Genomic DNA, 115,343 nt, shown 5'->3' with positions numbered 1-115,343 from the left:
TATTCCACGTCTATATCGCAGTTAGCATTAATGGTGGCGCTCGCCGCTATTCCTTGGTTGCTGTTATCGAATGTAATGAAGCAAACCCAAGTGAAAAAAGTTGAGGAGGGAGGAAAAGAGACGGATTTATCTGACTGTGTAAGTCAAATTAAACAAGTATTGGAAAAAGCGCATCAGCAGATATTGGATCCTTTGGATCGTCAGCACCACGTTGTTGATGAATCGGTCGAAACCCTTAATAACTCCTTTTTTACGTTGCAAAAAGTGGCTGAAGATCAAAATGAGATATCCAATATGCTTGTGGATAACTTGATGGGCAACAAAGATAGCGAATATGACTTAACTAAGGTGTTACCGCGAACAGAAGAGATTATTTCGGAGTATGTTCAAAGCCTAATTGATGTCTCGGAAAAAAGTATTTCAGCTGTGCATAGTATTCATGACATGTCTGATAAATTGGAAGTTATTTTCAAGTTGTTAAATCAGGTCAGAGGGCTGTCTGAGCAGACAAACTTGCTCGCGCTTAATGCAGCGATTGAAGCCGCAAGAGCAGGTGAAGCAGGCAGAGGGTTCGCAGTTGTCGCCCAAGAGGTGAGAAATCTTTCTATTCGCGCAGACGAATTGAACAACCAAATTCAACAAGAGATTAACGTCGCTCAAGAAACCGTGACTCAAGCAAACAAAACGGTTGGGATTATGGCGTCAATAGATATGACAGAAGCGATTGAGTCTAAAGAAAAAGTAGATGAAATGCTACGAGGCGTTCATCAGGTTAACGTAGAAATAGAAACAGAAATACAGAAAATCCATCAGCTGGGTTCGGAGTTACATACGCAGGTTGATAACGGTATTCGTGCGTTGCAATTTGCTGATATTGTGGTGCAGCAGGGAGATTATGCCAAGCTGTCACTTACCTTTATTGATGACGTTACGGGTGCACTGAAACGTTACGAGGCTGGTGAGTTGGATGGCAAAAGTTTGCATCAAGAATTGGGGACTATCATTGATAAAACAGATGCTCGCGGCGCCCCTGCGGCAAACCAAGTTAATATTGATGAAGGTGAAGTTGAACTGTTTTAAGGAGCATTCATGACAGTTGAAACAAATATTGATGAAAATTCAAAACGTGTCACTATCAGTATAGAGGGAGCGTTTGGATTTAGTTTAGTACAGGAATTTCGTAGTGCTTATATAGATAAAAAAGAATATGGGTTTGTTATCGATTTACGGAAAGTAGATTATATCGATAGTGCTGGGTTAGGTATGTTACTCAATATGCATAAATATATAGGCCAGGGGGATAAGTCGATTGCTATAACGAATACCCTGCCGCAAGTAAAAAAAATCTTACTTATTTCTAGATTCGACAAAAAGTTTAGTATCGATTAATTTGAGGGACGGCTTATGCGAGTCATGATCGTTGATGACCATGAAACAAATAGAGAGCTTTGTCGTTATATGCTGTCAAACATCGCAGAGACAATCGATACGTTTGATGACGGTGAAAATGTTGTAGAAGCCATGAAGGCAATGTCGAGCTTACCCGACGTTATATTGCTAGATGTGATGATGCCGATTAAAAACGGTTTTGATACGGCAGCAGAGATTAGAGAAGCATTTCCTGATCATCATACCCCGATAATATTTTTAACCGTTCTTGATGATCATGATTCATTTGAACGTAGTTTAGCGCTCGGTGATGACTTCATTCTCAAACCTGTGGAACGGAGTGTACTGGTCGCTAAAGTCCAGGCTCACCATCGTGTTGTGACTATGCACCGTGAGGTTCTTGAACAACGCGATGAGCTTCAGCATTTCCATGAGCATGTGAAATATGACTACGCGATAGCTGAGTCAATTTTCACAAATCTTATGGATGAAATGAGTTCTCAAGTCAGCCATATCTACGGCATCAATTATATATCCACGCCTTCGACGATTTTTAATGGTGATCTTATTGTTGTCGCAAACCGCCCTCACGGCGGAGTCTACGTGATGATTGCTGATGCTACTGGGCATGGGCTACCGGCAGCAATCTCTGCTATTCCTGCAACTAGAGCGTTTTTTACTATGGCATCGAAAGGGATGTCTTTAGGAGAAATCGTTACTGAAATAAACAATTCATTAGTTAAATTCTTACCTTTAGGGATGATGCTTGCCGCCAGTGTGTTTGAAATTAAAGCGAATGGTTTGGAGGTGTCATGGTGGGGGGGAGGACTACCCGATGGTTATGTTCTTGATGAAAATGGGAAAATAATCAAAAAGCTTGCCTCTAATCATATGCCCCTTGGGGTGCTAAATGAGAATGAGTTTGAAATCAATTTGACTCATGTAAAGCTTAAGCCTAACCAGAAAATAATTAGTTATACTGACGGCATCACTGAAGCTGAAAATCATTTCGGAGAACAATTTGGAACGGTAAGGCTAGAAAAAGTCCTTGAGGAAAGCGCAAATATTATTTCCAACCTGTATGAAAAAGTGCAACAGTTTACCGAAAAAGGTGCGGGAGACGATCTCTCCATATTAGCGATGGATTTTCCGATAACTAATGGTAGCTCACATAACGAGTTGGTAGAGGCGGTTGAAAGGCGAGCATTGCCCATTCAGTCCACGTTGTCCTTCTCAGCTGACGTGTTAAAAGATACGTCAGTTATGAATGAAGTGAGATCTTACCTGATGGGAATTATTCCAGGCGGAGCACATTTGGATCTGATTTGTTCAGTTCTATCTGAGCTGTTTGCAAATGCGATTGAACATGGATTGCTTAGACTTGAGTCAAAAATTAAAGACGACCCTGATGGTTTTTATAATTATTACCTCATTAGAGAGCAAAAACTGAGTGAATTGGACGCGACCGCTGAGCTTGAATTGAAGGTGAATTATTTGCCTAAAGATGGCTGTATTATTATGGAGCTTGAACATAATGGTGAAGGTTTTGATTATAAAAAGTATGAGGATATAGATAGTAATCTTACTTATGGACGAGGAATTATATTGGCTTTGGAGCTATGTGACTCGTTACGTTATTCAAAAAATGGTACTTGCGTGACCGCAGTGTATGATTTTAATGCGCGCCATCACTTTCCGGTAGACGATTAAATCTTTTTCTTTTCAGTTGTCTAGCAGTAGGTTATTTGCAATTTTCACGGTTCTACCTCTCATTAGTTGACTGGTTGAGTTAGACAGCCAGCTTCGCTTGATACCTATATTAAAAATAGGTAAATCCCCGTCACGAAAGATACGCTGTGGTTAGTGTATATCTATGAATTCTTGGTTATAATTTACACTGTAAAGGAAATGTTCAGGATACATTAGTAATGCTCTGTCGTGCTTTTTTGCTTGGTGTTATCTATGTAATTACTCTGTAGCGACCAGATTATGGAATAGGTATGTGGAATAAATTTGTTTCAATTTCTAACGATGGAACTTATGTGGTTGCTAAGTTGTCTCCGGATATCAACGTGAATACTAGCTTCGATACTCGGGGGTTGGATGAAGCTTTGGCTGAGATAGCGGCTAGCCAGTTTTATCTCATTGAAGAAGAAGTAAATCGATTCATCAACTGCGCTAAAGAATCAAAGGGCGAAGCCTATAAGGGTATTCGTATTGCTGAGGTAAGGAACGCAGAAGTTGAAGTCGTCCTCAGTGAGCAAGATATGTTGGCGAGCATGGTTGTGACAGGAGCATACTCAGGAAAACCGTTAAATGGCCCCGACATCATCCAGGCGCTAGCCAATGCGGAAGTAACGAAAGGAATCAATAAACTCGCCTTGAAAAAAGTGCTGCTTACTAGTGGGCATCTTAAGTCAGGGGAGACGTTTACTCAGCCCGTTGCACAGGGTAAAAATCCAATTCAAGGTAAAGACGCTAAATTTATTCCGTTAGTCGAGGATATATCTAAGCGCGTTCTTGCGCCGAAAAAGCAAGATGATAGCAATAAAGTCGATATGTTGAACCTTGGAGAAACCATCACGGTAGAGGTTGATGAACCATTAATGAAGCGTGAGCCTGCAACAAGAGGAACGGCAGGGATTACCGTTCAAGGCAAGGTGATTCCAGCAAAGCCAGGTAACGACCAAGCTTTGATGAGTGGGCGAGGCTCAAAAATAGCGCCCGACAACCCTAATCTCTTGGTTGCTGATGCGTCTGGGATGCCTATTATTCGTAGTAAAACGGTTGAAGTGGAAGATGCACTATGCCTTCCAGCTATTGGTGTGAGCACCGGTCATGTGAAGTTTAAAGGCAATGTCGTGGTGTCAGGCGATATAGAGTCAGATATGGTGGTACGGGCGACAGGTTCACTGACTGTGGGTGGATTTATCGAGTCAGCGGACGTGCAAGTGAAAGGCGACATCGTTGTGGCAAAAGGCATCATTGGCCACTCGGTTCCAGAGGGGCAAGAAAAAACTTGCGCTGTGAAATCTGGGGGAAATATCAAAGCAAATTATGCACAATATGCTCAATTGCAAGCGGCCGATAATATTGAACTTTCGGTTCACTGTATGGGAAATGATTTGCGTTGTGGTAAAGATTTAGCGGTATCCGATACGAGCGGTCGGCAAGGAACATTAAGTGGTGGTATCGCAAAAGTGGGTGGGAAAATCACGTGCGTCAATTTAGGTGTAGAGGGTGATACCCCCACCCATGTTGAGGCATTCGCATGCTATCCAAAGTTGAAAGAGCGCTTATCGGTTTTAAAAGATAAGTATAAACAAGCTCAAGAGAAAACGATGGATGTCGTCCATCGAGAGTTAGATCTGAAGAAACTTCCCCCAGACCAAAGGACGGAAGAGGCGGAAAAAGAGTTTGAAGAATTTAAGGCGAGTGCCAATGAAGGCCTAGCGCAAACGAAGTCTGATGTAGATGCACTTACTGAAGAAATAGACCAATTGCTGCTTGCCAATACGATTGAAGCAAAGAGCAAAGTCTTTACCCATGTAACCGTGCAATTTTCCGAAGAAAGAGTTACGACTAAGCGTTCTCATGGGCCGAGTATTTTTTCATTTAACCGCTATAAAATTGATTGCGAATCGAAGCTTGGAGATGAGTCATTTGAAAATGACAGTTGAATTGCTTTTGCAACTGAAACCAAAACTGGCTTCGAAGCCAGCTTTTTTGTTTCTAAGTACTTTTTAGATAATTGTTTTCAGGTAACTGTTTCTAGCAGTCTGATTCTAGATATGGGTCTCTGAGTCTTTTTTCTGGACAAAGAGTTACGATTTGGGATTTGGAGTTTTGACTGAATCTTTCCAGTATTGGATTCGAATGCGGTGTAATTGAGCTCGTCTCATTTTTTTCATAGTATTCCCTCTCGTATAATTATTTGCTTTCTATAGCAATCCTATTCAGTTTAATCTTTGAAATCACGTGATTTAATGTAACCTTGAACTCGTTCAAGCACTATGAAGTTCGTCACAGTTGTCTCAATAAATCTATACTAAGCAAATTTTGTTTAGTTAAGTAGTATCTTGTTGTTCTTTAGGATAAAAGTATGCGCTATCTTAGCTTTTTGATACTTTAAACTAATTTGAAATCTACCATTCATTAATTTGTAATACTCAACTTGGTGTGAACTTATGTGATCTCTCTTTGATGTTTAGGCTTCCAACCGGCCACCCAAGCGATAATCGACAGCAAAGCAATAGAAGTGGCCAGCACAGTTGTGCTCATGCCCCATACTTGGCTGATAAGGCCTGATATCAGCGCAGAACTGGCGATTTGGCAAAATCCGACAAGACCGGAGGCGATGGCTTGATATTGACGCTGTTCAGAAATAGCCGCTGATATGGCAAGAGGTAGGCTGGAACCGTTTGAGACTGCAACCAAACACATTGGTATCACAATGGTCCATACACTATGGACGCCAATCCAAGACGTAATGATGTAGCACATACCTCCGAGTAAGAAACTATATAATCCTCCACGCACAATCGATTGATATTGGCAGCGAGCTAGTAGCCATTTCGAGGTGAAGTTTGCGCTTATGATTGTCAATGTTAGTGGCAAGTAGAGCCAGCCAATTTGATGAGGACTCATATTTAGTTGAGTGAATAAAAATGGAGACTGTGTAAGGTAAACAAACCAAGCGCTATAAATTGCGCAAACTAAGCAGTTATAGCGAAGGAAAGCAGGATCACTGACAAGGTATAGAATAGCGCTTTTTTTCGAGGGTTTATCGGCTATCGATACGGCGCGGGTCTCCGGCAGGAATAGTGCTAGTAGTAAACTCGCCAGACCAAAAACCGCGACGAAAACAAAGTTCGATTGCCAACCGAATTGGGATGTTAACTGAGCTCCGATGGCAGGAGCCAGTGCGGGGGATAAGGAAACGAGAGGGTAAATGATCGAATAAACATTTGCTGAACTTTGTTTATTGCAGATGTCAGCGATGAGAGTGCGGCTAAGCACTAAACCTGACGCGGCCCCAGTAGCTTCCATGGCTCTCCAGATCAAAAAATGTGTAAAGTCAGTGGAGGCTGCACAACCCAATGAGCCTGCGATGTAAACGCTAATGCCAATGTACAGTATCGGCTTACGCCCGTTTCTATCTGCAAGCGGTCCATAGATAAGTTGAGCGCCGGCAAGTGCAATTAGGTACACGGAGATTGACTGTGTCATTTGCCAATCGGGTACCTGAAAGCTCATTTTCATTGAAGGCATACTGGGCAGGTAAATATCGGAGGCCAATAAACCAAAGGTACTTAGCATGGCGATGGTCGCGATAAATAAAGGTCGAGGCATAAATAGAATCCTATAACTGGTACGAGTAAATGTAATTTTGATGGCTTGGGTATTCGTGGGAATGTTAAAGTGATGCGTAGGAAGTGAAAATGCAGTTTTTTGCAGGTGATGAATGCAAAAGTGCAATCGCAGGAAAGAGTACGGGAAAGAGAAAGATGAACTGGGATGACGTCAGAGTTTTCTTGGCGGTAGCACGCGCTGGATCGTTAAAAGGCGCAGCGCAGAGCTTGATGATTGATCAAACAACGGCAGGTCGAAGGTTGAAGGCATTGGAAGAAAAGCTTAATTGCTCTTTATTTCTTCGCACTTCCAATCAATTGAAGTTAAGTAAAAAGGGTCAAGAAGTCGTCGCTCTGGCGCAAGCTATGGAAGAAAGAGCGGTGTCGTTTGAAAGACTGTGTGACGGAGAAAAAGATGTGGCCTCAGGAGAAGTGCGTGTAACCACCACCGATTCTTTAGCGCTTGATTTCATTGTTCCCGCGATCAGTCAAATTCAGAAAATCTATCCTCAATTAAGGATTGTCTTGAGTACCACGACCCAGATCATGAGCTTGGCCAATCGTGAAGCGGATATTGCAATACGCACAACGCGGCCCCATCAACTGGATTTGATCACTCGCCAACTTGCTTGTTGGGAAGTCGGCTTATATGCAAGCAAAAGCTATTTAGACCGAAAAGGTAGTCCGCATGTCGACGAGAAGTTTGCAGGTCATGAGATCGCGATTTATCAGGCTGGGGTGTCGCCGCAGCAGAGTGAAACGTTAGTGGAAGTGGATAGAAGCAAAGCGAATGTTGTCGCTGAGCTCAATTCGAGTTTGATGTTGTTCAATTTTGTCAAAGCAGGACTGGCGTTGGCAGAGCTGCCAAGTTATATGGCGGAGCGAGAACCAGAACTGGTGCGCGTGTGGCCGGAGAAGGCTCGTTCGCAACCTTATCAGGTGTGGTTGGCCCTACATGCAGATTCAGCTCATGCCGCTCGAACTCGAATCGTCGTTGATGCAATCGCTGCGCAGTTTCAATGTGGTTAGACGAGTTTCAATGCGGCTAGAGGAATAGCTTATGTAAACGGAAGTCGTGGCTGTGGGGGGATAACTCTTGATATCATAATCACAATGAACTAAATAATACCATATTCGCCTTTCATCTTTAGATCACAAAAATGACATAACTTACTGATATACATGACACCGTTAAATTGTTCACTATTAGCGGTGTATTAAAATGTCCTCTTTCCCAAATCTTAAGCAACTAAGAAATCAGCTGTCTCAAAAGCTTATTCAACTGATCCCCAACCAAACTATTGTCGACAAAGAGATGGGGCGGTTTGATGTTGTCGTCTCAAGGCGTGCTTTTTTGGGTAAGGCAGGCAAGTTAACCGCGTTAGCTGCGCTAGTCGGCAGTGGCCTACCGCCTTCAGTCTGGGCGAATACAAATTCAAGCTATCAGGTCAACGATCCCAACTTGCAACTCACCGACAGCGAAATGCAGCAAGTTAATATTGCTTGTTCAGTTTCACTGAGTGGGGAGTTGATGGATGAGCAGCTCACCGTACAATCCGCACAGATGTTTAAGCAATTCGATCGTCGTCACGTGATGTTCAATGGGATTGCGTCCACTCCTTATATTCAAACAATGCCAGGTGAATCGGCTGACCCAAGTCATTTGTTTGCCCGTGGCGAAAGCGAGCTACTGGGGCTTGATGAGCACAATAATCTTGTCCATATGTACCGTGATCACGAATCTGGTCATGGTTTTAAAATGGATGTAGATAAAGACGTGGCGCAAGAGCTCAGCGGTCAGACGGTGGATGAATTGTTTGTCCTTAGCCACCAAGACAACGGCACGGTTGTCGATGATTGGATCGTTGGTAGCTGGGGGATGTGGATCCAACTTAAAAGCAAGCGCTGGATCCAATGGTTTAGGACGTTAAAGATCAATGTAAACGACAGCAGCAAGCGACAAGATACGGGCTGGACGATCATGGGCGGCTGGCAATATGGAACTTTAGTCGACGTATTTTATGGCGATGGAAAAGATCAGGTGCCTTGCGTTCATTTTATGATGACTAGCGATACGCACATGAGTGAGTGGAAATATGGTCCTGAAGCTTCCCTTGTACGTAGATTCAAAGATATTGAAGATATTGCCGCCGCCCCGAATCAGCTGAATACGCAGGAAATGAGTTATGGCTGGCAAGGAGGGATGATCCCACACCTAGAAAACCTTACTCGTGTTCGGCTAATATCGGCTAATAGGTATACCCAACAATATACTTTTGTTAGCTATCATTTTGGCCCTACAACTGATCGCGAATTTGTTGAAGGCCTGGTTAGTTATTCAGTCGATTGGGACTCATTTGTGACACTTAAGGTATCTGGGCAATGGGATGTTAGTAAGAGTGAAGTAGATGGTGATGTCTTTGCGGAATATTTTATGTTGGGTGATTCATATTCATACAAGGTTTTTCCTGCACCTTGCTTTGACGGGCAGATTAGCGTGGTTTGTTCAGTTAAGCCTTCCCATCCCAACCCTTATTACTACCAGTTAGTTCTTCCTGAACCCAATGATACCCAGCATAATGTTGCTCTGCTTCGGGGAGTCACAATACCTAACCAATTTGTGCAAGATATGCATTTGCAAACGAATTCCGATGGTATTAAAAGCTTGATTGCCCAAGATGAAAAAGGGAACGTTTATCAGCGCCGCCAGAGTTGCCAGCGTCAAGATCCCAACAATATTTTAAGCCCATTTGTACCGATTACGCCGAAAGAACCACTTGATAGTTGGTTTGAGGCTGAATGGCAGCCGTTAGATGTAGGCTGTATCGGTTTAGTCGCGCCGCCATTGACTTCACAAGACAGTGAATATTTAGTCGCCAAGTTGTCACCAAATTCTCAAGCGGTGGAGTATCACTCAACGCAGGTAGTGAGATACAGCCTAACCGCACAAGATGAAACGATTATGGTGCCGATGTCGGAGGCGTCCATTCAAGCCAATGTAAATAAAGGTCAGCAGCAAGAAACCGATACTTACTATCACGCGGAACTGAACGTGCAGAATATCTATGGTTACTCGGTTGGGGCCAATCAGCCGATTGAGCTGCGCAGTTCTAAGCCGGTACGTTTGATTGATAACAATACGGGCCGGGGCCATTCAATTAGCCGAGAAACAAGTGCTATCCTTTACACCAATGCTGCTGGGAAGGTAGTCGCTTCCATGAAAGCGACCGATTTTAAATCGCCGACCTTATTTGCTCGTATTTACGACCAAAGCAATCAGCTGGACAATCAAACGGTGCTGCTGAGTTCGAATAGTTCGTCTCACGTTTGGCAGGAGCTGAGTCCGGATTTTTATGCGCATCAGCGCCTCGCCGATCCTAAACACACGGACGTACAAAGTCTTCAGAAAGCTGGGCTCCTATCTAGCAAAAACGCCACCGATGACAATGCCAATTTATTGCGTACGGCGGGCAGCCGACTCACTCAAGTGTCGCCTGCTCCCGCGCCCAGTTCCTCGCTTCTAGCTGCTGGTCAGCCGCAAGAGATTAACCCGTTACAACATATCAGCTATATGAACCCAAGCTTGTCAAACGCGGAAGTGAATTTGTTATCGGGCTCTTGGACTGTGGATTTGCAAGCCAAATCACTCAGCGAAGGAGCCAACGTAGAGCTTGGTAGCTTTTTTCACAGTATTGGCCACTTGTTCCACCATATTGTTCATTCGATTCAAAAGGGTGTGAAAGCGGTCATCAATGGGGTCGCGCGTGAAGTGACTAAAGTTGCCTTGTCCATTGAAGAAGGGGTGTGCATTACCTTTCAATATGTCGGCGGGGCGGTGAGCTTTGCGTTGGATACCATCGAGCATATCGCGAAGGCCATTGTGTCGGTGATCACGACGTTGGCAGACGCAGTAATTGATGCTGTGGAAACTTTGATCAAATATCTAAAGCTGTTGTTTGCGTTTAAAGATATTTTTGCTCTGACGCGCAGCTTGGAAAGGGGCGTAAAACATCAAATTTCTTACGTAGCCACCCAAAGTTCAGCTTGGGCGCAAGATCTTAAAACCAGCTTTGCAGGCTACGAAAAAAGCATTGATGCCAATATTGATAAACTGTGTGGTCAGTCTGAATCGATTTCTGGCGATTCTTATACCGAGAACTTCAACCTGTCGGCGTCTAACGGGCCAGCGGGTAATTCTTGTGTACAGAATTTCGTCCTCAATAAATTTGCCAACTCAATGCAGTCATCGGGCTCTCTGAGTGCCAGCAGTGTTGGGGCGGCGGAGAATTTTTCTGATAGCAGCATAGAGAGCTTGGTTGAGCAGCTGGTAAGCAAAGTCGTCGTCCAAGGCGGTTTGGCCATCCCTACCGATGTGGTGACTTCTTTGTTTGATGCCACCATCAAAGGGTTTAACCGCTCTGCGCTAAATGCTGTGTTGCAGGACCAAAAAGCGTTAGTTCACAGTGGATGTGGTGTCATTCAAGAGGTTATTGAAGGATTGTCTCAGATGACGCAGCTGGGCCAAGACGTTGCCCTGTCGGGGCTGAACGAAAAAGTCCCGTTTTTGAGCTGGCTACTGAAACTGTTTGGCTTAGATTTAACTTGGGGCAGTATGTATTCATTTATGGTGGCATTTCCGCTGCATACATTGTACGCGCTTGAAACTGGGCACTCTCTGAAATCAATAAACTTCAGCAACAATTTGTCAGAAAATGCTCTGTCAGCAAATGCATTGCCAGAGGCCCAAAGCCTGACGGACAGCCAAGGAGTCAAAACCTCTTTTACTATCGGTTATATTGTGACTACACAAATATCGATAGTACTCGGTTGTATGGACGGGGTGTCCAGTCTAAGCAAAGATCAATTCGGTATTGCGAAATCGGTGGTGAAAGTTTTTAAAGGGATGTTCGATTTTGGCAACGCATTAAATTCTTCGGATGAAACTCCCGTGGGGTATTTGTCCCCCGTTAGTTCGTTCATTGTGGCGTTGGTCGGGTTGGTTTTTTCGGTGAAAAAATTCGTGCTTCAACAGGGCGAGGCCCTAGCCACTATTTATGCATTGATGAAAGTGGCCATCGCCGTCGCAATCTGTGTTACCAACACCGAGAAGACGCCATCTGCTGGTTTTGAGCGCGCGAAAGCGTTTGTCGATGCCATTGGTTACACAGGAGATGCCGTGATGAAAGTGAGTAAAAATAAAGAAATGCTGGTGGGTGTTACCGCGATGAAGGAAGCCTCTCTTGTGTTCTATATCGGGCATGCATATTCGTAGTCTATGGGCCGTTAGCTGTTTCTCCCAATCGAGAAATCACGCAGCGTGTTGCGCTGCGTGATTTTATTTTAATCAGTTGCTACAAGCTTATACGTTAGGAAGGTTAATTTGTTGGATGGGTTCAGAGCGGACGTTCTCTTTCACCTCATTGTAGTGATCTCGGCCAGTTGCCATATAATAAAGGCTCCAACTGCTGACCATAGAGTCATCGCCAAACACACATACATCTGATTGTCCTGTATTGTCAGTGAACGCACCTTGCGCATGGTAACCCGCGATAGCACCGCCTAAGTTCTTACATAGGTTCCAAGAAGGGTTGCTATATTTTCCTGCCATCAGGTACGAGCCATCAGGAATATTACCCAGCTTTTCTATATATGTGGCGGCAATGTTCGGATGCTTTGAGGCATAGGCATCGAGCCCTACCACGATATAACCCCCATCTTTTTTAAAAGTACAAAATTGCTTACGTAACCCTTTCTGGGGGTGAGCAGGATCGGCTGTTTGAAACTCAGCTGTGATGGTTTTGACTTTGCCACCAGTGTGCGTGCAGTAATCAACTTCGTTGACTCCTGCGTGAGCCACTGTGGCAACCCCTAAAGAAAATACCCCAATCATACCACTGATATATAAACCTTTTTTCATTGCACTGCTTCCTTAATTATTATGTTTGTAACTCGTATTTGGCCTTTTAGTTAATAACAATATTATTCAATCAAGTGTGGAATTTGTGCATAATTATCGATCTTGATCGCTATAATTATTTAATTTAGAAGGTGAGGAGTGGAAAAAGTTACGTGTTTGTTCGCCACGTTTTGCCAAATAAATATTGGCCGAAGGTACCTCAATCGCTGACAAGTTTTGGAGGCTCAAATGCGAAGGAGAAAGCTCCATATTCTCCTCATTGGGTTGTCAAATGTTGCGATTCTCGCGAGATTCATAGGCTTAGATCTAACACTGAAGCCGTGAATATTAGAAGAATGGTAATACTCGCGACTAAGATGAGGTATACGCGCCAAAATAGAGTTTTACCCTGTTTATTTAGTGTCCATTATCAATGCACAGATAGCACTTTTCTTGTGATGTCTGAGGGAGCACAGGTTCTATATAATCGTTATAAATGGGTATTGTCAGCCTGATTCTTTCGGCTTTATTTAACAATAATGTGGGCTAAAGCATGCTTTCAAGGTTCAGAGGTCTTGTAATGCGCTTTTCACTTCTTTTTTCTATTGTGGCTGGCATCATGGGCAGCAATACAATGGAAAATATAGGTTAGAGCGAGTTGAAGGAATGAAAATCTTTATTATAGTGTTTGGGGTAATTGCCGTTGCGGTGTACTTGCTCAATATGTTTGTTGAACGTCAATTGGAAAAGCGGGCTCATGAAGGAGCCTACAATGATTGCAACAAAATTTGGTCGGCGCGAGGCCTGTACAATCATCGGACAGAAGAAAATACTCTCGAGAGCTTTCAACGTGCGTTCGATGCTGGCGCAGTCGGGGCTGAAGTGGACTTTTTCTACGATCCAGGCACAGATCAGTTTATCGTCAGCCATGATGCCATGCCACGTAACCCAGATGGGTCACTGCAAAACCCAGATGCACTGACTCTAGAGCAACTGTTTAATACGTTCGGTGAGAAGTATTACTGGTGGCTTGATTTCAAAAACCTAGATCGAATTACCAAACAGGAAACCCAAGCGGCTATCGAGCGCTTAAAAACGATCATGGCTCCTCATCAAGGTTTGATTGACAAAGCATACGTTGAAGGCTCTAACCCGTTGATGGTCAGCCGCTACACGCGCGCTGGTATTAAAACCATCATGGCGTGGGATTTATTGCCAGCAAAAAACCCATTATCTGAGTACTTAATTAATCTGTATAAGATAGCCTATTACTTTTGTGATATCACTGTGGTGGCGACGCGTGCCACGCATAGAGTCAATCCAGATAATCCAAAATATTCACCAAAGATCCAAAAGCAACTATCGAATATCCCGATCTTTTTGTTCCATACACCTGATGATCCTGAGTATTTACAGTCTTTACTTGACGATCCTTTGGTGCGAGTGATCTTAGTTGGGGCGGGAGAAAGTGTTGATCGCTTCGATAGAACGAGCTGCAAGGCTGAGTCTGAAACTCACTAGTTTTGATCTCAAATAACAAAAAAGTGACGAAGGGCCTAGATTAGGCCCTTTTTCGATCTTGGCTATGCCGCGAGCAATTGATGGGCAAGCTCTTGTCCTTGGCCCAAATGCTCATCTATGATGGCGGAAAATTCAGGGTCAATGCTAAGTAAGCGAGCGTCGGGATGTTGCGCGAGATATTCCATTTTATCTTGTTCGGAGCTAAGTTGTGGCCAACTCGTTTGGATGTCGTGAGCAAAATGTAGAATGACGGCTAACTTGGGAGAAATCTCCGCTTCCCTTGGCTGGTTGAAGTGGGCGATGGCGTCGGTCATATCTGATGGAAAATTCCAATTTTTCGCCAGCGAGGCACCGAGCGCGGGCGCTGAGATATCAATGACCGCTTCTTGCGCGGCAAACCTGTCTTCTCCGGATCGTACTTTCAAATTGATCTTTTCAGCTTCATTGGGAACTAGCGTGTGAATCATAAGTTCGCCAATATTGTGTAAGATGCCAATCGTGAACATGGCATTGCTATCAATTTGGGTCTTTTCCGCCAACTTGCTCGCGATCACCGACACTTCAAATGTATCTGACCAATACTCCTCTAAATTGAGAGTAGGTACATTTGTAAAGACGCCAGAAAGGACGGAAGCCACCACCAAGGTTCGAACTGGGCCAGCGCCCACTCGAATCACGGCCTCATTGACGGAAGCGATATTCTTTTGTCCGCCGAAATGCGCGGAATTAGCTAAACGCAGTAGGCGCGCGGCGAGGACTTGGTCCATCACTATCTTGTTAGACAAGTCGGTGAAATCTACATCGTCCTGGTTGACCATTTCTAGAAGTTCTTGCAAAATTCGCTGAATTCTAGGTAGCTCATTGATTCTACTAATTAAAGCCGTTTGAGGCATAATGTCTCTCCCTCAGGTACTTACTTAGTTAATATAGGCCATGATGCGATGTAGGCCAAAACCTCGTATTAGGGTCAATATTACCCATTGATTCATATGCGATTTTAAATTGTGCTAAGGAGAAATTATGAATGATTTTGGTGTATACCGTTCGCCGCCTGTTGTGCTGACGATTGCGGGCTCTGATAGTGGCGGTGGGGCGGGAATACAGGCCGATATCAAAACAATATCGGCGACGGGAAGCTACGCCTGCTCCGTGATAACAGCAATTACCGCGCAAAATACTCAAGGCGTTAGCAAGGTATTTCCTCTTCCAGCTGAGCAAGTTGAGGCGCAGTTAGCTACAGTATTGTCGGACTTAAATGTGGTAGCGATTAAAATAGGCATGTTGTCGGATGCCAATATCATCCAAGTCGTGGCTAAATATCTGCGTAAATATACTCCAGCCTTTTCTATTCTCGATCCTGTGCTCGTTTCAACCAGTGGAACTCCCCTCCTTGAGAGTAGTGCAGTAGAGGCGCTTAAAGCTGAGTTGATTCCCTATGTCGATATGATCACGCCTAATTTGCCGGAGAGTGCCTTTCTAGCAACAGGAAAGCAGGGTAGCCGCGACTTTGACGTAGTGATGCTGGGCACTCGGTTATTGCAGATAGGCGCGAAGAGTGTTCTTTTAAAAGGCGGGCATGCGGAAAACTCGAACACCAGTTGTGACTGGTTGTTCGATGGCGCTGAAGCGCTGCCATTCTCCACACAAAGAATAATAACGAATAATTCACATGGAACAGGTTGTACGTTGTCTTCGGCAATTGCCAGTTACAGAGCTCAAGGCAAATCGCCAGTTGAAGCCGTTGCAAAGGCGAAAGAGTATATTTTTCAAGCTCTGAGATATGCAGATAAGCTTTCAGTTGGGCAGGGACGAGGCCCTGTGAATCACTTCTATGCAGCAACACAGGCATATATTAATGAATGAGCTTGCTGAGTAAATATAAAGTATAAATTGACATCCAATTGAAACATTTCCGCTGTGTTCTGCTAGAATCCCTGTTCAATTTTTCAAGCTGGTATGGGAAAGCTGTGGACAGAATACTACATCAAAAAAGTAGCGGATTTATCATGTTGGTGGCCATGCTGGCCTCGGTACTGTTGGTTGGTTTGTTGGCATCAGGGGTGAATTTGACGTCTCACGTGAGCACAATCACGGGTGCATTTTTTACCTTACTGACGGATTCTGCGGGCAAAGGTTTTATTGTGTCTTTGGCTGTTTTCAGTTTGCTGGCACTACGGCTGGGCATTTCTCGTGAAAAACTATTTTCGCGGGCAATTCAATTAGCTGTCATCTTGGTGATCGGGTTTGCAGGCAAAACTGGCCTTAAGCATTTGACGGAAAGCCCTCGACCTTATACGGCGTTTTTAGCCAATGAATTGGTGATTCCTCAGCCAGCCCACTTTTATCAGCTTGCGAAAGCGCAAAAAAAGCAAGTCATCGAATCAGTGGAAGGTAAGGTGAGTTCGTGGCGTATCCATAGTTGGTTGAAGGGGATGAATTACTCTTTCCCATCAGGGCATACGATCTTTGCCGCGATTTGTATCGCTCTATTTGGTGGCTTGTTCCTCGAATATAAGCGCTACCTAATGGCGGGGGGAATCTTACTTTGGGCCACAGGTGTTGAATACAGCCGGATTTGGATGGGCATGCATCGAGTAGAAGACTTACTCGGTTCCGTGTTGTTTGTGGCTGCGGTGTACTTCCTGATGCCAAGTTTTAGTAAAATTGCACTGAAGTTGCTGGCTAAGCTGCCTGCGAAATGCCCAGTGGCTTGCCGAAAATAGTATTTTATTGCGCGCTCTTGTGATGACAAGAGCGCTCATTTTTACCCATTTCCCACGTTCTCCGACACCCTAGCGACTTTCCTCATTAAGAAAATCTCCCACCGACTGATACAATTGCATGCATTGCTCTGGCACTAGGCTGGCTAAATTCATAAACGCATGGATCATATCCGGAAAATGCTGGTGTTGAACTGCTACTCCTGCGCGCTGTAGTTTTTCGTAGTAAGCAATCCCTTCGTCTCTCAGAGGACAAAAACCTGCGGTAATGACATACGTGCTTGGCATATCGCCTTTGAGATCTGACAGCAGCGGAGAAGCTGCCACTCTGTCATCTTCAGGATGAAAGTAGTGTTCAAAATACCACTCTATGGTTGAAGACTCGAGCAAATAGCCATGGCCATTAGTTTGTATTGAAGCGCAGCTCATTGTGTAGTCTAGGCTTGGATAAATTAGGACTTGTTTACCAATTTGTACGGCTGGCTCTTTCGCAGATCTTTGCGCTATCGAAGCGGTTAAGGCACCGCCGCCCGAATCACCTGCGATTGCTAGTTTATCGCTATAAAGCACGCCGAGAGTGTCTAAGTAGGCGGTGATATTTTCCACGACCGTATAGCAATCTGATAATCCAGCGGGGTAGCGAAACTCCGGAGATAAGCGATATTCAACCGCGACAACAATGTGATTGCAGCTTTGTGCTAGTCGGCGGTAAATGGAATCATATACATCGATACTTCCTGACATATGTCCTCCGCCGTGATAATAAATCAGCACCGGCAAAGCGTTATCTGGAGCAGGGTGATAGAGCCTAACAGGAACGCCAGCGACCACTCCATCCAAGACTTTGTCTATCTCGGGTGACTGGTGAATATGGCTGAGAGTCAGTGCAGCTAAGCCTTGCCTAGCGACGTCGGGGGTGCGCTTAAAATTGCTGGCTGCCAATAGCTCCAGCTGGGTATTAAAGTCTTCAAGCCAAGGCTGGAGGTTCTTATGGACTTCGGTTGCTTTGGGCTGTGGGCTATGTTGTTCGGTATTTATAGGTAGCGCCATTTCTTAGCTTCCATATGATTGGTTTCCGTATGATTGGCGTCGGAGCATTGTTGCGACTTGGCAGGGGCTTGGTCTGATTTCAGTTTCAGCTGCATGAGTTCAGGGCTAAAAATACGTTTATCCATCTGAATGAGATTGGGTGATATTTGTGGCGTAAAATCCATTTTATCCAATATGTCTTTCTGTAAGTCCACCCCCGGGGCTATCTCTATTAGTTCGATTCCGCTTTGAGCGAGCTGAAATACTGCGCGCTCGGTAATGTATAACACCGGTTTATCTTGCTGGCGCGCGTAGTTGGCAGAAAAGGTAATTTGCTGTACTTGTTTGATAAATTTGCTAATAGCACCATCTTTCTTGATGTCTAGCCCTTGTTCTGTGATGGCAATTTGGGATGCGCCAGTGGTGAACGTGCCGCAGAAATACACGCTTTTGGCATTTTGGCTGATATCGATAAAGCCACCGCAACCAGCCAGCTTATTGCCAAACTTAGAGACATTTAAATCGCCATTGCTATCGACTTCCGCTAAGCCAAGAAAGGCTTGCTCTAACCCGCCGCCATCGTAGAAATCAAACATTTGGTCCTGTGTGATAATAGCGTCGGGAAACGAAGACGCACCGAATGACAAGCCTCCAGCAGGAGTACCGCCAATCGCACCGGGTTCAACGGTCGCCACCACTTGGTCACTGACGTTTTCTTCGTGAATAACTTGAGAAATACACTCAGGTACGCCGATGCCGTAATTTATGATCGCACCTTGTATAAGTTCCATTGAGGCTCGGCGTGCGATCACATGCTTCAACGTCAAAGGGGAGGTATCACACTGCGTAGGGTGTTGAGGTAAGCCTTGGCCTAAGTAGGAAGTGTTTACCTGTTCTGAAAAAGTAAGAGGGTGCTCGTTGTGTTGGGCAATGACGATGACATCGACGAAGATACCCGGGATCCGGATGGTATGCGGGTCAAGTTGACCTGCAGGGACAATGCGTTTTACTTGTACGAAAACTGTGCCTCCTTGATTGTGTACCAATTGAGCGATGGCGAGGTTTTCTAAAAACAGGCATTCCTCTTCCATACTGATATTGCCGTTCTCATCGGCTGTGGTACCACGTAAAAAGGCAACGTTGGCAGTAATTCTCGGATAAAATAGCATCTCTTGTCCGGAGATAGAGAGGAGTTCCACTCTTTCTTGTTCTGTCTGACAGTTTATCTTGCCGCCTTCGAGTCTTGGATCGACAAAGGTTTGTAACCCGACGTGACTCAGGGTGCCGGGTTTCCCCGCTGCAGAGTCTCGATAGAGTTGGCAAATAACCCCTTGAGGGAGATTATGACCAGTGATTTTTCCTTGAGTGGCTAAATCTTGTAGTTTAGGTACTAACCCCCAGTGACCGCCAATGACGTGATTGATCATGCCATCTTGCGCAAGGTGGTTGATTGCCCTTTCTTTGCCATCGCCTTGCCCAGCGGCAAAAATAAGGTTGAGGCTGTGGGGGGTTCTGGTATTGAGATATCGTTTACCGAGTGCTCGTTCTAAGGCTTCTGGTACGACGGCGCCGACGAAACCACCGAGTATGATGGTGTCATGGTCTTGGATAAGTTCAACGGCTTTTTCACAGGACAACTGTCGCTTTTTTTTCATAGCGGGTACCTCGCGCTAACGGTCAAAGGAATGGTATTTTTAGTATTGGTATGGCGGTGGTGCTATATGGCGACTACCGGGTGAACTCTTTTGGTTTTGTTGGCGCTGATTCTTTTGGCGCGATTACGTTGATGCGATTACAGCTATACGATATTGAAGGTGTTTCAAAGAGCCCAATACTCATGAATGCAAGGTGGTTTGGGCTCTGACATTTTAGGGTCGCGTTGGGCTGAGTTAGATAACTAAGCCCCCGTCAATTTTGAGCGTTTGACCAGTAATAAAGCTTGCTTGTTCGCTGGCTAAGAACGTCACACCATTGGCAATGTCCATGCTAGTTGCCATGCGATTAAGTGGCGTTTTGTCTACCATATAGGCAATTACTTTTTCTGGTAGATCTTTGGTCATTGGCGTTTCAACAAAACCCGGTGCCACGCAGTTAGCTCTTACTTGTGCCCCTTTACGAGCAAACTCTTTCGCCCAGCCTTTGGTCATCGCGATGACGCCACCCTTAGTGGCCGCGTAGTTACTTTGACCAATATTGCCATCAGTGCCCACCACTGAAGACATGGTGACGATTGAGCCGCCATTATTCTCGACCATAATAGGTGCAACGGCTTGCGTCATATTGAACACGCCTTTGAGATTGACATCTAATACCAAATCCCATTCTTGCTCAGTCATGCGCTCTAACAGGTTATCTTTAGTGATACCTGCGTTGTTGACCAGCACATCCACTCGACCATGTCGCTGCTTTACATCTTCAATAAATGTTTGAATGCTTTCTCGATCGCAGACATTGAGTGCGACAGGCGAAACGTTTTTGCTTCCCTCATAGGCTTTGTTGATGGCTTCAACATTCATGTCACATGCGTATACGTGCTCAGCTCCCTCTGATGCAAAACGTTCGACGATAGTGCGACCTATACCTTGGGCTCCCCCAGTAACAATGCAGATTTTGTTTTTTAACATGGTGTTTTCCTCCGTTTTAAGTTTCCCTATAAAATCCTTTTCATTAGGCTCCTTAGATATAGCAACTGGAATACAATGCCTCAACTTGGGAAAAAACAGTTGGTTAACAGAATAACGAATTATCTAGTCATCAATACTTGACGAATCATTGTTAATAATTTCAAATGGTTGCAGTATCATTATCGGATTTATTTAGAAAAAATAGCTTGACCAAGGTCATACTCCTTGTCGCCATTTCTGGGATATTTGACTGAAAATGGGATTCTTTTTTCTAAAATAGGGATAGATAGGGAGAAGGTAAGTGCTAGATAAAGCGGCTTTTTTTGTGGAAGTGATTCGTACTGGCTCTATTTCGGAAGGGGCGCGTATTTACGGTATTTCCAGCTCGGCAGGCAGTCGGTGGATCAAAGAATTGGAAGAGGCGCTTGGGGTGAGTTTGTTACTGCGCTCGACTCGGACGATCTCTCCCACCGAAGTTGGGCAGCAGCTGTATGATCAATATGAATCTATTTATCGCAGTGCTAAAGACGTGTTTACCGGGATCCAAAATCTTGATCATGACATGCGTGGTTTGATTAAAATTGCGGCCACGCCTTTGTTTGCGCAAAAATTTCTCAGCCAAATTGTGGGTGAGTATCTCGCAATCTACCCTAAAGTTAGCTTTAAGATCATTGAAACTGCCTTGCCTGTTGATCATCTTCATGAAGTCGATTTTTCTATTAAAGCGCACGCTACCTATAAAGGGCATTTAGACAAAGACAGTCTACTGGTTAAGCGGGTTTTACTGCGCTATCCACTTGTCGCGTGTTGCGCGCCTGAATATATCCAGCGGCATGACGAACCTATCACACCCGAAGAATTAAAATTTCATAACTGTCTATACACGTCGACACTGGTCGGTGGGAATCGTTGGCAGTTTGAAAAAGGTGGAGAGTTCACAACGGTGGAGATTGCTCAAACTATCGAGATTGAAAATAGTATGTTTGTAAAAAATGTCGCGCTGCAAGGTGGGGGAGTCGCGTATCTGCCGAAACAGCTGGTGAAGGAAGAACTTCGCGATGGCACCTTAGTGTCGATACTGAACGATTATGTGAAAAGTGAATTTGAATTAAGTTTGTACTATCAAAAGCGCAGCCAGATGCCTGCTAGATGCGCTGACTTTAAAGACTATTTGGTGCAGAGGACCAAGCAGTTAAAAGATGAAATGTAGTACGCTCTATTTAATTTTCATCTGAGGAGTCATCCGAATTGCTGCTGTTGTCTTTATTGATGCTAATGGTTTTTATCAAGGCCGATAGCGCATTTTGGTCGTAGGCTGTTTTGCACTGTTGGTAACTCAGCTTTCTACGATCGAATTCCGCACCAATCGCCACACGAGTTTGATTGGTTGGCCGAGAAAAATACAACGTTTGGCACAGCTGCATATCCGACATATTTTGCGGGTAAGAAGAAACACTGCCATTGCCCAATCCAAGTTCGTTCTCTTGATGCTCTGAGCAACCAAATAATGTGACGAGCGCAAGTGCCATCAAGCAAGGGCGTAGCATGTGAATTCTCCAAACGACATGGTGGGGTATAATCGGCTGCGCATTTTAGCTCTGTTTTGGATATTAACGAAACTCCTGCGGCTAACTATGACCAAAATTTAACTTTGGTGGGGTTAACCTTGAACACCACTTTCGTTTGGAACTACAACCTTCTGAAATATTGAGCCTTTTCGTAGATGAAATGTAATTCATCTATACAATCACTCTCTTATGCTTATAATTGCGCATTTATTATTGGTGGTTCCAGTAGTGAACTTCATCAGAACAAGAGTAGATTAGAAAATGAACTTAATTGGATTAGGCCACATCAACGTTGTGGTTGATAATATGGATAGCGCTATCTCTTACTACACAGAGCTATTCAATGCTGCGCCAGTGCAATCTTTCCCTCACTTTAAAAATAAAGGTTTCGCTCAGTCTGCTGGGTTTGTCGATAAGCCAGAGCAGGTCGATGTTTCGATCACGTTTTTAGAGCTCAAAGGCGCGAATATTTTTCTTGAGCTAATGGAGTATCATGCGCCTAAAGGAGATGTTGTTACTCGCCGTAATAAGAAGGCAAATGACATCGGTGGCATTGGTCATATTTGTATTAAAGTGAATGGAATCGACGAGCTTTTTGAACATGTGAAAAGGCATCATGATACGCAATTAATCACTGAGAACCCTAATTACAAACCGTTTCAGATCTCCCCGATAGAGTCGAAGGAGTTCTTTTTCTATGATGAAGCGGTAGAGCAAGATTCAAACGAAAAAAACAAAGTATGCGACATTATCGCAAGCATCCGTTACTTTTACTTCATTGATAAATACGGTATCCAGTGGGAATTTGAACAGGGACATACTGACATCGGGGAGTAAACTTATTGCTCTGAGATAAACATTTTGTCCGATAAAATCTGTCTAATATTGGCCAGCTGAATTGAAAGTTTGGCAAAAACCCAATGAAGCCTGCTCACACACATTACTGATTGCTCGTTTATGTGGTTGTCGCGAGTAGGTGGAAGTAGGTTTTCCCCCAGAACAACTTAGCTCAACAAAGCAATGTAAAGAAGTTGAGCTAAGTTTGCTTGTTTAGTTCTCGCAGCAGGCTATGGCGGCCATAGGGAGGTAGCAAGCTAAGGTTTCTTCCTATTATTTGTTTAAAATGCTTTCAAAGCCTTTAGTGGGTATATTGTAGCTATTCCAAGTGACCATTTGTTTCGATTTAAACTGATTCACGATGAAGTCTTCATCACTTTTACTTTGTGGTTTAAAAACACACAGTTTTCCTGCGATGAACCTGCTGAATGCGATAGAGCGGTCATCCACTTTTTTGATGACATTCGATTGGGTATGGCAGTGCGTAATATCACCAGTGGTGAAGCTAACATAATTCTCATCAGGCGCATACACTGCTGCCCCGCCTAAGTTGCTGATATCATAGGCGTATGATTTCCCATTAGAGCCCGTAAACCAATAGCCATGCCAACCAGCCATTGCAGGCGCTGACATGGCACTGAATAGGAAAGCGGCCATTAATAATTTTTTCATGATAATTTATTCTGCTCTTTTTACTTGGGTAACCTCTAGTATGTGCCATGAGATTACTCGGATATAATGGTTCTTAGATGAGGGCCTATATTAGCTTTGTTTTTTATCTTTTCAATGTAATCTAGAGTCCAAAGTCTAACTTGTTGATATGTCGTATTGAGTTCATTTAACTAATTGCGCATAATGCCAAGATGTTACAGTAACACTGAGGAACAGTGTTGAAAAACAAGCGTACATCTTTGCAGGATATTGCAGACATCGTCGGTGTTACCAAAATGACAGTGAGCCGCTGCTTACGACAGCCAGAGAAAGTCTCAAAAGCCACACGAGAGAAAGTGGAGCAGGCAATCGCTGAAACTGGCTACATTCCCAATAAAGTCCCGACTTTACTGTCCAATGCCAAAAGTCACGCGATTGGCGTTCTCGTGCCATCTTTAACTAACCAAGTCTTTGCTGATGTTATTCGTGGTATTGAATCGGTGACAGAGCCTGCGGGCTACCAAGTCATGTTGGCGCATTATGGTTATTCCCCACAAGTTGAGCAGAAACATATTACCTCGTTGCTGTCTTATCAAATCGATGGATTGATTCTATCGGATTTTGAGCACACCGAGCGTACACTCTCGATGTTAGAGATAGCAGGCATTCCAACTGCAGAGTTAATGGATACCACCAAAACGCCTATTCACCAAGCGGTCGGATTTGATAATGTCCATGCAGGTTACCTGATGACCAAGCGATTGATTGAAAAAGGCTATTCTCGCTGCGTGTATCTGGGAGCTCGCTTAGACACGCGAACTAAACTCAAGATGCAAGGCTATACACAAGCCATGGAAGAATCCGGCTTAACACCACGTTATGATCTTACAGATAAGTCATCGTCCTTTTCATTAGGAAGAAAACTCTTGAGCAGCTCACTGAAGAAATACCCAGATGTCGACAGTATTTTTTGTACCAACGATGACTTGGCTGCTGGCGTGGTATTTGAGTGTCATAATCAAGGCATTAAGATCCCAAGCCAACTAGCCGTGGCTGGTTTTCATGGTTTAGATGTTGGCCAATCAATGGTGCCAAAATTGGCCAGCGTGCTCACGCCAAGGCAGAAGATCGGCCAATTGGCGGCCGAGCAGTTACTTGCTCAAATAGAAGACAGTCAGATTGAACGTAGAAATATTGAGTTGGCGGTGACGGTCGATGATGGGGAGAGTATTTGAATTTCACAACATCTTGTTTTAATCACTTTTGATAGTAAGAAATAGCATGACAGAATTATTGGTTACCCTCTTGAAAAATTTAGAGCTGCCTAAAGCTCTGTTGTCTTTGTACCACTTCGATCTCGAGGTCGCAAAAACTCATTTTTACTCTGGTGGCTTTGAGCTTCTGTCTGATGGCGACCAGGGGTTAAAACTCGCTTATAGTGACAACGAGGAGTTTCTCTGTTCCATTATAGAATTCGCTCAAGCGGACTTTACAGGTTCATCCTATGCCTTTTGGCTTACAAAGGACGATAAGGATTTGAGCCTAGTTCCAATAGTGGTACTTGGTAGTGAAGGAGAGGCACATATCGTTGCCAAGAATCTGAATGAGTTATTGCAAATCTTAAGTCTCGACTGTGAGCCGCTATTGAGTTTTGACGAAGTGTGTTACTACATCGGCGAAGATGACGAACCAAGTCATAAGAGTTATGAATATAGGGAATGGTTGGAAAAAGAGCTCCACTTAAAATCTATTACCAGTGATGAGGGCGATTTAATTGTTGAACGAGCTCGGCAAGAATATCAAACAGAGTTTGAGGGCTGGATGAATAAGTTCATTGAATGAATTGGTTAGCAAAGTGAGCGAATAGAAGGGCTTTAGCAGTCCTTCTATTTTTGTGTTTACCTTACAACATCAAAGAAATACCCAGCGCCACAACGCCACCAGTAACCCCTATGATGGTCTCCATAATGGTCCATGTTTTCAGCGTTTCTATTTCCGATAAGCCTAAAAATTTGTTGGCTAACCAAAAGCCAGAGTCGTTGACATGCGAGAACACAATTGAGCCACCACCGATGGCGATGGTTACCGCCGCGAGTTGGGCGCCATCTAGACCTAAAGGTTGCAGCATAGGTGTGATTAAGCCACATGCAGTGAGCATGGCCACGGTTGCTGACCCTTGAATCACGCGCACCGCCGCCGCGAGCACAAATGCGAGAGCAACCACAGGCAACCCCGATCCCGCAAGCATATGGCCAAGCGCTGAACCTACGCCTGAATCGATTAAGACTTGTTTGAACACACCACCAGCGCCCGTCACTAAAATAATCACGCCCGCTGGCTGCAATGCGGCGCTGCAAATGTCCATGATTTTATCGTTGCTGACGCCTCGGCGATAGCCAAGCTGATAGAATGCCGCCAAGCAGGCCACTGTGATCGCGGTGAAAGGGTGGCCAATAAATTGTAACCAGTGCTGAGCATTAGAGTCTTTGGCGACGAAATGGCCACCAATGGTGTTGAGACCGATAAGCAGCAAAGGAAGTAAGATCAGGGAAATCGCCAACTTGAACGTAGGTATGCCTTCACCCAGTCTTTTGTTGTCATCAGTGTCGTGATCGCTTGGGAGCTCAACATGCACGTGTTTAGCGATAAAGGAGCCCCATAATGGTCCACCCAATATCATGGCAGGCACGGAAGCGATAAGGCCAAAGACAATCATATAGCCAAAATCGGCATGTAACTGAGAGGCGACAAGCACAGGGCCAGGCGCTGGGATAAGAAATGCTTGGCAGGTGGCAATCCCCGCTAATAAAGCGATTCCGATTTTGACAACACTGCCGCCTCCTCGGCGCACCACCGCAAATGCAATACCAATCAACAATACAACTGCGACGTCAAAAAACAGTGGCAAGGCACAAATGAATCCGGTGAAAGTTAGCGCCCAGCTTGCTCTATCTGTACCAAACTTGTTTAGCAAGGTATGGGCAATTTGATCGAGTGCGCCTGTTTCCTCCATGACTTTACCGAACATGGCACCAAGTGCGACCACAACAGCGACAAAGCCCAATGTATTGCCCATGCCTTTTTGGATAGTAGCGGCAATGGTTTCTGGGTTCATGCCGGAGAATAGACCCGCTCCCATAGAGACAACGATAAGGGCGACGACAGCGTGTAGCCTCACTTTCATCACGAGAAATAGCAGTAACACGATGGATCCTGCTGCGGTAAGGATTAGGGAGAGATCAGACATGGCTTGACCTTATGATTAATTTTGATTATTAGAATGAATAATAGGGACGTTACCGGCAACATGTTACCCGTAAAATTCAGTCTGTAAATTGCATTGCCGCTCTTATTTTCATCAAAATCTCAGCTCTTTGAACTGATTCACATCTGCAAGGTTACAGGTAACATGTTACTGGTAACTTTGTTATGATCGGCGGCAGATAAGAAATAAGAAGAACTGGGTAAAATGAATATGAGCGGAGCTGTTTTTATTATCATGGGCGTAGCAAGTACGGGAAAATCGACCGTTGGGTTGCAATTTTCACAGGCTATTGATGCAAAGTTTATTGATGGCGACGATCTACACCCTCGCAGTAATGTGTTGAAAATGGCAGATGGCCACGCTCTAAATGATGATGACCGAGCTCCATGGCTGGAAAGAATCAGCGATGCTGCGTTCAGCATTGAAAAGAAAAATGAAATAGGTGTGATTGTCTGTTCGGCGCTGAAAAAAAACTATCGCGATACCATTCGGAGCGGCAATGACAAAGTCGTTTTTCTTCATCTACACGCCGAAAAAGACCTCATAGTGAAGCGTATGAAAAACCGTGCGGGCCATTTTATGCCTGTATCGCTGCTTGATAGCCAATATGCGACCTTGGAAATGCCTACTAGCGACGAGCCCCTCACTCATATGGTCGATGTCTCGTGCGAACTGGAACAAGTGGTAAAAAGCTGTGTTGCTGTGAGTCAGCGATACTTGGGCTAATTTTTTCTAAATCAAGCTTAATCTGACGGTCGAGCCTTGGTGTTCGATCTCTTTATTGGTATTAGCTTTGGTATGTGAGTAGCGCTGTCTCAGTGCTTCTCGTTGTTGTTCATAGAATCTACCTCAATAGGTTGGGAGCTAAATTCTGTGCATATCAATATAACTTCAATGACTTTAGACATAGAAAACGAACAAATTAGCACTTAACTCAAAAATTTATTGGCCCCCCCTCGAAATTTACCTTATTGCCACGTAACCTCTAACCATCTGCTGAAGCCAGTACCTCTCGGCCTGATGCTATTTCCAGCAGCTTGCCAGCAATGATTGCAGTTAAATTGCTATCAATGAGGGTCGCGCGGCTTCTTTTTTCTGTCACAGGTATGAGCATGCTGATTTCGCTTGGAAGCGAGCCTTCCAACTGGATCGCATCTCAATAAGGTTAGTAGAGCATGTCCTATAGAAAAGTTTTCCTGTTTGTCTCCATCATTTTCAGCGTAATTGCTGTGGTCAATAACCTTTTTTTTCAGGGTGATACGTTAGTTATGATGCTGATACTCGGCTTTAGTGCCTTGGGGTGGTATGACTTAACACAAAAGAAAAATGCGGTGCTGCGTGAATTTCCCGTGGTTGGGCATATGCGCTATATATTGTTGGAAATCGCGCCTATGCTGCACGACTATTTTGTGCAAAGTAATACGGAAGGTCGGCCTTTTAGCAAAAACACCATTAAGCATGTGTATGCGCGTTCTGAGAATAAGCCGGGCTATCACCCCTTGGGTACAGAGCGCGACTTTTATAAAGAGGGTGTCGAATGGGTTGGTCACAGCATGTTCGGCAAAGGAAAATTTCAGGATGAGCCCCGCGTTACTGTTGGTGGTCCAGATTGTGCTCAGCCTTATTCAGCCTCCATCTTGAATATTTCTGCGATGAGTTTTGGTGCATTAAGTAAGACGGCGATTCAATCGTTGAATAAAGGTGCAGCGCTGGGCGGGTTTGCGCATAACACCGGAGAAGGCGGCTTAAGCCCTTATCATTTAGAAGGCGGCGACGTTATAATGCAAGTGGGTACCGCCAACTTTGGTTTTCGCACCGCGGAAGGAAAACTGGATGAAGACGAGTTCCGTAAAAAGAGCTGGTTAGATGCAGTCAAAATGATTGAAATTAAGCTCTCTCAGGGTGCTAAACCGGGCCACGGTGGGGTCTTGCCTGCCGCCAAAAATACCCCAGAGATCGCTAAAATTCGTATGGTTGAACCGCATACAGATGTATTGTCACCACCGTTCAATCCATCGTTTCCTAGTGAAGAAAAGTTAGTCGAATTTATCGGTAAACTGCGCCTACTCAGTGGTGGAAAACCAATCGGGATCAAACTTTGTATCGGTCAACCTAGAGAGTTCGAGTCGTTACTAGACCAATTTATTAAACAAGATATTTATCCCGACTTTATTACAGTGGATGCGGCTGAAGGTGGTACTGGCGCGGCACCGTTGGATTACTCAAACCATATTGGGATGCGAGGAGATGATGCGCTGAAGTTTGTGAATCAATCTCTAATCAAGAAGAACATACGTGAGCGCATCAAGGTAATTTATGCAGGTAAGGTGTTATCTGGCTTTGCGATGTTTAAAGCGTTCTGTTATGGCGCAGATCTTTGTAATGCGGCGCGCGGCTTTATGCTTTCACTTGGTTGTATTCAGTCGTTGAAGTGCCATACCGATCACTGTCCAACGGGTGTCGCCACGCAAAACCCAGAGTTAGCGAAAGGTATCGTACCGAGCTTTAAATCGCATCGAGTCAAAAACTTCCATGATAATACAGTGGAAGATTTCATCGATATTGCAGAGACCGCTGGGGTGACGAGCTTCGCTAAGTTTGACCAATGCTTGATCTCTGTTGCAGAGCCGACTTAATGTAACGCGTAGATAGTAGATAGTAGATAGTAGAAGGTTGGCGGCTGTGTTATTGCAGTCGCCTTTTTATTGTATGCGATAAAGTTAGGGATAATTATCACGGATAAGGAAGTAGGCTAGTCGTACTGTCTTAGCTCGGCGCGAGCCCATGATAGTGCCGTGTCAAAGCTAGAAAAGTATTGCGTTTCTAAGGTCGTTTCCTGTGCGACGTCGGCAATACGTTTGGTAATCATCTTTTGCATTTCGATGCTAGGTAGGACTGCGTTGAAAATGAACCCGATATCTACAAACTTTAATATGTTGTCGTTGAAAAATGTCGACACCTCTGGCGTACATAAGCCCCATTGTCGCATATCATTGATGCCTCCCCATTCTGATTGCATCAGGTTGAGTTCTGCGATTTCCAACCACGCATCAATATATTCTTCAGCCGTTTGGATATTCCACGCTCCAATTAACTTGCCAACAATAATGCCTTCATGCACGAAGGATGTGTCAATCTCAAAGGTGCCATGTGCATTCTTTTGATAACTCACATTACGTTCTCTTTAGCGATCCCTATAAGATTATAGCTGCCTTCTGCGAGGGGGAGGTGATACGAGCAAGCTAGGCAAGGTCGTTTGGCTGTGTATGTATTGTCCAAAAAATAAATAGGCCCTCAAATGGAGGGCCGTATAATTTATCAGTACTTTTCTCGTTCGTTTTTTGTTTGTTATGCTACGATAAATCACGCATTAATATTTCGTATTCTTCGTTTGCTTCCTCTATCAATAGATTGAGTTCTTCAGCATCTTTTTTAGCTAAAGTAAGCTGCCATTTACTTTTCTTGTTTCTTTCATCACAACCAGAAATAATGGTCTTAGATCCAACTTTTTTAAACGCGAGTGACTCAAAACTCGCGCTATGGTGTTCACGTTTTTCCACGATATCGACGTCAAGTTGTCCGATGGGGTTAACTTGTACGTGGGCATGGAAGTTTTGAGTACCGTGTAACAGGTAATCTCTGTGTTTAGCGAGCATAACACCTCCTCTATCGATAAAAATACCGCTTAATCAGTTTAGCCCATTGATTGTGTCAGATCAGCTAAAAAACGATGATGTTTGATCTTACGCAATTTGTGCAATATTGTTCGCATAAATTTGCATAACAGTGCAGTGTTTTATTCTGTCTTAGTCAAAGAAATGGTCGCTAAATTGGATGCCTAAAGAGGTTTTGTTTTAAACAAACATGAATCCAATTAAGTGCATGTAATTTAAGTGGTTATCCCTACCTAGCGTGTGGTAATGAAAGTCGCAAAACTACGCCTTAGACTAAAGTCTAATTCAATGATGGCGTAGTTGCGTTTTTAAGCACTATTGAAAGAGTGCCTTCGCTACAAATCGGAGAGCACTTGTCCATCTTTTATGGTGACAATTCGATCGGTGCGCTTGGCGAGTTCATTGTCGTGCGTGACAATGATTAGGGTTCTTCCTTGCTGGTGTAAGGTTTTAAATAAGGCTTCGATTTCAGCGCCTGATTTTGAGTCTAGCGCACCGGTTGGTTCATCGGCGAGAATGATTTGTGGGTCGTTGACCAGGGCCCTGGCAATAGCGACTCTTTGCTTCTGTCCCCCGGAAAGTTGATTAGGTTTGTGGTGCAATCGATCACCAAGCCCGACTTGTTCAAGCAGCTCAGCGGCGCGCTGACGACGTTTTTTTACGCTCACACCACTGTAAACGAGCGGCAGGGCGACGTTGTCGACTGCGCTCGCGTAATCGAGTAGGTTAAAGCTCTGGAAGACAAAACCGATTTTTTTGTTTCTAATGGCCGCCAATTGGTTACTCGATAGCAAAGAGACATCTTGTTGGTCGAGCAAATAACGGCCATTGGTTGGCTTATCCAGACAACCGAGCATATTCATCAAGGTTGATTTACCCGATCCAGACGGGCCTAGAATAGAGAGTAACTCTCCTTGCTGTATCTGTAAGTTGATGCAATCAAGGGCTTTCACTTGCAGTTCGCCATTGGAGTAATATTTACCCAGATCTTGAATGTCGACTAATGGGGATTGTGAGCTCATAACGGGTTAGTTTCTCTCTATTCGCTTTGCAGGGCTTGTAAGGGGGTGATACTGGCTGCTCGATTGGCGGGTAACCAAGCGGCGGCTACTCCAACCGCAAGGAGAGCCGAAATCACAATCAGCAAAACACTGATGGATAGCACTGGCACTGGCTGGCCCAGTGATTCATACATTTGATTGCCGCTTAGGTTTATCGAGCCAATTAGGCGTACTAGGGTGAATGTCACCATCAAGCCGACTGCGCCTCCGAGCGCCATTGTCAGTAGGGATTGGATAACGTAGTGCCAGCGTATCGCACTAGGTGTCGCACCCACCGCCATACGAACGCCAATGTCTCTCGTTGACCGCTTCACCATGGCATACATCACGTTGGCGATGCCCACACCAGCGACGGCTAAGGTAACGAAGCCAATAATGCCAAGAAAACCCTGCAGGCCAATGAGAAATTGGTTCATGCTTTTTTGCTTAAGTAACATGTCTTCGATTTGAACGGCTTGGTCATCGTGTACGTTCACGCCATGCTCGCGAGCGATGATTTGTCTCGCTGTTTTGGCTAAGCTCGCTCGGTTAGCATTCGATGTTGGCAGCAAGTTGATGGCGGTGATTGGGTCATTTTTATGATAGCTTTGCCATGTCGCAAGCGGGACAAAGCTGGCGTAGTTAATGTCGTCCCCTTTTTCGATGTGGCCGCTGTTTTTCTTTAGAACGCCAATAACAGTAAACTCATCTTGGTTGAGTTTGACGATTTTACCGACCGGATTGACGGTTAACGTTTTGGTGGCAAACCAGTCTACTTTTTTGGGTGGGCTAAAAAGCCCTGCGGCCGCGTTATAACCGAGCACGATAACTTTTCTCTGCTGACGCTCATCGAGCGGGTCGAACCAGCGTCCACCGGGCATAAGGGTAAGTCCCGTTGCTTTTTGATAGGCCGGCGTAACCGCTAGCGGCTGATGCCAAGTGGTTTGGCTATGATACTTAACTGGCGCTGCCCAGATGGCGGTAGGCAGAGCAAGTTTCACATTGGGGAGTACTTGCAGCATATTCGCATCTTTGGTCGACAGTTTAATCTGTTCTCCAAGGTGCACTGTACCTGTATCGATTTTAGCACGCCCCGCGTTTAGATATATAAGATTGCCGTTGCCGTTGTGGGCAATTCTCAACACACCTTGACGGATACCTTCTCCGACGGAGAGCATAGTGGCGATACACAAAGTCGCCCAAGCGACAGCGATAATGGTGAGCGCTAGACGGAGTTTTTCAGCGACCATTTCTTGGTAGATTTGACGTAAAGGAAGTTGCATCAAGTTATACCCTCGCGCCCAAAGCGATCACTGGTTGAAGCGCCGCCGCACGACGTGCGGGGAACCATGCAGAAAGAATGGCGAGAATAAAGGTTACCATTGAAGTTACCCATAGAGAATAAGACGTGATGGAAGGGGAACCTAGCCAGCTTGGCAAAGTGACGGCTTCTAACAAAAACACCAAGGCGTAAGCAAATCCAATCCCGATTAAAGCACCGAAGGTGACCAAGAGTATGCCTTCAGTGACAAACTGAGCCAAAATCGCTCGTCGCGTAGCGCCAATGGCTAAGCGAACTCCAATCTCGCGAGTGCGCTCTGTGACGGATAGAAACATAATATTGGCTACGCCTAACGCACCCACTGCAAGAGTCATGGTGCCGCTGGCACCGAGGAATATCTGTACGCCGCGCAATAGTGCCGTGATCATCTTTCCACCACTGCTCATGTCCGGAAGAAAAACTGCGTTTTGATCGCTTGGGTCAAAGTGCAGTGTTTTCGAGAAGAAGTTGGTGAGGTAGCGACGCAGGTTTACGCCCGATACCCCAGATTGCGGTTTCACGATCATATAGCCTGGGTTTACATCCCATATGTCTTTAAATGTGCTTGAAGGTATGTCGACTCGCGTGCCGTCACCGAAGGAGATGCTGACGTTATCGCCATCGATGATACCGACAATGGTAAAAGGAATATGATTCACTTTGATTTGGTCACCAACTTTGAGCTGGCTTGATTGAGCCAACTGCCAGCCAATCACGGCGACCCGTGCGTGATTGGCAATATCTTGTGGGGAGATGTTACGTGATCCGGGTTTAAGGTGCAGTGCTGAATAGGCGAAATAGTGAGGGTCAATACCTGCGGCCGTTGAGCCAATAAAGTGCCCTTTTGAATTGGTTACCGCCACACTGTTGTTAATATAAACCAAAGAGATAGCCTTAATTAACGGTGAGCGGCTAAGTGGTTTAAGGTTTTCATCGGTAAGGGTAACGGGCCGTCTTGCTGGTAAGCCTTGCCAAGTTTTGCTTGCTTGGCCAGAGTACGCGATTTGGCTGTTATTGAGCAAAAATGCCAATGAAGCGCTTTGGTGCTGATAGAAGCCTTGTCCCAACGCGAGCAAGACCACCACTGAGGTCACACCCCAAGCGATGGCAATCATTGCCAGCAAACTTTTCAACTTATGGGCGGTCAGAGTCTCTATCGTCTGCCTGATGAGATTAATCATGCTGCAGTGCCTGAGCCAGAACAGAAATGGTGGACTTATCAAGCATACCTGCGGCTTTCCATAAGTTAACTCGAGCGCGCCAGTAGCTGTAGAGATCGGCTTTAAGTTGGTTTCTGGCTGAGAACAGATCGTTGTGCGCGTTAATCAAATCCGACGCACTGGCCATCCCAGCGTTGTAGAGGGCTTCTTGGCTGATCGCGACTTTCTCTCGCTGCGTAACGAGCTGCTTGGCGGTTTCCACTTTCAGCCAATATAGGTGTTGCTGCTGAAATTGCTGTTGTACATCTTGTGCGATTTGCAATTCCACTTGGCGAACGTCTTGCTGAGCACTGAGCTTTTCCAATTCAGCTTGATCAACCTGAGCTCGAGTTGCACCATTGGTGTCTAGTGGCACTGAAAGGGTTAAGCCTGTCTGGAGTTCACCATCTGCTGAGTCGCTGTCTTGATAGGCTACGTTACCGCTGACACTAGGGTAGTATCCACCACGAGCTTTACGAATAGCATCATTCGCAACCTGCACCTTTTGCTGTGCAGCCAATAGTTCTGGGCTGTGGTTCTTGGCGCGTTTGAGCCATGCTTGCTCTGTGCTGAACATGATGTTTGGCTGTTGTAGGCCCCGGGTGCGAATTCGGTCTACTTCAGTGGCGGGCTGGTTGATGATAGCCGTTAGACTCGCCCGTTTTTCTGCCAAAGAGGCATTGTTGGTGTAGATGGAGGCTTGCTCGTCGAGGCTATTTGCCTGCATTTCTTCTAAGTCGATTGACTTGGCTTTGCCCGCTTTAAAACGTTTAAAAGTAATGGAGAGTAGTTGTTCACCATCATGGAATTTGTTTTTGGCCAATGCTAGGTCATCTTGGGCGTTGGCTTGGTCTAGGTAAGCGTTGAGTACATCCGCCGCCAATTCGTTACGCGCCTGCTGCTGCTCGAGCTTGGCCGCAACAATATTGGCTTGTGATTTATCTAAATCGGCCCAATTGGCGCTGTTCCATATAGTTTGCGATAACTGAACGTTGTAACTGTTGCTGTTGTTGGCGTCTTCATCCCAGTTGGTGGAAGCGCTTGCCGACAAACTTGGCAGCCAAGCGGCTTGGCTGGCGTCTTTCTCGGCTTGGCTTATTCTGACACCAATCTTGGCTTTTTCGTAGGCTGGTGCATTGATAACAGCGGCCTGCCAAGCTTGATCCAAACTGAGCGCGTAAGTTGGGAAAGCAGCAGTGCCAACAGATAGCATCAAGGCTGCAGCAAGGTATTTGTAGGTACGGTTATTATTCATGACCATCGTTCACCAAGCTATTATCGACTAATTTTTCACCTAACTTTGTTCCCGTTAGGATCTGGACATTAATACCATTGGATAGTCCTAGCGTGACTTTTTGCAAATGATAGCCGCGCTTAGAGTCATCGGGAATCAGGATCATCGGCGTATTGTGGTCAAATCTTAGCGCTCGCTCGGGGATAACGAGAACATCTTTGGCTTCTTGTAAGGTGACTTTGGCACTGGCCGAAAAGCCAGAACGAATATTGAGGGGAGTGGCCATTTTGAGATTATTGGCTTCCACTTCAAAACCATTGTCAAAGGCAGAAGTGAGCTCATCATCAGGTGAGTTCAATGTTTCTGATTGGATAGCGACCTTGCTCAATGTGGCTTTCACCACATCATCTGGATAAGGAGCAAGGGTCATGGTCACAGACATGCCTGGTTTTAGGCGCGCAGCATCATGTTCACTAACACTGCCTTTGAAAATGATGTGGGTCATATCGGCGAGCGACATCATTTCTGTGGCTGATTGGCTGGATTCCGTGGAGATAATAGGTTCACCGACTTCAACTTTGAGATCGAGGATGGTTCCAGAAATCGGTGCATAAATCGTTGAGGTGAGCTTCTCGTTACCGATGCGGGTTTCACCGCTTTGGATTAACGCTAAGTTCTGCGTTTTTTGACGAACATCGGCTTGTTTGGTTTTGACATCGGCGATAGCTTGCACATAGTCGTTGTAGTTGGCCGGAATAACCTTCTGTTTCACCAAGGACTTAAGGTTAGCCAGTGTTTGCTTGGCAGACTCGAACGTTGCTTGGCTTTGCATCAGTTGGGTGGTTGCCGAGGTGAGCGCTTGAGGGGTGGGGTTGGGCATGACTTTTATTAAAGGCTGCCCTTTGTCCACGTGTTCCCCTTCAATCACATAAATTTTACCGACGATACCATCGATTTGTGACTTAATAGAAACAGAATGCGCAGGGACAATTTTACCAACCGCCGTCGCTTGCTTTTTGATGTCACTTTTCTCAACCGTGACGGTTGTAAAGTGTTTGCCAGTATCTTTGCGTTGGTGAGAATACGCATATATTCCACCAGCGACCACTACCACTAAAATGGCAGCGAAGAGCTTGCGTTTGGTCATAACCTTTCCTGAATTAAATAGAAGCTAAACAGCGTGACGATTGATTTTACATTAATTGATTCACGGATACATATATCTGAGAAAGCGTTAACGGAGCCGATAGTACGAATGCCATAAAGCCAGAATGGTAGAGAGAAGCGCTCAAGGCCGCTTGATTGAAATTGCGAAAAGGTGAAATAGGTAGGATTAAAGTACACCTAGATATCGTCAAGTACTGCCACAACCGATTAGCATCAGCCCTTTATAAACCAGCCAGAGTGAGAGGCTCTAGGCAAACGTAGCCCTGTTACCAGCCTCAGTATCGCGCTCTAAAGTGTATCAAATTTATGAAAATGTCCGCTTCGTTGTGCTCAATGCTTAGTCAGCGAAAATCTAAATCTAGGTTCGATTTGACTATACTGTTGAATGAGGAAAGTGTTCAATCAAGCATAGGTAAACTATGGCGAGCCGAAATATTCATGGTGAGTGGGTGATGAGTTTCAACAATTGACTATTACATTCCGAGGTTTCTGGAGCCACTAATGTCGAAGCGAGCCTCGGCTGGTTTAAAGATCTCCAAGAGCACATACACTCTTCTTCAGAACAAGATAAAACCCCATGGGTCATATTCCACGATTGTCGCAATTGGATCGGCGCTTCCCCTGATGTCTGGGAAACCAACAATATGATAGTGGAGTGGTCAGCTGAACATAACTGCATTTTCGAAGCCGTGATACTGCCAGGAAAAATGCAGCTCTATGTTTCAGAAAAAGAATTGAGCAAACAAAGCATCCTGCACTATTTTCTCGATTATGATGAAGGCTACCAAGCTTGTTTAGATAGACTTGCTGACGTTAAGAATCAGTGAAGTTAGTCGGTGCTTATAACGTATTTAGTTTAACAATGTGATCGGAAAAGTGGTCTTCTAGTTTGACACACTTACCGCTCAAAGAGCGGTAAGTGTGTTTTTAAAAGATCAAGAGGAACTTAGGCTTGCTGAGTCATCAATTGTTGACGCTCTTTTTTTCTTAGCAGTAGTGTGGCGGTGCAGGCTAACCCGATCACGAGTGCAAAGATGAATATATAAATAAAGCCATTGAAGAACTGGTGATTGAGTTGGGTGGCGAGCATCGGTGAGAAACCACTAATTGCAGCGCCTATACCGTAGCTGGCACAGCAGCCACTGCTGCGTAATCTAGCTGGGTAAATTTCCGAGAAGATTGGCGTTATTGCACCTTGTACCCAGCAACCTAAAGTTGTCAGGATCAGCAGTCCTGCGATGATATTGGCTGTTTCATGGGAAAGGACCAAATGAAATGCTGGGTAGAGAAGGACCACGTGCATCAACAGACCATACAGTGTCATTTTTGCGCGGCCATATTTGTCTGACAATAGCCCGAATAGAGGGTACATCACACAAGCAAACAACAAAGAGATGGTGTTGAGAGACAAAGATTGGCTCAGCGTCATGTGATCGAACTGAGTGAAATAGGTAATGAAATACACGAAGTCGATATAAAACATCATCCCCAGCGCCGCACTAAACGAAATCACAATCAAAAAGCTGACTTTATGATTACGCCATAATTCTAAGTAGGTGTTGGTATTGGGTTTCGCTGTCGTTGAGACATCTACATTTTCATGGCTTTGTAACTCTGAGCGAATGACGAGCAAGTAAATGGCCAGTAGCGCACCGCCGATCAAAAAGGTGATTCGCCAAGCGTAGTGCACCAATTCCGGTGGGCAAAACTTCAATACCAAATAGCTGGTTCCTGATGCCAGTAAGAAGCCAATCAGGGAAACAGCGATGGCGATACCGGAATAGAATCCCTTGTTCTTGAGATCTTTATTTTCGACGGTGACCACCAATAAGTTGGCGTACTGGCCGCCTGCGGATAGTCCCTGAATAATGCGAATGACCACAAGTAAAATAGGCGCTAAGACGCCAATGGTTGAAAAACCGGGCAGGAGGGCAATGGCCACTGTCGATAAGCCCATTAAAATAATGGCGAGGTTCATGCTGTAATAGCGGCCAACTCGATCCCCAATCCAGCCGAAAGCGATCCCCCCAATTGGTCGAGCTAAAAAACCGACAGCAAAGGTTGCGAACGCTAATAATAGGCTGCTGAACGCGCTTTCAGTGGGAAAGAATACTTGGCCAATCGCGGCTGAGAAATAGCCAAATAGACAAAAGTCATACCATTCGATGGCGTTACCAAATGAGGTTTTTAGCGTGTGGGTGATGTTCTTACGTAGTTGCATGGTGGTTTATTACTTTCCTTAATAATTAATAACCGTAACTTTGGAAAATGAGCGGATATATCACTCATTTAGATGCACCAATCAATCGGCGCTGCCAATGGCGCCAATAATATCCGTTTTTATGAGCAAATGATTCTGAAATGTTGCTGTTTTTTTTACTATATTGGCGAAGTTCATCGCTATTACTTGGCAAACTGTGATGTTTTTATGAAGTGATGCAATTATTTCAATCTTAAATTGTTGTTTTTTAACATGATCAGTTATATTTGCCACGCTGGCAACACGACCGTTGTCAATACATTCTCAGGGCGGGGTGAAATTCCCCACCGGCGGTATGTTTTCAAAGCCTTAAAGCGAATGTTTTAACTGAAATGTTTTAACTGCAATGTTTTAACGTAACGGCCTTAACGGTAACGCTTTAAAGTCACATTATGAAAACCAGCCCGCGAGCGCTCAAGCTAGCTTGAGGTCAGCAGATTTGGTGAGAAGCCAAAGCCGACGGTGATAGTCCGGATGAGAGAGAATATTGTACGCTTTGCCTAATCTTTCTGATAAGGCGACTTGCGCTACCTGTCATTCCTCATAACGCCCTGATTCTGGTCATCACTAGGAGAACACCATGAATCAGTTATCTTTACTTGCCGAATTTGGCAATTCCATTACCCGAGTAGAAAATGCACTGAGTGCACTACGTAGCGGACACGGCGTCTTATTACTTGATGACGAAGATCGAGAAAATGAAGGTGATATCATCTATTCGGTCGATCATTTAACCTCAGAGCAGATGGCGTTAATGATTCGAGCTTGCAGTGGCATTGTTTGCCTTTGTCTAACGCATGAACGGGCCAATCATCTAGCTCTGCCAGCGATGAGCGAGAAAAACGATAGCGCCAATCAAACGGCTTTCACGGTATCCATTGAAGCAAAGCAAGGCGTTACGACTGGAGTCTCGGCGCACGATAGAGTGATGACGATTAAAGCGGCGACGGATCCTAACGCCGTAGCAAGTGACTTAGCTCGCCCCGGTCATGTGTTTCCACTAAGGGCGAAGGATGGAGGCGTATTAACTCGTCGAGGCCATACCGAAGGCACGATAGACTTAATGAAGTTAGCGGGGCTAACCCCTGCGGGCGTGTTGTGTGAAATTATGAACAAAGATGGCAGCATGGCCAAAACAGCTGAAATTGTTCGTTTCGGACATCAACACAAGATGCCAGTGCTGACCATCGAAGATATTGTGCGTTACCGTCTAGGCAGTGATAACTTAAAGCACGCCTGATGAATCTGTCGTAAATCTGATTGGGAGAGCTAAATGGCTCTCCCAATTAAGGTCAAAAAATCAGGTAGGCGATGGCGGTAATAATCGGCAGAGTGATAAGAGTACGCAGAATAAAAATTGTGAACAGCTCTAACAGGTTGACGGGTATTTTGCTGCCGAGCAGCAGCGCGCCAACTTCTGACATATAAATCAGCTGGGTTACCGATACAGCAGCGACGATAAAGCGCGTCATATCGGTAGTAATCGAGGTTGCCAATACAGATGGAATGAACATATCGGCGAACCCCACCACAATGGTTTTTGCTGCGGCTTCGGCTTCAGGTACTCCCAGTAATTGCAAAAGTGGGATAAATGGCTGGCCTAGCCAATTAAATAATGGGGTGTATTCCGCTAGCATTAACGCACCTGTGCCGAGCCCCATCACGATCGGAAGCACGCCAAAAATCATGTCAACGGCGTTGCCGAGCCCTTCCTTAAAGACAGGCTTGAACGAGCGGACGGTAGCGGATTTTTTGAGTGCTAATTGCATGCCCCATGAAAAACTGTTGTGTCCACTTGGCAGGGCATCACTATTTGGTTCGCGCTCGCTACCATCAATAAACGTGTCTTTTTTACGGCTAAGCGGCGGTAAACGAGGGATAATTATGGCTGCAGCAATACCGGCTAAGCAAATAGCACCGTAAAAGGGCAGGAATAAATGTTCTAACTTAACCTGCGCTAATACCACTAAACTAAAAGTGATCGAGACAGCCGAAAAAGTCGTTCCAACGACGGCGGCTTCCCGCTGTGTATAAAATTTGTCTTCATATTGTTTGCTGGTGAGCAAGATCCCCACGCTACCATCACCTAACCAAGAAGCAATACAATCGATAGCACTTCTACCGGGTAAGTTAAACACCGGGCGCATAATTTTGCTTAGCAAGGCACCAAAGAGTTCAAGCAAGCCAAAGTTCAGCAGCAGTGGCAACAAGAGGCCTGCAAAAATAAACACAGAGAATAAGGTCGGCAGCAAGTCCATCAGTACAAGACCGCCGGTATTTGAGCTCCACACGGCTTCTGGCCCGACTTTATAAAACGTCATAATCACAGCAATCCCACCGGCGACACGAATGCTAAGCCACAACCAAGATGGATTGAGTAAATTGTTTAAATAGTGGTTTTGGGTAACGAAGCGAGGTTTGAATACCTTCACGCCAAGAGAAACCGCCGCCATCACAGCAATAATCGTCGTGACGACATCAATTAAACTATCACCTAAACCCGCTTTGATCGATTTTGCTAACACGGCGACTGGAATGGTCAGCACGCCATCGTAGTGCACTGGTGCCATAAAAACGAACAAGCCAATCATCGACGGAATAAAAAATATCCAAAAATTTCTCGCGTTCTGGTGCTCTTCAATAGGGGGCTGGTTTGTCTGCATACAAAATTCCAATTATTACGTTAAGATCCAATCGATCTAGTAAAGATGTGGTGAAAACTAAAACTATAGATTGCGCAAATAGTAAATTAAGGGAGATCGTGTTGCAAGTTTATTCTGTTTAAGTGGTTTTTTATTCCATGTCAGGGCTGGGAAGAAATTGCAACGTTTTCGCGTGGGTTTTTAATTCGGTGCAGAATTGCTAAGCGGCTAACTCATTCCAAGCACCGTATGGACGGTGGGTCAGTATGTGAGATTGAACCTCAATGCAGTACACGCCATGAATATTTTTATTCAGCGGCATTTGAGTGTTTTCCTCGGCGGGTGAAGTTATAAGTATAGACGTTCGTATCAGTCGCCCAATTATTAAGGAACTCGTTAACTAATAAATGGAAATAGATCGGGGGATTTCTTGATATGCCCTCAATTTGGTATAAACCTATAGGTAAGGTTTATACATTCTTAATGTGAATGTTTTGTTCTTGTTCTATTAGTTAGGGGGCGGGGTGGAACGAAGTAATGTTTATTCTTCTCGCGGCGCCTTTGTTGGCATGATTCTACTTTCAATCACGGTGGCAATTGGATTGATTGTGCTACGAGGACATGATCACCAGACGCTGACGCTTGCGGCGCAGTATGACCAGCCTGCGAATGAAAGCTCGGTACTGCGTTATGCTTTTGGCGTCGATTCTGACGAGCCTTTCATTATTAAAGTTCCTGACTCCAGTTCTAGTGCTCACTTTGATGGTATTGATTCTGATTTACGCACAGTGACAGCTCAATACTATCAAGATGATATGCAAGGTTCGGTGGCCATTAATACAGATACTATTGTGGCGCTGAGTGCTTCAGATCAACACGTTTATGCCGTGATTTTAGTGCTGTCATATGGTCTAGAAGAAGATATCTCTTATCTATCTACTTTTCGCTATGATCCTGTTTTACAATCGATGCAGCTAGTGGACAGCGTACGTCTAGGACAAAGCGTCGTCGTGGAAAATCTGTTAGACAAAGGCGATTTGCTTCAGGCTAACGTGACCATATCCAAAGGAGACGCATCGGCCGCGAAACATTCTGTGATTGTCTCACTATCAGATCAATATCAACTAACTTTGTTGCAAAAGCGCGCACATTACTAAGGTTATTTTACGTTAGTTCAGCACCTCCTGCCTCTGAATCATTTGTTGCTTAGTAACCCCTTCCTTGCTGCTATTGAAGGGCTTACATGGTCCGATGTTCATCGTAGCCGAGATATGTGTATTGTGGAAATGTGCTAAATTGCCTATTATCTACCCTGATCGAATATTTGATTAAGTTCACAGATTGAGCGAAGGGAGTAAAAGGATGATCAGTAAACGTTTTTTTAAGACTAAGAATGAAGTCGAAGTGACGTTTGAAGTACCGATGAATGAGGTAAGTAACTCAGTATCCATAGTGGCGGACTTTTTGGATTGGCAGCCGATTGAAATGAAAAAGGTCGCGAAGTCAAAAACGTTTAAGTATAAAACGCGTTTGCCAAAAAATAGCCAGTTTGAGTTTCGCTATTTAGTCGATAATGAAATGTGGCGCAATGACCCACAAGCCGATCGTTACCAACCGAATGGTTTTGGCGAAGATAACGGTTTGCTTTCAACCCATTTATAATTCAACCCACTCATAATTCAATCGATATTAGGGTTAATCGACCCAAGTTGAATAGAATATATTAAAGGGCGCAATCGCGCCTTTTTTGTTGCTCCTTGTCTAACTCACCCTTGAATATTTAACCGAAAAAAAGCAATGAGCTGTGGTTGCGTTGGTTTAGGGGGGTGACTTTCGTCACTTAAAGCCTTAACCTCTTCGGTTCTATTTTTTTGACTAGTGAATATGATTGGGGAAGTTTGTGCCGATAAAATCGATTACTGAGCGTTTTTCTACGCTGACCAAGCAAAAAAAGTTGTTTATTGCTAGCGTGCCAGTGATGGCAGCGATCGCGCTGACTTCGTTAAATCACGACCTCCTTCAAGGCACGGTAGACCTGAGTTTGCCTGAGTTGAATGCCGTTGGCCAACCACCGAACAGTGGGGGCGTTTCACAGGACATTCCAGACTACGAATACGTGATTCAATCTGGTGATAGCCTTAGTGCCATTTTTGATAAATTGGGCTTTAGCTACCGGGATATGATGCACATCATGGAGACCGATGTGGACTATCTTAAACTCGATACGCTGATGCCAGGGGATACATTACGTTTTTGGCGATCAGAAAATCACAAATTGTTACAAAAGATGGAACTGCAATTTAGCTTGGCTGATCGAGCAACGTATACTCGTCTCAAGGACGGCAGTTACACCTTTAAAGATATTACTCTGCCCGGAAAGTGGAAGGAATACCCACTGGTTGGGCAAGTTCAAGGTAGCTTCTCTCAGTCACTTCAAGCCCTTGGGGTGAGCAGCCGCGAATCTGAGCAAGTGGTCGGGATTTTAAAAGATAAGCTAAACTTCGCACGAGATTTAAGAGCAGGAGATAAGTTTGAGTTAGTCGAGTCGCGTCAGTTTATTGATGGTAAGCCGACAGGCAACAAGGAAATTCAGGCGATCAAAATCTTTAATCAGGGCAATGTAGTGACGGCCTATCTGTATAAAGATGGTCAGTACTATGACAAGTTTGGCAATAGTTTACAGCGTGCGTTTCAGCGCCACCCGTTTAGTGGCCATTATCGCATTAGCTCGTCGTTCAACCCGTTCCGTCGTCACCCAGTGACGGGGCGCATTATGCCGCACAATGGTACGGATTGGGCGGTGCCAGTAGGGACTCCAATTGTTGCGACAGGCGATGGCGTCGTGATAATGACTCGCCATCACCCTTATGCGGGTAATTATGTGGTGATTAGGCATGGCAGCAATTACACAACGCGCTATTTACACCTAAGCAAGATACTGGTGAAGCGTGGGCAAAAAGTTACGCGCGGACAAGAAATCGCTTTGTCTGGTAAAACGGGCCGAGTGACTGGGCCGCACATTCACTATGAATTGATCGTGAAAGGTCACCCTGTGAACGCGGTGACGGCTAAAATCCCGATGGCGCATTCTGTTGCGCGTCAAGATATGCCGGATTTTATTGCACAGCGTGACCGTTTAGACGAGCTTTTGCACCAGCAAGAAGTACGTGTTGCGGGTCAAGCTCAGTCGCAGCCAACTAGCTAGCAGTTAATGACGTTACTTAGCTGTTTTAATGGCGCGAGTTTATCGACAATGGCTTGAGGCGTTTCGGGTCGTGAGAAGTAAAATCCTTGGATTTGCTCGCAACCCATTTCGTAAAGTTTATCTAGTGAACTCTGGCTTTCTACCCCTTCTGCGACCAGCATCAAATCCAGTTGCTGGGCAAGCTGCACAATCAACCATACGACCCGTTCAGAGGTCTTGTTTTGCAGCATATTCTGTATAAAAGTCGCATCGATTTTTATACAGTCTATTGGGTAGTTATGGATATAGTTCAGGCTGGAATAGCCGGTTCCAAAATCGTCGAGTGCGACACGAAAGCCGAGCGCACGCAACTTATCTAATGTCAGCTTCACGTGTTGGGTTTGAGTCAGTAAAATGGTCTCGGTTAACTCAATGGTAAATTCGCTTGGCTGAAATCCATACTTTTTGATTGTGCTGACTATATTGCCTAGGTAACGGGTTGGATCTGCTAATTGATTGGCTGAGCAGTTAAGAGCAAGTTTTACTTGGTAACCTAATCCTGCTTCCACGACTTGTTTTGCTTGGCATGCTAGCTCAGTAATACGCTCACCTAACTCAACAATTAGCCCTGATTGTTCTGCGGCAGAAATGAGTTCTAGGGGGGAAACTTTTCCTAACGCTTGGTTTTTCCAACGAACTAATACTTCAAAGTAGTTCCAAACTTGATCTCCTTTATTGACGATGGGCTGCAGCACTACATACACTTCGCTGTCAGGAGAAACGGGTGAATCCAACTCCGCTCTGAGGGAATCAATGATCATAGTTCGGCGGTAGTACTGCGCACTGAGCTCGGTATCGTAGCAATAAATGTGACTGGAATTCGACTGCTTGGCAGCTTTGAGTGCCAAACTGGCGTTTAAAATTAATTGGTCAGGATTTATGTATTGCTCGACTTTTCTCGCCAAGCCGAAACTTACAGAGAGTTTAATACTGCGTGACGCATCTAGATACCCTTGTTCAAGTTGTTCATTAATGAGTTTACAGATATCAAATGGCGTTTGAGAGAAGGTCAAAAATGCAAATTCGTCACCGGCAATTCGAAATGATAAGTGCTTGTCGTGTACCACGCTAGTCAACACTCCTGCTACGTATTTTATGACTTGGTCTCCAATGTAATTACCGTACATATCGTTGATAAGTTTGAAGTTATCGATGTCGATGTAGACCAGAGTAAAGGGTTCTCTCATTGAACTGGTTAATACTTCAAGCTTGTCGGCTAAGCAGCTGCGGTTCATTAAGCCTGTGAGGTTGTCATGAGAGACCTCATAGCTTAGCTGGTGGACCAAATATTCTGATCGCTCTGATAGCCATTTAACACGTAATCGATGGACAACCACATTCGCGAGGATTTTGTGAAATCTAATCACTTCTTCCGTATCGAGCAGTTGTTGCTGAAACTTTGATAGTAATAACCCTAAAACCTCGCCGGATTTGGCTCGCAAAGGGATGCCTAAATAGGCAACAATATTGTTCTGGCTAATGCTCTTATCACAAGGGAATTGACATTTTAGGTTGGCTGGATATAGGAAAAAAAGTTGCTCGGACTTAATGACTTGCTCACAAGGTGTGCCGCTAAGTGGATAGGTGTCGCAGCGCTGTGCGCTGTGCTCACAGCTATCGGCCAAAGTCCGAGCGCTATAGTGCAGCTTATCAATTTCAACGATACTGGTACTGTAAGTACCAAAGCTTTGATGTAGCACTTGCACTACTTGTTCAAGCAGTTCCGTTTCATCTAGAAGCAATAAGTTGTTGATCGTTCCAAAATCAATAGCCGCGTTGCTAACCTTATTATTACTAGCCATAGTTGGTTAACTCACGTTGTAGTGAACTGTGTTCACTTTATTATTTTATGATCACCTTCAATTAGCCCGGTCGGTTGGATGTTGCATTAGCAATCGTGGGCTAGAAGTGTTATGGGTGTATAAACACTATGGCCTATGTTTCATATAATTCCAGTCGGCATGTTAAAAGTGGTTGTTTTTTAGACCTATAGTCCATTAAATTCATAAGGTTATCAGATGGAGTTTTTATAGCACTTTTTTGCTAGCAGTTTTTTGTTATGGATAAGGGATGTGCTCGCCCAAGATAACGGATCTTCTAACAAGGATCGGCCTTTTTCGTCTGCTGTAGCTTAGATTTTAGATAGTCTAAGAAAAGATGGGTTCGCGTGTGTTTATAATCCAACTTCGGATAATAAGCATAAAACATCGATTCATCCGCTGTGATCTCCGGCAACACGCGTTGAAGAATACCCTGCTGCAATTCATCTTTGATGATGACGTCACTGGCCAATAATACGCCTAAGCCATGCTTTGCGGCGTAAAACAGCGCTTCTGGATTGGTGGTAAAGAAATTGCCCGATAGCATGATACGCTGACCTTGAGAAAGTTTTATCTCTCGTTGTGGCCGCTCTCCCCAAATTAAGACGTTGTGTTGTTGTAGCGCCTCAATAGAATTGGGTATCCCAAATCGTTCCGCATACGAGTTAGAGACATAGAACCCTGCTTTGTACTCGTATAGCGGTGTTGCGATAAAGCTGAGCGAGTTTATTTGTTCTAATTCCTTGCTGATGACGACATCTAAGCTGAGTTCGGGCAATTCTCCGGGAGATATCGTCGTTAGTTGTACACGTATATCCGGATATTCGAGGAGAAAGTCGTTGACATATTGCACCACAAACTTTGATCCCACCGCTAATGTCGCCCCGATTTTCAACAGGCCGACGGGCGTTTGATTGACCGAGCGCGTTTCATCGATAACTGATTGCCAGCCATCCAATTGGTCTTTTGCTCTTTGGTAAAATAGCGCCCCAGCTTCGGTTTGAGTGACCGAACGAGTGGTGCGTTTGAGTAGCTGAGTGCCTATTCGCTCTTCTAGCCAGTGAATACGTTTGCTGACGGCTGAGCTCGTGGTGTTGAGCTTGCGAGCAGCACCATTAAAACTGTGCTCTTCTACTACTTTTAAATAAGTTCGTACACTTTGAATCCAGTCCATAGCTTCCTACATTAGTTCTTAATTGGACACAATCCATTTCCATAACCATCCATTATCATTTTATGGCTAATAATATAGACTATTTCTGTCGTCAAATACAAAGCTTAAACATACAGTTCGAATGGTCTTTATCTATGGTGGTCTATGAATCAACAACGCAATTCTTTTAACAAAACGCCTTTACTATTGGCAATGATGATTATCGCTACTGGGCAGGTCGGCGTCAGTATTTATTTGCCTTCTTTGCCGATGATTAGTGATGCCTTGTCAATAAGTCGCCCTGATGTGCAGCTCATTATTACCTTATTTTTGCTCAGTTTTGGTTGCTCTCAGCTTTTTTATGGCCCACTTTCTGACGCTATTGGCCGCCGTCCAGTATTTTTGATGGGGCAAGGGGTATATTTGCTAGGCACTGGCTTGTGCTGGGCATTTTCAGACCGCTTTGAGATATTAGCGGCAGGCCGTTTGTTACAAGGGTTAGGTGCGGGTAGTGCATCTGTGTTGGGGAGGAGTGTGCTGCGTGACAGTTACGATGGACCCAATCTAACGCAAGCGATGTCTTACCTTGCGATGACGGCCTCTGTGATCCCCGTTATTTCTCCAGTATTGGGTGGTTGGATTGCTTTTCACCTTGGCTGGCAAGCGGTGTTTGGTTTTGTGCTCTTTTATTTAGTTGGGATGGTGACCCTAGGTTGGTTTCTATTGCCTGAAACGCTCCCTTATCCAAAAAAACGTTTTGCGGTGCAACCTGTTCTCGCTGACTATTGGCAGTTGATACGTAATCCTCAGGTGATCAGTAGTGCCAGTTTTAATTGGCTGTCGTATTTGGCCAGCGTGGTATCGCTGTCAGTGTTGCCGTTTATGATGCAAAACACCTTAGGACTATCGTCGGCTGATTATGGTATGACGATGATTATCCCATCAGCAGGCTTAATGCTCGGTAGTGTGAGTCTGAATATTTTGAATCGATATATTTCCACTACTCATCTGTTGCTACTCTCATCAGCTTTGATCGCCGTTGCCGGAGTGTGGATGATTTCAACGCCTATGACAGTCGTTCATTTGGTCAGTGCGTTTACCCTTATCACCGTGGCGCAAGGGCTGTCATTTCCCCTTTCTATTAGCATGCTGTTGGCTCCACATAAACAGCACGTAGGGGCAGTGTCGGCTTTGAGTGGCTCTATCCAAATGGGCTTGGCAGGCATTCTGGGTGGGGCGATCGTCAGATATTGGGTATCTGGTCAGGCGACACTCGGTTCCTTTTATTTATTTGTTAGCCTCGCGATGGCGCTAGTATTACTGTTTAGTCGTAGCGGCGTAAAGCAGTTTGAATCCGGTTACTCGGTTGCTACAATGCGCAGCAAATAACTTAGGGTAACACTAGATATGCAACAAAATGAATTTGTACTGCTGACCCAATTACTTTGTGGTAAACAAGATATCCCGCAGGTACTTGAGTATTTGAAATCGTACCAAGATGAAGAAGTGGCGCAAGCGGCTCAATCTCTGTCAGGCCAATTTGCTTTGGCGGAGGTTGACGGCGAACAACGTGTTTATCATGTTAGCACTCAGCTTGATGACGATGGCAATGAGCAAGAATATGTCGAGCACATCATGAATGAAGGCGACGATGTGATTCGTTTCGTGGCTTGGTTCTTCGATATTATGTTTGACGTGAAGGCCAAAGACACATATCAAGCTGCGGGTAAAACCTACCAGCAACCAAAGCGTAATAACGACTGATCGCGATCCATTCGTTTTGGTTAAAGTGAGTATTAGTAAGCGTTGAAGTTTGGCGCGGGTTCGGAGGGTTTATGGCTATCTGAATGTGCTGAAAGAATCTCCGTATTACTACGCTCTTAGCTTCTAGGAAATGAACTCAATGACTCAAGCACAACCTAAAAACCCGTTGCACGGGCTGACACTTGAAAAGATTCTAACACGTCTAGTAGAGCATTATGGCTGGGCGGGTTTGTACGCTGAAGTAAATGTTAATTGTTTCTCAAATGATCCTTCCATTAAGTCGTCATTAAAGTTCTTGCGTAAAACGCAGTGGGCGAGAACTAAAGTGGAATCTTTGTATACTCAGACGTTTACCTGATACCCGTAGTATATAAAAAGGTGCAATTTAACTGGCTGCACCTTTTTATATTGATTACTTAGAGACTCACAGACGTACCGCCCTCAGAACCACAGTTGTCAGAACCATAGCTGTTAGAACCATAGTTGTCAGGACCATATCGGTTAGATTGATAACACTTAAAGTTAAGTCATCACTGGCTGTTGTTAACCCATCGAGCTTTGATTCGCCTCTATATTGACGACGTTATCTGGCATTGAGTTTAGGCCCTTTTTTTCCAGCCACTCTTCCAGCGCATCCGAACCTCCAATATATTCATCGTCCATCCAAATCTGTGGCACCGTCACCGGCGTTTTGAAGCCAATGTGCGCTTTCACTTCAGGGATCATTCGATACAAAGCAGCGCTGTCTTTCACGACATCAAGATAAGAGTATTCGATGCCCGCATCCTCCAACTGCTGTTTAGCCTTCACGCAATAGGGGCAGGTTTCCTTACCATAAACAATGTTACCTTTGAGCTGATCGCGCTTGGTCCATTCTTGAATCACAGATTGCACTAATACTCCGCGATTAAGGGCTTCGCCTTGACTGACGACTTTCCCTTCGATCATCAGGATTGGAGCATGCCAAGCGCCCGCTTTGAGCGGTTCCCACCAATGAGAGAGCCAATCTTTCACTTCTAGCTCAATAGGCACATCGGCAAGCTCATTGGCAAAAGTGTCGCTCAGTATGTCTTTGGTAAGCGTACATTCACCACAAGGGATAGTTACCTTAAACGGTCCCCAGCTTCCTGCCCATCGATAGAGAGTAATTTTAATTGGGTTTGACATGCCTGTGTTCCTCAGTTGCTTGCTTACCTAATAAGAACGACTGGTTATGTTATTTCTTTCATTGGGATTGTTTTTTTGTTTCCCAATGTGTGATGAAGGCGACAGAAGCAATAATGATCGCGGCGCCCAACCAGAGACGGCCGGGTGGTACCCACTGGAAAACGAGCCAGCCCGCTAGCACATTAAACGGCAACTTGGCGTGGTCGAAAGGCTGAACAAAAGACGCGTCTGCCACAGAATACGCCTTAACAATCGCCCATTGTGCGAGAGCCGTAATGATGCCAGCAGCGATGAGAATGAGCCAAGCGGCACTGTCATGCGGGGTCTGCCAATCTGGTAGCGCTAGAAATAAGTTAAAGGGAGTGATGAGAATAAATAGGTACACCACTATCGTCGAGGGTGAGTCGTGTGACGAAAGCTTTTTTACCATCAGGGAGTAGCCGGCCCAAAATAAAGCGGCGCCAATCGGTAAAGTCGCGGCCCAGTTAAAGTCATGTGCCCAAGGTTTTAAAATGATCATCGCGCCAATAAACCCGGTCGCGGTAGCTCCCCAACGGGCAAGGCCTACTTTTTCTTTCAAAAATACCCCAGAGCCAATCGTTGCAAACAAAGGGGAAGTCATCAGCAGTGCAATACCTTGCCAAATCGGGATTGGATAGGCAAGTGCCCACATCCAGAGTTGGATACCCACAACCGCTAGCGAGACCCGCAGTACATGCTGCATAAAGTGGCCAGTTTTCAATGACTCTCGAATACCTAGGGTACGCAAATAGGGCAATATTGCGATTAAAGCAATGCCATATTGAATAAAGGCGACGGTGGTTGAAGGCAGCTTGTAGTGAATGCTGGCAAATTGGATAAGGCTGTTAACGATGGCAAACGAAATGCCAGCAGAAAGCATCCAAGTAGCTCCGCCAATCGGAGAATGGGTGGGACGATTCATAGGGTCAAAGTATCTAGCAGGTTACGAGTTAATAATAGAACGAAGCAGGTCTATTACTTCAATTAATAGCAAACCATGCTAACCCAGTCTTGCTGGTGATGAAATGAAAATCACGCCGATTCATCCATTCACGGCTTTAAAGGCAAACTAGTTCTGACTTTATATGAATTTATGATAGGGTAGGTGGCTGAATTTTAACCGTATAAGGTGATGTTATGCATTCTGTATTGGTTGAAGATAAAACCATCACACCGAGTAAAATCCTTTGTGTTGGACGCAATTATCTAGAACATATCCAAGAGTTGAACAATGCTGTCCCCGAAGAAATGGTCGTGTTCAATAAGCCCAATAGTGGTATCTCTGAGCGGCTGCTGAGCTACTCCGGGGAAAGGCTGCATTATGAAGCAGAGATCTGTTTTGTGGTGGAAGGCGGCACCTACAGTGCGGTGGGGGTGGGGCTCGATTTAACGAAGCGCCAGCTTCAATCCACGTTAAAATCGCAAGGTTTGCCATGGGAACGAGCCAAAGCCTTCGATGGTTCAGCCTTATTCAGTCGCTTTCTTCCTCTTCGCGATATCAATGTCGACACGCTACAAATCGAACTCCTGATTAACTGCGTGCGTGTACAGCGTGGCGACGTTGGGCAGATGATGTATTCACCGACAATGATCTTGCAAGAACTCCAGTCTTATACCAGTTTGCACGATGGCGATATCGTGATGACGGGAACGCCAAAGGGAGTGGGCGAAGTGCATCAGGGAGACATGTTTCTATGTCGGCTGATATCCGAAGGAGACATCTTGCTAGAAGTGGAATGGCAAGCTCAATAGTGTGTTAGTCACATAGTAAACACGCATAAGTACTACGTATAAATATTAATGGAGGAGGAAAGGAAACCATGATTACCGTAATGGTGGATCTGAAAGTAAAGGAATCACGCCTTACCGAGTTCAAACAGTTAGCCGCAGAGTTGACTGAAGAAACTCGAAACGTGCGTGATGGCTGTATCAGTTACTCGTTCGCACAAGATCCCAATAGCGAAACGGAATTCATATTATTTGAGCAATGGCGTGACCAAGCGTCTCTGGATACTCATATCCAGCATTTGTTTGCCAAGCTAGGTCCTGCGAGAGAAGGTAAACCACTCCCTAAAAAGCTGCTCGATTTCTATGAAAGTGCTGCGCCAAAACTTTATAACGCGATTGGGTGAGAACAAAAGCTCACCCAATCGCGCGTGTGACGAAAACTGCACGTGCGACGAAAAATGTAATAAAGGAATATTCTATGTTTAAACCATGGTTAAATTGTTTGGTTCTCGCTTCTTCATTGTTCGTACTTACTCCGGTTGTCTCTGCTCAGCCTCTGCCGCTTCCCGATAATTTGGTCGCAATCAATTCAAATCAAGGGGTTGAACTGTTTCAACAAAGCCAAGATAAGAGCGCTTTTTGGCAACTGATGCCCTATTTTGTCACCCAGAAAAACCTGACGTATTGCGCCGTCGCGAGCTCAGCTATGGTGCTCAATGCTCTGAAAGTGCCTGCGCCAATTTCACCGACGTATCAGCCTTACGATCTGGTGACGCAAAATAATTTCTTTACCCCTGCTGTCATGAAATATGTCACCCCTTCTCAAGTCAATATGCGAGGCGTCACGCTCGATGCTTTGGCCAAGGCGCTTTCAACGTTTGATGTTAAGGTCAGTAAAGAATACGGCAACCACATTAGCGAGGATAAGTTTCGCAATGTCGCCAAAGCCAATGTAAGCAGCAAGCACAGTTTTATGCTGGTTAACTTCTGCCGTAAATATTTAGGCGAGAAAGGCTGCGGGCACTTCTCACCTCTTGCCGCCTACAACAAGAGCAAAGACAGTTTTTTGATTATGGATGTGTCTCGCTATAAATACCCGCCAACTTGGGTGAAAACAGGCGACCTATACAAATCCATATCGACGGGATTGGACAGCGACAGCGGCAAGCACCGTGGCTTTCTGGTGATTTCCGCTAAATCGTAGCGATTAGACTTCGACACGATGCTAGCGTTGGCTGGCCTTGTCGAATCATCGGTTAGAGAAGAAACAAGCATAGGTTCTATGGGAAATTTAGCTCAAATGGGCGAAGCGAGCGTCTACCTAGGAAAGTATCGCGGAACGCCTTGTATTCACAAAACGAACGCGTCGGAATTGGAAGTGTATTTTTATCGCGTGGTTGCACCAGAGCTCCGCCAAGGCGGCGTTAACATTCCTATTTTATTTGAAAGCCAAAACCGTGCACTGTGTCTTGAGTATATTCCTCATAGCATCCCCTTATTTGAATTGAATCAATCTCAAGAGGCGTGCCGACAGCTAGCGGTTATTCACAATGCAGATCTCCCGCAAACGACCCTGACGAAAGCACATATTTGGACTGAGGCTCAAACTAGCCAAGCACTCTCCCGTCTGTCATTACCAAATGAATCGAATAAGATTGTGAAAACGATGTGCCGATTGGGGCAAATTTTATTTCGCTCATTGCCGAGATCTAGGCAGAACTTTATATCGGGTGATAGCAATTCAGGAAATTGGGGACGTCGGGACAATGGCGATCTCGTACTGTTTGATTGGGAACGTTTCGGGCAAGGCAGCCCAGCGATTGACCTTGCGCCTTTGGTCCAAGGGTTAGGGACCCACGCTACGTTTTCTGATATTGCGACGCGATATCTACGCAGCAATAGGTTTATTGATGACAATACCTTACTGCAACATCTTATTTTGGCCAAAGTATGGATAGCCATCGAAGTGGTGAACTTGTTAGTGGAAAGAGAGAATCCCAACACGGACAAATATATAGACTACTTTGATGAACACCTACCGAGATGGCTAGAGAAATATATTTATTATTTACAATAAGGAAAGCGAGGCGATGGAAGCATTAATGGCGCAATATGCAGGTGGTGATGAAGAAACACGCCTGACAAGGCAATACATAGCGAAAATGGAATTTGATACCACGATGCATGCGCTGAGCCCCTATTTGACGAAGGGGAGTAAGGTATGCGAATTGGGAGCGGCTACGGGGTGTTATTCGCTGACATTTGCCCAAATGGGCTGTGATGTAACGGCGGTGGAATTAGTTGCAGAGCAGGTGACGATGCTGAGAAACAAAGCTCGCGATTCAGGGCTGCAGGTCAATCTGTTCCACGGAAACGCTTGTGATATCCCTTTTGTTGAAGATGATAGCCAAGATTTATGCGTGATATTAGGGCCACTGTATCATTTGAAATCCATTGAACAGCGTGCGCAAGCGATAGCTGAAGCGAAACGAATACTCAAGCCTAATGGCACCTTGGCGGTTGCTTATATCTCAAGGTATTTTATCGCCGGAATGTTCGCCCAGCAGTTTCCTGAGTTGATCTCACCCAGCATGCTTTCTGAATTATTGGAGGTTGGCACGGTATCGGATGAGCTCGCCGAACAATTTTTTCAAGTGGGTTATTTTGCAACACCAACGGAAATGGAAGTGGAGCTGCTGAGTGCTGGCTTTGCCATTGAGCGCCATATGGCGACCGATGGTATTGGTCGCTATATCGCAGGGTCTGTTAATCGCTTTTCAACTGAGCAGTATCAAACGTGGCTCGACTATCACCTCAAAACGTGCGAAGAGCCTACTTTATTGGGCTCAAGCAATCATGGGCTGGTGATTGCTAAGCCACTGTAAACTTGTTCTTCTGCTCAGTTGATACTGGGCAGCGTGGCTACTTGCGAAGAATCAGATAGGAATAAGGTGCGACGGTATACTCATCGATATAGGTTTGCTTATCGTCTGTATGACCCAGTGGGGCGTGTCGTTCCATGGTGTGGAAGCCAATGTCTTCTGATTCTTTGATGAGGGTTTCAATTGACCAATATGAATCCTCGACCACTAAATCAATATTCTTAAGAAGAACTTTGAATCGCTCTCCTTCTTTTGTCGGAATATGGCCCATGCCTTTTACACTGGTGTAGCTGGCGGTGGCGATTGAGTGATTGCCATGAACGATGAACAGGAAGCCGTCTTTATCCAAAGAGTTGAAGCAGCGCGTTAGCTCTTTTCTCATGGCGTCGAGTGAATCAAAATGGAAAAACATCAAAAAAGAAAATATGGCATCGAAGTTTTCTTCTGGATATTGCTCGCTCGATAAATCATTGAGAAAGACAGGAACATCTGGAAACGCTTTTTGGGTGTTTTCTAAGGCCAGCTGATTGATATCGCAGCCCGTGATACTTTCACACATATCTTTGAGCACACCAATTGAACGACCACTTCCACAACCGAGATCGAGCGTGCGCTTCGGCTTCAATTTATGTTTGGTCAATAATAGCTCAACATCACGGTAGGCCAAGAAGCCTGTTCCAGAAACGGTACTTTTTGAATAGTCTTCAATTTCACTGTTAGTGAATTCAATCATAGCGGTTAGATATTTATAATACAGATTAGGCGCGTAAACCTATATTAGATCGTAAGGGCATGCAACCTGTGTGAAGTGTCGCATTAAGCCTATTTCATTGAACTGACGAAGTCGTTTCCACCTTTCATCAGACTACAAACGGAGAAGGATATGATTTCAACCGAGCGTTTGTTATTACGCCCATTTCGAACGCAAGATGAAGCAGAAATGATTGCGCTGCTGAATAATCCAGAGTTTATGGCGTATTCACCGAGTGGTGATATGGATAGGCATCAAGCTAAGCAAAGGTTTGATTCATTACTCACCGCCTTTGATGACTTTGGCATTGGTAAATTCGCCGTCGTAGAAGAGTCGTCAGGCGAGTTAATTGGCTATTGTGGCGTGGCGTATTTTGAATATGCTGGATGTAACAAGGTGGAGTTAGGTTATCGCCTCAAAACAACCGCTCGCGGAAAAGGTTATGCGCTAGAAGCCAGCCTCGCGACTTTAAGCGACGCAAAACAGCGTGGCTATGAACGAGTAATGGCGTTGTCTGAACCTAGCAATGTGGTCTCGCAGCATATTCTGAGAAAGCTGGGATTTACTCCCCTTGAGATAGGGAAATATCAAGGCATGGCGGTTCAATATTTTGAAAAAGTCATGTAACTCTGCTCGAAATGTATCCTTGTTCATAATGTAACACCGTTCACTATGTAATATTGTCCGAATAGGTGAATCAGAGAGCAGCGAACGCTGTGTTAATTATCCCCGATGAGCTCGGCTTTTCGCGGAGTATTACCCCCCTCTATTTTCCATTTTTATCCCGTCTAACTATTGCCCACTTTCCCCTGAAAATCGTTGTCACTTTCTTGCCATTTATTGATTTAACCATCAGAAATGAATATAAAAAAAAATTGTATTGGTACTTTCTTGAACAATCCAGATCCGTTAACTAACGTTGATTTACATGTTGTGAAGAATTTGCGCTAAGTGTTCGGTTTTCGAAGTAATTTTTGAGAAGTAACGCCGATTTCTCGTTTAGCGCGATAGATGACGATTGCCAGGCTGGCGAATTGAGAATCAGGGTAGAGGAGAACGTCTTTTGATTAGGGCAATGAGTAAGCGTGAGTTGCATGGCAGCTTAATGTTCTTGGCTATCGCGTCCCCTGCTGTCTCAGCAGAACAAACATTCAATATGACCAAGGGCGTCACCGGTATCAGCAGCGAAGTCTACGACTTGCATATGCTGATTTTTTGGATTTGTGTGGTGATTGCTGTGGTTGTATTCGGCGCGATGTTTTACTCCATCATCAACCACAGAAAGTCTAAAGGTGCCGTCGCCGCACACTTCCATGAAAGCACCAAAGTCGAAGTGATTTGGACCATTATTCCCATCATTATTTTGGTGGCGATGGCCATTCCAGCAACGAAAACGCTGGTGGCCATGGAAGATACATCCAAACCTGATCTCACGGTGGTTATTACTGGTTCTCAATGGAAATGGCATTACAGCTATTTTGGTGAGGATGTTGAATTCTTCAGCTTACTTTCCACAAGCGCCAAGCAAATCGAAGGCGATGAGCCCAAAGGAGAGCATTATCTTCTTGAAGTCGATAACCCGCTGGTGTTGCCAATTAACCGCAAAGTGCGCTTTTTAATGACTTCTGATGATGTGATTCACTCTTGGTGGGTGCCTGATTTTGCAGTCAAGAAAGACACCATTCCGGGTTTCATTAATGAAGCATGGACCAAGATAGATAAGCCGGGTATCTATCGCGGCCAATGTGCTGAATTGTGTGGTCGTGCTCATGGCTTTATGCCTGTCGTGGTGCATGCGATGGAAGAAACGGAATACGAACAATGGTTAGCGGATAAAAAAATAGAGATGGCTGAAGCGCGTAAAGCGGCCGATGCGGCGCTGGCAAATAACTTAAGCAAAGATGAGCTGATGGGAATTGGTGAACAGGTGTATATCGATCGCTGCGCAGTGTGTCACCAATTAAATGGTTTAGGGGTGCCCGGTGCATTCCCTGCGATAAAAGGCAGTGAGATTGCGACCGGAGATGCCACCCGTCATTTGAACATTATTTTAAACGGTAAGAACGGAACGGCTATGCAAGCGTTCGCCAATCAATTGAGTGAGCAAGAGATCGCGGCAGTAGCAACCTATCAGCGCAACGCATGGGGCAATGATGTGGGAGATATCATCCAAGCTGCAGAGGTGAATGCATTGAAATCGCAAGGAGCGGAGGAGCAATAATGAAGCTGTCTAATGAACAAAAAATCAAATCTGCTCCAGTAGAAGACATCGCATCAGGGGGAGCAAACTCGACGATCGCGATTGATGATGATCACGGACACGACGATCATCACGCGCCGTCTGGAATCGGGCGTTGGATCTATTCGACTAACCATAAAGATATCGGCACGCTTTACCTATGGTTCAGTTTTATTATGTTCCTCACCGGTGGTGCGATGGCGATGGTGATCCGCGCCGAGCTTTTCCAGCCAGGGTTACAGTTAGTTGATCCTGAGTTTTTCAATCAAATGACCACAGTGCATGGTTTGGTTATGGTATTTGGTGCGGTGATGCCCGCTTTTACTGGGCTAGCCAACTGGATGATCCCTATGATGATCGGCGCGCCAGATATGGCACTGCCTCGTTTGAATAACCTCAGTTTCTGGATTCTTCCATTTGCATTTTTGATTTTGCTTGCGTCTTTATTTACTGAAGGTGGTGGGCCTAACTTTGGTTGGACCTTCTATGCGCCGCTTTCGACTACTTATGGTCCAGACAGCACTGCACTGTTTGTCTTCTCTGTGCATATTATGGGGATCAGTTCGATCATGGGGGCCATCAATGTGATCGTGACGATCTTCAATATGCGCGCTCCGGGAATGACATGGTTTAAATTGCCGATGTTTGTTTGGACATGGCTTATAACAGCATTTCTTCTGATTGCTGTTATGCCAGTGTTGGCGGGGGCGGTCACCATGGTATTAACCGATAAATATTTTGGTACCAGCTTCTTTGATGCTGCGGGGGGCGGCGATCCTGTGATGTTCCAACATATCTTCTGGTTCTTTGGCCACCCAGAAGTGTACATCATGATTTTACCTTCATTCGGTATTGTTTCGGCGATAATTCCAACCTTTAGCGGCAAAAAGCTGTTTGGTTACCATTCCATGGTGTATGCGACGTGCAGTATCGCACTGTTGTCGTTTGTAGTTTGGGCGCACCATATGTTCACCACTGGGATGCCAGTGTTTGCCGAATTATTTTTCATGTACTGCACCATGCTGATAGCAGTTCCGACAGGGGTAAAAGTGTTTAACTGGGTCGCGACTATGTGGCGAGGCGCATTAACGTTTGAAACCCCTATGCTGTTTGCCATTGCCTTCATTATCTTGTTCACCATAGGCGGCCTTTCTGGTTTGATGCTGGCAATAGTGCCCGCTGATTTCCAATATCATGATACCTACTTTGTTGTGGCCCACTTCCACTATGTCTTAGTAACAGGGGCGGTATTCTCGATCATGGCCGCAGCGTATTATTGGCTACCTAAATGGACGGGTCATATGTATGACCAGAAGTTGAGCCTATGGCATTTTTGGACGTCAATTATCTCGGTGAATGTATTGTTCTTCCCAATGCACTTCTTGGGCCTTGCTGGGATGCCACGAAGAATTCCAGATTACGCTATCCAGTTCGCCGATGTGAACCAAATCGTTTCTATTGGTGGTTTTGCCTTTGGTTTGTCTCAGCTTATTTTCCTTTGGTTGGTGATCAAATGCATCAAGGGTGGGGAAAAAGCAGAAGCGAAATCTTGGGAGAGGGCGGAAGGACTGGAATGGACAGTGGCAAGTCCGGCTCCCCATCATACGTTCTCCACGCCACCAAAAATTGATTAGGGTGAGTTGAGATGGAAGAGGCCAGCCGCGATCACAGTGATAACCATAGTCGTAATCCAAGCAACCGCAGGTTAGTGGTTAAGCTACTTTGTGCTGTGGTCGCTATGTTTGGTTTCGGGTTTGCGCTGGTCCCCTTGTACGACGTTATGTGCGATGCGTTAGGTATTAATGGGAAAACCAGTTCAATATCGGCGATTCAGCCTCAGGGAATGGTGGCTGATACGTCAAGAGTCATTCGGATTGAATTGATGTCGCATATTAGCCCGGGAATGCCGTGGAATTTTAAACCACAAAAAACGGTGTTAGAAGTACACCCCGGGCAAGTGACGAGAACGGCCTATGTCGCTAAGAACCTCGCCAATTACGACCTCATTGGTCAAGCCGTGCCATCGGTATCACCAGGCTTAGGGGCGAGCTATTTTAACAAGATTGAATGCTTTTGTTTTAATCAGCAACCGCTGGCCGCGCAACAAACCGCAGAAATGCCTCTTATCTTTTATATAGAGCCAGATATTCCAGAATCTATCCATACTCTGACTCTTTCCTATACCTTGTTTAACATGACCAACAAAGTACAACGCAGTAACACGTTGGCTCAGGATCAAGCCTCCATAGATTTGGAGAAAAGCTCATTGCAAGGAGCGAAATTATGAGTGCAAAACATCAACGCTATTATGTTCCCGCGCAAAGTAGTTGGCCCATTGTTGGAGCCATTGCCTTGTTCATGGTAGCGGTAGGGGCGGGTTTAACCGTACAACATTTACATGAAGAAGGTGGGGGGGGCGGTACTGTTGGCAAGATAGTGCTATTTACCGGCTTTGCCGTGTTGCTCTATATGCTTGCTGGCTGGTTCCGTAATGTGATTACGGAGTCTATGTCGGGGTATTATTCTGAGCAGATTTCCCGTTCATTTCGCCAAGGAATGAGTTGGTTTATTTTTTCTGAAGTGATGTTTTTCGGCGCTTTTTTTGGGGCACTATTCTATGCGCGCTTGATAGCTGTGCCATGGCTCGGTGGAGATTCCAACAATGCGATGACCAACGAATTGTTGTGGCCCACGTTTGATGCGGTGTGGCCGTTATTGCAAACTCCGAATGGTGAACTGACCCAAGCCATGCCATGGCAAGGGATTCCGTTGCAAAACACCATTATTTTGGTGCTTTCGTCAATTACCCTGCACTTTGCTCACGTAAGCCTTGAAAAAAATCGCCGAATGGCACTGATCGTTTGGTTAGAGATTACCATTATTTTGGCTGGTTTCTTCCTTTACTATCAAGCATATGAGTATATGCATGCCTACCAGGAATTAGGGTTAACCCTGCAGTCTGGTGTTTATGGAAATACCTTCTTTTTATTGACTGGTTTTCATGGGTTGCACGTCTGTTTAGGTACGATTTTTTTGATTGTTTTACTCGCGAGGGTAGCGCATGACCATTTTACGGCGAAAGAGCATTTTGCCTTCCAAGCGGGAAGCTGGTATTGGCACTTTGTTGATGTGGTGTGGTTATGTTTGTTTGTGTTTGTGTACGTGTTGTAGCGATCGCAAACCTAGAGTCGCCTCCCACGGAATGAGGAGGCGAGATATAAAAGTAGTTGGCTAGTAGGGCCTAGTATTAGGCTCAAGCCAGCCGCCCATTAGGGCAATAATTAGCATTAATATCACCAACGCCGACAGCATCACTCGTCGGCCAAGGTAATGGCTCATTGATTTGTTTTGGTTTTGATCATCCGATGGCTCTTTCACCATTTGAACGAGTGCTCGGGCAAGGTTGAATATGATGAAAAGTAGCATTAATACTAGCGCAAACTTAAATAACATGACCATCTCGACACCTCTAATAATGTTATTGAAAATAAAGAGCTTTTGGTTGTGCTTCGTATTAACTGTGGCTGCATTTACCTTGCTGGTCAACTTAGGAGCGTGGCAGCTGTCGCGAGGTGAAGAAAAACGTCAATTGGAATTGCAACTGGAGACAAATAAAAGCAATGAGAGTGTGAGTTTCTCTCAATTTTTGCAATCTCACTCAGAGTCAAATCAACCTATTTATACCGGTATTAAGGCTTACGTCGAAGCGATTCCCGTACCTGGTATGCGTTTCTTACTTGATAACCAAACCTTTCGCGGCAAAGTTGGTTACTTAGCCTACCAACTATTTGTTGATAGCTTGGAACAACATTTTTTATTCGAGTTAGGGTTTGTGCCTGCAACGAATAGTCGTCAGACCTTGCCGAACGTAGATTGGTTAGAGAAGCCCGTCAGTGTTAACGGAAGAGTGTACCAACGATCCCTAAATCCATTGAGCTCTGACATTGGGATGGAAGAAGGGGCGGTGATACGACTGCAGAACCCTAATATTGCTCAGCTCTCAGAAAGGTTGGGCATCAATATTTCGCCATTCATGTTTCAGCCGCAGGTAGAGCCTTGGCCGTATCCTCAGCCTTGGAAACCTCTACCCATGAAATCCAGTAAACATTTTGGTTATGCTTTTCAGTGGTTTGCGATGTCATTCGCGTTGTTCATGTTGACTAGCGGGCTTATTTATCGATTTTGGAAAACACATTATTACCTCGGTAAACCCGACAAGGAGCTGTAATGAAACCGATTCTACGTGGGCGAATCATTTTAGTGAGTTTAATTTTGTTGTTTGCTTTGCCGGTGGTGATTGCGAAGGCCATTTTGAGTAACCAATGGTACCAGTCTGGTGTGACCAATAGCGGTACGTTGATTGAGCCGCTAGCAAGTTTTGAATCGATGGGGGTTGATAACCCACTGTATAAGCAATCTTGGCAACTGGGGTATTTGGTGCCGAAGTCTTGCGATCAATTTTGCGTTCAGCAGCTGCATTTACTTGGCCAAAGTCACCTAGCTTTGGGTAAATATCAAGCGCGAGTGGCGCCCGTATTGATGCTTGCACCAGATAGCGATCCAAACGTACAAGCACGCTACGATTTTCAATCGATTAAGGTCAATGAAGAGTTTGAGAAAAGGATTCATGGATTTGAGTTTGTGATCGTGGACCCTCTAGGCCAGCTGGTGATGCGCTATCCAAAGGTGTCGTCTGAAAAAGGATTGGTGGTGCAGTCGAAAGGTTTATTGGCCGATCTCAGAAAATTGCTGAAGTTATCACGAGTGGGCTAGGGGATGATCGTTAAATGAGCATAGTTTAAAGCTTGATGTTCCAAAACCATACATAGCTAAGGAGAGCGTATGAAGTTGCAGGTATTGGTAAAGCTGAGTTTAGTGTTCACGCTGGTAGTGATTATGCTAGGTGCATATACACGGCTGGCTGATGCAGGATTAGGTTGCCCTGATTGGCCTGGATGCTATGGGCAGCTGACAGTGCCGACGGACAGTAAAGATGTGCTGCAAGCTCAGCTGCTTTACCCTGAGCTGACAGTAGAGGCGGACAAAGCTTGGCCGGAAATGGTGCATCGCTACTTTGCTGGAACGTTAGGTTTACTTGTTATGGGCATTGCGTTTATTTGTATTCGTGAACAAAAAGCGCCAACAGCGTTTGCTGTTGGGTTAGTGGTATTGATTGTCTTTCAGGCTTTGTTAGGGATGTGGACGGTGACACTGAAACTGATGCCCGTAGTGGTTATGGCCCATTTACTCGGTGGCTTTATGTTACTCTGCTGCCTGTTTATTCTTCAATGGCGTTTGTCAGAAAATCAGTCCTTATCCCCCCCTCTCGTTCGAGCCACTCGTCCTATGGCGTTGTTAGCAATGGCGACTTTGTTGGTCGTGCTCGGACAAATATTATTGGGTGGATGGACGTCATCCAATTATGCAGCGCTTATGTGCAGTAGCTTGCCAATTTGTGAAGGAGATTGGATTAACCAACTCGATGTCGCTAACGCATTTACTATGGTTCAGACAGGCCACGACAGCTATGAATTTGGCGTACTGGACTACCAAGCTCGAATGACGATTCATGTTGCTCATAGAATAGGGGCGATTGTCACCACCTTTATTGTGGGTCTACTTGCGTTAAGGTGCTGGTTGAGTGGGCAACCGAGATTGAGAATGGCTAGTCGAAACTGTCTGATAGTACTTTTGGTTCAGTTAGCGCTTGGAGTCAGTAATGTGCTGCTTTCATTACCCATTGCAGTTGCGGTGGCGCACAACTTGGGCGCGGCGATTTTGTTGGTGACTGTGCTACACGCCAATTATATATTGTGGCAGCCTTCACGTGTCATGGCTTTGAACAAGGAGAACGTATCATGAAGTCCTCTATGGCGATTGAACGAAGCGAAGCGCTAAGTCGTTCACCTTGGCAAGTTTACTACACATTAACCAAGCCTAAAGTGGTCGCACTAATGTTACTGACGGCTTTGGTTGGCATGTGCCTTGCGCTTCCCGGAGCCTTGCCTATTCAACAAACTTTGGTTGGTCTGGTCGGAATTGGTCTGATGGCTGGTGCAGCAGCAGCGTATAACCACCTGATTGACCAAAAAATTGACGCAGTAATGAGGCGCACGTTCAATCGACCGTTACCCTCTGGAGATATTCGGCCAGTAAACGTATTTCTGTTTGCTACTTTACTGGGGTCGGCAGGGTTTGCAGCACTCTATTTATGGGTTAATGCGTTAACTGCTTGGCTAACATTTGCCAGTTTGGTCGGCTATGCCGTGGTATATACCTTGTATCTAAAGCGCGCGACGCCACAAAACATTGTGATAGCGGGGCTCGCCGGCGCAATGCCACCTTTACTTGGGTGGTGCGCAGTGACGGGAGAGTTGCATGCTCACGCTTGGCTGCTGGTGATGATAATTTTTGTATGGACGCCTCCTCACTTCTGGGCTTTGGCTGTCCACCGCAAAAATGATTACGCCAAAGCTGATATTCCTATGCTGTCGGTTACGCATGGTATCGAATACACCAAAACCTCCATTTTGCTCTATACCTTATTATTGCTGGTAGTCTGCTTATTACCCGTGATAGTCGGGATGACAGGTGTGGTGTACGGGATAATGTCTGTTGCTTTGAATCTTGGGTTTATCTATTCGGCATGGCAATTGAAGTTCCACCAAACGGAACGCTCAGCTATGGAGACATTTAAATACTCCATCTACCACCTGATGCTGTTGTTTATATCTTTGCTAGTCGATCATTATCTGAGTATGTAACCGATAAATTTTTGGGAGCGGATGTGGTCATTAGAATCTTGGTTTTATTTCTCTTAACTTGTAGCTTGTTTGCATCCGCTACGGAGTTGGTTATTTATGGTAATCAAAATAAGCCGCCGAAAATCTATTTGGAAAATAGCGATGCAAAGGGAATATTGGTCGATATACTTGCGCAGGTTGAAGATGAAACAGGGGAGCGCTTTGATATCAAACTTTATCCGTGGGCTAGGGCGTATAACTACGCTAAACACGCGCAGGGCGGGATAGTTGGCTTGTCGAAAACAAAGGAGAGGTTGGATATTTTTGATTATTCGGATGCTGTTTATTACGACGAAATAATCTTGGTCGTTAGGGCTGGAGAAGAATTCAATTTCAACTCGATTAACGATCTCGGTGGAAAAACGATCGGTATTGGCCGAGCTGGTAGTTATGGCGACGAGTATGAAACAGCTAAAAATGACAAGTTGTTTCAAGTCGAGGAAGACTCCGACCCAGTATTTAGGCTCAAAAAGCTTCTACACTCTCGCATTGACGTAGCTTTGATAGGTCCCGGTCTAGTGGGCTTCAATTCAGTTGTGAATCAGGACCCTGAGTTGCAATCCAGAAAGCATGAATTTTATGTCATAGCGACTCCATTTAAGCGCGATGCGAACTTTTTAGGCTTTCATAAATCCCTTGTGAAAAAAGCCTTTCTACAAAAATTCAATCAGGCGCTAAAGAAAGCAGAGGATCATGGAGAGATCGATAAAATTATCGGTCGTTATGTAAAGCAGTAACACACTCATCATAGTTTGAAGTTGATGAGGTATGCTGTTGGTTTTCGGTAGCCGAACGACGGCTATTCTACCTGCTCCATCAACCACTGCACGACTGTCTGAACATTGTCATTAACCAATTTTTCTGGCTGATACACTAAATAGTAGTACGAGTCGATATCTACCGCTGGTGATGCAAGCTCAGCCAGTTGGCCAGAGGCGATTTCATCAAGTACGAATATGCGATGGGTGACAAATATGCCTACTCCTGCGATGGCCGCTTGGATTGCTTGGGTCGAGCTCTCAAAAAACTGTTTTTTCTGATCGTCTGGTAGCTGTAACTGCTTGGCCGTGGTCCATTGCTTCCAATCTGAAGCGCGATAGCGGTTACTGATCCAAATCTGGGTTTCATTCGCAAGAATTTCTTCAATGGAGCCATATTTCTCGAGTAAAGCCGGTTGTCCCACTAACAGCAGTTGATCTTGGCACCATTGTTTTGCCACACTGTCGGGCCACCAATCAGGGCTGGTGCCGTAACCGATGGCTATGTCTAAATTGTCCGATTCAATATCAAAATCGGCAATAGAAATCGCCGACAGTTTCAGTTCAATGTCGGGAAAAGCTTTAGTAAACGCTGGCAAGCGGGGAATAAGCCACTTAAGCGCCAGCGTTGGGATAGCATTGATACACACTTGGTTATCAGCTTGTAGTTCACGTTGAGTCGCAAGCGCAATGATGTTCATCCCTTCTTCGATACTGTGCCGATAACGCTCCCCTTCTGCCGTCAAACTCATACTACGAGTTGTACGCTTGATAAGCTTTTTACCGAGAAAAGATTCGAGGTTATGAATATTTTGGCTCACCGCTGAGTGAGTGATATACAGTTCCTCAGCCGCCTTGGTGAAATTCAAATGTCGGCAAACACTTAGAAACACAGGTAGGGTTCGAAGAGGGGGCAAGTCGCGCATAATAGATTTGTTAGTTTTACTTACATACCCGTAAATGTATCTTGATTTTTATCTGAAGGCTACTGGCTTATACTCGCGGCGTTAGATTGATGAGCCCTAAGAGGTTTAGCAATTTGATTTTACGTATCTTTATCTTACTCTCTCAATACCCGATTGATAGTGTATAGATTCAGCCCGCTGAGCAGGTTATCAAATACTGCCTTTCCCTACGATGAAGGTTATAACTATGAAAAACGCACTTCTTGTAATTGATTTTATTAATGATATTTGCCATCCGGATGGAAAAATCCCTTCAGCTGCCGAACATGTAAAAGAGCAAAATGCTTTGTCTAACGCGAATAAAGCACTTGCGCACGCACGCGAGCAGGGCTGGTTGACGATATTGGTTAAAGTTGGGTTTGAAGCTAATTATCATGCGTCGCCGAAAGCGTCGCCAATTTTCGGTAAAGCACATGAATTTAAGGCGTTAGAGCTAGGCAGTTTTGGTACGGAGTTTCACCCAGAACTTGATGTTCAATCGAGCGATTTCGTTCTGGTGAAACCACGAGTGAGCCCTTTTTATGCCACCTCGTTAGAAGCTGTGCTGAGAGCGAATAAAGTTGAACATGTCTATTTAAGTGGCGTGAGCACGACTTGGGCTATTCAAGCGACCACGCGAGATGCACATGACCGGGACTATGCTGTAACTATCATTGAAGATGCGTGTGCAGCAGGTGACCAAGAAGAGCATATGAACTCGATCAATATGTTGTCTCGTATCGCTACTGTGATCAAATCTGAAGAGCTAGCGAACTAGAAACGCTCATATTGTGAAAATTTTTATGTGAGGCGGCGCAACTGTGCCGCCTTTTTATATGTTGTGGTTTTGCGAAGTTTCACTTGTATCCATTTGCTTTTATTGGTCTTTTTGTTATCTTTCACGTTCATCCCTGTGTGTAAATTATAATTTACATCCTTGTCAATTTGTAATCCTATTGGAAATATTGCGTTTATTTGAAATTAATGATTGAACTTTTCTCGTTTAATCGATAAGTTACATCGAAGAACTGAGAACTAGCTACCACCTAGGCTGAACTTTTGGCATTAGGGTACGAAAGCAAAGAAATAGAGAAGAAGATAAGCCATGTTTCAAACAGATGACGTAAGAATTAATCGAGTAAAAGAGTTGCTTCCACCTGTTGCAGTGCTGGAAAAATACCCAGCGACAGAAACAGCTTCTTCCACCACATTTCAATCACGCCAAGCGATTCATAACATTCTTAACGATAAAGATGACCGTTTATTGGTCATTGTGGGTCCGTGTTCTATTCATGATCCGGTGGCAGCACTAGAATATGGCCGCCGTTTAAAAGTATTGCGTGATGAACTCGGTGATCGCTTGGAAATTGTGATGCGTGTGTATTTCGAAAAACCGCGTACCACAGTTGGCTGGAAAGGTTTGATTAACGACCCGTACCTGAACGATACGTTTAAGCTTAACGATGGTTTACGTATTGGCCGTAAATTATTGCTCGATCTAACTGATATGGGGCTACCAACGGCCAGTGAGTTTCTTGATATGATCACGCCTCAATATGTTGCGGATCTTATTAGCTGGGGCGCAATTGGTGCTCGTACCACTGAATCTCAAGTTCATCGTGAGTTAGCATCTGGTATGTCTTGCCCTGTCGGCTTCAAAAACGGTACCGATGGCAACATTAAGATTGCCTCGGATGCGATTCGCTCTGCAAGTGCGTCACATCACTTCTTATCTGTGACTAAATACGGTCACTCGGCGATTGTGGAAACTGCGGGCAATGGTGATTGCCATATTATTTTACGTGGTGGCAAAGAGCCAAACTACAGCGCTGAGCACGTAAGTGAAATTAAAGACCAGTTAGTCGCTTCCGGCTTACCTCAAAAAGTGATGATTGATTTTAGCCATGCCAATAGTTCGAAGCAATATCAACGTCAAAAGCTGGTATCGGAAGATGTCGGTGCTCAAGTCGCAAAGGGTGATAAGGCTATTTTCGGTGTGATGATTGAGTCCCATTTGGTTGAAGGACGCCAAGATCTTATTGATGGCTGCGCGGAAGTGTATGGCCAATCAATTACCGATGCTTGCCTAGGTTGGCAAGACACCGAACAAGTTCTGCGTCAATTAGCGGATTCAGTTGAGCAACGCAGAAAGGCTTAACTAAGTGTTATCTGATTGCTAAGACAACGGAATAAAACTGTATAAAATGAGAAGCCGCCTTGTGCGGTTTTTTTGCCTATTATCTCATGGGTAAAGGATAACCTAAGATTGCATTGTGATCTCCACTCAAGCAGCTTACTCTGTGGGCAGTCTAATAAAAGGAGAAGTCCATGGTTGCGAAAACATTTGTAGCGCCACAAGGTCCTGAAATGTCGGAACTCGTACAGGGGTATTGGCGGACAGCGGAATGGGGAATGACTGCGCAGCAACGTCTTTCTTTTTTAAAGCAGCATATCGAGTTAGGGATTACCACCGTCGATCATGCGGATATTTATGGTGATTACCAATGCGAGCGCCTATTTGGTGAAGCGCTGGCACTCGATCCTAGTGTCCGTGAGCAGATAGAGATCGTGACTAAATGCGATATCAACTTGTGCGGTGCCCATTCACCCGATCGCAAAATTAATCACTATGATACCAGTGCCAAACACATCTACCAGTCAGTGGACAATTCACTACAACGCCTTGGTGTGAGTGAAGTCGACGTGTTACTGATCCATCGTCCAGATGCGCTGATGGATGCTGACGAAGTGGCTGGAGCATTCGCTGAGCTGCATAAAGTAGGTAAGGTGAAGCACTTTGGCGTATCGAACTTTACGCCTCGCCAGTTTGAATTATTGCAGTCTCGACTGGGTAAACCGCTTGTGACCAATCAGGTCGAAATTAACCCGCTGAACTTTGATGTTGTCCACGACGGTACCCTTGATCTAATGCAACAGCACAGAATCCAGCCAATGGCATGGTCTTGCTTGGCTGGCGGAGAACTGTTTAACGGCACAACAGAGCAATCCGTACGTGTGCGCAACGAGCTTGAAGCGATTCGCGAGGAAGTAGGCGCGAAAAGCATCGACCAAGTAATTTATGCATGGGTTCGCAGGTTGCCAAGCAACCCGTTGCCAATTATAGGTTCAGGCAAGATTGAGCGCGTGCAATCAGCCGTCTCTGCGCTAGATATTGAGCTAACTCGTGAACAATGGTATCGAGTGTGGTGCGCTTCTAAAGGCCATGGAGTACCATAGACAAATCTAACGACCCGTTGTTACCCAGAGCCAGCATTATGAATCCGTCGTGCTGGCTTTTTTGCGTTTAAGCATGATTAAAAGTGAGAAAGATATGAGTCAACCAAATTATCGTGATCTGTTGATGGCACAAGGGCTCAGTATCTTCCAGGTTGACGACTTGTTAGCCCACTTTAGCTCAATCGAAGTAGCAAAAGGGCAACATCTTCTGAAAATAGGCGATGTGCTTGATGATATGTTTATTTTAACCAAGGGTGCATTGAGGTTTTATTATTTAACGCCTGACGGAGATGAATCTAATAAGCTGTTTTTATTCGAAAATGACCTTTCTTTCCCGATAGCGCCTATCGCTCGTGATAAACCAAGTTTGTTTGGTATTGTGGCTTGTGAAAATACGCGTCTATTCCATATTCCATTTCATCAGTTCAAACAGCGGCTACTCTCGTTGCAGGTATGGGACGTTTTTTACCTGACATATTTAGAGTGGCTGGCTGATGCTAAGATCGCACGAGAGCACCGCTTACTGACCTCGAACAAATCACAGTTAATCGAAGATCTTGAGGCTAAAGAGCCCCAGATATACTCACGTATAAGCGATTATCATATCGCGAGTTACCTCGGCATGAGCCCAGTAACTTTTTCTCGATTAAAGCATCGCGTCGCCGAACATCCAAGGTAGCGACTAGGCGGCATTCTTAGGTCCATTTTTTCAGTTGTTCATTGGCTATACTGAAGTGAGATGGTTTAATTGGGCAGCGCGAACATTATGACTAACAGAAACATCCACGGAAATTGGACGATGAGCTTTGAGAGTCGATTATTAAAAACCAAAGTTATTGGGGCAACCAACTCTGAAGCTGCGAAATCTTGGCTTGAAGAAGCGAAAAGGCTTGTTTTATCCTCATCAGAAAAAGATGAAACACCGTGGGTCGTTTGGAATGATTGCCGAGAGTGGGGGAGCACTGCATTAGATGCATCAGAAGAACACAACCATGTAATCGATTGGCTAAGCGAGCATAATTGTATACTGTATGCTGTTGTTTTTTCTAAGAAGTTCCAACAATTTTCGGCTAGCAGTGCATTTGAAAGCCAAACCATTACGCGGTATTTCTTCGATGGAGATGAAGCCTACCAAGCCTGTCTTGACAAGTTAGCTATAGTTCACGAGCAGAATAATAAATAACCTCCCGACCTAAGTGATACTTCAGACAGGAATCTCCACGTGGTTTTACCCGCCAGTCATCCAACTCAATCCTGTTAGAGAGCGCTCTTGAATCATACCGAAACATGACTCTCAGTGCATTTATAAGATACGATGCAGTTAGATCAATACACTCAGTAGCCCTTTTTATTCAAATGCCCTACACTTTGTGCAATTAACACAATGTGAGTGTGGTGGCACATGTGTCATGATTACAATAACATCAAGGAAAATCTAGAAGGTTTAATTATCAAACTTGATAAGGCAGCCAATGGGCAAGAAAAACATCTCGAAGAGGTCCTTGAAGATCTAATGAGAATCGATCGAGAAGTGCTTCAATACTATCTCGATGACTATTGCCTACATAGATTGAGGCTAGTTGGACGACCAATGTGAGAGCTGGGGAATTATGATGACACTCCAATCAGGGCGTTATAATGATGTTGCATACCAAATCTTCGTGATGCCCATTCGTAATTCGGAATTATTGCAATTCTATAAAGTACATTATTCTTTTCAGGGCCCAGATGGTTGGCGATTTGAATCGGCTGTAGAAGTCGATGGTGAAATAGTTATGTTTCAGCATGTTATAGAAGCTACACAGTTTGGACATTCTTCCGTAATATCTCACATTCGTGAGGTATATCAGCCCGCAGGCGGCGATTCACTCTCAGGCAAAGTGGTAAACATTCAAAGCCGACGCTAGCTCTAGCGTTACCTAGTCGTGTTAACGTGTATTGAAATGTCTACCTGTTCATTGTGGCACGATCTACGCCTTGCCAGCTGTCGCCAAAAGATAATTTCTTCTCTAGGATTTCGACGGCACGAAAAATCGCAGTTTTCATCACACGCCCTGCAGCTGTATTAAAACACCAAGCTTCACTTTTCGAAGACACACCGATCTTAACATTTGATAATGTCTTGTCGCCATCATCCCTGTAACTTTCAAAGTACTTGTTTTACAGAGGAAGTTTGATGGAAAATCAGTTTTTAATACCCAACCAAACAGCACTCATTTTGATTGAATATCAAAATGAGTGGGTCAGTGAACGGGGTAGTTTACGTAACAAGCTTGTGGTCGATGATGAGCAGTTTGAGTTGGCGATTGAACATTCAAAGCAGGTGCTTTCAGCAGCGCGAGAAAACGACTTGTCGGTTGTTCATGTTCTATTGAAACCTGACAAAGAATATCGAATGTTTGGCCAAGCAAAGCATGGTTTGAGAAGCGCAATTGCTCAAAATAAAACTTGGCAAGGTTATCAGGGAGAGATCCACCCAGATTTCATGCCCAAAGAGAACGAGCATGTTATTACCGAAAGGATTGGGGCAAGTGCGTTTTCGGGTAGCAACCTAGATTGCTTTTTGAGAAATAATGGTTTGAAAAATTTGATGTTAATTGGGTTCGCAACTCACGTGTGTGTCGAGTCCACTCTTAGGTCTTCTCACGACTTAGGGTATAACACCTTTGTTATCACTGAGGCGACGGGGGCGTTTACCAATGAGCAGAAAGCATATTTTAGTCAAGATGTTGTGAATCACTTTGGAATAGAAATCAGCGTGGCCGACTTATTACCATTAGTCTCAAAGCTTAGGAGGCAGAATGGTACAAAGAGTTAACTACAAGTATTTACCGGAAGCCATCGGTCCATATGCTCACGCAACGAAATACAATGGCACCTTGTTTATCTCTGGACTGACGGCCTATGGCACCGATGTGCAGGCAAAGACGCTCAAAGAGCAGAGTTCCGAAATATTGTCTCAAATTGGTCATATTTTGCAGCAAGAGCGGTGTTCAAAATATAGCCTAGTTAAGATGAGTATTTTTGTGAAGGATGTGGGTGAGATAGAGAACCTAAGAGGACAGCTTTTTGATTTTTATGAAGGGGCGCTACCCGCTAGTTCATTGGTGGAAGTCTCGAACTTGTTTCACCCAGATTTAAAGGTAGAAATCGAAGCGATCGTGGCATTAGAGTGAGCTCATAAACAGAGACTCCCTACTTTCGTGTGTATTGATTGATTGGGAGTTTCGTAGAGGTATTGTTGAACACGGGATTGCACATCAAGTGCTTACTTCCTCGTGAAACTGATAGGTTTCTCGACCTGTCCTATCAGTGTTCAGCAGTAAGGTTATTCAGCGCCGGCTGTTTCTCTTTCGCTGAATATACGAGAAGTGGGATGGTTGATACAATGGATAATAAAGAAGCATATAAAGCGGTTTGAAAGCTGAAATATTGTGCAATAAACCCAACCAATGATGTTCCCATCATCATTCCAACTCGCATCATATTCGAATAATAGGCTGCTGCAAATCCGCCTTTCTTTGGAAATGCTTCTTGGATAATAGTGACACCCAAGCCAACAAAAATGCCATAAAACAGACCGTTAAATACTTGAATGAACAGTAAGCCTGCCATCGAAGTCGTGACATGTAACAGGGCGTAGTAAGCGATAGCGCAAACATACCCAAACAACATAATTTTGATTTTACTGTATTTGTCGCACAGGGAGGCTGCTTTCAGCATAACCGGAACTTCAAAGGCGGCCGTTACACCTAGTAGTAATCCGGGGAAATACGTCGGGATATTTAAATCGTTAGTGAGATACAGAGGCATTGCAGTGATATAGATTGAATTGGCGAGATTTCCCAAAAGGATGATCGCGCCGAACTGCAATGCGATTCGGGGTATTTTATCTGAGGTTGTTCGATTGTTTGCTATCTCATCCCCAACAACATCCAAATTAAAGCGTGGGAGAAAACGTACTGAAAGTAAGACTACCAATGTCCCCAAAGTGGCAGCAATGGTGAAATTTGTTTGATAGCCCCAAAAATCCGCAACAGTGAAAGCTAGGGCTGGGCCAAATATCCAGACGATGGAAACGCCGGATCGCATTTGAGAATTTACTCTAGTGATGTCACTTCCCGACTGTTCAGAAAAACGCTTTATCATAGATAAAATCAAAGGTATACATGCGTTTCCCGGCCCCATGAATCCGATGCCTATGAGCAGCGTTTGCCATGGCTCAGTGACAAATAAAAAACCTAGCGAAGAGAGAATAATACAGGTGACGGACAGTATGAAAAGCAATCGGTCGCTAACGCCACTATCTGATAATCTCCCAAACCATTGACTAAAGCAGATTCCGGAGATCGCAAAGCTCACACTATAGTAGGCAATAAAATCAGGATTGGCTTGAATTCCATTGATTAAGTAAATGCTCATTATCGGCAATATAAAAGCGTATGCCGTTGCAGTGAGGCTATTGATGATAAACAGTATTTCTTTCGTTCCCACTTTTTGCATTGTCTTTCTCTGATAATAAAACCCGACGCTTGTTGAGATTCTATCTATTCGGCGTTGAAAATGAACCCTCAATAAAATCAAAACACTATTGCTGAACTGGCAAGAGTTTTGAGTCACTTCTCCCGGATGGTACTTTTGCCAAGAACCATTAGATTGTGGAGGGTTCCTGTCTATACTTGTACGAGGAAAAGTGCATGGTCTGAAGGCACGGTGGGAGAAATGAAAGTAAATAAAAATCGTCATGGATACTACACTATATCTTGCCAGCATAGATTAGTGCTGTTCGCAGGATTTGGGTCATGGAATGAAGAAACCTATCAGGATCTCTATGTCGATATTATGAAAATTGTCGACCAGTTTGGTGGCGAACCGTGGGGCTTTGTTGGTGATACGCGTGAGTGGGAAGTATCGACTTATCAGTCGATTGCACTCTGGGGTGAAATGCAAGCGCACTTAGTGGATCGTGGGTTGGTGTGTGGCGCCGTTGTGGTTGACGACAGCACATTTAAAACGAAGGTTGCCGAGAAAAACGTGGAAGGTGAGCTAGAGACTAAGAACTTTAGTGTCCATGAGGAGGCCATTTCTTGGTGTCAGCAAGTCGTGAAGCGATGTTCTACTAGCTCAACTTGAAGGGGTTTTGTTCCAACCGAATTTTATATTTTCAATGGACAAAATGAAAAAGCAAGTGAGTGGGCGCACGTGCGATAAACCTGTTCGTATGGAGCTATCACCCCGAACTCAGCTCTTACAATCATTCCTTCTAAAAGCCCCATTATAGTCTCAGACTTTTCTTCATCCGCCGCCGTAGGCTCATCAAAGATACTAAATATTAACGACTTAACCCAAACTTTGTGCTGTATAGCTTGCTTGGTTAATTCATCTTCATGATTTTTGAACTCGGATAGGGCGTGCATGAACATGCAGCCGTTGTAATTGTCACCACGAAACCAATCAAAGTGCCAATTTAAAATGGCATCTAACTTCGCTGCAGCATCACTGTGTTGGTCACTGGCTTTTTCTAACTCACTTTTGAAACGCTGGTGTCGCCTTGATAGGACGGATTCAATCAGTTTGGCTTTTGAGCCGAAATGCCGATACATCGATGTCTTAGAAACATTTGCTCTATCCCGAATTAAATCCACACCTGTTGCGGTATAGCCGAATTCATTGAATAAGGATTCAGCGACGTCCAAGATATGGTCTTTTTTGCTTATGGTCATTTATTACTCAGTCAAGTTCATGGTTATTGCGTCTAAGTGTACAGATCTGTATTATTACAATCTAGATGTACAGATCTGTACCAATTGTAGTGATGTTATCTTGGTTTTCAATGGAGAGAGAGAATGGAAATAATTGGATCTTGTAAGCGGGAGTCATCCCGAAGTGGGTATTGGGAGTTAATGAAAGGTTTTTTAGGAGGCGTTGTTGGTATATTGGCTCTAAGTGAATTGGCGAATGTCACGGGAGTGCCTTGGCTAATGGCACCATTTGGAGCCACCTGCGTGATCTTGTTTGCTGCGCCTCATTCACCGTTTGCTCGGCCACGAAACGTCGTCATTGGCCACTTGATTACGGCAGTAATTGGTTTAGTTGCTCTCTATTTATTTGGAAGATCGGTTTTGGTGATGTCGATTGCGGTAGGGGTTTCGATTGCCGCGATGCAGTACTTCCGTATAGTGCATCCTCCCGCGGGAGCAAATCCGCTAGTGATAATCCTTGCTGGACGAAGTGTAGTGGGATTCGAGTTTCTTGTTACACCCGTATTGGTTGGGAGCGTAATGTTGGTAGGCATTGCGTTTGTGCTAAACAACGGTGTGTGGGGGCAGCACTGGTGGCGGAGAGTGTGGCAACGTCGTTTCGTTCGGAATTGAGAATATCAACCCATTGAAAGTGATCAGAGCACTCAATGTCCTAACGTATTTCTTATGATATAGGCAGTTTATTTGGCACTCCCTTGTCTTGTAGGAAGTGCCAATGTTTAAAAATTCTTGGCAGCCAATGCTCACCCGAATTATTGCTGAATAGAACAAAACGCGCGTAACATAGTTAAAAGCTCTTGTGGCTGCTCTACAGTACTGGCGTGACCGCCTTGCAGTATTGCTAGTTTGGAATTGCGAATCCTTTGATGCAGCTGTTTTGATTCTTCTTCTGTAGCGGTGATATCATTTGTAGAGCCGATAACTAAGGTAGGCAAAGCAACATCGGATACCCACGTAGATGAATTAAAATCGCACAAGGCTTTCATTTGACGATGATAGCCCATGGCTGTCTGAGGATGCGTGTCTTGCATACTGGCATCTCGAATCAATGCCAAGATTTCACCGGTTATAAAGCTGTCACTAAATACCCAAGGAATAATATGGTCCATAATTTCTGCGGGCGATGAACCTTTTTCGTAATGGTCTTCTACTTTCACAAATGCGGCTTTTGCAGCGTTATTGAGCTTAATGAAGGTATTCATTAAGACGATCGATGTCGTATATCTTGGATATCGATGGGCAATCACTTGTGCGATCGCTCCTCCCATGGAGTGCCCGACAATAAAGGCACTTTCAAAACCTACTTGTTTCATCAGAGTAATGGTATCTTCTGCCATCGTATCGACCGAAAAGTATGTATCATCGCCTGTTGTTTGCCCAGTACCTCGATTATCAAAAACTAATACGTAATAATCTTTGGCCAATTCATCGGTTATCGTCGCCCAGCCAGTGTGGTCGGCTCGTAGACCACTAATTAATACCATAGGTGGAGATTTAGGGTCACCGTGTAGCTCATAGTATATATTAAGGTTTTTCTTCGAGGTCATCATATTGGTTCTTTGCTCTGTTGAATGAATAGAGTTTTTCATATTTAGGCTCTTTTTTTGAACTCATGTACTGTTGGAGATATGAATAAAAAAATCACAAACCCCGTTACGGTTATCGTTAGCATATATGTCGAAAATGACGTTATATTGTATTTGCTCAATATCCCAACAAAGTATACAGATAAGCTTGCACAAACGAGCTGAATAGCACCCATCATCCCTGATGCATATCCAGAGATATGTTCAAAACTACTGACAACTCCTGCGGTGCCTAAAGGAAGTAAAAATCCGTTACCAAATGTCAATATAGTTGCTGGAAAAATTAAGTTAAATGGTGTGAATTTTAACCCATAGTTAAGTAGAATAAACATCACCCCACCTAGGGAAAAGAAAAAGTACCCGACAAAAATAGAGCTATCGATACTCATTTTTGACAAGCAGTACTTAGCCGCTTGATTGCCTAGTAAGTAACTCAAGGAAAGTGTTATATAGAAAAAGCTAATGTCACTAGTGGTATAATTGAAATGGTGAAACAAAAATGGTGATTCAGATATATATCCAAAATAAGCAATGTAGGCGAAGCATACTATGGATGTGTAATACCAGAATTGTTTGTTGAAAAACAGTTCAGCATAATGTTTTAATACTGTCTTATGATGGATGGATACTCTATCTTTTTTAGGTTTCGTTTCGTTTAAATAAAGCGTTACCATAGATAATAAAATGATGGCGAGTAACGTGACGAGTGCAAAGACAGCTCTCCAATTCGTGAATTCTCCAATCAGTCCACCGATCATTGGAGAGATGGCAGGGGACATCCCAATTATAGGGAATATGATTGTAAAGACCTTTGCTGATTCTTGTTTGGTGTAAATGTCACTGACCATCACTCTGCCGATGACCATGCCTGAACATGCTCCTATTGCCTGTAATAACCTTGAGGCAATGAACATCTCAATTGAAGATGATAACATGCATGATAATGAAGCAACTAAAAATATGGACATGCCGAGTAATATAATAGGTTTTCGGCCATATCTATCACTTAGTGGCCCATATATTAATTGCGATAGTGATAACCCAAATAGGTACACACTTAAAGTTAACTGCAATGAATGCTGTGAAGAACTGAAATCAGTGCCAATCTGAGGCAAGAGTGGTATATATATATCAGTAGTGATCATTCCGATTGCACACATTAACACTATTATAAATAGGAATCTGGTGTTATCCCTCATAATAAACTTGCCTAATGTCTCTAATTGTAATGGGGTTGTATCCCTAAACAAATTAATGCTTAGGGATGGGTTTTTCATATATGTTGAAGTTTGGACAATGAATGAGCCGTCAACTTACAATCAAAATCTATTATTTGATATTCGGCAACATCTTCGATTAGATACGGATCACTCGCTAGTAATGTCTTTAGCTGACCTTTGTCCATAGATTTAGTTAGGGTCACACCGCCTAAACCACTTCTCTTAGGACCTGCTAAGAGGAAGATCCCCCTGTCAACTTGTTGCTTAACCCAAACTCCATGTTCTTTTGCGAGTTTATTAACTTCATCAACGGGTTTAATTAAGTCAACGATTAATGTATACATATCTTTTCCTTTTTGATTTTTTGTATTTCTAAGTCATTAAAATCCATGGCGAGAATATTAATCCGTGACTCGGCGATCTATTGTTGAATGCTATGTTATCAATGATCAATGTCTGATTAGATATATATTTAACTTATTCAATACGGTAAGTGAGATTAAGGCTCATATTTGTTGATTAAAAATGGTTTTGGCTGTTCGTAGAGCATTACTTGCAGAAGCCATTCCTGCGTAGATGCTCATTTGTAGGATCACTTCGACGATTTCTTGTTTGCTGCAACCAATTTTTAAAGCCGCTTCTATGTGGGCTTCTAACTGAGGGACGGCGTGGCCTAAAGTCACGCATGAAGCAATAATGACGAGTTCACGTGTTTTTAAATCAATCCCCTCTCTGCTGGCTATTGCACCAAATGACCATTCAATCGTCATGTCGACAAATTCAGGACAGATGTCGCCTAACTCCTGAACCATGGCTTCGCCTACATGGCCGCCGTGTAATTGAGAAAGCATTTTTTGTCCGGCTTGGTAACGTACTTTATCCATGGTGTTTTCCTCTCTGTTTGGATTGATTTTTATTCTACCCATTGACAGAGAAAGCGGAATAGCCTTTATAATCAAAGCACTATTGCTAAAATGACAATAATAGGACTTATGTTAGAAGATATTGAGACATTTTGCGCCATCGCAAAGGCAAGCAGCCTAAGTGGCGCTGCGAGCGAATTGAATTTATCGGCGTCTGTAGTGACACGGCGATTAGCTAGACTGGAAGAGCACCTTAAAGCGCGCCTTTTTGAGCGTACTACACGCAGTTTGATGATCACGGAAGCAGGCCAAAGGTACTATGATTCGGTCTACCCACTTTTGCAGTCGTTAAAGTTGGCGGAAAGCGATATCAGAAATGCGGGAGAGCAGGTTTGCGGTTTGTTTAAAGTGGGTTTACCAGTTTCGATCAGCAATCGTTACGTCAGTCCAAACCTAGACAGGCTGTTAGATAGATACCCTGAAATGAATATTCAAATAGTTAATGGCAATCATCTGCTTAATTTTCTAGATAATGGCTTTTGCTGCGTTATCCATTGCGGGTCGATACCGGATACTTCTTTTTATTCAAAGAAAATTACTACGTGGCGCAAAGTGCTGTGTGCATCTCCCGACTATTTAGATAAACACGGTAATCCCAAAACGCCTTCTGAACTAAAAGAGCACAATTGCTTAGATCATCTCGATAATCTTTCTTGCACATGGCATTTGAATGAAGGAGATAAAAAGCACTCGGTGTTAGTGAAGGGTAACTTGGCGGTCAACAGCAGCATTGACTTATGCCAGCTCGCCGTGAGCGGACTTGGGGTAGCGTATCTGCCGAGTTTTTCCGTCGAAGCGGAGTTGAAGCAAGGTAAGCTTGTGCCGATCTTAGAGGATTACTGCACTAAAGAGTTTGATATGCATGCTGTTTATCCTTCAAAGCAGTTTTTAAATAAGAGGACTAAAGTCTTTATCGATTTCATGTGCTCGGTGATGGCGCAATAGAACAAACGCCTTATCGTATTCACTTAACTAATTTAAATCGTTGTAAAAATGAATGTCATAGAGTGTATCGATAGCTGATAAAATGAGCTGTTAGTTTTTCCACGAGATAACCTTAAGATGAAATTGGACTCAGACGATTACAATATCCTTAGCTACTTTCTAAGAAAAAACATTGTTTCTTACGATCAAGTTATAAGCTGGGCTTTCGCTCAGCATGGCTGGGAAGCCAGCGAATGCTTTATTGAGAAGGTGTCTGTATCACTCGATGCCAATGAGGTAATTGATTTGATCGGAGATACTTATCAAGTTTATGGTAAACCAAGTAATGAGTTTTTGATTGGTGAAATCGCAAATAAGTACTCAGACGATAAATGTTCTTTATATGCGGCAATCTCTCATCTCCTTTTTGATCTGGATTTTGGATTGTCGGAGAGAGAACGGGAAGAACTTTATTTGGCTGATGACTATTTTTCATGGCATGACAGCGCAGAGCTTAAGGCGAAGGAGCATGCCCTGCCGATACTTCATAAGTATTTATCGATTTATACGTTGGCGGTTTCAAGGCTTGGTTTTTGATGTTTATCCATATGAAACCATGGTTCATACTAAACGAAGGAGCATAAGCTGGCTGTTTCGTTGCGACTAACTACTTCCTTAATGCAGTTTGGGCTATGGGTTATTGAGTGACACGAAATTCGACCGTACCTGATATTTTTGCCGATCCGCCGACTTTTACACGAGTAATGACTGAGCCTTCTGATTCAACTGAAGCCGTAATCAGAGATCCGCAGTTCATCGCTCTGCCTTGCTCAAAAATATAGCTACCGCCTAGAGAAAGGTGCTCGGTAAGGTAACATGCGAGCGCGCCACTGGAGCTTCCGGTTGCCGATTCTTCTGAAATACCAAATCTTGGTGCGAAATTACGACAACTAGCCGTGAACTGACTATCAGGTGCGTAGAGTTCGAAGACATGCAAGCCGACGACGTCATGCTGTTCACAGAAATCAGCGATTAATTGGTCACTCGGCTGTATTAAATCTAGCTGGCCACGAGGGACTGGAACCATGATATCAGCGAGCCCTGTTGAGATGGTTTCTATCGGCAGTTTGGTGCTACTTAAAATCTCGGCATCAATGCCAATAATGTTTGCGATTTCTTTGTATGTAAAATGAGCTGATTTTTTCGGTAGCGCTTGCTCCATTGTGACCATTCCGTCTGACTCGATAGTCACGGGCAGTAATCCGGCTTTAGTGCGCTGGGTATACGTACCTGCTGTTATTCTACCGAGTTTAAGCATGGTAGAAAAAGCCGCCACCGTGGCATGGCCACAAAAGTCCACTTCATTGGTCGTTGTGAAGAACGAGGTTGCAAAGTCCGCTTCATCATCACTCGAAATGAAAACGGTTTCTGAATAGCCAACGGATCTAGCAATGTCTAACTTTTGAGCATCTGGCAGATTATCGGCGTTAAACACAACGCCAGCTGGGTTCCCACCTTCACCATTTGCCGTAAAGGCGTCTACCAGTATCACATCTACAATCATTGATGTTCCTTTACTCCTAATCACAAGGGAAAGCATTCAGTTGAGGGCGGTCAATTATCATTCATACGATTCACGAACAACTCGTTCTATCAATTACTGAATGTTAGCAAAACGAGCTTACTTATTATGTGGAACAAGCCAGCCCACTGCTACTGAGTAGGCAGGGCCGAAAATCTATGTGATCACCTGCCGAACCTTATACGCTAATCCGCTGAGACCCAAGGGCTGGTTAATTGAATGGTATGATTGTCAAAATCTATTTCCACATTGACTCCGAGCGGCGTCACTAACATTGGGTGACTATGGCAGCTATCGAAGCCAGAGAGGATTGGAATACTTTGACCATTTAGGACCTCTTGCAATACGTCAAGAGGTGTTCTACCGCTGCCCTTATCGTCGAACAACTCGTGTTTACCCAGCACAATCGCCGAAATTTTATCAAACACGCCGCATGCCTTTAGGTGCGCGAATGAGCGTTCTATGGTCTCGATGCCGTGTAGAGAGTCTTCTAATAACAGAATATCGCCTTGGGCAATGTCCGGCATGTAGGGACTTCCCCAAATCCCGCTCATTGTATTTAGGTTACCGCCAATAATCCGGCCTGTTATTTGGCCAGATCCAATAAATTGCCATTCATTTTGGTATACAGTTTTGGGCTCACATTGAGTTTCCCAATCGATTCTAATATCGGTCCATGAATCCGGCATTGCGTAGGTATAGTTGGCTGCGGGATTCGATAACACCTCCATAAAAGATTGATACGTTTCATCGACGAGAGGCGGGTATTCTCCGAACGAAGCGACAAGTGCTGGCCCGTAAAAAGTGACGATGCCCGTTTGAGAAAAAATACCCAAAAGTAGGGCTGTGACATCAGAATAGCCGACGATTATTTTCGGATCTTTTCGCAGCGCTTCATAGTCGATGTAGGGCAGAAGGGCATTGCTGTTATTGCCGCCGATCGTAGAGATGATACAACGCACCTGAGGATTGCGGATGAGTTGATTGAGCTCTTCAGCTCGCTGTTGAATAGAGCCCGATCGATAGTGATCGGATTGTCCGGTTAAGCTGCCGGAGATAAGATTAAAGCCTTTTCCTTCGAGATACTGCTTCGCTCTTGCAAAGCGATTTGGTGCGAATACCGTCGCCGGTGCTGACGGCGAAAAGTAGCCGATGGCGTCCCCAGTTTTTAGCGCCTTTGGAAATATCATTGTACTCATCCTTAATCATGGTATGACTCATTGCTAGGTTTCACTGTAACCTGACGGTTGTGAAAGGTCATGTGATAAATTGCGAGTGATATCATTCTAATAATCAAGCGCTTTCAGATTACCCACCTTCTTGGACGACTTTTTTGTTAGTTTTCGGCTCTGCTCCCTCGCTATCTGTACTAACAAATAAGCCAATCTTCTCAACCAGATGAGCCAGGCGTACCGGTTTTGACAGGTAATCTGACATACCAGCAGCTAAAAACTGCTCTCTGTCACCAGTAAGAGCGTGAGCGGTTAGGGCAATGATTGGAACAGGCTCTCCAGAAATTTGCTCCATTTTACGTATTTGTCTGCACGCTTCCATCCCATCCATTTCAGGCATAGAGATATCCATGAAAACAATGTCGTACTGATAATCGTTAATGTGTTGTACCGCTTCTATACCATTGGCGGCAATATCAATTTCAATCCCTACATTTAACAACATATTTTTGATAACCAATTGATTGGCTTTGTTATCTTCGGCAACCAAAACACGTACACCAGAGAAAGATTGACGTGGCTCAACGTGAGCTTTTTCTATGTTCTCCGCCAAAGCGTCGGCCACTTCCAAATGAATGCTAAAGTGAAATGTACTCCCCACACCTCGTTGGCTTGTCACTCTTATGCTGCCGCCCATGAGTTCACATAAACGCTTACAGATAGCTAAACCTAAACCTGAGCCTTCTTGTGCGCGGGAGTAAGTCTGATCGACCATCGTGAATTCTTCGAATAAATAGTCAATGGCTGAATCCTGAATACCAATCCCAGTATCGATCACACTGCAGGTGAGTTTGGTCATATTATTTTGAGTGTTTTCAGACGCAACTTTTACGGTGATTCCGCCGCTATGGGTAAACTTAATTGCGTTACCAATAAGATTGTGCAGTATCTGGCGTACTCGATTGATATCCCCTTGAACGATAGCTGGAACGCTGTCTTCTATATGGTATTGCAGCGTTAGGTTTTTACTGTTGGAAGCAGGGACAAAACTATCGATGACAGTTTCAACACAATTGTTAACGCTGAACGGCTGGTTTTCAAGAGATAGAGTGTTGGACTCCATTCGAGTGAAATCAAGAATATCATTGATAACCGAGAGCAAGAAAGAACCTGATTCTGTCGCCGTATTCACTAAGTGTTTTTGTTGCTTCGATAGGCTGGTTTCTTCCAGTAGTGACAGTATTCCCAAGACCCCATTCATGGGAGTTCGAATTTCATGAGACATCGACGCGAGAAACCTTCCTTTTGATTCACAAGCATCTTCAGCCTCTTGCCGAGCTTTTTTAAGATCGGAATAGCTGGTGGCAAGGTTGGAAGACATTTTGTTGAATTCACGCGACAGTTCACCCAACTCATCATTCGACGCATCGTTAAGTTGAAATCCGGGGCCATGCTCGCTTAAGGTTTTGGCGGCTTTGGTTAAACGAATGAGGTTGCGGCTAAGGTAGGTACCCAATATAAATGAAAAGAATGCAACAAGAACCACTTCGATTGAAGCGATACTAATGATTGATTTTTGGGCATTTTTTAGCATGACGCTAATGGCTGAAGTGCCAAAGCCCATATCTATGTGACCATAAATATTGCCGTCGTTAATGATGTTAACGCGCGTATCAAAAATACCATCATCAATGGCGTTTAAATTTTGATCGATATTCATTTCGCGGTTTAACAGTGTCATTTCACCCGCGCAAGCAAGCACTTTTCCGTGACGCACAATTTTCACATAGTGCACATCCTCTAATGTCATAAAGTCTTTCACCAAGTCATCAAGCGTGGCGATGTCGGTGGACAAAACCGCGTCTTTAGTGGCGCTAACAAACATCGCTGCAGTAGATTTGGCTCTTTGGATCAATTGTTTTTCATTGGATTCAGACAAAAAGGACATAGAGCTCAATACCAGCAACCCAAGGAGAAAGATCTCTATGCTCGCGATGCCTAGAATAGTTTTTGCCCTAAAAGTCATGATGAATATCCCTATTTCACTGGCGCATTACTGCTTAATCAGATTTATATTGAGGGCTCGAATATCATCCCATTCGCGGTCGTAGGCACTAATAAAGCCTTTGATATTAAGAGAGTTAAGCTGTTTTTTTCCGATCGGATGGGAATCTAGGCGTTCTAATAGTTCAGTTATTTGTTGCACCAGTTTGGGGTCAACTCTGGGGTGAGCGGCGATGGCGTGAGGAGTAAAACCATTGGTTATCCAGAGTGGGGTAAGTTCATCGCGCACGGATGGGTCGATTGAGTTAAAAGTGCGCATTATCCCTCCTCCCGCCGGATAGAGTCCCTTCGCTACCGCAAGGTAGACGGAATCGTGAGAAGACACATACTGAGGTGTGAATTTTACATTTCGCTGGGTCAAATAGTCTCTGGTTAAGATTGAAGCCGCGAAAGCCGCTGGCGAGGGGAAGGCTAAATTTTTTCCCACTAATTGCTCGACATCAGTTATGCCGCTGCCTTTTTTTACGACAATTAGTCCTTTAATTTTTTTGTCTTTTGCTTTGGCTAGTGCTCGATAGCCGGGAGAGGTACTGAAAGTGGTGTAGTGATAAGGGTTCATATAAGCAAAATCATATTCGCCATTTTTCAGTCTTTTCTCGAAAGTAGGTATATCAGCCGCGGTTTCAAAGATGAATTGCTGCCCCGACTTTTCGGATAAATACTGCATTATTGGCGTCCATTGGCTTGCTAGCCGGCTGGCCGACTGCTGAGGCACTATGCCAAATGTGATGCTTTGTGCCCAACCAAATGGAGTGAAAAGTAGGCAGATTATAAGGACTATTCTTGTCATGCTGTATTCTCAATAAGAGTGTAGACATTAACAGGAGCAGGATGTGTGCCAGTAACTTATCCTTTACTAATCATAAGGTTAAAATTATTTATTCTTTGATTGTCAAATTGAGAAACCATTTTCCCAAATTGAGAAATTTGTTCGTCATATTGAGAAGGTTCTCTGAGGCGTTGAGTAGCACAACTGAAACAACGGGAACCAGTGTGGCAGTTACTTATCTTTTGGGCTTTGAGCTTCAGCAAGCTTGAGTGCCCTTATCGTCTCTCGCGTTCGTTGTGAGACAAACTATATCTTAGTGCTGATCTTCGCGTCATATCCTTGGCCTCTCACTTTGGTTAACTTTTTGATGCCGTAGAGAGTGTAAAACGAACAAATTAGGTGGCTACAACGCTATTTGTTAGTATTACTTACAGAAGTGTAACTATATATCGATTATCAATTTTTTCGTGCTGGTAGATACTCGTACTCTTCTTATGTAAATAATCTTTTTGCCAATAACGGATTTATTGGTTCACCCTTTTGACTTGTAAGTGAGAGTGTTATGCAATCAAAAACACTTGGCGCCGTACTTATTATTACAGGCACCTGTGTCGGAGCTGGGATCTTAGCTCTACCTTTATCGACCGCGGGGTTGGGCTTTGTGCCGACCGCATTCGCCTTGGGCATAAACTGGCTGATATCTCTGGTCACCGCTCTTCTGCTGGTTGAAGTACTAGCAGCGCTCAAAACTAAGAATATCAACTTTGATAGTATGTGTGAGAAAACCCTCGGACGTCCGGGACAGGTGATCTGCATGATCGCTTACTTAGTGCTGCTGTACTCAGTATCGTCGGCGTATCTCAGTGGTGGTACTTCCATGCTGAGCGCTCTGCTTCAGCAAAATCATATTGAGTTGCCATATTGGGTTTCAAGTATTGTGTTTACGACCGTATTGGGCGCTGTCGTTTACACTGGCCACCGCGCCGTAGATGTGGCGAACCGTAGCTTGTTGTCGGTGAAAGGCGTGAGCTTCATTGTCTTGGCCGCTTTGATAATGCCAGATGTGACGAAAGCGAATCTATTTCAATTCCACCAAACTGTTCCGTATTTGTGGTTTGCGATTCCAGTGTTGTTTTTTGCTTTCGGTTTCCAGATCGTCGTCCCGAGTATGTACACGTATCTTGAGCAAGATATTAAACAATTGCGCCTTGCGATTGTGTTCGGCAGCCTAATTCCATTGTTCTTATATACATTATGGATCAGCGTAACATTGGGGATTTTACCTCGCTTTGGCCCAGTAAGTTACTCAAGCTTTTTGCATGACCATACCAGTGGTGACGTTGGTGCGTTATTCACGATGTTGGGTTCTCAGGGCTCGCAGCATTGGAGCCACTTGGTAATGAACGTATTTACCAATGTTGCAGTCACCACCTCTTTCCTTGCGGTGACGATGGCGCTGAAAGATTACGTGAGCGATGTGTTCCGTCTTGATGCTGAAACGCGTAAAGGCAAGAATCTTGCTGCTGCGGCAACTTACCTACCACCATTGGCGTTAGTTTTGTTTGCACCGACCTTGTTCCAAAAGGCGTTAGATTATGCCTCAGCGAGCTTGGCAGTGGTCTTGATTTTCTTGCCAGTGGCGATGGCTGTAGCGGTTCGTCGCCAACAACGTGCGGCGAAAATTACGAGCTCATTTAAAGTCGCAGGTGGGACTATGCTGTTATCAGTTTTGTGTCTATTCGGAGTCGCGCTTCTGGTCTTAAGCTTTATGGCTAGCTTGAATATGTTGCCAGTGTTGCACTAATTATCCCGAGTTTCGGTTAATTATTCGCAGTAACTAACGGTGCCAACTTTTGGTACATCTAGGCCAGATGTTCTGACCTTCTCATTCAGGCTGCCAATTGCTCTATGCAATGGCAGCCTGAAGTTTATCTCTCGTTTAATCTTGGACTGGTCTCATATTAAAAGACTGGTCTCGTATAAACTGGTCTCGTTTACAATGTAAATCCTGCCGAATTACTTCGCGTGAGCGGTTTGCTCGCTGGGTGTCAGCTCAGGTACCGGAAATAATGCATCATAGGCGACGTTGTAGATATACGCATACACCAGATAAAACACCACCACTCCCATATCCATACCTATTGCATCGAGCATACTGACACTCAAAAACCACGCCATTAAGGGCACTGTGATAAAGAGTAAGCCACCCTCAAACATGAGGCTGTGTACAATGCGAATTAGGACAGTTTTCTTTACCGTGCCGTAACGCTTCAATAGATATTTATCGAAGCCAATGTTGTAGACATAGTTCCAACCAGTGGCGATGACAGAAAAAGCTAACCCCATCGCGCCCACATGGCCGAGTTGAAAGCCAAGCTGATTGAAGATGGTCATAATGATGAGGAGGCCAATCACTTCAAACATCACGGCATGACGGATACGATCTAAACGAGTTCTCACTGGGGTTCCTTATTATTTTACGACTCAGTAGTGTACGTCAAAATAAGTTCAACCCATAGATGCTTTTTACCAGTGTTAGGGTTTGTTCGGTGCGTTTTTTTGCTTTTTCGCTGCCATTTTTTAGTATGTTTATAAGTTCGGCTTTATCATTTAGGAAAAAGTTACGTCGCTCGCGAATGGGCGCTAGACGTTCTTGTAGGCATTCTTCGAGAATTTGTTTTGTTGTGCTATCGCCCAAACCACCTCGTTGATAATGTTGTTTTAATTGTGCGATATGAGCTTTATCTTCACAGAACGCATCTAAGTAGGTAAAGACGACATTCCCTTCAACTTTACCGGGATCTTGTAGCCTAAGGTGGCTAGGGTCGGTATACATAGATTGCACAGATTTTCGAATCTCGTGACTGCTTGCGCCTAAATAAATGGCGTTACCCATCGATTTAGACATTTTGCTTTTGCCATCGGTGCTGGGCAGCCTTGGAGTATCGCTTAGTAACGCGGAACATTCTTGTAAGATCGGTTTATTAGCTAGCCGGTTCACCTTCCGCACAATTTCATTGGTTTGCTCTAGCATCGGCAATTGATCGTCGCCGACGGGCACGGTGTCGGCTTGAAAAGCCGTTATGTCTGCCGCTTGAGAAATAGGGTAGCTGAAAAAGCCAGCAGGAATCGACTGGCCAAACTGCTTGGACTGGATTTCATTTTTCACTGTTGGGTTACGCTCCAAACGGGCGACGGACACTAAGTTGGAATAATACATAGTGAGCTCCGCTAACGCGGGCAGCTGAGATTGCAGACAAATGGTGGTCATGGATGGGTCTATGCCGACTGCCAAATAGTCAGCGACGACGTTCAAGATATTGCTGGCCACTTTATCTGGGGAAAAGCCATTATCGGTTAAGCCCTGCATATCAGCGACTAAGATAGTTTGATCGTGCAGGTATTGCAGCTCAACTCTGTGTTGCAGCGAGCCGACAAAATGCCCGAGGTGCAATGGGCCAGTGGCGCGATCGCCAGTTAAGATGGTTCTGTGGGTATTGTGCATGTTTATCTCCGTAAAGGTTTGGGCCACCGGAGATAATCAAAGTCATATGAACACAGCTCAGCTACCTCTCGGCGGCTGGTGAACATAATGATTCAGCGCCGCTCTATTGAGAGCGCCACCAAAGGGTAATATAGGTTGAAGTTTGAATTAATACTTTCATGTTCAGTGCCTTAGCAAAGGGAAGTGCAGGGTGCAACATCGTTTAGATTTGCAACCTTTGGCATTCTTGTACTGCACTGATGCCTTCCTTGTTCGCACGAGCAAGCTTTTTGATATTACGCGGTAGGCAAGGTTGCTTGGATATATGCTGATCTATGAAAGCGAAAACCGTTATAATGAGTGGGTTCTAAATAAAAAGGCAATAAAATGAAAATTTGTGGTGTTGAGATCAAAGGCAATGATGCGGTTATTTGTATGCTTTCATTGTCAGATGGTGTGTTTAATATTCCTGACTGTCGGGTGTCTAAAGTGTCTATTGGCAACGCTAACGATACTCAACAAATGAGAGATTTTCAGTTTTCTTTCGCAAAACTGATGGAAGATTACCAGGTGGAGAGCGTAGTGATCCGTCAACGCCAAACCAAAGGTAAGTTCGCAGGCGGCGGTCATGGTTTTAAACTAGAAGCGGCTATTCAGCTGATTGAAAACTTGAATGTTGCTGTGGTTGCACCGAACGAAGTAAAAGAAAAGCTTTCACGTAACCCACTGCCTGTTAAATTTTCTGAAACTGGCCTGAGACAATACCAAGAAGTCGCGTTCGTAACTGCTTATGCGTGTGCTATGAGCCGCAAATAGTCGATGTATTAGTTCGACATATGAAAAATAAAAAAGCCATATTGCTCTTTGCGATATGGCTTTTTTGTTTGATGGGATATTTTAAGTTGCTGTAATAGAGATCGCTGCAATAGAAATAGCGTTAGTGAGACGCCTAGATCACTTAAGCGGATCGTTTTCTGGCAGCGCAGCGTGAATCCACAGCGCTAAACGCTTTTTAATACTTTTACCGTCGGCTTTGTCGACCGGAAGAGGGGTAATTTGGCGTGCTTCCACTAAAAATAAATACAGCGCTTTGGCTTTGGTAGGTAGAGTTGTACCTTGATCAGCGAGTTGGTATCCCTGCATTTCAGCCATTTTACAGCCAACTTCTAATGCTTTTTTGAGCAATTTGTCTTCATTTTTTAACTTCGTTGCCTTCGACATACATCCACCATTATCACTAATAAATCATACTGTTAGTATATCGAAAGTGATACGTTGCAGTGTTTATGATCAATAAACTGCAGACTTTATCAGGTGTTAGTCTGCGGAGTGTGGACTATCTCACGTTCTTCGGGCGATCGTTGTGGGCCTATTTGATATAGGAATTGAGAACATTTAACACCACTTCAAAATCTTGTTCTCTTTTTTCAAGGCTTTCTTCTTCCACTACATGCTCAACTAAGTGGCCCTTAATCACTTCTCGCATTAGCCCATTCACAGCACCTCGAACCGCGGCAATTTGCTGCAAAACCTCAGTACATTGATGCTCTTGATCCAACATCTTCTGTAAGCCATTGAGTTGGCCTTGAATTTTGCTGACACGAGTTTTTAGCTTCTTTTGATCTCGGCTGGTATGGGACATAGCGTTCTCTCTTGATGTTGGTTCGCAGCAAGCTGTTTAACGTTAATTTAGCACTCTTACTATACTGGGGGGTAGTATTTAATACTGGGGGGGAGTATAGTCTCGGCCTCTTTTGACTACAACGAATCTTGTTATGATGGAATTCACTAATCTATTGCAAAGCGGTAACGCTTGGTTTTTTATTCCCAGCGCAATTTTGCTGGGAGCACTGCATGGGCTTGAGCCGGGCCATTCGAAAACAATGATGGCGGCGTTTATTATTGCGATTAAAGGGACTGTGAGACAGGCGGTGATGCTGGGCTTGGCAGCGACAATCTCTCATACTGCAATCGTGTGGTTGATTGCCTTTGGTGGAATGTATGTCAGCCAAAAATTTACCGCGGCATCAGTAGAACCTTGGATGCAGTTAATTTCTGCTGTGATCATTCTCGGTACCGCGACTTGGATGTTTTTCAACACTTGGAATGAAGAGCGCAATTGGCACAAAGCCCACGCGCATTGCGGGCATGATCACAGTCACGATGATAACCATAGCCACGATCATCATCACAGTCACGGCGAGTTAGACGACCATTCTCATCCGCATAGTCATGATCATAGCCATAGTCACGATCACGATTCGCCAGAGTATCAAGATGCACACGAGCGAGCACACGCACGTGATATTGAACGTCGATTCGCCAAGCGTGCAGTGACCAATGGGCAAATCATCTTGTTTGGCTTAACGGGCGGTTTGATACCCTGTCCTGCTGCCATCACAGTATTGTTAATTTGTATTCAGCTGAAAGCATTGGCGTTGGGAGCAACCATGGTTGTGTCGTTCAGTGTTGGTTTAGCGATCACATTAGTGACCGTTGGGGTAGGCGCTGCCCTCAGCATGAAACACGCAACTAAGCGCTTTAGTGGCTTACAAAACCTTGCTCGCCGCGCGCCTTATTTTTCAAGTGTCTTGATCGCTTGTGTTGGCATTTATATGGGGATGCACGGCTATCTTTCTCTGACGCACTAAATCGCACAGAGATAATCACGTTTCAAAGGGCCATAAGAGTGATCTAGCGCTCGTTTTTCGGTGTTTTTGTCTTGCTTGATAGGCCTAAAATGCCATTTTTATTATTTATTAAAATACGAACTCCTAATGTATTTATTTTAATGATGATTTAGGGGGCTGTTTGAAAAAAAAACAGCTCCCACCTTTAACTCGGACACTAGGTTAGTTATTTCTCATAGTTTCAATGTGTTACATATCTTTAAATGACTGATAATATAATCAATATTACTTTTTCTCTTTAGTGGTCATTTGTATGGCTGATTGAAAGGGCGTACCATTTGTGGCAGATTTTTAACCTGCGTGTCTATATGTTATTACAAGAGAAAATTCTACATACCCTCAAAACTTCATTTGGTAATGCTATCGAATGGTACGATTTTTGTCTTTTCGGCTATTTTGCTTCCACTATTGGCAAAGTTTTCTTCCACAGCCAAAGCAGCTTCAGCAGTCTTCTCCTGGCATTTGCCACCTTCGCCGTTGGTTTCCTCGCTCGCCCACTTGGTGGATTTGTATTTGGCTGGATCGGTGACAGAATCGGTCGTCATTACAGCATGAACCTCGCCATCATCATGATGGGCATTTCTACTCTCGCGGTTGCTGTTCTTCCGGGTTACCAAACCATTGGTATTATGGCGCCTATCTTGTTGGTGCTGATCCGAATCATGCAGGGGCTATCTGCTGGTGGGCAATTCGCGAGCTTGATCGTGGTGACCACAGAAGACAAGAAACTCGACAATAAAGGCTTTTATTCTGGCGTTGCACTTACCGTTTCGGTATTGGGCTTTTTGCTCGCGTCTGGAATTAGTTATTTGGTAGTAAATTTCTCTCCACCTGAATACTTAACTTACGCATGGCGCATGACCTTCGCTATCGGCGGCGTGCTGTTAGCAATCTACTTTTTCCTTGTTCGCTCTGAGATACAAAAAGAATTCACCTCTTTTGAGCCAGACACAACCAAAGCCAACAAAAATACTTTCCAGCTGTTATGGCAAGATCACAAAGCACGCTTCGTTATTTCGACGCTGCTGGCTGCGGTACTATGTGTGATTTTCTACCTAGATTTTGTCTATTTGATTACTTTTTTCACCACTTACGACGGCCTTTCGCTGAACCAATCTCTGATCATAAATAGCGTCGTGTTAGCGGTGGCGTGCGTCCTTTATCCATTCTGTGGTTTATTGTCGGATAAATATGGCCGCGCCAATGTCACTATCGTCGGTCTGGTATTGCACTTGTTGCTACTTTACCCAATGTTCCAATTGCTTTTGTCGCACAATGTAGCGCACATCTATTTGGGCGCATTGATGATGACGGTTCTTTTGTGTGTAATTCAATCTGCCGCCACGCCAATCTTCTCTGAAATATTTCCTAAGTCGGTGCGCAGCAGCGGATGCTGTGCTAGTTATGGCTTGGGCGCTGCAATCAGTGGTTTCGCTCCGATGCTTGCCACTCAGCTCACTCACTACAATGTACATTCTCTAATGTATATTTTCCTAGTGACATTGGTGGTGGGGATTGCCTGCGTAGTGCCTCTTACTATTAAGAGCGACAAGCTGCAACTTGTGCAGCAACAACCGGCTTAATCGTCTTAGTGATGCTTTCACAAGGATGTGAAAGCTGCTCAGATATAACTTCTATCCTTAGTGTAAATGTCTGGGCCCCACTTATCGTCGTTATGGTTGAATTAGCCGGACACTTTAATAAAATTTACTTGTTTTTCAGACTCCTCGCTTCGGGTAGCTTATCTAGGCAGCCTTGATAGGCTTCTCATAATCAAAGAAAACCTGCATTGTACTATCTGGTTCCAAGCCTTTTACGCGGGTAAACTTCATTAGAATCAGCCTTTATTATCAGATGACAAGAACTAAAGACTGAGGTCATAGTACGTCCTTGGCGAACATGGGGTAATCAAGATATATGCTATTAAGAAAAGCGCACGAAAGTGAATTAGATTCAATTTATCTTATGGGGTTTGATGTGTGGGGAGATAAGCTTTCTCGTAGCGAGTATCTCAAGGGTTGTCAAAATAGCCCAAAATACCGATCTGGAGCTTGGTATGTCTTGGTCGTCGATGATATTCCCGTATCTTCTCTGATTGTTTACTCAGAGCAGTTTGGCCTGAGCAAACGTTGTGTGGGTATTGGCTCTGTCGCGACCCACCCTGAAATGAGAAGGCTAGGGTTCGCGTATCATCTGGTCGAAGGCGTGACTCAGCGGCTACTCAGCGATACAGGTGTTGATGTTGTTTTCCTCCATTCAGATATACAGCACATTTTTTATCAGAAGCTAGGTTATAGCACTATTGCGGAAACAGACTGTATGTATATCTCCCGCCAGCACGCTGAGTTTCAAGGTTCAATTCCATCCTACTTCTAGTCGAAGGTAGATTAAGTGATCTTTCTTTTTTTTAAAGCTGTTATATTTCACTGATTATCAATGAGATAAGATTCCGGTTGTGTTAGGTTGTTAAAATTTAACGAGTTAAATAGGGAGATACTTTTGAAGGCTTACTTGATCTTAGATTTCGAAATTGCCGATATCGCGGCTTTTATGGAATATGTAGAAAAAATTCCAGCGTATATTCGTAAACATGTAGGGCGTTACTTAGTGGAAGGCGTAGTTCCAGAAGTGCTCGAGGGAGATTGGCAGCCAAGCACAATTGTTGTTCTAGAGTTTGAAACACAAGCGAATGCTGACGGTTTTCTTTCTGATCCAGAAGTAAAGCAACTCTTCGCGATACGACATAAAAATACCAAAAGTAACCTCATTAAAGTGACCGGCGGATCGTGGAGAGATGCATTGCCAGTTAGTGCTTAAGTGGTTCGTGGTCATCGAAGGCATAGCGCTTTCTCACCTAGTCACCTTCACATTGAAAGTCATCCTTTGTCTATACTAGGTTGTAGCATTCTAACATTTTGGTAAAGGAACATGACTCCGAGGAATATCCATGGTGACTGGACCATGAGCTTTGAAAATCGAATAGTTAAAACTGAATTAACTGGATCTTTCAATCAAGAGGCAACCGTAGTCTATGTCAACGAAATGAAAGAGCATGTACTTTCATCACCCGGTGGTCTTTCTTTGCCGTGGGGAATTCTGCAAAATTGTCAACATTGGGATATGGCGTCATTAGATGCTTGGGGGAGTGCTAACGAGGGGGCTCACTGGTTCATGGAACATAACTGCATTGTTATTGCTTTTGTTTTTTCAAAAAAGGTCCAGCAATTTGCAGTAACGCAAGGGTTAGATCAGCACGAAGTTATACAGTTTTTTTCCGATTATGACGAAGCCTATCAAGTGTGCCTCGATAAAATCGCCGCCGCTCAAAGTCAGCAAGACAAACAATAAATGCTAAGCAGTGAATAAGTGGGTTTGTTGCTAAAGCTTGTGTCATAAATAAAATTTAGCGGATTAGACGGATTAGACGGATTAGACGGATTAGACGGATTAGACGGATTAGACGGATTAGCTGCAATCTCTCTTGTATTCCTACAGCAATATGCAGTAATGCTGCTCTCGGTCACTCAGTGATAACAAAAAATTATTAAAACAAGAATATTTGATAATTTCAAACCCGATCGTACTAAGCGTAATCTTTACTCATCGCAGAGAACATCAACTAGCAAAAGGCATGTGCCTTTCTGTGTTGTTCAATTCATAAAGAGTAAAGAGGTTAATATGTCTACTCCGTACCCACGTAATTTTTCTCACATTGGTATTTCGGTACCGGATTTAGAAGCAGCAGTAAAGTTCTATACGGAAGTTCTCGGCTGGTATTTAATTATGGAGCCGACCGAAATCGTTGAAGACGATAGCGCGATTGGTGAAATGTGCACTGATGTTTTTGGTGCTGGGTGGGGCCGTTTCCGCATTGCACATTTGTCGACAGGCGATCGTATTGGTGTTGAGTTGTTTGAGTTCAAAAACCAACAGAACCCAGAAGACAACTTCGAATATTGGAAAACTGGCATCTTCCACTTTTGTGTGCAGGATCCTAACGTTGAAGAGTTAGCGGAAAAAATCGTCGCAGCGGGCGGTAAAAAACGCATGAAAGCACCCCGTTTCTACTACCCAGGAGAAAAGCCGTATCGCATGATCTACATGGAAGACCCATTCGGCAATATCCTAGAAATTTACAGCCACAGTTACGAACTGCATTACTCGGCAGGGGCGTATAAGTAAGGCTCGCTAGGATTAATTGATGGAGACAAGCGCGGGCGGTTGCCCGCTCTTTCTGTGCAGCAGTAGGCGACGTATGACTATCCAGTCACAGATTATTTATCGGACTCATAATCGTGTTTTATCTCGCGAGCCAATTTCCAAGCCGTTTCACGAAAGGTGCTAAAATCGTCATTAGCAAGGGAGGTGTTTTTAAGGTAAACATCGTTGAGCGACCCCATACCACCATACGCCCTTAATCCAGTGAAAGGCTCATATTAATAAAGTCTTTTTTAAACCCTGATTTTTCGTAGGCTCGAATCGCGTTTTGGTTCTCGGCATAAACATCTAAATGAAATTGGTCGACATGTCTTTCTTTGCTCCATTGTATGAGAGAGTCGATGAGTATTTTGTTTACACCTCGTCCTCTAAACTCGCTATCGACATACATAAATCCCAAATATGAGTGTTTATCGTGCAGGAAGCACAGTTTAGATTCTCGGATCTCAGCATAGCCAGAGCCAATAAGTAGATTGCCTACTTCTGCAATCATTAGCGCAACGTTGTCTGCGGTGATGAGGGCGTTGAGATCGTAATAGCAAATGTCTGCCTCTTTCAGCTGGCTATTATATGGGCGTTCAGCTTCTATGACGCGCTGTTCAAACTTGAGTAGAGTAGGGATGTCATCGAGAGTGGCTTCCCTTAGCGTTATTTCCTGCATATATACCTTGAGTTATTAATGAGTTATCTCGTGGACTAACTCACCTTAACATTATCGGTGTATTATTGATTGAGATATTGCTGTGTCATTGCAGGATATGAGGAATTGTCGTGATTAAGGATGAAGAGGTCTATGCTTGGAGGGGAGTAACTAGGTACTAGGTAAGGCAACCGCAATGGTCACCTTACCTTAAGATTAGCTATTTAAGCTCGTTCAACTTTAGTGTAGTCGAGGGTGTTTTCTTTCGGCGACGATTGGATCTGCATCACCTCACTGCCCTTGTAGCGCAAAATATAAATAAAGCAGGCGAAAAATAATCCAATCACTAGGGCTCCAACCCATTGAATCTCTAGGAAGTTCAATTTAAACAATAAGGTCAGAACTGAAAGTGCTACGATATTAAAGACGACATACTTAGTCTTACCAAAGCGAGCAATGGTAATGTTTAAGTTGTCGGTATACAGGCGCACTAGGGAATCTAGTGAGTTAATCACAAACAAAATTCCGACCGTAATCATGGCAATATTGTAAATACCAGAAGCGTTTAAGTTATGCAGATGGTAGTAGTATAGAATCGAAAACCAGATAGCAATTGGGATCGAAGGGAATACCAGCATGGAAGAAAACAGCTGCCACGTTTTTAAACCACTGACGAATCGTGAAGTAAATTGACCAATCATCAAACTCCATGAGAACCACCAGAATAGATAAAACGCGTGATTATCATTCATTGGTAAGATGAAGTGGTTAATGTGGGCAAAATACCCACCGATCAGTGACAGTGTTGAGAAGAATTCCCCAGTTCCACCTTGATGGCCAAATGCACTAATCCACATGAAGGCAATCAGAGCAACAAACAACCATGTCGACCCTAGGCTTAGATATTTGACATAACGCAGGCTGGTACTGGAGTACACGGAGACTGCAATGGCAATAAAGACTATCAGGTAAAAGGTCGGAATAATGGTTTTACCATCGCCAATTTCTGGCATATACCAAGGAAGGTTCGACAACAATAAATAAGCCGTGAACGCACAGGTACCAATGATAACGACATTGTTCACCAACTTGATTATTGGGATTTCGAAAAACTTAACTTTCGGCTCAATAATACAGAAATAGAAGCAGGTTAAAAAATAAAAGCCCCAAATCAAAAAGCCCCAGAAACCAAACTCTAACGCCAGTGGATTGGTAAAGCTGTACTCAGGATGAGCCACCAAGTTCGCATAACCGCCGAATTCCGTCAGTGGGAACATGATAAGGCCAACATCTAGCCCTGAAGTGAATAATATGGTGATGAAGGTAAAAGTTTTAACCGGTGTAACACCAATACAGGTGACGTTCCCCCAGCGTAGCAAAACAAAAACAATTGAAGTAAAAGTAAAAATAAGCCCAAGGCTTAGCCATAGGTTCATGATTGGTTCTCCTTGTAACCGAACTTATATCGGAACAAAGCTTAATGAATTTCAGAATACCTATCTGGAAATCAGTAAACCTTGTAATAAAACCCCATAAAATGGAGGCTTACTGATGTTTAACCAGTAAGCCTCCGTTCCAGAGGCATGAAAGCAAGCCGAGATTAACTCTTGGCTGTTGAAATAGAGCGTTGGTTCTCAGCCCATCCTTCTGAAGTGGTGACTTCCACTTGAGATAAAGGCGTTAGGGGGGGGTGATTCAAAATCATATCCGCGGCTTTTTCCGCCACCATAATCGTTGGCGCATTGAGGTTGCCGTTTGGAATCGTTGGGAAGATAGATGAATCGACAACTCGTAAATTCTCGATGCCGCGCACACGTGTTTCTGGGTCGACTACTGACATCTCGTCGGTGCCCATTTTGCACGAACAGCTAGGGTGATAAGCACTTTCAACGGAAGAGCGTACAAACGCATCGATTTGCTCATTGGTTTGTACTTGTTTACCCGGTTGAATCTCATCATCTCGGTATGCATCAAACGCGGGTTGTTCAATGATTTCGCGGGTTAAGCGAACACATTGTCTAAAGCCTTCGATATCATCTTGATGCTGAAGATAGTTGAACTGAATTTTTGGTGCTTGATGAGGATCAGCGCTAGTTACATGGACGAAACCACGACTTTTTGGTTTGTTGTGTCCAATATGAACTTGGAAACCATCGCCATCAAATGCACTGCGGCCATCATAACGCATCGCTGCAGGTAAAAAGTGATACTGAAGATCAGGCCACTCAACTCCTGGTTTGGAGCGAATAAAGCCGCAAGATTCGAAATGGTTCGTTGCGCCTAGACCTTTTTTGAATAGTATCCAGTTGAGGCCGATTTTTAACTTGCTCAATGGATCGAGCTGACGATTAAGCGTGATCTTTTGTTTGCACTTATATTGGAAATAGAACTCCAAGTGATCTTGAAGGTTCTCGCCAACACCTGGCAACTCATGCTCAACTGGGATCCCAGCTTGCTCCAGCACATCTGAGCGACCAATGCCTGATAGCTGTAACAGGTGCGGAGAGCCTATCGAGCCTGCACTCAAGATAACTTCTCGATTGCACTTTAACGTATGCTTTTGGCCTTTTTGCTCGTAAACAATACCGACGGCTTTTTTATCTTCCAGCAATACTTTATGAACTAAAGCATGGGTGATGATGGTCAGATTTGGTCGGTGCTTGACTGGTTTCAAGTAGGCATTGGCAGTCGACCAGCGACGTCCTTTATGGACGGTCATGTGCATCGCGCCAAACCCTTCTTGAAGGCGGCCATTGTAGTCATCGGTTTTAAAGTATCCCGCTTGCTCACCCGCATCGATAAATGCGCGGTAGAGTGGATTCTTCATTTCGTTACCGTTGTTGACGTTTAATGGACCTTGGCTGCCACGGTAGTCATCGCCACCTTGAAACCAAGTTTCCGCTTTTTTAAAGTATGGCAAGCAGTGAGCATAGCTCCAGTCATTGGCGCCATGTTGTTCCCATTCATCAAAATCTTTAGCATGGCCTCTCACATACACCATACCATTGATTGAAGACGAGCCGCCCAACACTTTGCCTCTTGGACAGTGCATGCTGCGCTGATCTAAATATGGCTCAGGTTCAGAATGAAACTGCCAAGCATATTTACTGCTGTTCATTGGAATGGAAAGAGCCGTTGGCATTTGGATAAAAATACTCTTATCACTACCCCCTGTTTCTAGGAGGACCACTTTATTTTCCGGATTAGCAGATAAGCGGTTGGCCAGCACACATCCCGCAGAACCTGCGCCGACGATAATATAATCAGGTGTCATCATTGTTCCTAAAAAGGGCTTTCCAGAGGGTTTAATCCAACATAAATGGATTTGGTTTGAGTGTAAGCTTGCAGTGTCTCTAAACCATTTTCCCGTCCGATACCCGACAGCTTGTAACCACCGACTGGCATTTCTGCTGGAGAGGCACCATAGGCATTAATCCAACAAATCCCAGCTTGGATTTGGTGAATCACGCGATGTGCAGTTTGAATGTTTTGAGTAAATACACCCGCAGCCAAGCCATATTCCGTATCGTTAGCGCGCTCGATGACTTCTTGCTCATCTTTAAAAGTAAGCAGGCACATGACTGGGCCAAAGATTTCTTCGCGCACAATTTTCATTTGGTCATCACAATCAGCGAATACGGTTGGCGCGACAAAATACCCTTGTGGCGCACTCTCTGGCTGTAGCGCAGCGCCGCCAGTTAGCAGAGTTGCGCCTTCTTCGATACCTGATTTGATGTAATCAAGGACTAAACTGTGATGCTTTTTAGAGATAAGAGCACCAAAGTTAACCTCAGGATCCATAGGGTCGCCAGCAATAATGTTGTTTTGGATGCGCTCTACCAGGCGCTCAACAAAGGCTGGGTAGATATCTTGGTGAACAAAGACACGGGTAGCGTTGGTGCAAATCTCACCTTGAGTATAAAAGTTACCTAGCATTGCAGCGGATACTGCTTGTTCGAGGTCAGCATCATCAAAGATGATGAGTGGCGATTTGCCACCGAGTTCCATCGTGACCGATTTCAGACTGGTCGCTGAAGCTTGCATCACTTTCTTACCAGTAGAAACTTCACCAGTAAAAGAGACTTTGGCAATATCAGGGTTGTGAGTTAGCCATTGGCCAACTTTAGCATCGCCTTGCACTACGTTGAATACGCCGTCAGGGAGTCCGGCTTCGGAAAATATCTCAGCCAATTTAAGCGCGCCCAGTGGGGTTTCTTCCGAAGGCTTAAAGATCATTGCATTGCCGCAGGCAAGTGCAGGCGCTGATTTCCAGCAAGCGATTTGCAGAGGGTAGTTCCAAGCGCCGATACCAGCACAAATACCTAGAGGTTCTTTGCGTGTGTAGTAAAAATCGCCGCCTAAATCTTGTTGTGATCCTTCAATACTCGGAGCAAGGCCTGCGAAAAATTCAATCGAGTCAGCGCCAGTCACAACGTCGACAACGGAGGCTTCTTGCCAAGGTTTTCCTGTGTCTAATACTTCAATTTCGGCCAGCGCATCATTATTTTCACGAAGTAATTGCACGGCTTTGTTGAGAATTCGTTGGCGTTCCATACCGCTCATCGCAGACCATGTAGCAAAGCCTTGTTGAGCACTTTTGATTGCCGCTTGTTGAATAGACTCATCAGCAACTTCAACCTGATAAATCACTTCTGCGGTGGCAGGGTTGATAACTTCGAAAAATTCTCCGGACTGATTACTTAGGGGTTGACCATGAATATAATTTTTATAACGTTGCATGTTTAGCCTTAGGATCACAAATGGCGCTATTCTATGCTAGTGCTCACAAAACTTCAAATCTGATACTTATACTTTCAAAAATGAAACCAAATAGGGTGAATGGAAAGATTTTTACTCTAGATCAGGGCGATCAGACGCGATTGCCTAAAGATATTTACTAAAGCTCAACAAATCTTCACAGCAACGGACCTATAAGCTTAACGTGTTAATCTATGGTTTAGCTGTAATGGATTTCCTTTCAATATGCATATAATCCTCTGGATTATACAGTCGGAAATCCTCTATACCGTGGGCGAATTCCAGTGGAAAAACTCCAAATTGGACGCATGAGCGTTTGATTATAACTTGATTCTAAGCTGCGCAGTTCAGAATTGAATTCAGGCATACCTAGCACCAAGAGTCCATCATGCGACATTTTTATTTCCCATTTCTCTTAGATTCGTTGCTCTGCCAAACGTAATCGCACTTATCTCGACTTTCCCTTTTTATAACGCTCTATATAAGCGAAATTTTACGTTTTTTTTATGCGAGATGGTTTTTCCAAAATAGCTTTTTTACGCCTAGAAATTTTATTCTGTGGCTCCCTAATCAAATAGGGGTAACTCATTGATACCACAGAACGGATATCAGTTTGGTCTTGCTTGGTTGCTGTTGAGATCTAGGGATGTGGTGTTTCTGTTTATTTTTATCGAATCTAGTTAAGAAGGAAATTGAGTCATGTTGTTGAGCACATTCGTTGGCAGTATCGGAGTATTGCTCGTGGCGTATCTGATTATTTGCTTATTTCGAATAGAACTTTAGGAGAGGTTATGAACGGTTCATTTATGGCGATTGGATTATTTATCGTATTGGTGATCATACTCGCTCCTCTCGTTGGGCGTTATATGTTCCATGTTTTTGAGCGTCATCCCAACACAGTTGAAGTTCGTTGGTTGGCACGTTGTGGTTTCGATTGCCAAGAGCAAGGGATAGGAGAATATTTAAAAGCAATTATTGCACTCACTCTCCTAGGTATTCTGTTGTTGATGATGCTCCTGATGGGGCAGGCGAGTTTGCCGGGTAATCCACTTCACTTTTCAGGACTCAGTTGGGATCTCGCGTTTAATACTGCAGTCAGTTTTGTAACCAACACCAATTGGCAGTCTTATTCTGGAGAATTGCAGCTTTCACCCTTGAGTCAAACGGTGGGGTTAACGGTGCAAAACTTTGTTTCAGCAGCCGTTGGTATGGCGGTAGCCATTGCAATTTTCCGGGGTATATCGAATCAAAGCACTCACAAGCTAGGTAATTTTTGGGTTGATCTGACTCGCGGTGTGTTATTCATTCTTCTCCCTCTTGCGAGCATTTTAGCTATTGCATTGGTTGGCCAAGGCGTACCTGAAACCTTGTCTGCCTCCCATGAGGTGACATTGCTTTCAGGGGTGAAATCTCTGGTCCATATGGGGGATGTCGCTTCTCAGGTTGCTATCAAACAACTTGGCAGTAATGGGGGGGGTTTTTATGGCAGCAACTCATCTTATCCTTTGGAAAACCCGACTCAGCTTAGTAATTTCCTTGAATGTTTCGCGATTATCCTGCTGCCAGCGGCAATGATTTTTACTTTTGGGTATTACATTCGCAATCATAAACATACGCGAACCCTTTTTATTACCATGACTGCCTTTTTATTGGTGTGGTTATTCGTAACCGTCGGTGTTGAGCTAGCGCCGGATCCCAGCCTGCATGGATTAGGGTTGGTGGACACTCAGCATTGGCTTGGTAAAGAGAGTCGATTTGGCCCTGCCTTAACAGCTTTGTGGGGAGTGGTGACAACGGCAACCTCGAATGGCTCTGTTAATGGTATGCACGACAGCATGTCAATCTTAGGGGGCATGATGGTTCTCTCCAATATGTTGCTTGGGAGCCTCTATTACGGTGGCGTCGGTGCCGGTATCTACGGCTTGCTCGTTTATATACTTCTGACCGTATTTATTGCTGGCTTGATGAGTGGCCGCACACCAGATTACTTAGGCAAGCGCATTGGCGCTTACGAAATCAAATGGATGATCGTTGCGATGTTGGTGATGCCTTTGGGCGTGTTGCTGCTGGCTTCTATTGCTTGGTTATGGCCCGGTTCTCACGCTGCAATGTTTAGCCACGGCGCACATGGAATCACTGAGTGGTTGTATGCCTATACCTCGGCTGTTGGTGACAATGGCTCTGCCTTTGCCGGATTTGGGGCAGATATGCCGATTCACAACGTCTTATTGGCTATTGGTATGCTGCTCGGGCGCTTTGGGATCATGTTCCCGATGTTGTTGATAGCCGCGAAGATGGCGCAGCAACCAAAAACCACAGGAGGGGAGCTACCCGTATCGGGGCCACTGTTTGGAGGCTTGCTCTCTTCAGTGATTATTGTGGTCGGTGGGCTTAGTTTTCTTCCCGTCCTTGTACTTGGCCCTGTGGCCGAATATCTCATGATTCATGGTTAAGGAGTTGTATTATGTCTGTAATCGAACATCAAAGTGAATGGCAGCAGAAAGAACAGCACCAGCCACATCAGCAGCAAGAACATCAGCCTCAACAACAGCAACAACAAGAAGGAGCGCAGAACTCAGCCAAGGGGAGGATTTTGAAATCGGCTTTAAAGCAAACGCTGATCAAGTTAAACCCGAAATATCTATGGGATCAACCCGTGTTATTGGTCTTGGAGGTTGCTGCCGTATTAAGTTTGATCGTGACCTTATTTGCGCCGCAGGCACAGTTAGGTGGAACTCAAGCTGTGGCTTGGCAGTTGACCGGTTGGCTATGGGCTACCTTGTTGTTCGCCAATTTCAGCGAGGCGTTAGCCGAAGGGCGTGGTAAAGCGCGCGCGGATAATCTTAGGGATGGGATGGCAAACCTTCTGGCCACCCGTTGTATTGACGGCGGTCAGGGCACCGAGGTGGTTGCCGCGACAGCTCTTCGCAAAGGCGATATCGTGATCGTGAAGTCTGGTGAAATGATCCCCGCGGATGGCGAAGTGATTGAAGGTATCGCCGCCGTGAATGAAGCCGCGATCACTGGCGAGTCTGCCCCTGTAATTCGAGAATCCGGTGGCGATCGCTGCGCAGTGACGGGCAATACCATGGTGGTTTCTGACTGGATTCGCATTAAGGTCACGGTTGAGCAAGGGTATTCAACCTTAGATCGCATGATCGCCTTAGTTGAAGGGACCAAGCGTCAAAAGACGCCCAATGAGATAGCGCTCAATGGTTTGCTGATCGGCTTAACCCTCATCCTCTTAGTGGTCGTTCTCACTCTGCCGGTGTTCGCTAATATGGTTGGTGGTCATCTTCCTTTGTTATTTCTAATTGCTTTGGTGATTACTTTGATCCCAACCACGATAGGGGGGTTACTTTCTGCTATCGGGATCGCTGGAATGGATCGCTTGATTCGCTGCAATGTGGTGGCAAAATCGGGTAAAGCGGTGGAAGCCGCAGGCGATGTACAGACCTTGCTACTGGATAAAACAGGCACCATTACCTTTGGTAATCGGATGGCCGATGAGTTTATTTGTGCCCCTGATGTCGATAAACAATATCTTGCCGAAGTGGCCTGCTTAACCTCATTAAGTGATGATACTCCTGAAGGAAAATCGATCGTCGATCTAGCGCAATCGGCCTATGGCTTGAGTCGAGAGTTACCTAGGGGAGCCGAGTTCGTGCCTTTTACTGCAGAAACACGCTCGTCAGGTATCGATTTCTCAGGGCGAAAACTGAGAAAAGGGGCAGTGGATGCGATGGCGGCGTGGGTCGGTTTGAGCATGGAGACCCTTCCTCCTGAGTTGAAGCAAACGGTCAACAGCATTGCGCAATCAGGCGGGACGCCACTCCTCGTCGCGGAAGAGGGACGATTACTAGGAGCGATTCACCTTAAAGACGTGATCAAGCCTGGTATACGTGAACGCTTTGCTGAGCTTCGTCAGATGGGGATCCGCACTGTGATGGTGACTGGCGATAACCCGCTTACCGCAGCCGTCATTGCCGCTGAATCTGGCGTGGACGACTTTATCGCCGAAGCGACACCCGAGAAGAAGCTCAATTATATTCGCCAAGAGCAGCAGGGTGGCAACATGGTCGCTATGTGTGGGGATGGTGCCAACGATGCGCCAGCGCTGGCGCAAGCAGACGTTGGTGTTGCGATGAATGATGGCACTCAGGCGGCACGTGAGGCCGCGAATATGGTGGACCTGGATTCTGATCCAACCAAACTTATCGACGTCGTCGGGGTTGGGAAGCAACTACTCGCGACCCGTGGAGCACTCACCACGTTCTCTATTTCGAATGATATCGCCAAATACTTTGCGCTGTTACCCGCTTTGTTTATCGGCATTTACCCTTCTTTGTCGGCGCTGAATGTGATGCAGCTTCACAGTGCATCGAGCGCCATGCTATCAGCCATCATCTACAATGCGTTGATTATATTGGCGCTGGTTCCACTGGCATTGAAAGGGGTGAAGGTCAAACAAGTGAGTGCAGCTAGTTTCTTGAGCCACAATCTATTGATTTATGGCCTAGGAGGCATTATTGCGCCTTTTATTGGCATCAAGTTATTGGACATGGCGTTAGTCGCATTGGGTTGGGTTTAGGAGAATGGATATGATCAAGAGCTTTAAAGAATCAGGGTTGTTATTAGTTATGATGACATTGCTAACCGGGGTGTTTTATCCTGGATTGATCACAGCAGTTAGTCAGTTGGTTTGGCCATTTCAGGCCAATGGCAGCCTAATGCAGGATAGCCATGGAGTCACGCGGGGCTCTTACTTGCTGGGGCAGGCGTATCCACAATCAGGCTACTTTCATCTTCGTCCGTTGACAGGGCAAGATAACGGCGGGAGGGGAAATCTGGCGGTTTCCAGCGAGCAAAGACGCCAATTTGAAGCGGCACATGCGAAGCCAAATATGCCCGCAGTGTTGGCAACGGTTTCTGCCAGTGGGGTTGATCCTGACCTACCTTTTGATGCCGTCGTCTATCAAGTTCCGAGAGTGGCGAAAGAGCGTCACCTTTCGCTGAGCCGAGTTAACTCCTTGGTTCAAAGCCAGATCCTAGGGGGGATGTTAGGGCCTAGGTATGTTAACGTGATGCGCTTAAATCAAGAATTAGACAAGATAAGCGGTATCCATTAATGAGAGATGAAGCCAGAGCAGATGCTCTTCTGTCGACCGTTGAAGAACCAAACCGAGGGCGTTTGACCATCTTTTTGGGCGCGGCTCCTGGGGTGGGCAAAACCTATAGCATGCTACAGGCTGCAAAAGAGCAAGTCGCGGCAGGGCGTCAGGTACTGATTGGGGTGGTGGAAACACACGGACGGCAGGATACGGCGGCTCTGGCTCAGGGGATGGATCGCATCCCCTGTGAGATTCACCAATATCGGGGAAAGTCCTTAGCCGAATTCTCCCTAGATGGAACCGTTGAAGCACGGCCAGATCTGTTAATTCTTGATGAACTGGCACACACCAATGTGCCGGGTAGCCACCATCAAAAACGCTATCAGGATGTAGAGGTGTTGCTTAACGCAGGGATCGATATCTTCACCACACTGAATGTTCAGCATTTGGCAAGCCTACATGACACGATCAAACAGCTCACTGGTGTCGAGGTTCGAGAGGAAGTCCCCGATACCTTACTAGAAACGGCGTTTGAGATTAAGCTGGTGGATCTCCCTGTGCGGGAGCTTCTGGGGAGGCTGGAAGCAGGCAAAGTGTATGTGCCTCATCAAGCTCGGGCGGCGATGAGTTCTTTTTTCACTCACGGAAACTTATCGGCGCTAAGGGAATTAGCCCTGCACACTGCAGCTCAGTGTGTCGACAGACAAACACAGCTTCTTAGAACTGCAAAAGGAGACGCTCAAACCGCGATTGTCCCTCACTTGTTGGTCTGCATTGAATCGAGTGAAGAGTCTGAAACTTTGATTCGACGGGGACACCAGTTTGCAAGATTGCGGCACCTTTCGTGGTCGGTGGTTGCGTTTGGTAAGGAGGCGCGATCGTCGGAGTCTGCCAAAGCCCTGGAATTGGCTCGAGAGCTAGGTGCGGATGTCGAAATCCTATATGGCCCAGATCGGTCTAAAGCTGTTCGGGAGGTGGCGAGGCGACGAAAAGTAACTGCATTAATGGTGGCAAACCGACGAGCTTCTTGGTTGCGTAAGGGCGTTGGGCAACAACTGCAAGGCGCTGACGACCCGTGGATGCTGGTATTAGTTCCTGCGCCTAAACCGAACAAGCGGCGTATACAGCGAGACGAACCAAGCGATCTTAGAGACTACCTGCAAGCATTGATTGTGATGGCGATAGCCAGTTTGGTTGCTTTTCCATTTCGACATTTGCTGACTCTCTCGGATCTGTCGATGATTTATCAGGTCGGCGTGCTGGTGGTCGCCGTTCGTACTCGATTAAGAACGACTATATTTGCCGCTATCGTTGCCTTTTTGTGTTTTAACTTTTTCTTTACCGCGCCTTACTTTCAGTTCTTTATTGAACATCGCTCTGACACTATTACCGCCTTAGTGTTTTTGTTGTTTGCTCTATTTACGGGGCATTTAGCTTCTCGGCTGCGTAAGCAGGTGCTCCGTCTTCGGTATAGCAACCACTTTTCAATCAGCTTGTTGGAGTTTAGCCGCTCTTTGTCTTCACAGCTTACCCAGCATGACTTCCTTGAAGAAGGGGGAAGGCAGCTTTCTCAGGCATTGGGGTTAGACGTCATAGTGATGGGCACCGATCCAGAGCAGGGGCTGTACACCGTGAGCCGATCATCCCCGGGCGCTGGTATTACCGTGAAAGCGCAAACGGCCGCCAATTGGTGTTTGAATAACGGCGAAGCGGCCGGCTTTTCTACCAATACTCTTAATAGCTGTAACTGGTTGTTCTTACCTTTAAAACTTAATGATGGCCAAGTCAATCAGGTGGTGGGGATTCGAGGTGATGCCTCATTGCAATCCATCCAGCGTCGCAACCAACTGGACTCTTGGCTTGAGGTTTGGCGACAAGCGCTTTCTCAGAGTTTTCTCAGAGAGGCATTGGCTGAGGAGCGCCTCAAAAGCGAAACTGAACAATTGCGCGCCGTATTACTGTCTTCTATCTCTCATGATCTGAGGACGCCATTGACAACACTCATCGGTAGCACAGAGAGTTGGTTGAGCTACCACCCTCAGCTGAGTGAAGAAGAGCAAGTGAGTCTCATTGAAGGCGTGTCTACCGAGGGCAAGCGGTTGCATCGCTATGTGACTCATCTTCTGGATATGACGAGGATCGGTCAGGGGGAGTTAACGCTTAATTGCCAGCCCGCAGAGATAAAGCAGCTACTTAGCAACGTGATTGAGAGGCTTACAGTGGATTTAAAGCCTTTTCAATTGGTCACTCATGTGGATGAGGGTATTCCTGTTTTAAATGTGCAGAGCTCATTTCTAGAACAATCTTTAGTCAATGTATTGGATAATGCTCGTCAGTGGAGCAAAGCGGGTGACAAAATTAGTATAGAGATACGTAAACAGGAAGATGCGCTGAAAATTGAAATCTACGATCAAGGGCCCGGTATTTCCCCGTCCCTTCGTAAGCAGATTTTTGAACCGTTTTTTACGACGCGAAAAAGGGATCGCGGCCAAGGGGGGAGTGGTCTTGGGCTGGCGATTGCAAAAGGAATGATTCAGGCGCATGGTGGCACGATTAAAGCGTTGGCGTGCAATAAGGAGGATGGGTATACAACTTGTATCCAGATCCAACTTCCCTTAGATCAAAACGGCTTGGAGAGCAGACAATGAAAATTTTGGTGATTGATGATGAACAAGCGATCCGAACCTTTCTCCGAATTAGCCTAAAAGCCGAAGGTTATGAGGTGCTTGAGGCAGAGTCTGGTGAGCAAGCATTGGTGGACTGCGCCCAGCATTCTCCAGACTTGGTGTTATTAGATTTAGGGCTGCCTGATATGGATGGTGTGGAAGTATTGAATACCTTACGTCAATGGAATGAGGTACCGGTGTTGGTGATTTCAGCACGTAGCCAAGAAAGTGAAGTCGTGCGACTGTTGGAAGCCGGAGCTAATGACTATGTCATTAAGCCTTTCGGGGTTAGAGAGCTTCTGGCTCGGATAAAAGTGCTATTTCGTGACGTTCAGAAGACACCAACGACTCATCGTATTCACGTTCGAGATCTCTGCCTTGATTTGTTCAACCACCGGTTAGAGCGAGGCCAGCAGCAGATACATTTGTCGAAAAAGGAGTTTACCCTGTTTGAACATCTGGCTCGTCATGGCGGAAAATTGGTGACTCAGCAAACGTTACTAACCGCCATTTGGGGAGCCTCGCACAAAGACGACAGCCACTACCTGCGGATTTTGGTCGGGCAACTCCGAAAAAAACTCGGCGATGATGCTCAGCATCCTTACTATATTGAAACGGAAACAGGGATAGGCCTCAGGCTACGAATGGACGAAAAGTAAGCGTCGCATTTTAGGGTTGTCTCTTGGCCACTCGCGGATGCGAATTCCTAGGACAACCCTCTATTTCTAGCGCGTTATTAGACCTGCGCGTAACTAGCTTGAACGATTACGTTGCTTGGGGTCATCGCTGAGATATTCAACAAACTCGACCTCAAAACCAGCCGGATCCATGAAATAAATATTTTTTCGATGCGGCTCTGCTGCGCCTTCCTTCGCAATGGGGAAACCCGCTTGCGCGAGCCGATTTATCACGGCATCGATATTATTGGTCACATAGGCAAAATGGCCTAGTCCCACTTGGTGACCGGATAAATCTCGATTTTCTCCTTCACCATGATCACTCATTGCAATGTATTGATACTCATCGCCAAAATGCAGCCAGTTGCGCGCTTTACCGTACCATTCTCCTCGTCCTTCATCTCGCACATACCAATGGGGAAATGCCGCCTGATAAAAGCTCAACATTTCGGGGATATCTTTAACCACTAAATTGACATGTTCCAACTGAATCATCATTCTCTCCTCAAAGCTCCTTGGTAAACAACGTGGACCATGCTAATACTTAAAGTTAACTTGAGGTAAAGAGTTTTATTCAATTTGATTGAAAAAGTTTGTGGGCAGCAGGTTTAGCTATATTGAGTCATGTATTACTAAGATCTAGTCTTAAGCCTGTTTAACGCGTTCTAACGCGTTCTAAAGCGCTTACGGCAGCAGGCCAGCCCGCATAAAAGGCGAGGTGAGTGAACAGCTCTACCAATTCTTCCTCAATGATGCCGTTGGTTTTGGCAAGGCCCAAATGAAATGGTAACTGCTCTAATCTGCCAAGGGACGCGAGCACGGAAAGTGTGATGATACTTCGTTCTCGTTTACTCAATTCTGCGCGTTGCCAAATGTCTTCATATAACACCTTTTCGGTCATCTCTTTTAACTTAGGCGCGTTGTTTAGAAGATCTCGGCTGTGGTTCATCAGCTCTTTGTTGTGATTCATCATTTAGTCTCAAATGTAGGGCAAGTGAGGCCATGATGGCATTGGGTCACAGTAGAGAAAATCAAAAGGTTCCAAACGATGGGTTCAACAATACAGGACGGTACAAAGTTAGTGGTTTAGTAGGGCAATGACAAAGAGTGGGGCTTTGAGCCAGCTAGGTAACCTAGCTTAAACAGACATTGTGGAAATGGCTGAATTCTTAAATAAAGGCAGTTGTCGGCCTACATTAAAGTTTGTCTAAACCCAATAAAGTCTGATCAAAAACAATAAAGTTTGATCGATTTTGGGAATTATTTTTAGTAAATGGAAGCAGGAATTGCCCCGAAGCTGTTTTTCTCTTATTTATCTTGGAAAGGCGCTGGGCCGAGTTTGACAAATTTTAACTAATCCGAACGTAGCCCTAAATCTCCGTACGCCTTAGGTTTAGATAGCGCTGTATGTTTCGATACAGTAACCTTGTTGTCTATTTATTTAAGTAAAGCTCTTTCATGTCTAGAAGCCAACGACTCTTTGATTTGCTCCAGCTACTTCGCTGTCATAAATTCCCTGTATCCGCTGAGCACTTGGCTCAGAAACTAAATGTTAGTGTGCGTACTATCTATCGTGATATTGCAACATTACAAGTACAAGGTGCAGAGATTGAAGGTGAAGTAGGGCTTGGATACGTATTGAAACCGACGTTTACTTTACCTCCGTTGATGTTTTCGACAGAAGAGTTAGAGGTATTACTGTTGGGGGCTGATTGGGTTTCGAAACAGGCGAATGGCGAGTTTGGTGAAGCCGCAAAAAACGCAATCGCAAAAATTTCGGCAGTATTGCCCGTGGATCATGAGGCCAAGCGTAACGACAATATTTTGCGTGTAGCTTCTATTATTGAAGTGCCTGAATTGACGACAGAGTATCCAGTCATACGACATGCCATCAAACAGCAGCATAAAGCTGAATTAACGTACCGAGATGCACGAGGGCGCTCTAGCTCACGGGTTATATGGCCACTTTTAATCGGTTTATTTCAGAAATGCTACGTACTGGTCGCTTGGTGTGAGAAACGAGAGGCCTTTCGTAATTTCAGGCTTGATCGGATAGAGAAATGGAAGACGCTGGAACAAAAGTACGGTCGCCGCCGGCATGATTTGCTGAAAGAGTGGGAAGAAATAGAAGGAATTGAAAAGAAATACTTATACTACTGACAAAAACTGTCACTCCTGTTCGTTATATTACCAACCCAATGATGTTGTGAGTTTTAGGAGTGTATATGTTTAAGGTTGATTCGTTTGTTCTGTATGTCGAAGACATTCATACCAGCAAAAGATTCTATACTGAGGTATTTGAGTGTGAGGGGCAGTTTTTATCACCAACGTTTGTCTCGTTCCCTTTAGTTCCCAGGTATGACTGTTGAGTTAAAACAGCTCGCGCAAGTTTCACCTTCAGCGAATGCTACTGGTGGTGGCACAGAGTTGTCCTTGATGGCTGAAGATTCAAAAACATTACACCAACTCTACGAGCAATGGGAAACCAAAGGGGTCAAGTTTCTTCAAACACTGACAGAGTTGGTTTTCGGTCTTACATTTGTCGCAATTGATCCAGATGGACATCGCATTCGAGTATTCGTAGAAAATAAATAATTGCCCCTAAACCATTCACGACTTCATCTCGGATGAATTGTCGACCTGAATCTGTCATTAGAAAAAGAATTCCATCACATCTGGAGAGCAAAGTCTCCGATGGCTCATATAATTAACCACACTTTAAGGCCACAAATTACCGATTTAAACAACCTAGGTAGCCTTTTGATTTTAAAGTAATTAGATTGAATATTGAACTATGAGTGCTCAGCGCAAACAGATGAAATTGCAATGCTTTGTAAGATTTTTGCAATGTAAGCTTGCATTTTTTCATGCTTGATGTGACACTGCTCAAACTTTCAATTGGCAATTTTTGAACTGTTCCTTAGTTTGAATCGTTAATTAAAGGCAGTGCTTAAGTAGAATGGTGGGAAATAACATGATTTATTGGTTGTTTATTTTTGTTATTCTTTTAATCCCTCACATTATTATACTTTCTAGATCTGCTGGGAAAAGACAAGGCAAAAGCCTCAAACCTAGATTGAGTATTTTGTTAGCATTTACGTTATTGCTGCCGATAGCAGTGTACGTTGTCGGTTCAATTAACGTACTCGCTTCATTACCATCAGCCGTCCAAGCTTTCTTAACTATGTTAATAGGACTTTGGGTAGTCTCTGTCACTGACTTTATTTTCCGCTTCATAGAAAACTGGAGATATTTCAACTTCCACCCAGATATACGATATTCATTAATATGGATGGTCACTGGTTTTTCGATATGTACTTTAGGTTTTTATAATGGGAATCACCTCCTTTTAGGTTCAGCCGCTTTTTCTTCCGTAGGATTCACTATGTGTGCATATTCTCACTTAGTTCATAAGAGAAGAAATCAATCCCCCCTCTAATTATTAAACCCATCAGAACACTTTAATTTAACAGTGATAAAACTAAACACATTCCTACGCCTGATTTCATATAATAACTGCGACATTTATGGGAAGGTGTAAAAAAGTGTTCTGGTCAACTCCATCGGACACCCTTCTCAGGAGTTTTCAGATTCAATGGCGACAACATTCGTTTTGCCATATTTCTACTAATCCAAAGTCGCTTACTTGAAACACAGATCGTAAACAGGTTCTGGAAAACTTTTCAACCGTGGTCAATTTCAGTTGACTATTACAGTGCAACGGAATGACCGAGCTTTACTATACTCAACCAAATAACGCTCCATGAAACTGAGGCTCACTATGAACAAAACTAATTTTTTCATCATAGCGTTATTGCTACTCATTTCTAGTTATGCGCACTCTAAACCAGTTCGGGTCGTTACTTTGAATTGGGGTGGTTTTATCGGGTCTCAGCTACCCAACCAAGGGCCGCACGGTGTTATAATTAAGGAAGCATTTCAGCGGGTCAACAAAGAAGTAGAATTTAAATTCTACCCTTGGGCTCGAGCTTATCAAATAGCCCTATCAGGGCAAGCTTTTCTCGTGAGTGCGAGTGATACTAAAGAACGTAGGAAGCTATTCAATTATTCTGACTCCTACGCATCTTCTCCCAGCTATCTGATTTCACTTAAAAAAAGCAAATTTAACTATCAGGGAGTTCCCTCCACATTGAATCAGCAACGTATAGGAGTTCTTAGAGGACATTTCTTAGCTAAGTTACTTCAAAAATTTGACCTTGAGAAAAATATCGAACTAGCTAATAGCGATGTCGCGAATCTCCAAAAGTTTTTCAGCGGCAGAGTAGACCTCGTTGCTATGTCAAAGGATTCGGCGATTAGTATCATCAAAAACAATCCAAATATACAGGGAACTCTAGAACAAGTAGAATTTTTGGAACCGCCGCTAAGAACCAATCCGGTACACCTTATTGGTCTTAAAAACATGACTGAATCTAAGGAAGTTATAAAAGCGTTCAATATGGGGTTAAACGAACTGAAAGAAGAAGGAAGATATTACGAGATACTACAGAGTTATGGGTTCAAGTAGGGTTTTATTGAAGTGTATTGGCTCCGGTGCAAAGTTTATTTACCTCCTCTTTTTTTACTATCAAGTTGTATACAATTTGATAGTAAAAAAAGAGGAGGTAAAGGGGTTTGAAGCCCAACGGAACGAAAACGTACGTTAACAATAAAAGACCGTCTATCAAATCGATTCGTAGACAGTGGAGTCTACTGAGTATCTTGTAGCGGTTAGTACCAACGGACTTTATACCCCAGATGTGGGAGAGCAACAAAGTATCATACTAAATTGGTGTGGACGGCTCAGGTTCACCGCCATTCCCAGCACGAAAATGCCCCATTTTAATTTAGCTCGACAACATGACGGACAGCCACCGGAGCAAGTTTGGCTAACTAGAAGGGCTCTTCTCCGCTTAAGTGAGCTTGATATTTGGATAAAAGGTTGAATGAGTGTCAGGTACGGATGTTTGTCTGATCTTCAGTTTGAAGTAATCTATATCTCTGATGCCTCGGGCTCTTCTTCTGAGTAAACCTATAGAAACATTCCCAGCTTCAACCCGAGCATTCGTTAGCTTATATTTTGCATAGTTACAGATACCGACTCTTCTATCCCATAAAGCATCAGCAAAGTTACATAGGGAGAGAACTCGTGTTGATTTCGCTAGACGACACCATCCTTTGAGTGCTTGTGTCATGGT

Annotated in this window: 113 protein-coding genes, 1 pseudogene and 1 riboswitch; of the genes and pseudogenes, 66 read left to right on the top strand and 48 right to left on the bottom strand. The window is 44.6% G+C overall.

Annotation, left to right across the window (positions count from 1 at the left end; translation table 11 throughout):
* Window positions 1-207 precede the first annotated feature (207 nt).
* The 4 genes and pseudogenes from L4C34_RS13170 to L4C34_RS13155 form a co-directional block, all read left to right on the top strand.
* Window positions 208-901: pseudogene (locus L4C34_RS13170) on the top strand (methyl-accepting chemotaxis protein); the annotation flags it as partial.
* Window positions 902-1,089: 188 nt separating this feature from the next.
* Window positions 1,090-1,389: an STAS domain-containing protein gene (locus tag L4C34_RS13165; protein WP_428789807.1), complete on the top strand. Its 300-nt coding sequence runs from the start codon at window positions 1,090-1,092 to the stop codon at window positions 1,387-1,389.
* A gap of 15 nt (window positions 1,390-1,404) precedes the next feature.
* Window positions 1,405-3,099 (top strand): ATP-binding SpoIIE family protein phosphatase, encoded by a 1,695-nt coding sequence (locus tag L4C34_RS13160; protein ID WP_428789806.1) that lies wholly within the window; start codon window positions 1,405-1,407, stop codon window positions 3,097-3,099.
* A gap of 290 nt (window positions 3,100-3,389) precedes the next feature.
* A complete protein-coding gene (locus L4C34_RS13155) occupies window positions 3,390-5,069 on the top strand; it encodes a flagellar assembly protein A (RefSeq protein ID WP_428789805.1) in 1,680 nt (559 codons plus the stop codon).
* Between the two features lie 505 nt (window positions 5,070-5,574).
* Here the strand turns inward: L4C34_RS13155 and L4C34_RS13150 are convergent.
* A complete protein-coding gene (locus L4C34_RS13150) occupies window positions 5,575-6,741 on the bottom strand; it encodes a multidrug effflux MFS transporter (RefSeq protein ID WP_428789804.1) in 1,167 nt (388 codons plus the stop codon).
* An 89-nt stretch (window positions 6,742-6,830) separates the two neighbouring features.
* Here L4C34_RS13150 and L4C34_RS13145 point away from each other — a divergent pair, with 89 nt between their 5' ends.
* Together L4C34_RS13145 and L4C34_RS13140 are read left to right on the top strand one after the other, a co-directional pair.
* Window positions 6,831-7,769 carry a LysR family transcriptional regulator gene (locus L4C34_RS13145; protein ID WP_428789803.1) on the top strand — a complete coding sequence of 313 codons (939 nt, stop codon included), beginning with the start codon at window positions 6,831-6,833 and terminating at the stop codon, window positions 7,767-7,769.
* A gap of 193 nt (window positions 7,770-7,962) precedes the next feature.
* Window positions 7,963-12,012, top strand: coding sequence for a hypothetical protein (locus L4C34_RS13140; protein ID WP_428789802.1), 4,050 nt, complete (start codon window positions 7,963-7,965; stop codon window positions 12,010-12,012).
* A gap of 87 nt (window positions 12,013-12,099) precedes the next feature.
* Here L4C34_RS13140 and L4C34_RS13135 read toward each other — a convergent pair whose 3' ends face one another.
* Window positions 12,100-12,657 (bottom strand): hypothetical protein, encoded by a 558-nt coding sequence (locus L4C34_RS13135; protein ID WP_428789801.1) that lies wholly within the window; start codon window positions 12,655-12,657, stop codon window positions 12,100-12,102.
* A 645-nt stretch (window positions 12,658-13,302) separates the two neighbouring features.
* Between L4C34_RS13135 and L4C34_RS13130 the strand changes: the two genes are divergently transcribed.
* Window positions 13,303-14,157: a PI-PLC domain-containing protein gene (locus L4C34_RS13130; protein ID WP_428789800.1), complete on the top strand. Its 855-nt coding sequence runs from the start codon at window positions 13,303-13,305 to the stop codon at window positions 14,155-14,157.
* Between the two features lie 62 nt (window positions 14,158-14,219).
* Here the strand turns inward: L4C34_RS13130 and L4C34_RS13125 are convergent, their stop codons facing one another.
* The gene (locus tag L4C34_RS13125; RefSeq protein ID WP_428789799.1) at window positions 14,220-15,050 is read right to left on the bottom strand and encodes an HDOD domain-containing protein; all 831 of its coding nucleotides are present in this window, start codon (window positions 15,048-15,050) and stop codon (window positions 14,220-14,222) included.
* Window positions 15,051-15,177: 127 nt separating this feature from the next.
* On the opposite strand from L4C34_RS13125, the gene thiD reads away from it, so the two are divergent.
* On the top strand, window positions 15,178-16,020 hold the full coding sequence (gene thiD / locus L4C34_RS13120) for a bifunctional hydroxymethylpyrimidine kinase/phosphomethylpyrimidine kinase (RefSeq protein ID WP_428789798.1): 843 nt from the start codon (window positions 15,178-15,180) through the stop codon (window positions 16,018-16,020).
* A 104-nt stretch (window positions 16,021-16,124) separates the two neighbouring features.
* The gene (locus L4C34_RS13115) at window positions 16,125-16,880 is read left to right on the top strand and encodes a phosphatase PAP2 family protein (protein ID WP_428789797.1); all 756 of its coding nucleotides are present in this window, start codon (window positions 16,125-16,127) and stop codon (window positions 16,878-16,880) included.
* Window positions 16,881-16,949: 69 nt separating this feature from the next.
* On the opposite strand, the gene L4C34_RS13110 is transcribed toward L4C34_RS13115, so the two are convergent.
* The 3 genes from L4C34_RS13110 to fabG form a co-directional block, all read right to left on the bottom strand.
* The gene (locus tag L4C34_RS13110) at window positions 16,950-17,927 is read right to left on the bottom strand and encodes an alpha/beta hydrolase (RefSeq protein WP_428789796.1); all 978 of its coding nucleotides are present in this window, start codon (window positions 17,925-17,927) and stop codon (window positions 16,950-16,952) included.
* Window positions 17,912-19,561, bottom strand: a complete 1,650-nt coding sequence (locus L4C34_RS13105) for an acyl CoA:acetate/3-ketoacid CoA transferase (protein ID WP_428789795.1) — start codon at window positions 19,559-19,561, stop codon at window positions 17,912-17,914. Before L4C34_RS13105 ends, L4C34_RS13110 begins: the two co-directional genes overlap by 16 nt.
* A gap of 234 nt (window positions 19,562-19,795) precedes the next feature.
* Window positions 19,796-20,530: a 3-oxoacyl-ACP reductase FabG gene (gene fabG, locus L4C34_RS13100; protein WP_428789794.1), complete on the bottom strand. Its 735-nt coding sequence runs from the start codon at window positions 20,528-20,530 to the stop codon at window positions 19,796-19,798.
* A gap of 301 nt (window positions 20,531-20,831) precedes the next feature.
* On the opposite strand from fabG, the gene L4C34_RS13095 reads away from it, so the two are divergent.
* The gene (locus L4C34_RS13095; RefSeq protein WP_428789793.1) at window positions 20,832-21,740 is read left to right on the top strand and encodes a LysR family transcriptional regulator; all 909 of its coding nucleotides are present in this window, start codon (window positions 20,832-20,834) and stop codon (window positions 21,738-21,740) included.
* A 10-nt stretch (window positions 21,741-21,750) separates the two neighbouring features.
* Here L4C34_RS13095 and L4C34_RS13090 read toward each other — a convergent pair whose 3' ends face one another.
* Window positions 21,751-22,077 (bottom strand): hypothetical protein, encoded by a 327-nt coding sequence (locus L4C34_RS13090; protein ID WP_428789792.1) that lies wholly within the window; start codon window positions 22,075-22,077, stop codon window positions 21,751-21,753.
* Between the two features lie 282 nt (window positions 22,078-22,359).
* Here L4C34_RS13090 and L4C34_RS13085 point away from each other — a divergent pair, with 282 nt between their 5' ends.
* Window positions 22,360-22,935, top strand: coding sequence for a VOC family protein (locus tag L4C34_RS13085; protein ID WP_428789791.1), 576 nt, complete (start codon window positions 22,360-22,362; stop codon window positions 22,933-22,935).
* A gap of 273 nt (window positions 22,936-23,208) precedes the next feature.
* Here L4C34_RS13085 and L4C34_RS13080 read toward each other — a convergent pair whose 3' ends face one another.
* The gene (locus L4C34_RS13080; protein WP_428789790.1) at window positions 23,209-23,607 is read right to left on the bottom strand and encodes a hypothetical protein; all 399 of its coding nucleotides are present in this window, start codon (window positions 23,605-23,607) and stop codon (window positions 23,209-23,211) included.
* Between the two features lie 218 nt (window positions 23,608-23,825).
* Here L4C34_RS13080 and L4C34_RS13075 point away from each other — a divergent pair, with 218 nt between their 5' ends.
* Together L4C34_RS13075 and L4C34_RS13070 are read left to right on the top strand one after the other, a co-directional pair.
* The gene (locus tag L4C34_RS13075; RefSeq protein WP_428789789.1) at window positions 23,826-24,821 is read left to right on the top strand and encodes a substrate-binding domain-containing protein; all 996 of its coding nucleotides are present in this window, start codon (window positions 23,826-23,828) and stop codon (window positions 24,819-24,821) included.
* Between the two features lie 46 nt (window positions 24,822-24,867).
* A complete protein-coding gene (locus L4C34_RS13070; RefSeq protein WP_428789788.1) occupies window positions 24,868-25,428 on the top strand; it encodes a hypothetical protein in 561 nt (186 codons plus the stop codon).
* A 61-nt stretch (window positions 25,429-25,489) separates the two neighbouring features.
* Here the strand turns inward: L4C34_RS13070 and gntU are convergent, their stop codons facing one another.
* Entirely contained in the window at window positions 25,490-26,833 is a 1,344-nt protein-coding gene (gntU, locus tag L4C34_RS13065) for a gluconate transporter (RefSeq protein WP_428789787.1), read from the bottom strand.
* 228 nt (window positions 26,834-27,061) lie between these two features.
* On the opposite strand from gntU, the gene L4C34_RS13060 reads away from it, so the two are divergent.
* On the top strand, window positions 27,062-27,577 hold the full coding sequence (locus L4C34_RS13060; RefSeq protein ID WP_428789786.1) for a gluconokinase: 516 nt from the start codon (window positions 27,062-27,064) through the stop codon (window positions 27,575-27,577).
* Between the two features lie 259 nt (window positions 27,578-27,836).
* Here L4C34_RS13060 and L4C34_RS13055 read toward each other — a convergent pair whose 3' ends face one another.
* Window positions 27,837-27,965, bottom strand: a complete 129-nt coding sequence (locus L4C34_RS13055) for a hypothetical protein (RefSeq protein ID WP_428789785.1) — start codon at window positions 27,963-27,965, stop codon at window positions 27,837-27,839.
* A 61-nt stretch (window positions 27,966-28,026) separates the two neighbouring features.
* Here L4C34_RS13055 and L4C34_RS13050 point away from each other — a divergent pair, with 61 nt between their 5' ends.
* Window positions 28,027-29,487: an FMN-binding glutamate synthase family protein gene (locus tag L4C34_RS13050; protein WP_428789784.1), complete on the top strand. Its 1,461-nt coding sequence runs from the start codon at window positions 28,027-28,029 to the stop codon at window positions 29,485-29,487.
* Between the two features lie 116 nt (window positions 29,488-29,603).
* Here L4C34_RS13050 and L4C34_RS13045 read toward each other — a convergent pair whose 3' ends face one another.
* The 7 genes from L4C34_RS13045 to L4C34_RS13015 form a co-directional block, all read right to left on the bottom strand.
* Window positions 29,604-30,023, bottom strand: a complete 420-nt coding sequence (locus L4C34_RS13045; protein ID WP_428789783.1) for a hypothetical protein — start codon at window positions 30,021-30,023, stop codon at window positions 29,604-29,606.
* 181 nt (window positions 30,024-30,204) lie between these two features.
* Entirely contained in the window at window positions 30,205-30,507 is a 303-nt protein-coding gene (locus L4C34_RS13040) for a hypothetical protein (RefSeq protein ID WP_428789782.1), read from the bottom strand.
* Between the two features lie 353 nt (window positions 30,508-30,860).
* Entirely contained in the window at window positions 30,861-31,547 is a 687-nt protein-coding gene (locus tag L4C34_RS13035; protein WP_428789781.1) for an ABC transporter ATP-binding protein, read from the bottom strand.
* A gap of 17 nt (window positions 31,548-31,564) precedes the next feature.
* On the bottom strand, window positions 31,565-32,848 hold the full coding sequence (locus tag L4C34_RS13030) for an ABC transporter permease (RefSeq protein ID WP_428789780.1): 1,284 nt from the start codon (window positions 32,846-32,848) through the stop codon (window positions 31,565-31,567).
* A 4-nt stretch (window positions 32,849-32,852) separates the two neighbouring features.
* On the bottom strand, window positions 32,853-34,067 hold the full coding sequence (locus L4C34_RS13025) for an ABC transporter permease (protein WP_428789779.1): 1,215 nt from the start codon (window positions 34,065-34,067) through the stop codon (window positions 32,853-32,855).
* Window positions 34,060-35,340, bottom strand: coding sequence for a TolC family protein (locus tag L4C34_RS13020; protein ID WP_428789778.1), 1,281 nt, complete (start codon window positions 35,338-35,340; stop codon window positions 34,060-34,062). The genes L4C34_RS13025 and L4C34_RS13020 overlap by 8 nt, the downstream gene beginning before the upstream one ends.
* Window positions 35,333-36,466: an efflux RND transporter periplasmic adaptor subunit gene (locus tag L4C34_RS13015; RefSeq protein WP_428789777.1), complete on the bottom strand. Its 1,134-nt coding sequence runs from the start codon at window positions 36,464-36,466 to the stop codon at window positions 35,333-35,335. The genes L4C34_RS13020 and L4C34_RS13015 overlap by 8 nt, the downstream gene beginning before the upstream one ends.
* Window positions 36,467-37,130: 664 nt before the next feature.
* Here L4C34_RS13015 and L4C34_RS13010 point away from each other — a divergent pair.
* The gene (locus tag L4C34_RS13010) at window positions 37,131-37,313 is read left to right on the top strand and encodes a hypothetical protein (protein ID WP_428789776.1); all 183 of its coding nucleotides are present in this window, start codon (window positions 37,131-37,133) and stop codon (window positions 37,311-37,313) included.
* Window positions 37,314-37,432: 119 nt separating this feature from the next.
* Here L4C34_RS13010 and L4C34_RS13005 read toward each other — a convergent pair whose 3' ends face one another.
* Window positions 37,433-38,707, bottom strand: a complete 1,275-nt coding sequence (locus L4C34_RS13005) for an MFS transporter (RefSeq protein WP_428789775.1) — start codon at window positions 38,705-38,707, stop codon at window positions 37,433-37,435.
* Window positions 38,708-39,002: 295 nt separating this feature from the next.
* Window positions 39,003-39,236, top strand: a riboswitch (FMN riboswitch).
* A 90-nt stretch (window positions 39,237-39,326) separates the two neighbouring features.
* Here L4C34_RS13005 and ribB point away from each other — a divergent pair.
* Window positions 39,327-39,986 (top strand): 3,4-dihydroxy-2-butanone-4-phosphate synthase, encoded by a 660-nt coding sequence (gene ribB / locus L4C34_RS13000; RefSeq protein ID WP_428789774.1) that lies wholly within the window; start codon window positions 39,327-39,329, stop codon window positions 39,984-39,986.
* Window positions 39,987-40,038: 52 nt separating this feature from the next.
* Here ribB and L4C34_RS12995 read toward each other — a convergent pair whose 3' ends face one another.
* Window positions 40,039-41,409, bottom strand: coding sequence for a YjiH family protein (locus L4C34_RS12995; protein WP_428789773.1), 1,371 nt, complete (start codon window positions 41,407-41,409; stop codon window positions 40,039-40,041).
* A gap of 503 nt (window positions 41,410-41,912) precedes the next feature.
* On the opposite strand from L4C34_RS12995, the gene L4C34_RS12990 reads away from it, so the two are divergent.
* From L4C34_RS12990 to shyA, 3 genes are all read left to right on the top strand, one after another.
* A complete protein-coding gene (locus tag L4C34_RS12990; RefSeq protein ID WP_428789772.1) occupies window positions 41,913-42,545 on the top strand; it encodes a hypothetical protein in 633 nt (210 codons plus the stop codon).
* 205 nt (window positions 42,546-42,750) lie between these two features.
* Window positions 42,751-43,050, top strand: a complete 300-nt coding sequence (locus L4C34_RS12985) for an isoamylase early set domain-containing protein (protein WP_428789771.1) — start codon at window positions 42,751-42,753, stop codon at window positions 43,048-43,050.
* Window positions 43,051-43,288: 238 nt separating this feature from the next.
* Window positions 43,289-44,593 (top strand): peptidoglycan DD-endopeptidase ShyA, encoded by a 1,305-nt coding sequence (shyA, locus tag L4C34_RS12980; protein ID WP_489686362.1) that lies wholly within the window; start codon window positions 43,289-43,291, stop codon window positions 44,591-44,593.
* Here shyA and L4C34_RS12975 read toward each other — a convergent pair.
* Window positions 44,590-46,434: a putative bifunctional diguanylate cyclase/phosphodiesterase gene (locus tag L4C34_RS12975; RefSeq protein WP_428789770.1), complete on the bottom strand. Its 1,845-nt coding sequence runs from the start codon at window positions 46,432-46,434 to the stop codon at window positions 44,590-44,592. The genes shyA and L4C34_RS12975 overlap by 4 nt on opposite strands.
* A 295-nt stretch (window positions 46,435-46,729) precedes the next feature.
* Window positions 46,730-47,626 (bottom strand): LysR family transcriptional regulator, encoded by an 897-nt coding sequence (locus L4C34_RS12970; protein WP_428789769.1) that lies wholly within the window; start codon window positions 47,624-47,626, stop codon window positions 46,730-46,732.
* A 144-nt stretch (window positions 47,627-47,770) separates the two neighbouring features.
* Here L4C34_RS12970 and L4C34_RS12965 point away from each other — a divergent pair, with 144 nt between their 5' ends.
* From L4C34_RS12965 to L4C34_RS12955, 3 genes are all read left to right on the top strand, one after another.
* A complete protein-coding gene (locus L4C34_RS12965; protein ID WP_428789768.1) occupies window positions 47,771-48,994 on the top strand; it encodes a multidrug effflux MFS transporter in 1,224 nt (407 codons plus the stop codon).
* 18 nt (window positions 48,995-49,012) lie between these two features.
* Entirely contained in the window at window positions 49,013-49,369 is a 357-nt protein-coding gene (locus L4C34_RS12960; RefSeq protein ID WP_428789767.1) for a hypothetical protein, read from the top strand.
* A gap of 139 nt (window positions 49,370-49,508) precedes the next feature.
* Complete coding sequence (locus L4C34_RS12955) at window positions 49,509-49,727, top strand: VF530 family protein (RefSeq protein WP_428789766.1); 219 nt, start codon at window positions 49,509-49,511, stop codon at window positions 49,725-49,727.
* A gap of 185 nt (window positions 49,728-49,912) precedes the next feature.
* Here the strand turns inward: L4C34_RS12955 and L4C34_RS12950 are convergent, their stop codons facing one another.
* Together L4C34_RS12950 and L4C34_RS12945 are read right to left on the bottom strand one after the other, a co-directional pair.
* Window positions 49,913-50,536, bottom strand: coding sequence for a glutaredoxin domain-containing protein (locus L4C34_RS12950; protein ID WP_428789765.1), 624 nt, complete (start codon window positions 50,534-50,536; stop codon window positions 49,913-49,915).
* A 58-nt stretch (window positions 50,537-50,594) separates the two neighbouring features.
* Window positions 50,595-51,479 (bottom strand): DMT family transporter, encoded by an 885-nt coding sequence (locus L4C34_RS12945; protein WP_428789764.1) that lies wholly within the window; start codon window positions 51,477-51,479, stop codon window positions 50,595-50,597.
* 215 nt (window positions 51,480-51,694) lie between these two features.
* Between L4C34_RS12945 and L4C34_RS12940 the strand changes: the two genes are divergently transcribed.
* From L4C34_RS12940 to L4C34_RS12920, 5 genes are all read left to right on the top strand, one after another.
* Window positions 51,695-52,309, top strand: a complete 615-nt coding sequence (locus tag L4C34_RS12940) for a fumarylacetoacetate hydrolase family protein (protein ID WP_428789763.1) — start codon at window positions 51,695-51,697, stop codon at window positions 52,307-52,309.
* Window positions 52,310-52,377: 68 nt separating this feature from the next.
* On the top strand, window positions 52,378-52,689 hold the full coding sequence (locus L4C34_RS12935) for a putative quinol monooxygenase (RefSeq protein WP_428789762.1): 312 nt from the start codon (window positions 52,378-52,380) through the stop codon (window positions 52,687-52,689).
* A gap of 74 nt (window positions 52,690-52,763) precedes the next feature.
* Window positions 52,764-53,489, top strand: coding sequence for a phytochelatin synthase family protein (locus L4C34_RS12930; protein ID WP_428789761.1), 726 nt, complete (start codon window positions 52,764-52,766; stop codon window positions 53,487-53,489).
* 78 nt (window positions 53,490-53,567) lie between these two features.
* Window positions 53,568-54,362, top strand: a complete 795-nt coding sequence (locus tag L4C34_RS12925) for a phosphotransferase family protein (RefSeq protein WP_428789760.1) — start codon at window positions 53,568-53,570, stop codon at window positions 54,360-54,362.
* Window positions 54,363-54,375: 13 nt separating this feature from the next.
* A complete protein-coding gene (locus tag L4C34_RS12920) occupies window positions 54,376-55,170 on the top strand; it encodes a class I SAM-dependent methyltransferase (RefSeq protein WP_428789759.1) in 795 nt (264 codons plus the stop codon).
* 37 nt (window positions 55,171-55,207) lie between these two features.
* Here L4C34_RS12920 and L4C34_RS12915 read toward each other — a convergent pair whose 3' ends face one another.
* A complete protein-coding gene (locus L4C34_RS12915; protein ID WP_428789758.1) occupies window positions 55,208-55,900 on the bottom strand; it encodes a class I SAM-dependent methyltransferase in 693 nt (230 codons plus the stop codon).
* A 150-nt stretch (window positions 55,901-56,050) separates the two neighbouring features.
* Between L4C34_RS12915 and L4C34_RS12910 the strand changes: the two genes are divergently transcribed.
* From L4C34_RS12910 to L4C34_RS12890, 5 genes are all read left to right on the top strand, one after another.
* Entirely contained in the window at window positions 56,051-56,545 is a 495-nt protein-coding gene (locus tag L4C34_RS12910; protein ID WP_428789757.1) for a GNAT family N-acetyltransferase, read from the top strand.
* Between the two features lie 478 nt (window positions 56,546-57,023).
* Window positions 57,024-58,139, top strand: a complete 1,116-nt coding sequence (coxB, locus tag L4C34_RS12905) for a cytochrome c oxidase subunit II (RefSeq protein WP_428789842.1) — start codon at window positions 57,024-57,026, stop codon at window positions 58,137-58,139.
* Window positions 58,139-59,791 carry a cytochrome c oxidase subunit I gene (gene ctaD, locus L4C34_RS12900; protein ID WP_428789756.1) on the top strand — a complete coding sequence of 551 codons (1,653 nt, stop codon included), beginning with the start codon at window positions 58,139-58,141 and terminating at the stop codon, window positions 59,789-59,791. Before coxB ends, ctaD begins: the two co-directional genes overlap by 1 nt.
* 11 nt (window positions 59,792-59,802) lie before the next feature.
* A complete protein-coding gene (locus tag L4C34_RS12895; protein WP_428789755.1) occupies window positions 59,803-60,444 on the top strand; it encodes a cytochrome c oxidase assembly protein in 642 nt (213 codons plus the stop codon).
* A complete protein-coding gene (locus tag L4C34_RS12890; protein WP_428789754.1) occupies window positions 60,441-61,328 on the top strand; it encodes a cytochrome c oxidase subunit 3 in 888 nt (295 codons plus the stop codon). The genes L4C34_RS12895 and L4C34_RS12890 overlap by 4 nt, the downstream gene beginning before the upstream one ends.
* Before the next feature lie 60 nt (window positions 61,329-61,388).
* Here the strand turns inward: L4C34_RS12890 and L4C34_RS12885 are convergent, their stop codons facing one another.
* Complete coding sequence (locus L4C34_RS12885) at window positions 61,389-61,616, bottom strand: DUF2909 domain-containing protein (RefSeq protein ID WP_428789753.1); 228 nt, start codon at window positions 61,614-61,616, stop codon at window positions 61,389-61,391.
* A 43-nt stretch (window positions 61,617-61,659) separates the two neighbouring features.
* On the opposite strand from L4C34_RS12885, the gene L4C34_RS12880 reads away from it, so the two are divergent.
* The 5 genes from L4C34_RS12880 to L4C34_RS12860 all read left to right on the top strand — a co-directional run bounded on the left by L4C34_RS12880 (window position 61,660) and on the right by L4C34_RS12860 (window position 65,697).
* Entirely contained in the window at window positions 61,660-62,385 is a 726-nt protein-coding gene (locus L4C34_RS12880; protein WP_428789752.1) for an SURF1 family protein, read from the top strand.
* Entirely contained in the window at window positions 62,385-62,930 is a 546-nt protein-coding gene (locus L4C34_RS12875; protein ID WP_428789751.1) for a hypothetical protein, read from the top strand. Before L4C34_RS12880 ends, L4C34_RS12875 begins: the two co-directional genes overlap by 1 nt.
* Window positions 62,931-62,999: 69 nt before the next feature.
* On the top strand, window positions 63,000-64,019 hold the full coding sequence (locus L4C34_RS12870; RefSeq protein ID WP_428789750.1) for a COX15/CtaA family protein: 1,020 nt from the start codon (window positions 63,000-63,002) through the stop codon (window positions 64,017-64,019).
* Window positions 64,016-64,921, top strand: coding sequence for a heme o synthase (gene cyoE / locus L4C34_RS12865; RefSeq protein WP_428789749.1), 906 nt, complete (start codon window positions 64,016-64,018; stop codon window positions 64,919-64,921). Before L4C34_RS12870 ends, cyoE begins: the two co-directional genes overlap by 4 nt.
* 23 nt (window positions 64,922-64,944) lie before the next feature.
* A complete protein-coding gene (locus tag L4C34_RS12860) occupies window positions 64,945-65,697 on the top strand; it encodes a substrate-binding periplasmic protein (protein ID WP_428789748.1) in 753 nt (250 codons plus the stop codon).
* A gap of 62 nt (window positions 65,698-65,759) precedes the next feature.
* Here L4C34_RS12860 and L4C34_RS12855 read toward each other — a convergent pair whose 3' ends face one another.
* Entirely contained in the window at window positions 65,760-66,644 is an 885-nt protein-coding gene (locus tag L4C34_RS12855; RefSeq protein WP_428789747.1) for a LysR substrate-binding domain-containing protein, read from the bottom strand.
* A 226-nt stretch (window positions 66,645-66,870) separates the two neighbouring features.
* Between L4C34_RS12855 and L4C34_RS12850 the strand changes: the two genes are divergently transcribed.
* The 8 genes from L4C34_RS12850 (at window position 66,871) to L4C34_RS12815 (ending at window position 73,075) form a co-directional block, all read left to right on the top strand.
* Window positions 66,871-67,440: a cysteine hydrolase family protein gene (locus tag L4C34_RS12850; protein ID WP_428789746.1), complete on the top strand. Its 570-nt coding sequence runs from the start codon at window positions 66,871-66,873 to the stop codon at window positions 67,438-67,440.
* Window positions 67,441-67,767: 327 nt separating this feature from the next.
* Window positions 67,768-68,820 carry a 3-deoxy-7-phosphoheptulonate synthase AroG gene (aroG, locus tag L4C34_RS12845; protein ID WP_428789745.1) on the top strand — a complete coding sequence of 351 codons (1,053 nt, stop codon included), beginning with the start codon at window positions 67,768-67,770 and terminating at the stop codon, window positions 68,818-68,820.
* A 170-nt stretch (window positions 68,821-68,990) separates the two neighbouring features.
* A complete protein-coding gene (locus L4C34_RS12840; RefSeq protein WP_428789744.1) occupies window positions 68,991-69,899 on the top strand; it encodes an aldo/keto reductase in 909 nt (302 codons plus the stop codon).
* 94 nt (window positions 69,900-69,993) lie between these two features.
* Window positions 69,994-70,578 (top strand): Crp/Fnr family transcriptional regulator, encoded by a 585-nt coding sequence (locus L4C34_RS12835; protein WP_428789743.1) that lies wholly within the window; start codon window positions 69,994-69,996, stop codon window positions 70,576-70,578.
* Between the two features lie 87 nt (window positions 70,579-70,665).
* Complete coding sequence (locus L4C34_RS12830; protein ID WP_428789742.1) at window positions 70,666-71,082, top strand: hypothetical protein; 417 nt, start codon at window positions 70,666-70,668, stop codon at window positions 71,080-71,082.
* Between the two features lie 427 nt (window positions 71,083-71,509).
* Entirely contained in the window at window positions 71,510-71,806 is a 297-nt protein-coding gene (locus tag L4C34_RS12825; RefSeq protein WP_428789741.1) for a hypothetical protein, read from the top strand.
* Window positions 71,807-72,075: 269 nt separating this feature from the next.
* Entirely contained in the window at window positions 72,076-72,717 is a 642-nt protein-coding gene (locus L4C34_RS12820; protein ID WP_428789740.1) for a cysteine hydrolase family protein, read from the top strand.
* Window positions 72,701-73,075 carry a RidA family protein gene (locus L4C34_RS12815; protein ID WP_428789739.1) on the top strand — a complete coding sequence of 125 codons (375 nt, stop codon included), beginning with the start codon at window positions 72,701-72,703 and terminating at the stop codon, window positions 73,073-73,075. The genes L4C34_RS12820 and L4C34_RS12815 overlap by 17 nt, the downstream gene beginning before the upstream one ends.
* A gap of 133 nt (window positions 73,076-73,208) precedes the next feature.
* On the opposite strand, the gene L4C34_RS12810 is transcribed toward L4C34_RS12815, so the two are convergent.
* Window positions 73,209-74,402 carry a sugar efflux transporter gene (locus tag L4C34_RS12810; protein ID WP_428789738.1) on the bottom strand — a complete coding sequence of 398 codons (1,194 nt, stop codon included), beginning with the start codon at window positions 74,400-74,402 and terminating at the stop codon, window positions 73,209-73,211.
* Window positions 74,403-74,621: 219 nt separating this feature from the next.
* Between L4C34_RS12810 and L4C34_RS12805 the strand changes: the two genes are divergently transcribed.
* A complete protein-coding gene (locus L4C34_RS12805; RefSeq protein ID WP_428789737.1) occupies window positions 74,622-75,032 on the top strand; it encodes a hypothetical protein in 411 nt (136 codons plus the stop codon).
* Window positions 75,033-75,055: 23 nt separating this feature from the next.
* On the opposite strand, the gene L4C34_RS12800 is transcribed toward L4C34_RS12805, so the two are convergent.
* Window positions 75,056-75,616 (bottom strand): TetR/AcrR family transcriptional regulator, encoded by a 561-nt coding sequence (locus L4C34_RS12800; protein ID WP_428789841.1) that lies wholly within the window; start codon window positions 75,614-75,616, stop codon window positions 75,056-75,058.
* A gap of 129 nt (window positions 75,617-75,745) precedes the next feature.
* Here L4C34_RS12800 and L4C34_RS12795 point away from each other — a divergent pair, with 129 nt between their 5' ends.
* A complete protein-coding gene (locus L4C34_RS12795) occupies window positions 75,746-76,273 on the top strand; it encodes an HPP family protein (protein ID WP_428789736.1) in 528 nt (175 codons plus the stop codon).
* A gap of 140 nt (window positions 76,274-76,413) precedes the next feature.
* Here L4C34_RS12795 and L4C34_RS12790 read toward each other — a convergent pair whose 3' ends face one another.
* The 4 genes from L4C34_RS12790 to L4C34_RS12775 all read right to left on the bottom strand — a co-directional run bounded on the left by L4C34_RS12790 (window position 76,414) and on the right by L4C34_RS12775 (window position 79,351).
* Window positions 76,414-77,250: an alpha/beta fold hydrolase gene (locus L4C34_RS12790; protein ID WP_428789735.1), complete on the bottom strand. Its 837-nt coding sequence runs from the start codon at window positions 77,248-77,250 to the stop codon at window positions 76,414-76,416.
* A 2-nt stretch (window positions 77,251-77,252) separates the two neighbouring features.
* Window positions 77,253-78,446 carry a multidrug effflux MFS transporter gene (locus L4C34_RS12785; RefSeq protein ID WP_428789734.1) on the bottom strand — a complete coding sequence of 398 codons (1,194 nt, stop codon included), beginning with the start codon at window positions 78,444-78,446 and terminating at the stop codon, window positions 77,253-77,255.
* Window positions 78,447-78,520: 74 nt separating this feature from the next.
* Entirely contained in the window at window positions 78,521-78,811 is a 291-nt protein-coding gene (locus L4C34_RS12780) for a YciI family protein (protein ID WP_428789733.1), read from the bottom strand.
* 162 nt (window positions 78,812-78,973) lie between these two features.
* A complete protein-coding gene (locus tag L4C34_RS12775) occupies window positions 78,974-79,351 on the bottom strand; it encodes a carboxymuconolactone decarboxylase family protein (protein ID WP_428789732.1) in 378 nt (125 codons plus the stop codon).
* Between the two features lie 108 nt (window positions 79,352-79,459).
* Between L4C34_RS12775 and L4C34_RS12770 the strand changes: the two genes are divergently transcribed.
* A complete protein-coding gene (locus L4C34_RS12770) occupies window positions 79,460-80,335 on the top strand; it encodes a LysR family transcriptional regulator (protein ID WP_428789731.1) in 876 nt (291 codons plus the stop codon).
* A 123-nt stretch (window positions 80,336-80,458) separates the two neighbouring features.
* Window positions 80,459-80,911: a hypothetical protein gene (locus L4C34_RS12765; RefSeq protein WP_428789730.1), complete on the top strand. Its 453-nt coding sequence runs from the start codon at window positions 80,459-80,461 to the stop codon at window positions 80,909-80,911.
* A gap of 100 nt (window positions 80,912-81,011) precedes the next feature.
* Here the strand turns inward: L4C34_RS12765 and L4C34_RS12760 are convergent, their stop codons facing one another.
* The 4 genes from L4C34_RS12760 to L4C34_RS12745 form a co-directional block, all read right to left on the bottom strand.
* Entirely contained in the window at window positions 81,012-81,878 is an 867-nt protein-coding gene (locus L4C34_RS12760; protein ID WP_428789729.1) for a PhzF family phenazine biosynthesis protein, read from the bottom strand.
* Between the two features lie 203 nt (window positions 81,879-82,081).
* Window positions 82,082-83,086: a S66 family peptidase gene (locus L4C34_RS12755; protein WP_428789728.1), complete on the bottom strand. Its 1,005-nt coding sequence runs from the start codon at window positions 83,084-83,086 to the stop codon at window positions 82,082-82,084.
* Window positions 83,087-83,204: 118 nt separating this feature from the next.
* Entirely contained in the window at window positions 83,205-85,094 is a 1,890-nt protein-coding gene (locus L4C34_RS12750) for an ATP-binding protein (RefSeq protein WP_428789727.1), read from the bottom strand.
* A 27-nt stretch (window positions 85,095-85,121) separates the two neighbouring features.
* Window positions 85,122-85,922 (bottom strand): phosphate/phosphite/phosphonate ABC transporter substrate-binding protein, encoded by an 801-nt coding sequence (locus L4C34_RS12745; protein ID WP_428789726.1) that lies wholly within the window; start codon window positions 85,920-85,922, stop codon window positions 85,122-85,124.
* Between the two features lie 541 nt (window positions 85,923-86,463).
* On the opposite strand from L4C34_RS12745, the gene L4C34_RS12740 reads away from it, so the two are divergent.
* Entirely contained in the window at window positions 86,464-87,705 is a 1,242-nt protein-coding gene (locus L4C34_RS12740) for an amino acid permease (protein ID WP_428789725.1), read from the top strand.
* Window positions 87,706-87,917: 212 nt separating this feature from the next.
* Here the strand turns inward: L4C34_RS12740 and L4C34_RS12735 are convergent, their stop codons facing one another.
* Window positions 87,918-88,361 carry a PACE efflux transporter gene (locus tag L4C34_RS12735; RefSeq protein WP_428789724.1) on the bottom strand — a complete coding sequence of 148 codons (444 nt, stop codon included), beginning with the start codon at window positions 88,359-88,361 and terminating at the stop codon, window positions 87,918-87,920.
* Window positions 88,362-88,398: 37 nt separating this feature from the next.
* Window positions 88,399-89,406 (bottom strand): tryptophan--tRNA ligase, encoded by a 1,008-nt coding sequence (gene trpS, locus L4C34_RS12730; protein WP_428789723.1) that lies wholly within the window; start codon window positions 89,404-89,406, stop codon window positions 88,399-88,401.
* 366 nt (window positions 89,407-89,772) lie between these two features.
* Between trpS and L4C34_RS12725 the strand changes: the two genes are divergently transcribed.
* Window positions 89,773-90,201, top strand: coding sequence for a DUF3010 family protein (locus L4C34_RS12725; RefSeq protein WP_428789722.1), 429 nt, complete (start codon window positions 89,773-89,775; stop codon window positions 90,199-90,201).
* Window positions 90,202-90,339: 138 nt separating this feature from the next.
* On the opposite strand, the gene L4C34_RS12720 is transcribed toward L4C34_RS12725, so the two are convergent.
* Window positions 90,340-90,606: a DUF5062 family protein gene (locus tag L4C34_RS12720; RefSeq protein ID WP_428789721.1), complete on the bottom strand. Its 267-nt coding sequence runs from the start codon at window positions 90,604-90,606 to the stop codon at window positions 90,340-90,342.
* 148 nt (window positions 90,607-90,754) lie between these two features.
* The gene (rcnR, locus tag L4C34_RS12715) at window positions 90,755-91,027 is read right to left on the bottom strand and encodes a Ni(II)/Co(II)-binding transcriptional repressor RcnR (protein ID WP_428789720.1); all 273 of its coding nucleotides are present in this window, start codon (window positions 91,025-91,027) and stop codon (window positions 90,755-90,757) included.
* A gap of 136 nt (window positions 91,028-91,163) precedes the next feature.
* Here rcnR and L4C34_RS12710 point away from each other — a divergent pair, with 136 nt between their 5' ends.
* The 6 genes from L4C34_RS12710 to L4C34_RS12685 all read left to right on the top strand — a co-directional run bounded on the left by L4C34_RS12710 (window position 91,164) and on the right by L4C34_RS12685 (window position 96,257).
* Window positions 91,164-92,036: a nickel/cobalt efflux protein RcnA gene (locus tag L4C34_RS12710; protein ID WP_428789840.1), complete on the top strand. Its 873-nt coding sequence runs from the start codon at window positions 91,164-91,166 to the stop codon at window positions 92,034-92,036.
* Window positions 92,037-92,353: 317 nt separating this feature from the next.
* Window positions 92,354-93,658, top strand: a complete 1,305-nt coding sequence (locus tag L4C34_RS12705; protein ID WP_428789719.1) for an MFS transporter — start codon at window positions 92,354-92,356, stop codon at window positions 93,656-93,658.
* Between the two features lie 334 nt (window positions 93,659-93,992).
* A complete protein-coding gene (locus L4C34_RS12700) occupies window positions 93,993-94,451 on the top strand; it encodes a GNAT family N-acetyltransferase (RefSeq protein WP_428789718.1) in 459 nt (152 codons plus the stop codon).
* A 123-nt stretch (window positions 94,452-94,574) separates the two neighbouring features.
* The gene (locus tag L4C34_RS12695; protein ID WP_428789717.1) at window positions 94,575-94,892 is read left to right on the top strand and encodes a DUF1330 domain-containing protein; all 318 of its coding nucleotides are present in this window, start codon (window positions 94,575-94,577) and stop codon (window positions 94,890-94,892) included.
* A gap of 111 nt (window positions 94,893-95,003) precedes the next feature.
* Window positions 95,004-95,423 carry a hypothetical protein gene (locus L4C34_RS12690; protein ID WP_428789716.1) on the top strand — a complete coding sequence of 140 codons (420 nt, stop codon included), beginning with the start codon at window positions 95,004-95,006 and terminating at the stop codon, window positions 95,421-95,423.
* Window positions 95,424-95,753: 330 nt separating this feature from the next.
* A complete protein-coding gene (locus L4C34_RS12685; RefSeq protein ID WP_428789715.1) occupies window positions 95,754-96,257 on the top strand; it encodes a lactoylglutathione lyase family protein in 504 nt (167 codons plus the stop codon).
* 92 nt (window positions 96,258-96,349) lie between these two features.
* Here L4C34_RS12685 and L4C34_RS12680 read toward each other — a convergent pair whose 3' ends face one another.
* The 5 genes from L4C34_RS12680 to betB form a co-directional block, all read right to left on the bottom strand.
* Window positions 96,350-96,475, bottom strand: coding sequence for a hypothetical protein (locus L4C34_RS12680; protein ID WP_428789714.1), 126 nt, complete (start codon window positions 96,473-96,475; stop codon window positions 96,350-96,352).
* A 14-nt stretch (window positions 96,476-96,489) separates the two neighbouring features.
* Window positions 96,490-96,954, bottom strand: a complete 465-nt coding sequence (locus L4C34_RS12675; protein WP_428789713.1) for a GNAT family N-acetyltransferase — start codon at window positions 96,952-96,954, stop codon at window positions 96,490-96,492.
* A 203-nt stretch (window positions 96,955-97,157) separates the two neighbouring features.
* Entirely contained in the window at window positions 97,158-98,369 is a 1,212-nt protein-coding gene (locus L4C34_RS12670; RefSeq protein ID WP_428789712.1) for a hypothetical protein, read from the bottom strand.
* Between the two features lie 164 nt (window positions 98,370-98,533).
* Complete coding sequence (gene betA / locus L4C34_RS12665; RefSeq protein WP_428789711.1) at window positions 98,534-100,210, bottom strand: choline dehydrogenase; 1,677 nt, start codon at window positions 100,208-100,210, stop codon at window positions 98,534-98,536.
* Between the two features lie 5 nt (window positions 100,211-100,215).
* Window positions 100,216-101,673 (bottom strand): betaine-aldehyde dehydrogenase, encoded by a 1,458-nt coding sequence (gene betB, locus L4C34_RS12660; RefSeq protein WP_428789710.1) that lies wholly within the window; start codon window positions 101,671-101,673, stop codon window positions 100,216-100,218.
* Between the two features lie 809 nt (window positions 101,674-102,482).
* On the opposite strand from betB, the gene kdpA reads away from it, so the two are divergent.
* From kdpA to L4C34_RS12635, 5 genes are read left to right on the top strand one after another with little or no spacing between them, the layout of a single operon-like run.
* Window positions 102,483-104,144, top strand: a complete 1,662-nt coding sequence (gene kdpA / locus L4C34_RS12655; RefSeq protein WP_428789709.1) for a potassium-transporting ATPase subunit KdpA — start codon at window positions 102,483-102,485, stop codon at window positions 104,142-104,144.
* A gap of 11 nt (window positions 104,145-104,155) precedes the next feature.
* Complete coding sequence (gene kdpB, locus L4C34_RS12650) at window positions 104,156-106,282, top strand: potassium-transporting ATPase subunit KdpB (protein WP_428789708.1); 2,127 nt, start codon at window positions 104,156-104,158, stop codon at window positions 106,280-106,282.
* Between the two features lie 10 nt (window positions 106,283-106,292).
* Window positions 106,293-106,820 carry a potassium-transporting ATPase subunit C gene (locus L4C34_RS12645; RefSeq protein ID WP_428789707.1) on the top strand — a complete coding sequence of 176 codons (528 nt, stop codon included), beginning with the start codon at window positions 106,293-106,295 and terminating at the stop codon, window positions 106,818-106,820.
* On the top strand, window positions 106,820-109,450 hold the full coding sequence (locus L4C34_RS12640; RefSeq protein WP_428789706.1) for a DUF4118 domain-containing protein: 2,631 nt from the start codon (window positions 106,820-106,822) through the stop codon (window positions 109,448-109,450). The genes L4C34_RS12645 and L4C34_RS12640 overlap by 1 nt, the downstream gene beginning before the upstream one ends.
* Window positions 109,447-110,127: a response regulator gene (locus tag L4C34_RS12635; RefSeq protein ID WP_428789705.1), complete on the top strand. Its 681-nt coding sequence runs from the start codon at window positions 109,447-109,449 to the stop codon at window positions 110,125-110,127. The genes L4C34_RS12640 and L4C34_RS12635 overlap by 4 nt, the downstream gene beginning before the upstream one ends.
* A gap of 93 nt (window positions 110,128-110,220) precedes the next feature.
* Here the strand turns inward: L4C34_RS12635 and L4C34_RS12630 are convergent, their stop codons facing one another.
* Both L4C34_RS12630 and L4C34_RS12625 read right to left on the bottom strand, forming a co-directional pair.
* Window positions 110,221-110,640, bottom strand: a complete 420-nt coding sequence (locus L4C34_RS12630) for a VOC family protein (protein ID WP_428789839.1) — start codon at window positions 110,638-110,640, stop codon at window positions 110,221-110,223.
* 160 nt (window positions 110,641-110,800) lie between these two features.
* Window positions 110,801-111,118 carry a carboxymuconolactone decarboxylase family protein gene (locus tag L4C34_RS12625; protein ID WP_428789704.1) on the bottom strand — a complete coding sequence of 106 codons (318 nt, stop codon included), beginning with the start codon at window positions 111,116-111,118 and terminating at the stop codon, window positions 110,801-110,803.
* A 485-nt stretch (window positions 111,119-111,603) separates the two neighbouring features.
* On the opposite strand from L4C34_RS12625, the gene L4C34_RS12620 reads away from it, so the two are divergent.
* The 3 genes from L4C34_RS12620 to L4C34_RS12610 all read left to right on the top strand — a co-directional run bounded on the left by L4C34_RS12620 (window position 111,604) and on the right by L4C34_RS12610 (window position 114,673).
* Window positions 111,604-112,305, top strand: a complete 702-nt coding sequence (locus L4C34_RS12620; RefSeq protein ID WP_428789703.1) for a helix-turn-helix transcriptional regulator — start codon at window positions 111,604-111,606, stop codon at window positions 112,303-112,305.
* 198 nt (window positions 112,306-112,503) lie between these two features.
* A complete protein-coding gene (locus L4C34_RS12615) occupies window positions 112,504-112,740 on the top strand; it encodes a VOC family protein (RefSeq protein WP_428789702.1) in 237 nt (78 codons plus the stop codon).
* A gap of 1,186 nt (window positions 112,741-113,926) precedes the next feature.
* Window positions 113,927-114,673 (top strand): substrate-binding periplasmic protein, encoded by a 747-nt coding sequence (locus tag L4C34_RS12610; RefSeq protein ID WP_428789701.1) that lies wholly within the window; start codon window positions 113,927-113,929, stop codon window positions 114,671-114,673.
* Window positions 114,674-115,058: 385 nt separating this feature from the next.
* Here the strand turns inward: L4C34_RS12610 and L4C34_RS12605 are convergent.
* Window positions 115,059-115,343: transposase (locus tag L4C34_RS12605; protein ID WP_428789700.1), on the bottom strand; the 285-nt coding region annotated here is incomplete at its 5' end.

Origin of the sequence: Vibrio profundum (genome assembly GCF_050337555.1) — a bacterium.
GTDB lineage: Bacteria > Pseudomonadota > Gammaproteobacteria > Enterobacterales > Vibrionaceae > Vibrio > Vibrio profundum.
The sequence above is the reverse complement of the archived record's forward strand: the minus strand, read 5'-3'. Positions and strand labels throughout refer to the sequence as shown.

Bases quoted from the DNA above. Each gene is read 5' to 3' on its own strand.
- ctaD (WP_428789756.1), top strand. From the start codon at position 58,139: ATGAAGCTGTCTAATGAACAAAAAATCAAATCTGCTCCAGTAGAAGAC.
- L4C34_RS13070 (WP_428789788.1), top strand. From the start codon at position 24,868: ATGACAGAATTATTGGTTACCCTCTTGAAAAATTTAGAGCTGCCTAAA.
- betB (WP_428789710.1), bottom strand. From the start codon at position 101,673: ATGCAACGTTATAAAAATTATATTCATGGTCAACCCCTAAGTAATCAG.
- L4C34_RS12710 (WP_428789840.1), top strand. From the start codon at position 91,164: ATGGAATTCACTAATCTATTGCAAAGCGGTAACGCTTGGTTTTTTATT.
- L4C34_RS13020 (WP_428789778.1), bottom strand. From the start codon at position 35,340: ATGAATAATAACCGTACCTACAAATACCTTGCTGCAGCCTTGATGCTA.
- L4C34_RS12685 (WP_428789715.1), top strand. From the start codon at position 95,754: ATGTCTACTCCGTACCCACGTAATTTTTCTCACATTGGTATTTCGGTA.
- L4C34_RS12755 (WP_428789728.1), bottom strand. From the start codon at position 83,086: ATGATATTTCCAAAGGCGCTAAAAACTGGGGACGCCATCGGCTACTTT.
- L4C34_RS13040 (WP_428789782.1), bottom strand. From the start codon at position 30,507: ATGCTCGCTAAACACAGAGATTACCTGTTACACGGTACTCAAAACTTC.
- L4C34_RS12975 (WP_428789770.1), bottom strand. From the start codon at position 46,434: ATGGCTAGTAATAATAAGGTTAGCAACGCGGCTATTGATTTTGGAACG.
- L4C34_RS12910 (WP_428789757.1), top strand. From the start codon at position 56,051: ATGATTTCAACCGAGCGTTTGTTATTACGCCCATTTCGAACGCAAGAT.
- L4C34_RS12750 (WP_428789727.1), bottom strand. From the start codon at position 85,094: ATGACTTTTAGGGCAAAAACTATTCTAGGCATCGCGAGCATAGAGATC.
- L4C34_RS12675 (WP_428789713.1), bottom strand. From the start codon at position 96,954: ATGCAGGAAATAACGCTAAGGGAAGCCACTCTCGATGACATCCCTACT.
- L4C34_RS12700 (WP_428789718.1), top strand. From the start codon at position 93,993: ATGCTATTAAGAAAAGCGCACGAAAGTGAATTAGATTCAATTTATCTT.
- L4C34_RS12930 (WP_428789761.1), top strand. From the start codon at position 52,764: ATGTTTAAACCATGGTTAAATTGTTTGGTTCTCGCTTCTTCATTGTTC.
- L4C34_RS12920 (WP_428789759.1), top strand. From the start codon at position 54,376: ATGGAAGCATTAATGGCGCAATATGCAGGTGGTGATGAAGAAACACGC.
- kdpB (WP_428789708.1), top strand. From the start codon at position 104,156: ATGTCTGTAATCGAACATCAAAGTGAATGGCAGCAGAAAGAACAGCAC.
- L4C34_RS13135 (WP_428789801.1), bottom strand. From the start codon at position 12,657: ATGAAAAAAGGTTTATATATCAGTGGTATGATTGGGGTATTTTCTTTA.
- L4C34_RS12875 (WP_428789751.1), top strand. From the start codon at position 62,385: ATGAAACCGATTCTACGTGGGCGAATCATTTTAGTGAGTTTAATTTTG.
- L4C34_RS12885 (WP_428789753.1), bottom strand. From the start codon at position 61,616: ATGGTCATGTTATTTAAGTTTGCGCTAGTATTAATGCTACTTTTCATC.
- L4C34_RS12890 (WP_428789754.1), top strand. From the start codon at position 60,441: ATGAGTGCAAAACATCAACGCTATTATGTTCCCGCGCAAAGTAGTTGG.
- L4C34_RS12915 (WP_428789758.1), bottom strand. From the start codon at position 55,900: ATGATTGAATTCACTAACAGTGAAATTGAAGACTATTCAAAAAGTACC.
- L4C34_RS12960 (WP_428789767.1), top strand. From the start codon at position 49,013: ATGCAACAAAATGAATTTGTACTGCTGACCCAATTACTTTGTGGTAAA.
- L4C34_RS12820 (WP_428789740.1), top strand. From the start codon at position 72,076: ATGGAAAATCAGTTTTTAATACCCAACCAAACAGCACTCATTTTGATT.
- L4C34_RS12690 (WP_428789716.1), top strand. From the start codon at position 95,004: ATGACTCCGAGGAATATCCATGGTGACTGGACCATGAGCTTTGAAAAT.
- L4C34_RS12970 (WP_428789769.1), bottom strand. From the start codon at position 47,626: ATGGACTGGATTCAAAGTGTACGAACTTATTTAAAAGTAGTAGAAGAG.
- L4C34_RS13150 (WP_428789804.1), bottom strand. From the start codon at position 6,741: ATGCCTCGACCTTTATTTATCGCGACCATCGCCATGCTAAGTACCTTT.
- L4C34_RS12635 (WP_428789705.1), top strand. From the start codon at position 109,447: ATGAAAATTTTGGTGATTGATGATGAACAAGCGATCCGAACCTTTCTC.
- L4C34_RS13145 (WP_428789803.1), top strand. From the start codon at position 6,831: ATGCAGTTTTTTGCAGGTGATGAATGCAAAAGTGCAATCGCAGGAAAG.
- L4C34_RS12940 (WP_428789763.1), top strand. From the start codon at position 51,695: ATGCATTCTGTATTGGTTGAAGATAAAACCATCACACCGAGTAAAATC.
- L4C34_RS13025 (WP_428789779.1), bottom strand. From the start codon at position 34,067: ATGATTAATCTCATCAGGCAGACGATAGAGACTCTGACCGCCCATAAG.
- L4C34_RS12805 (WP_428789737.1), top strand. From the start codon at position 74,622: ATGAAAGTAAATAAAAATCGTCATGGATACTACACTATATCTTGCCAG.
- L4C34_RS13050 (WP_428789784.1), top strand. From the start codon at position 28,027: ATGTCCTATAGAAAAGTTTTCCTGTTTGTCTCCATCATTTTCAGCGTA.
- L4C34_RS13080 (WP_428789790.1), bottom strand. From the start codon at position 23,607: ATGAAAAAATTATTAATGGCCGCTTTCCTATTCAGTGCCATGTCAGCG.
- rcnR (WP_428789720.1), bottom strand. From the start codon at position 91,027: ATGTCCCATACCAGCCGAGATCAAAAGAAGCTAAAAACTCGTGTCAGC.
- L4C34_RS12790 (WP_428789735.1), bottom strand. From the start codon at position 77,250: ATGAAAAACTCTATTCATTCAACAGAGCAAAGAACCAATATGATGACC.
- L4C34_RS12965 (WP_428789768.1), top strand. From the start codon at position 47,771: ATGAATCAACAACGCAATTCTTTTAACAAAACGCCTTTACTATTGGCA.
- L4C34_RS12780 (WP_428789733.1), bottom strand. From the start codon at position 78,811: ATGTATACATTAATCGTTGACTTAATTAAACCCGTTGATGAAGTTAAT.
- L4C34_RS12645 (WP_428789707.1), top strand. From the start codon at position 106,293: ATGATCAAGAGCTTTAAAGAATCAGGGTTGTTATTAGTTATGATGACA.
- L4C34_RS12870 (WP_428789750.1), top strand. From the start codon at position 63,000: ATGAAGTTGCAGGTATTGGTAAAGCTGAGTTTAGTGTTCACGCTGGTA.
- L4C34_RS13105 (WP_428789795.1), bottom strand. From the start codon at position 19,561: ATGAAAAAAAAGCGACAGTTGTCCTGTGAAAAAGCCGTTGAACTTATC.
- L4C34_RS13165 (WP_428789807.1), top strand. From the start codon at position 1,090: ATGACAGTTGAAACAAATATTGATGAAAATTCAAAACGTGTCACTATC.
- L4C34_RS13090 (WP_428789792.1), bottom strand. From the start codon at position 22,077: ATGCTACGCCCTTGCTTGATGGCACTTGCGCTCGTCACATTATTTGGT.
- L4C34_RS13035 (WP_428789781.1), bottom strand. From the start codon at position 31,547: ATGAGCTCACAATCCCCATTAGTCGACATTCAAGATCTGGGTAAATAT.
- L4C34_RS12725 (WP_428789722.1), top strand. From the start codon at position 89,773: ATGAAAATTTGTGGTGTTGAGATCAAAGGCAATGATGCGGTTATTTGT.
- L4C34_RS13010 (WP_428789776.1), top strand. From the start codon at position 37,131: ATGATAGTGGAGTGGTCAGCTGAACATAACTGCATTTTCGAAGCCGTG.
- L4C34_RS12615 (WP_428789702.1), top strand. From the start codon at position 112,504: ATGACTGTTGAGTTAAAACAGCTCGCGCAAGTTTCACCTTCAGCGAAT.
- L4C34_RS13125 (WP_428789799.1), bottom strand. From the start codon at position 15,050: ATGCCTCAAACGGCTTTAATTAGTAGAATCAATGAGCTACCTAGAATT.
- L4C34_RS12935 (WP_428789762.1), top strand. From the start codon at position 52,378: ATGATTACCGTAATGGTGGATCTGAAAGTAAAGGAATCACGCCTTACC.
- L4C34_RS12835 (WP_428789743.1), top strand. From the start codon at position 69,994: ATGAGTCAACCAAATTATCGTGATCTGTTGATGGCACAAGGGCTCAGT.
- L4C34_RS13060 (WP_428789786.1), top strand. From the start codon at position 27,062: ATGAGCGGAGCTGTTTTTATTATCATGGGCGTAGCAAGTACGGGAAAA.
- gntU (WP_428789787.1), bottom strand. From the start codon at position 26,833: ATGTCTGATCTCTCCCTAATCCTTACCGCAGCAGGATCCATCGTGTTA.
- L4C34_RS13030 (WP_428789780.1), bottom strand. From the start codon at position 32,848: ATGCAACTTCCTTTACGTCAAATCTACCAAGAAATGGTCGCTGAAAAA.
- L4C34_RS12840 (WP_428789744.1), top strand. From the start codon at position 68,991: ATGGTTGCGAAAACATTTGTAGCGCCACAAGGTCCTGAAATGTCGGAA.
- kdpA (WP_428789709.1), top strand. From the start codon at position 102,483: ATGAACGGTTCATTTATGGCGATTGGATTATTTATCGTATTGGTGATC.
- L4C34_RS12785 (WP_428789734.1), bottom strand. From the start codon at position 78,446: ATGAGGGATAACACCAGATTCCTATTTATAATAGTGTTAATGTGTGCA.
- L4C34_RS12795 (WP_428789736.1), top strand. From the start codon at position 75,746: ATGGAAATAATTGGATCTTGTAAGCGGGAGTCATCCCGAAGTGGGTAT.
- L4C34_RS12995 (WP_428789773.1), bottom strand. From the start codon at position 41,409: ATGCAGACAAACCAGCCCCCTATTGAAGAGCACCAGAACGCGAGAAAT.
- L4C34_RS12830 (WP_428789742.1), top strand. From the start codon at position 70,666: ATGACTAACAGAAACATCCACGGAAATTGGACGATGAGCTTTGAGAGT.
- L4C34_RS12670 (WP_428789712.1), bottom strand. From the start codon at position 98,369: ATGAACCTATGGCTAAGCCTTGGGCTTATTTTTACTTTTACTTCAATT.
- L4C34_RS13160 (WP_428789806.1), top strand. From the start codon at position 1,405: ATGCGAGTCATGATCGTTGATGACCATGAAACAAATAGAGAGCTTTGT.
- L4C34_RS12950 (WP_428789765.1), bottom strand. From the start codon at position 50,536: ATGTCAAACCCAATTAAAATTACTCTCTATCGATGGGCAGGAAGCTGG.
- L4C34_RS12945 (WP_428789764.1), bottom strand. From the start codon at position 51,479: ATGAATCGTCCCACCCATTCTCCGATTGGCGGAGCTACTTGGATGCTT.
- L4C34_RS12720 (WP_428789721.1), bottom strand. From the start codon at position 90,606: ATGTCGAAGGCAACGAAGTTAAAAAATGAAGACAAATTGCTCAAAAAA.
- aroG (WP_428789745.1), top strand. From the start codon at position 67,768: ATGTTTCAAACAGATGACGTAAGAATTAATCGAGTAAAAGAGTTGCTT.
- L4C34_RS12985 (WP_428789771.1), top strand. From the start codon at position 42,751: ATGATCAGTAAACGTTTTTTTAAGACTAAGAATGAAGTCGAAGTGACG.
- L4C34_RS12825 (WP_428789741.1), top strand. From the start codon at position 71,510: ATGATGACACTCCAATCAGGGCGTTATAATGATGTTGCATACCAAATC.
- L4C34_RS12760 (WP_428789729.1), bottom strand. From the start codon at position 81,878: ATGATTGTAGATGTGATACTGGTAGACGCCTTTACGGCAAATGGTGAA.
- coxB (WP_428789842.1), top strand. From the start codon at position 57,024: ATGTTCTTGGCTATCGCGTCCCCTGCTGTCTCAGCAGAACAAACATTC.
- L4C34_RS12850 (WP_428789746.1), top strand. From the start codon at position 66,871: ATGAAAAACGCACTTCTTGTAATTGATTTTATTAATGATATTTGCCAT.
- L4C34_RS12625 (WP_428789704.1), bottom strand. From the start codon at position 111,118: ATGATGAATCACAACAAAGAGCTGATGAACCACAGCCGAGATCTTCTA.
- L4C34_RS13005 (WP_428789775.1), bottom strand. From the start codon at position 38,707: ATGCAACTACGTAAGAACATCACCCACACGCTAAAAACCTCATTTGGT.
- L4C34_RS13015 (WP_428789777.1), bottom strand. From the start codon at position 36,466: ATGACCAAACGCAAGCTCTTCGCTGCCATTTTAGTGGTAGTGGTCGCT.
- L4C34_RS12620 (WP_428789703.1), top strand. From the start codon at position 111,604: ATGTCTAGAAGCCAACGACTCTTTGATTTGCTCCAGCTACTTCGCTGT.
- trpS (WP_428789723.1), bottom strand. From the start codon at position 89,406: ATGCACAATACCCACAGAACCATCTTAACTGGCGATCGCGCCACTGGC.
- L4C34_RS12855 (WP_428789747.1), bottom strand. From the start codon at position 66,644: ATGCGCGACTTGCCCCCTCTTCGAACCCTACCTGTGTTTCTAAGTGTT.
- L4C34_RS12895 (WP_428789755.1), top strand. From the start codon at position 59,803: ATGGAAGAGGCCAGCCGCGATCACAGTGATAACCATAGTCGTAATCCA.
- L4C34_RS12925 (WP_428789760.1), top strand. From the start codon at position 53,568: ATGGGAAATTTAGCTCAAATGGGCGAAGCGAGCGTCTACCTAGGAAAG.
- L4C34_RS12610 (WP_428789701.1), top strand. From the start codon at position 113,927: ATGAACAAAACTAATTTTTTCATCATAGCGTTATTGCTACTCATTTCT.
- ribB (WP_428789774.1), top strand. From the start codon at position 39,327: ATGAATCAGTTATCTTTACTTGCCGAATTTGGCAATTCCATTACCCGA.
- L4C34_RS13110 (WP_428789796.1), bottom strand. From the start codon at position 17,927: ATGGCGCTACCTATAAATACCGAACAACATAGCCCACAGCCCAAAGCA.
- cyoE (WP_428789749.1), top strand. From the start codon at position 64,016: ATGAAGTCCTCTATGGCGATTGAACGAAGCGAAGCGCTAAGTCGTTCA.
- L4C34_RS12680 (WP_428789714.1), bottom strand. From the start codon at position 96,475: ATGGGGTCGCTCAACGATGTTTACCTTAAAAACACCTCCCTTGCTAAT.
- L4C34_RS13085 (WP_428789791.1), top strand. From the start codon at position 22,360: ATGAACTTAATTGGATTAGGCCACATCAACGTTGTGGTTGATAATATG.
- L4C34_RS13140 (WP_428789802.1), top strand. From the start codon at position 7,963: ATGTCCTCTTTCCCAAATCTTAAGCAACTAAGAAATCAGCTGTCTCAA.
- L4C34_RS12775 (WP_428789732.1), bottom strand. From the start codon at position 79,351: ATGGATAAAGTACGTTACCAAGCCGGACAAAAAATGCTTTCTCAATTA.
- L4C34_RS12740 (WP_428789725.1), top strand. From the start codon at position 86,464: ATGCAATCAAAAACACTTGGCGCCGTACTTATTATTACAGGCACCTGT.
- L4C34_RS12810 (WP_428789738.1), bottom strand. From the start codon at position 74,402: ATGCAAAAAGTGGGAACGAAAGAAATACTGTTTATCATCAATAGCCTC.
- betA (WP_428789711.1), bottom strand. From the start codon at position 100,210: ATGATGACACCTGATTATATTATCGTCGGCGCAGGTTCTGCGGGATGT.
- L4C34_RS12630 (WP_428789839.1), bottom strand. From the start codon at position 110,640: ATGATTCAGTTGGAACATGTCAATTTAGTGGTTAAAGATATCCCCGAA.
- L4C34_RS13130 (WP_428789800.1), top strand. From the start codon at position 13,303: ATGAAAATCTTTATTATAGTGTTTGGGGTAATTGCCGTTGCGGTGTAC.
- L4C34_RS13155 (WP_428789805.1), top strand. From the start codon at position 3,390: ATGTGGAATAAATTTGTTTCAATTTCTAACGATGGAACTTATGTGGTT.
- L4C34_RS12955 (WP_428789766.1), top strand. From the start codon at position 49,509: ATGACTCAAGCACAACCTAAAAACCCGTTGCACGGGCTGACACTTGAA.
- fabG (WP_428789794.1), bottom strand. From the start codon at position 20,530: ATGTTAAAAAACAAAATCTGCATTGTTACTGGGGGAGCCCAAGGTATA.
- L4C34_RS12745 (WP_428789726.1), bottom strand. From the start codon at position 85,922: ATGACAAGAATAGTCCTTATAATCTGCCTACTTTTCACTCCATTTGGT.
- L4C34_RS12815 (WP_428789739.1), top strand. From the start codon at position 72,701: ATGGTACAAAGAGTTAACTACAAGTATTTACCGGAAGCCATCGGTCCA.
- L4C34_RS12770 (WP_428789731.1), top strand. From the start codon at position 79,460: ATGTTAGAAGATATTGAGACATTTTGCGCCATCGCAAAGGCAAGCAGC.
- L4C34_RS13055 (WP_428789785.1), bottom strand. From the start codon at position 27,965: ATGCTCATACCTGTGACAGAAAAAAGAAGCCGCGCGACCCTCATTGAT.
- thiD (WP_428789798.1), top strand. From the start codon at position 15,178: ATGAATGATTTTGGTGTATACCGTTCGCCGCCTGTTGTGCTGACGATT.
- L4C34_RS12640 (WP_428789706.1), top strand. From the start codon at position 106,820: ATGAGAGATGAAGCCAGAGCAGATGCTCTTCTGTCGACCGTTGAAGAA.